Below are 115,343 nucleotides of genomic sequence, written 5' to 3'. Positions count from 1 at the left end.
GGCCTTAAGCTGCTGGACGGTTTCACTGCTGCGCAGCTGGACTCCCCGGAATATCCGAATGATGGTGCAGACGCTGATTATAGCCTTCTATGTGATTATTGTGGATGTGGTCCTGAAGGCCTATTGGCCGGATATGAGCCGCAGTCTGGGCCCATATGTGGGGCTGATTATCACCAACTGCATCGTGATGGGCCGCTGCGAGGCCTTTGCCGGTTCGAATCCGCCGGGTCCGGCCTTCTGGGATGGGTTCTTTAACGGGTTGGGGTATTCCGCCGTTTTGCTTGGGATTGCGGTCATTCGGGAAGGGCTGGGGATGGGAACCTTCTGCGGCTGGCCGCTGCCGTATTTTTCCACGCATTGGGATAAGTGGATTATTATGGTGATGCCGCCGGGCGGGTTTTTTGTGCTGGCTTGTGTCATTTGGGCCTGCCGGTCGATTCGGCCCAGGGAGGTTAAAAAATGAACGGTCTTGGCGCGGAACTCTGGCAGGCGGTTGTGGTTTGCTTTGCGGCGGTGTTTACCAACAACATCCTGCTGACGACGTTTTTGGGGATGTGCCCGTTTACGTCCGTATCCCGCGAAGTGCGAACCGCCGCCGGGCTGGGCGGGGCGGTGGTTTTTGTGATGACGTTTACCTGTCTGCTGAACTGGATGGCCTATCACTGGATTCTGGTTCCGCTGGGACTGGAGTTTTTCCGGTTCATCCTGTTTATTATCATCATTGCGGCGTTTGTGCAGGTGGTCGAGATGATTCTGGACCGGTTCTCGCCTCGGCTCTATCAGAATCTCGGCATTTTTCTGCCGCTGATTACGGTTAACTGTGCGATTCTGGGGGCCTCGCTTTTTATGGTCATCCGCGAGTATTCCCTGATTGTGACGATTGGATACGGTTTCGGCAGCGGGTTGGGCTGGCTTCTGGCCATCTTGGCCATGGCGGGAATTCGCCAGCGGTTTAATGAGTCCCGTGTGCCGGCGGGGCTTCAGGGACCTGGAATTACTCTGATTATCGCCGGCCTGATGGCGCTGGCGTTTATCGGTTTTACGGGGGTGCTGTCCTGATGGTGCTTGAGATTATCCGGGATGTTCTGGCGGTCAGCTCAACGGCAGCATTCTTGACGCTGATTCTGGTTGTTTGTGAGGGGCTGATTTTAAACTACGGTTCCTGTGAAGTGATGATTAACGGTTCCCGCAAAGAGACGGTTCAAGGCGGAAAATCGCTTTTATCGTCGCTGCAGGAAAAGAAGATTTTTATTCCCAGCGCCTGCGGCGGCCGGGGCACTTGCGGCGTGTGCAAAGTGAAGGTCCTCGAAGGAGGGGGGCCGCTCCTGCCTACGGAAACGCCTCTTTTAACCAAACAGGAGCAGCAGGCCGGCGTCCGGCTGTCTTGCCAGGTCAAAGTGCGCGGGCCGCTGGCGATTGAGATTCCGGAGGAGCTCTTTCGGGTGCGCCAGTATCAGGCCCGATGCAGCCGTATCGAAGACCTGACCTATGATATGAAGCGGTTTACCTTTGAACTGACAGAGCCGGATACGATTCCATTTACGGCCGGCCAGTATGTTCAGCTTCGCTGTCCGCCTTATAAAGGCAGCCGGGAAGAAGTGATGCGGGCGTATTCCATCGCCTCCGATCCGCTCGAGAATCGACGGATTGATTTGATTATCCGCCGCGTTCCGAAAGGCATCTGCACCACCTGGTGCTTTGAATATCTTCGCGAGGGAGACCCTGTTTCGTTCACCGGACCGTTCGGCGATTTTTATCTTCGGGATACGCAGACGCCGAAACTGTTTATCGCCGGCGGCAGCGGCATTGCGCCGTTTGTTTCCATCCTCTGGCAGATGAAACATGCCGATGACGGCCGTCAGACGGTTTTCTTTTTCGGAGCAAACCGCACAGAGGATTTGTGTCTGCTGGATGAAATGAAGGCGTTTGAGCAGGCCCTGCCGAACTTTCGTTTTGTGCCGGTCGTGGCCAGGCCGGCTCCCGAAAGCCGCTGGTCCGGTCAGACCGGGCTGGTGACCGAAGCGGTGCAGCGCAGTTTTGAACGGCTGGACGGCTGGGAGGGGTATCTGTGCGGCGGCCCTGGAATGATTGAGGCGGCGATTCGGGTTCTTCGGCAGATGGGGATACCCGACGAAAAGATTTATTACGATAAATTCGCATAGAGAAACGATATGAAACGTTCGCCTTCGGACATTCAATTGGAGAAACTGCTCCGAAGCTCCAAACTCGCTGCCGGCGGGTTTATGGGGGATGACCCTCGCACGCCGGAGGAAGTGATTCGGGAGGATGCCGCCTGTCTGGAACGGCTGGGCAAAACAGCGGCTCAGATTGCCGAGCGGATGCGGATGCTGACGGAAAAAGCGTCTGCTGCGTTGGGCAATCCCGTTCAATTAGAGGATAAATTTGAAGTCCGCTGTGAAGAATGGAAGGGGGGGCTGATTTGCCCGTGGCCGCATCCGGGCCGTTTTCCCAAGCGGCTGACTGTCTGCCGCCGCCTCGATACGGGACGCCAGATTGTCTGGTCGGATTTGAATATCCACCTGATTGAGGCCCATGGGTTTTTTGAAGGGAAGGGGGCTTCCTATCGTTTGGAACCGGAGGACCTGGTACGGGTTCTCTTTGAGTAATAGGGTTTTTGATACGAAAGGGTGTTTACGATGAAAAAGTATCGCTGTCTGATGTGCGGGTATATTTATGACCCGAAAAAGGGAGACCCGGAGAACGGTGTCCAGCCCGGTACGGCTTTTGAAGACCTGCCGGAGGACTGGGTCTGCCCGGAATGCGGCGCCGGCAAAGAGGAATTTGAAGAAGTTCGCTGATGACGGGGTGTCGAGAAAAGCCCTAAGAAGTGTTCTTGGGGCTTTTTCTTTGGAACGGCCGGGGGAAGCGGCGAATGAAAAAAATTGTTCCCAAACTTCAGGAAAGCGGCCCTGTTTTCTGCGTAGAAACCGCCGCCGGTCCTTCTTCCATTGTTGTCTTTGGGGCCTCCGGAGACCTGGCCCATCGGAAACTGTATCCGAGTCTGTACGCCCTTTTTTCCTCCGGCCTGATGAGTCAGTCCTTTTATCTGCTCGGCTGCGGACGGACCCCGATGTCCGATGAGTCCTTTCGGGCGGGCATTGAGAAAAATCTCCCAGTGGAAACGGCCGGCAAGGTTTCTTCTAAGACCGCTTTTCTGCAGCGGTGTTTTTATGCGGCGGGGGATTATCAGTCCAAAGACCTTTATGAGGCACTTCACCGACGTATGACAGACCTGGACAGCCGCTTCAATATCGAGGGGGTGCGTTTGTTTTATCTGGCTGTGCCGCCGAATGTGGTCAAACCAATCGTTGAACGGCTGGCGGAAACCAAACTGGCTTGTCCGGCCTCCTCAGGACGGTTTCAGCAGGTACGGCTGGTTCTGGAGAAGCCGTTCGGAACAGATATGGCCTCTGCAGCAGAGCTGGAGCGGGTTCTGCATCGCTGTTTTCATGAATCGCAAATCTATCGGCTGGATCATTATCTCGGTAAAGATACGGTTCAGAACATACTGGTTTTTCGGTTTGCCAACAGTCTGTTTGAGCCCATCTGGAACCGCAATTATATCGACCATGTCCAGATTACCATCGCTGAGTCTATCGGCGTTGAGCATCGAGGGGGCTATTATGACCAGACGGGGGCGCTGCGGGATATGTTCCAAAACCACATGCTCCAGATTTTGTCTCTGGTTGCTATGGAGCCCCCCAGTTCGCTGAGTGCTGAGGCCGTTCGGGATGAAAAGGCCAAAGTGCTGCGGTCGATTGCTCCTTTGTCTGCGGAACCTCTGAATCCTTCTGTGGTCCGTGCACAATACGGTCCCGGAGAGATTAACGGCAAAGCTGTTTGCGGGTACAGGGAGGAGAAAGGCATCCGGCCGGACTCCATGACGGAGACGTTTGTGGCGGCTCGAATCCTGATTGAGAATTGGCGTTGGAACGGAGTCCCCTTTTATTTGCGAACGGGCAAACGTCTTCCGCGAAAGCTGACCGAGATTGTCGTTTATTTCCGGCCTGTTCCTCACCTTCTCTTTCGGCAAGCGGGTTCGACAACCAACCCCTCGAATATACTCAGATTTCAGATTCAGCCGCAGGAAGGTATCTTTCTGCAGTTTCAGGCCAAAAGACCGGGTTCAAAACTGGACCTTGCGATGCTTGAAATGGCGGTTGATTACCAAGGAATCTTTGGGTTTCAAATGCCGGAGGCCTATCAGCACTTGCTTCTGGATTGTTTGGTTGGCGACCAAACGCTTTTTACACGTCAAGACAGTATTTTTTTGGCATGGCAGCTTCTTGAACCTGTTTTAAAGAGCTGGGAGTCACAAAAAGAAGATATATTTGTTTACAAATCCGGAACATCCACAATCTTGCCTGCCGAACAGCTCATTCAAAAAACAGGGCACTCCTGGAATCATTTATAACTGATAAGTCCTTATAAAAGATACGATTATCTTTTATTTGTGAAAAGGTCAAAATTTATTGTGAAAAAAATATCAAATATTCTTGACTTCTTTTTTAATCATTTTATATTTATATAAAGTAATGAGAAGTACGGAAACATAAATGTTATTTTTGGAGAACTAAACGAAAAGAAGGGGAAGTTCATGGTGAACAGGAAATGCATAATTCGATTGTCGCGTTATAAAAGCGCTCTTCAGCGTCTGAAAGCCCTCGGTTTCGTGAAGGTTTTTTCGGGCAATCTGGCTGATGCGGCTGGCGTGACTTCCTCTCAGGTTCGCAAGGACTTTTCCCTCTTTGGAATTACGGGCAATCGAAGAGGGGGCTACAGTGTCGATGAACTGATTGCCAAAATCCTCGAAATCCTCGGAAAAAATGAGCTCCAGCGGGTGGTTTTAGTGGGGGCCGGCAATATTGGAACCGCCCTGATGCGGTACAAAGGCTTTGAATCGGGCGGAATTAAAATCGTCGCGGCCTTTGACATCGACCCGGAAAAAATCCATCGGCAGTCGGACCCGCCGGTTCTTCCGCTGGAGGAGTTTGCCGATTTTGTCAAGCAAAACTCCATTCGGGTCGGAATTCTGTCTGTACCGGATGTTGCTGCTCATCATGTCTCCGAATTGATGATTCGCTCGGGAATCATGGGGATTCTCAACTTTGCCCCGATTCAGCTGCGAGGGGCCGAACGGGTCATCATCAATAACATTAATCTTGAGGTGGAACTGGAAAATCTGATTTATTTTGTCAATGCGATGCAGAAAACCGGACAAATTGAATGAAAATTAAAACGCTCAAAACTCGTCTGCTGTTTTCGTTCCTGACGGTGAACATCACCCTGGCAGTCAGTGTCTTCTGTCTGGGGTATTGGGTGATCCAGCAGCAGCTTTTTGAGCGGACCCAAAAACAGGTGAACCGCTATTTGGACAGTGCACGGCTGTTTTATAACAGCGAAATAGAAAACATCGGCATCCGGATGAAATTGGTTTCCTATGAACAGGACCTGGACTCTCTGCGAAAGAGACTCGATATTGATTATCTGTTCCGGCTGCCGACGGAGGAAGCAAAGAAGTCCGAGAGCCGTATTGTTCAGAAAGTCCTTGAAAGTGGTTTCCCAGTGGGGGGAACCCGTCTGGTCAGCCCGGGAGAAATGGCGCGAATGCCTCAGGAGGTTCAGGAAAGGGCTCGGATTCCGATTAAAAATCCTTCTCAGGGAGCTCTTTTTACAGAAGGCGGAATTGTCAAGGAATACGCCCTGCCCCTTTGTGGGCCGGATGGACAAATCGCGTTTGTGATTTACGGCGGACGGCTGGTGAATCAGGATTATACGTTTGTGGATAAACTTCGGCTTCTTGTTTTCGGGGATGAGCAGTATCACGGCAAACCAGTCGGGACGGTAACCATTTTTCAGGACGGCATTCGGATTGCCACGAATGTTCTGGACAAAAAGGGCCGGCGGGCTGTGGGGACTTATGTTTCCCAAGCTGTTTATGACAGTGTGATTCGGCAGGGAAAACGCTGGCATGACCGGGCGGAGGTCGTGGGCAACTGGTACCGTTCCGCTTATGAACCGATTCGCGACCTGGATGGAAACATCATTGGAATTTTGTATGTCGGGATTCTGGAGGAGCAGCTGACCGATATTGTTGCCAGGATTCTGCTGCTGTTTTTGCTGGCGGTTTCGGCCGCCTTGCTGCTGGCGGGCATTGTGGCATTTGTCCTGACGGGGTCCATTCTCCGCCCGATTACGCTGCTGCTGGAGGCGACGCGAAAACTCGCCAAGGGGGAATGGGGGCACGAAGTCCCCGCAGAGACCTCTGTCGAGGAGCTGGACCAGCTGGCCAAGTCGTTCAATGAGATGAGTGTGCAGCTGCGTCAGCGGGAACTGTCTTTGAAAATCAGCAACGAGAAGCTGGCCGAACTGAATAAAAGTTATCTGGATTTGATCGGTTTTGTGGCTCATGAATTAAAAGGGATGCTGGCCTCTGCCGTCATCAATGCGTATTCGCTGCGGGACGGTCTGCTGGGAATGCTGAATTTCAAACAGAAGCGGGCGATTGATTCGATTTGCCGAAATCTGGATTATTTGGATGCCACGGTCAAGAAGTTTCTGAACTTAAGCCGGATTGAACGGGAAAAGCTTGAAATCAACAAGCAGCCGGTTTGTCTGCGGAAGGATATTGTGGATGTTTCCGTGCAGACGTTTTCCAAAATGTTCGAAGACAAGCAGATGTCCATCGTCAATCGGATTGATCCGGCTCTGCGGGTCAATGCCGATCCGGACCTGCTCCAGATTGTGGCCAATAATCTGATTAACAATGCCGCCAAATACGGCGCCGAAGGGGGGCGCGTTGAATTGTCGGCCCGGGTGCTGGACGGGCGGGTGGAGATAGAAGTCTATAATGACGGGCGTCCGATTGAACCGCACGAATTGCCGATGCTGTTCAGGAAATTCTCCCGGCTGGACAATCCGGACAAGAAAAAGGTCAAGGGAACCGGTCTGGGACTGTATATCACCAAACAGATCATAGAGGCCCACGGCGGACAGATTCGAGTGGAGCCGAGGGCCGGAGGAAACGCATTCATTTTTGATATTGAAAGGGCTTAAACGTGGTTACGCCGATGGATTTAATCCGAAAAAAGCGTGCGGAAGCGGTGAACCGCATTATCAGCAAAGGGTATCTGTCTACCAAACGTGTTTATGTGGGGATGGCGACCTGTGAAATCGCCGCCGGCTCCAAGGACGTAATGGCGGTTTTTCAGGATGCCATTGCAAAAGGATTGACCGATGTGTATCTGAGCCAGAAGGGCTGTGCCGGCCGCTGCAATCTGGAGCCGACGGTGGAGGTGGTCGAAGAAGGCAAAGTCCCCGTCAAATACGGTCTGGTGACGCCCGAGCGAGCCCGTGAAATCATTGAACGGCATCTGAAAAAAGGTGAAGTAATCCAGGAATGGGTGATTTAGGGAAAGGGACCTGTTGTGTCGGACAAGCAGTATAAATTGACGTTTTGCGACGGCTCCGGATGCCTGAAGAATCAGGCGAGGGAGTTTCGTCAAGTTTTTGAAGAAGAACTCCAGCGGCAGCAGCTCCAGCAGAATGTTCAGATTCATCTGAGCGGCTGTCTGGGCATGTGCGGCAAAGGCCCGATTCTGATTGTCAACCCGGGCTATATTATGTACGGTCACCTCCGCACGGAGGATGCGTCAGAAATCGTTCAGGAGCATCTGATAAACGGACGGCCGGTTTCCCGTCTGATAATTCAGGAGGACCATTTGTATAACCGGTTTTTCCGGATCTTCGGGGATTCGGAGTTTTTCGGCCGGCAGATGCGGATTGCTCTTCGCAACTGCGGTGTGATTGACCCGGAAAAGATTGATGATTATCTGGCGATGCGGGGATACGAGGCCCTGGCCAAAGTGCTTACGGAGATGACGCCGCAGCAGGTGATTGAAGAGGTCAAGAAAAGCGGTCTGCGCGGCCGCGGCGGTGCAGGGTTTCCCACCGGATTAAAGTGGGAATACACCGCCAAACAGACCGACCCGGAGAAATATGTTATCTGCAACGCCGACGAAGGAGACCCCGGGGCGTTTATGGACCGCAGTGCGATTGAAGGGGACCCGCATACCGTTCTGGAAGGAATGATTATCGGCGGGTATGCCATCGGGTCCCGTCAGGGCATCATTTATATCCGAGCGGAGTATCCGCTGGCGGTCCAGCGGCTGAAAAAGGCGATTGAAGACGCCCGGCGAGAGGGATTTCTCGGCGAGCGAATCCTCGGGACGGATTTTTCCTTCGACATTCGGATTTGCCTGGGAGCCGGGGCTTTTGTCTGCGGAGAGGAGACAGCATTGATTCACTCCATAGAGGGCTCGCGCGGGATGCCCCGTCCGCGTCCCCCGTATCCGTCCGTCAGCGGTCTGTTCGGCAAGCCGACGCTGATTAACAACGTTGAGACGTGGGCCAATATTCCGGTGATTATTATTGACGGAGCTGACTGGTTCAGCAGCATCGGCACGGCGACCAGCAAAGGAACCAAGGTCTTTGCGCTGGCCGGCAAGGTACGCAATACCGGTCTGGTGGAAGTGCCGATGGGCACCACGCTGCGGGACATCGTGTTCGGCATCGGCGGCGGAATCCCCAACGGCAAGAAGTTCAAAGCTGTTCAGACTGGCGGGCCCAGCGGAGGGTGCCTCCCCGAACAGTATCTGGATACCCAGATTGATTATGAATCGCTCGCCAAGGCCGGCTCGATTATGGGCTCCGGCGGGATGATTGTGATTGACGAGGATTCGTGCATGGTGCGAATGGCTCGATTCTTTATCGAGTTTACCCAGGATGAGTCCTGCGGCAAATGCACACCGTGCCGGGAAGGAACCAAACGGATGCTCGAAATCCTGACTCGGATTACCCGCGGTCAGGGCCGCCCCGGAGACATCGAAAAACTTGAGCGGCTGGGCACAATGATTCAGAAGGCTTCGCTGTGCGGACTGGGGCAGTCCGCCCCCAACCCGGTGCTGAGCACCATTCGGAATTTCCGGGAAGAGTATGAAGAGCATATTCATCAGAAGAAATGCCGGGCGCATGAGTGTACGGCCCTTCTGACTTATGTGGTTCAGGACAACTGCGTGGGCTGCGGGGCCTGCAAGCGGGTCTGCCCGGTCAATGCGGTGTCCGGAAATCGAAAAGAAAAACATACAATTGATCCGAAACTGTGCATCAAATGCGGACAATGCTATGATGCCTGCAAGTTTAATGCGATTGCGAAAGTGTGAGGGATTCCATGAGCCGATTGATTACCATTACCATTAACGATAAACCCTATCAGGTCGAGCCGAACCAGACGATCATGCAGGCGGCCGACAAGCTCGGGTTTCATATCCCCCGGCTTTGCTATCACCCCAAACTGTCGATTGAAGGGGCCTGCCGGGTTTGTATTGTGGAAGTGGAAGGAATGAAGAATTATGTGGCTTCCTGTGCCTTCCCCGTCAGTGATGGAATGAAGATTCGCACAAATACGCAGGCCCTGCGGACGGCCCGCCGGGACATTATTGAGCTGATTCTGGATAACCATCCGCAGGATTGCCACACCTGCGAACGTGACGGCAACTGTGAACTCCAGCGGTTGGCGGCGTCCATGGGCATTCGGGCCCGGCATTTTGAGGGCGAACGCAAGCGGTATGAAAAAGACCTGTCCAGCGACGCCGTTATCCGAGACCCTGAAAAGTGCATTTTGTGCGGGCGCTGCGTGCGAATGTGTTCGGAGATTCAGCAGGTCCACAATCTGACCCAGGCCCATCGCGGGTTTCATACCGTCGTGATGCCCGCCTACAATATGCCGATGGGGGAAAGCGTCTGCACCGCCTGCGGCCAGTGCATCAATGTCTGTCCGACGGCGGCGTTCCTGGAAAAGAATTATACGCAGGAACTTTTCGAAAAGCTCAACGACCCGAATCTGGTGAAGGTTGTTCAGTTTGCACCGTCTGTGCGGGCGGCTATCGGAGAGGCCTTTGGGCTGGAGCCCGGTCTGAATATGGAAGGACAGCTGGTTGCCTCGCTTCGCAAACTGGGTTTTGATTATGTGTTCGATACGCAGTTTGCGGCGGATTTGACGATTATGGAAGAAGCCAGCGAATTTCTCGAACGGCTTCAAAGCGGCGGCGTGCTGCCGATGATTACGTCCTGCTCCAGTGCCTGGATGAAATGTCTGGAACAGTTTTATCCGGACCTGATTCCGAATGTCTCCACCTGCAAGTCGCCGATGTCGATGCAGGGAGCGGTGACCAAGACGTATTTTGCCCGGAAGAAAAAGATTGACCCCCGCAAAATCCTCAGTGTTGCCGTGATGTGCTGTACGGCCAAGAAATATGAAGCCGCACGGCCCGAGCTGATGTTTGACGGGATGCGGGGAGTGGATATTGTTGTCACGACCCGTGAAGCCGCCTGGATGATCAAATCCGCCGGGATTGATTTGGTTCATATTCAGCCCGAAGAGCCGGACCATCCGCTCGGGATTTCCAGCGGTGCCGGTGCGATTTTCGGGGCCACAGGCGGAGTGATGGAAGCCGCCATTCGAACGGCGTATGAGCTTTATACCGGTGAGACCCTCGTGGATATCGAGGTGGAGGCCGTTCGGGGGCTCAAGGGCATCAAAGAGGGCAGCATCGTCATGGACGGCAAGGAAATCCGGGTGGCCGTCGCCCACGGTCTGGGCAATGCCTGCCGGCTTCTGGAACGAGTCCGCCAAGACCCTTCTCGGTATCACTTCATTGAGATTATGGGCTGTCCGGGCGGATGCGTCGGCGGCGGCGGTCAGCCGTATGCCCAGATTAATTCCATTCCGCTTGATGATGACAATCTGCGGAAGCGGGCGCAGGCCCTTTATGATTTGGACAAAGCCAAAACCATCCGGCGAAGCCATGACAATCCGGATGTGCAGAAACTGTATAAGGAGTTTCTCCAGAGCCCGCTCAGTCCGGTGTCTCATCAGTACCTGCATACCCATTATAAGGCCAAAACGCCGGTGGGGATTATTCCGAGAAAAGAACGCACCATGTCGGGAGATTCAAAATGACTCAGGTTCAAACGGAAAAACTTCAGGCCCTTCGGGAGGCCATGCAGGCGGCCCGAAACGATGCTCATCCGGAATCGCATCTGATCGGGATTCTGCATAAGGTTCAGGAGATTTTCGGCTATCTGCCTCGTGAGATGATGGACGAAGTTGCCCAGACACTCGAGATTCCGACCGCCCATATCTGGGGGGTGGCGACCTTTTATCACTACTTTAATCTGGAGCCCATCGGACGGTATGTGGTGAGTGTCTGCATGGGAACGGCCTGTTATGTCAAAGGCGCCGCCGGCGTCCTGGAAACCCTCAAAAAAGAATTGGGCGTTGAAGTCGGCAAGACGACGGCCGATGGTCTGTTTACCCTTCAGGAAGCCCGCTGTCTGGGGGCCTGCGGGATTGCCCCGGTGATGATGATTGGCGAAAAGATTTACGGACAACTGGATAGTAAAAAAACAATTGATATAATTAACCAGTATCGCAAGGCCGCCGCAGAGGAAAAATCGGCTGTCGGGGCGGAAGCTCGACGTGGGAAACCTTGAAGAAACCGTTGAAAAGGGAGACTGCACATGGCGAAAAAAGTACTGATTATCGATGATGATGCGGATTTTGTGGAAAGCATTGAGAATCTGCTGGAAGCCCGCGGATATGAGGTGGTTTCCGCTTCCAATGGAAAAGAGGGCGTAGAGGCCGCCAAAAAGGAAAAGCCCAACCTGATTATCCTCGATGTGATGATGACGACCAAAGATGAGGGGTTTAATGTCGCCCGTCAGCTGAATGAACTGGAAGGGGTCAAGGGGACGCCGGTTGTGATGGTGACGGGAGTGCGGCGGGAAATGAATCTGCCGTTCGGTTTTGAACCCGATCAGACCTGGCTGCCTGTCAAGCAGGTGCTGGAAAAACCGATTAAGCCGGAAACCTTACTGAAGGCCGTAGCTGATCATATTCAATAAAAAAGGAACCGCATCTTGCCGCAGAACACCTCCTCCTAAGGGATGCTCTGACCGTCCGTCAGAACGTCCCTTTTATTTTTTAAAAAGAAGGCAGGGAGCTGTTGCAGCTCCCCGCCGCGCTTTCCATCCAATCAAGGTGGAGAGAGGAAGAGGACTATTTTTTCAGCAGACCGAGCAAGACGGCTCCTGTGCTCAGCATCAGCATCGTCGCCGCCGACGGAACTGCCGGCACCGAAGACGGGATGCCGACAGCCAGGCTGTTGACCAGCCCCAGAAGAATCCAGCCCAGTGCTTTTTTCATCATGGTTTGTTCCTAAACGGTGTGTGAGGACTGTACCAAACCCGTCTGAAAACCGTTATTGCATTTCCTGATTGAGTTTTTCCCGAAGCGCCTGATTTTCCCGCCGCGTCGCCTCCAGATCAAATATCAGGTACTTAATCCCCAGCCGCAGGTAGTCCAGCGACTGCTGAAGATTGCTGAACTGGGCCTGAAGTTTCTGATGATTCTCCCGGTTTCGGCGAGCCAGCAGGAACAGTTTGTCCTTTTGCGGCTGCGGCAGGTCGACCTCGTTGAGCAATTCCTGGAACTTCTTTTCAAAATTAGTTTCGAACATCGTTCACCCCCAAAACAGTCCTTGTTGTTTCCCCGAAGCCAGCGGTTTGGCTTGCAGCGGGCTAATCTTTTTTGCATTCTTGGCCCGAAGCCATCAATCGTATTATAGCAAAAAAGCCGTTTCGCAGACTTCTTCCGCCTCGTTTCCGGCCGTTTTGGGCCGTCCGAGCGGGCTGTTTATCTGCGAACGGTCATTTTATAGGAACTGCCCCAAAAATTTTTTGGGACAGGACGGGAGAGACCGAAGGACGAAAATTCTTTAAGTGGTTAATTATTAATAAGTTAAGGGTTTGATTGGGGTTTGAGGCGAATCGTCAGAATCACCGGCAGGGCCCGCACGGGACCGGATGGATTGTTGAGGATTTGGATCTGTCCCTGAGGATTGATGATGCCCAGGATGGTGCTGCCTCCGCCGTCCATGTTTGCGGCGTCCCAGCAGCCGAGTTGTTTCATAAACCGTGCCAGTTCCTCGAGGGTCATTCCTTCGCTGAATCCGGGCTGTCTGCCGTCGGCCGCTGCCAGATACAAATGAGTGCCGTCCCGATTCACACCGACAGCAGTACGGGGGTGGAGGGCGCCTCCGGGGCCGGGGAGGACTTCCGATGCCTTGAGAATCTGTTCGAAGCCGCCCACTCCTTCCCGGATGTCCTGGATATTGTTCGGTTCTCCGATGAAGACGCGTCTGCTCCGATCGGTCCAGACGGAGACACCCTGATGAAAACAGCGGATTTTTCCCTCTGTGGCGGCCAATCCGAGAATGCGGACATTGATTGGATAGGTCGGCCCCCACGGACTCCAGGGATTGGCATTGACAAAGGCCTGCAGAGAGGGGTGCGCTGCCAGGAGGCGGGGGTCGGTTCGAACGGCGCTGCAGGACTGCTCGTCGGCTTGGGGGGCAATCACGGCAATCGGTTCAACTTTGCCTTCCGAAAGGTCAATCGTCAAGACGTGGATACGCACAGGCCGGGGCTGCTCAAGCAGGTAAAAGTCATAGCGGATGCTCGAAAGGTGTTCTGTACTGACTTTTGAAGATTTTGGGATGGGCTGAGCAGCGCAAAAAGCGGCAGACGAAAACAGACTGCCTGTCCAGACCCCTGCGAAAAGCAGCAGGGCCAATGCAGACGAAAGAAGGTGGTTCCGTGTTTGTCTGAAGGAGAAATTGTGTATCATTTTTTGCTTTTCGAATCGATTTTGCCGACAGGGTTTCAAACGGTTTTCCAAATATAGCACCGCCGGCGAAACGAAGCAACAGAAAGCCCGTTGAGAAGAAGGGTTTATAAAAGAGCAGGTCCGACTGGACAAAATGGAGATTTTCCCTGCTCTTTTGCCGTTATGGGGGATTGACTTTGGACGAAGGTTATTTTAATCTCGCTTGCGTTTTGGTTAAGAAATGGAGAGACAATGGCTCTGGATTGGTTTGATATTGTCAGACGGCTGAAGGCGATTGCTCAGGCCGGTCGGGCGTTTGCTCAAAACGAGTACGAGCGGGCGCGTCACGAAGAGATTGAGCAGATTTGTGCGGAGATTCTGGCGGGCTATACCGGGCTGGAGCCGGAAAAGATACTCTATCAGCTTCAGGAAGATACGGGCTATCCGACCCCGAAGGTGGATTGCCGAGGGGTTTGCTTTCGCGACAACAAGATTTTACTGGTCCGTGAGTCGGCCGATGGGGGATGGACGCTGCCGGGCGGCTGGTGTGATGTGGGGCTGACAGCCAGCGAAAACTGCGTGCGGGAAATCCGGGAGGAGTCGGGTTTTGAGGCCCGGGTTGTCCGGCTGTTAGCGGTCTATGACCGGGACCGTCAGGGGCACACGCCGCCGTATCCGTTTAACATCTACAAAATCTTTTTTTTGTGTGAGATTGTCGGCGGCGAGCCCAAAACCAGTCATGAGACGACGGAAGTGGCTTTTTTTGGCGAGGATGAAATTCCTCCGCTGTCGAAAGGCCGCACGCTGCCTCACGAAATCAAACAGTTTTTCCGGATGTATCGGGACCCGTCGATTCCCGCGGATTTCGATTAAGTTTTATCAGGGGGCAATCAGGAAATCCACCACGGCCCTTCCGTATTTGTCCCAAAGCTGCTGTTGGGTCAGGAGGGTGTCTTCAGCCTTCATTTCAAAGGTGATGGTGGGGATTCCCTTACTTTCTCCGGCCCAGGAACCGAGAGAGCCGGGCAATGCCCCGATGCGCTGCACAGGCAGCGGACACCAAAGGGCCATTCGTTGAGCCAAATATTTTCCGGGACCGTCATAATCGATGCAGCCGTAGGGCTGATGAATGCTGAGGATTCGAACGGGTTTTTCCGTTTCAATCAGGTTGTAGAGGGCCTGCGATTCGGGTTCGGAAAGAGGCTGCTGGCCGAAGCGTTCGTTGTTCAGCCGGTTGTCGGCGGGGAAATTTCGGTTCAAATCGATTTGGCGGGCGTTATCGCGTGTCCCTGCGGCCAAACCGTCCGGATTGGCGACCGGAATCAGAAGAATTCTTTGGCGGGCGTACAAATACCGGTTTCGGATTAAATAATCTTTGAGTGCATCGGCCAGGACCCGGCTGGCGGGTTCATTACCATGAATAGCCCCGAGCACGAGAATTGTCGGGCCTGTACTGCCGAACTGATAGCATTCGATAGGCCTCCCTTCAACGGAAGTACCGATGGAATAGGGGGTTATCGTAACCGGTGTGACAATTTGCGGGGCGTAACGGTCCGGCCAGGGTTGACAGCCGGATGTTAATATGGGAAATATGGAGATAAAAATCAGGCTGAACACAAGGACGCTGCATTGTTTCTTTTTCATCGGTTTCATAGGAAATTTCAGGGGTAAATCTAAGAAAACTAATCTTTCCATCCGTTTTCGACGTATATTTTTTTGATTACCGTAATGAAGTACAGTTTTTTTGTCAAAGAGGAAATTTTGGAAAGGAGCATATCATGGTGACCTATAAGAACATTTTGGCGACAGCGGCCGCCGCTGCTCTGGCGTTCTGGGCCGTTCAGGGGGTTTGGGCTGGGGATGATCCTCAGAAAGCAGCGGAAGGCCATCAGTGCGGGTCAGAAAAGTGCCCGGGTGCCGCTCCCGATTTTGTTTTGAAAGATTTGGACGGCAAAGATGTTAAGCTGTCAGATTTTGTGGGCAAAAAGATTGTCGTGCTCGAATGGGCCAACTGGGACTGTCCGTTTGTCAAGCCGCATTACCAGAATAAGACATTCGCCAAGCTGATTGACAAATATGTAAACGCCAAAGAAGGCGAACCGGAGAAAAAGGTAGTGTGGCTGACAATCAACAGCACGCATTATGCCAAGCCGGAAGACCACAAGGCCTGGGCCAAAGAGCACCAGCTGAAGCATCCGATTCTGGCGGATCCGACCGGTCATGTAGGGCGACTGTATAAGGCAACGCATACGCCGCATATGTACATCATCGATTTGAAAGGGCATATTGCCTATCAGGGGGCGATTGACAATGCTCCTTTGGGCAAGGTCCCCGACAATGAAAAGTACGTCAATTATGTAGAGCAGGCCCTGGATGCTCTGCTGGCCGGAAAAGAACCGCCTGTAAAAGAAACCAAGGCATACGGCTGCACGGTAAAATATCCGCCGCAGCAGTAAACAAACAGGCGGGGGCTTATCGGCTCTGTTTTGTCTTGAATTTTGCACAACCGCCGGTTATTGTCATTGTGTATGACAATACTGGCGGTTTCTATTTCGGCAAACAATGCAGCAGAAGCCCGGGAGCAGATTGACCGGTCGGTCTGTCAGGGGGCGGAAGCGATTGAACTGCGTCTGGACTTTTTGAAAAATCAGACCGAGGCGGCAGCCGCCGATTTGGTGCGTTTTGTAAAGCAAAAAGGGCTGCCCGTAATTGCGACATGCCGGCATATTTCAGAAGGCGGTTCGGCGGACTGGCCGACGGAGAACCGTCTGAAGGTGCTGACAGCGGCGATGGAGGCGGGAGCGGATTTTATTGATTGGGAATTTGCTCAGTATCTTCAGCCCGGTGTTCAGGAGATGCTCACGGCGGCTTTGCGCCGTTTCCGGGCGTGCCGTCTGATTCTTTCCGCTCACGATTTTCACGGTCCTTTTGAGGATTTAACGGCTCGTTATGAAGCCATGCGCACCCTGTGTCCGGAAGCAGTTGTGAAATTGGTTTATACGGCCCGCCATATCAACGATTGCTTTGAGGCGATGGACCTGCTGTATCAGGAGAAGGAGGATTTGGTTGTTTTTGCTATGGGCCAGGCGGGGATGATTACGCGGATTTTGGCGAAGAAACTCGGCGGCTTTCTGACCTTTGCCTGCCCGGAGGAGGGAACGTCGGCGGCACCCGGACAGATTCCAGTTCGCAAAATGAAGACGCTGTATCGGTGGGATGCCCTCAATCAGCAAACTGAACTGTATGGAATCATCGGAAATCCGATTGGGCATTCGCTGAGCCCGGCGGTGTATAACGGCTGTTTTGAAGCCCAGGGCCGCAACGCCCTGCATCTGCCGCTGGAGGTGGGAGGGGGACAGGCGGAATTCAGTCTTTTTCTTCAGTCAATACTTCAGCGTCCCTGGCTGGATTTTCGTGGGGTTGGGGTCACACTGCCGCATAAGAGCGCGGCGATGGAGTTTGTGCATCGGGAAGGGGGATATCTGGAGCCGCTGGCGGAGCGGATAGGAGCGGCCAACACGGTCAAAATCGGCCATAACGGTCTGTTGAGTGCTTATAACACAGATTGTGCAGGGGCCTTGGACGCCCTGATGGAAACGCTCGGAATTGAAAAAAGACAGCTGCGGAATCAGGAAGCGGCCGTTATCGGAGCCGGCGGAGCGGCCCGGGCGGTCATTGTCGGGCTGATGGATGCCGGATGCCGGGTGACGGTGTATAACCGAACGCTGGAAAAGGCCCACGCCTTGGCGGAGGAGTTCGGCTGTCGGGCGGCGCCGCTGGAGGAGATTCGCAACAGCCGGGCCAGAATTTTCGTCAACTGCACCAGTTTGGGAATGGCCCCCAACACAGATTCCACGCCGGTGCCGGCGGAGGTGTTCGGACCGGATACAGTGGCGTTTGATACGGTGTATGTGCCGCTGGAAACCCGGTTTCTGCGGGAGGCCAAGGCCGCCGGCGCACGGGTGGTCAACGGGGCGGAAATGTTTATCCGACAGGCCGTTGTGCAGTATCGGCACCTGACGGGCGTGGAGCCGGATTCTGAACGGATTCGGCAGATTGTTTTGGATTGCCTCCATCCCGCCGGGAGGGTAAGATAGCCGCAGCGTTGGAGAACAGTTTTAAAAAAACAAGGTGAGTCAGGAGGATATTATGAGGGCGAAGGAGTGTTTTGGGACGGTCTTGCTGTCTGTCGTTGTTTTTTCCTTGTCCGTCAGGGAGGTTTCCGCCGGAGCGGCGGCGGAGTGGATGGGCAAGCTGCCTGCCGACACGCTTTTTGCGGCGGCCTGGAGCGGAACCGAGTCGCTGACACCGGCCTTTGAGCAAAGTTATCTGGGGCAAATCTGGAAGGATCCGCAGGTTCAGGCCTTTTATCAGGCGATTCTTCATGCAATCAGGAATCGGGCCGCTTCGGAGGATCCGAACGCCATCCGTCGCACGGATTGCCTGCTGAATCTGGTCCAGCTGAGTCTGCGAAAACCGCTTGCCATCGGTGTCTGCAGCGGCTCAGAGGACCCGGCGGAGGTCTCCGTGTTTTTTGTTTTGCAGGCCGGAGCGGATAAGGCGAAATTTGAAGCTGCTCTGACGGAGGCATTCCGCGAACTGCACTTTACCCCTTTTGCCGTTCCGCTGGAAGGAACCGGGGTCTGGACGATTGCGGAGTCCTATGAGAAGTTCTTTTACTGGACGTGGCTGGATACCGTTTTGGCAGCGGCGTTCAATGACCCGCAGGGACGGCTGCTCAAAACATTCGGCAAGGGGCAGACTTTGTCTGACCGGAATCCTTTGTCGGGCTTTTCAGAACGGACAGAGGCCTTGGTGCTCTATGGTGATTTTGCCCTGTTCTTTTCGAAAGTCCGAGCCCGTCTTCAGACAGAGAGAAGCGGAGAAGACGCGGAAACCTTTGCGAAAATTCTTTCTCAGACCGGTCTGGACAGAGTGCGGCGGTTCGTGATGTGCGCCGGTTTCGAAGGGAAGAATTTCGGCAGTGAATCACGACTGATGATAGACGGCGGCTCCGGCGGGCTTCTGTCGAATCTGGGGACGGTCAAAACGGATGTTTTGTGTGCGGCGGATGAGCGGGCCTTTGAGGCGTTTGCCTTTTCTCTTTCCTGGGCAGGGCTGTATGACGGGATGCACAATTTCCTCAAAAGTGTGCTCTCTGAGGAGGATTATCAGGAGTTCTGCGAATCGCTGAGTGGGGCGGAAGAACAGACCGGTTTTTCCATACGCCGGGACCTTTTGGACAACTTGACCGGTCCGGTGCTGGGGTATCTAATGCCGGCTTATACCGTTTCTCAGGTGCCTCAAGGGGGAACCGTTTTCATGGCGGATATCAAGTCGGCCGATACGATGGAGAAAGTTTTGAATCAGCTCGGCGCTTTTGTTCAGAAAGAAGCCCCGGACCAGTTCCAGATACAGACTCAGACTTTGCCGGAAGGGGGGAGTGTTTGCGTTTGGGTTCATCCGATGCTTGCATTGGCTCAGGTGATGCCCTCTTGGGCGATTTGCAATTCCAAACTGATTGTGGCGACCCATCCGGTTCTGGCCAAAGAGACGCTGCTTCGTCTGCAGGATTCCTCGGCGGCGGGCGGACTTTGCCGCCGTGAGAAGTTTTCCTCCGTCCGGAGTGTCTATCCTGCTTCAGCAGTCTTTCTGTCGTATGCGGATACAGCGCTTCAGGTTCGCCAGGGGCTGATGCAGCTTCAGCAGGTCTGGCCGATGCTGGCCATGGCGGCCGCTCAGGAAGGATTCCTGCTGCCGATGATGCTGCCCAATCTGGAACCGTATATCAGTCAGTTTCCGCCTTCGGTTGGGTATATGGTTCAGGATTCGCGCGGGCTGCAAAGCCGCTATATCGGTCCGGGGCTGGATGTCGGAGCGGCCTCTGTTGCAGGGGTTGCAGCAGGAACAGCAATTTTAATGCCGGCTGTAAACAAGAGTCGGCAGACCGCTCAACGGGTGGTGTCCGGGACAAACCTAAGAAACATCTGGCTGGCACTTCAGGTTTATGCAACCAAGCACAACGGGCCGTATCCGCCGGACCTTCAGACGCTTGTTCGGGAGGCGGATCTCAATCCGAAAGTGCTCCAGAATCCCTATCCAAAGCCGGATTCCTTCTCGGGGCCGGATTATGTTTATATTGCCGGCCAGAATCGTTCTTGTCCGCCCGGAAATGTCCTCGCCTATGAAAATCCTCAATTTGGTCAAAGCCGCGTAAATGTACTGTATGCGGATGGTCGTGTTGAGGCAATTGATTTGGCCCGACTGCAAAAAGAAGTTCGCGAGACCTATGAGAACCTGAAGCGTCCGATTCCGTCGGAAGAAGCGGCCTGTCTGGGGCTGGATTCGGTTCCGCCGGATTCCGATGCGGAAAAATGACTTGTTCCGGCGGATGTCCAGCAGTACAATATTTCTTTTCAAACAAGAGGAAGGAATTGTCAGGAAAAGGAAACGAGAATGGCTCAGAAAAAAGCGGAAAAGGTTGTACTGGCATACAGCGGGGGGCTGGATACGAGTGTAATTCTGCCGTGGCTGAAGGAAACTTACGGCTATGACGTTGTGGCATTTGCCGCCGAGCTGGGGCAGGGAGATGAGCTGAAGGGGATTCAGAAAAAGGCCCTGGCGACGGGAGCGGTGCAGTGCATCGTTCGCGATTTGCGGAAGGAGTTTGTGGAGGATTTTCTGTGGCCGATGCTCAAGGCCGGTGCGGTTTATGAGAACGGATATCTTTTGGGAACGAGTATCGCCCGGCCGCTGATTGCCAAGCATCAGGTCGATGTGGCGCACAAAACCGGTGCAACGGCGGTGGCGCACGGGGCGACCGGCAAGGGCAATGACCAGGTGCGGTTTGAACTGACCTATATGGCGCTGGACCCGACACTGAAGATTATTGCACCCTGGAAAGACCCGAATTTTACGCTTACCAGCCGGGAAGCGGCGGTAGAATATGCCCGAAAGCACAACATCCCGATTCAGCAGAGCAAGAAAAAGATTTATTCGCGAGACCGCAATCTCTGGCATATCAGCCATGAGGGGGCGGACTTGGAAGACCCGTGGAATGAGCCGCAGGAGCATTTGTTTGTCCTGACGCGTCCGGTATCCAAAACGCCCAATCGGCCGGATTATGTCCAGATTGATTTCGAAAAAGGGATTCCGGTAAAACTGAACGGCCGGGCGGTCGGCGGCGTGCGGATGATTGAGATGCTCAATGAAATCGGCGGACTTCACGGCATCGGGCAGGCGGACCTTGTGGAAAACCGGCTGGTCGGAATGAAATCCCGCGGAGTCTATGAAACACCGGGCGGGACGATTCTGTCCACGGCGCATCGGGCTCTGGAGATGCTCACGCTCGAGCGGGAAACGATGCATTACAAGCAGCAGGTGGCCCTGCGGTATGCTGAGCTGGTCTATTACGGGCAGTGGTATTCGCCGCTGCGGGAGGCGCTGGATGCGTTTGTGAATGTCACGCAGGAAACAGTGACGGGCACAGTGCGGCTGAAACTCTTCAAGGGACAGGCGACGCTGGCGGGTGTGAAAAGTCCGAAGAGTCTGTATAACCCGAAGCTGGCCAGTTTCACGATGGGTGATGAATACAACCCGACGGATGCGACCGGCTTTATCCGTCTGTTCGGACTGCCGATGAAGGTTGCCGCTCTGGTTCGCCGTCAGGATGCCGAAAAACCGACCAAAAAATCCAAAGGCGGGCGGTAAGAAGACCTCCTCAGGGAAGGATAACGGATGACGCCGGAAGGGATTTGGCTTCTTTTTGTCTTTGCATTCGGGGCCTGTGTGGGCAGTTTCCTGAATGTGGTGATTTACCGGCTTCCGCTGGATAAATCAATTGTAAGCCCGCCGTCATCATGTCCTTCCTGCGGGTTGCGAATCGCTTTTTATGACAATATCCCTGTGCTTTCCTGGCTTCTGCTGCGCGGCCGCTGCCGCGGATGCCGGGCACCGATTTCGATCCGCTATCCGATTATTGAGCTGTTGACCGCCGTTTTGTTTGCCGGGGTTTATTTGTGGTTTTTTGTCTGGGAGTATCGGGAAACAGGGCTGGCGGGGGATGGACCGCTGGAGCGTTTTTTTTTCTCCGGCGGCTGGCTTTTTTATGTGAATGTGATGGTGCTGACGGCTGCTTTCTTGGCGGCCTCGGCGATTGATTTGGAATTGTGGCTGATTCCGCTTTCACTTTGCTGGGTGGTTACAGCAGTCGGGCTGCTCAGTTCGGCGGCCGCCGGCTGGATTATTCAGGTCAATCCGGAGGGGATCCATACGGGACTTTTCCCTTCTGTTTCTCCAAATTGGGCAGGGATTTCCTTTGGGGCGGCAGCGGGTTTGTTATGTTCTCTGCTGGCCCTGAAGAAAGGATGGATTCCGGCAAGTTATGCCGAAGAACAGCGGCAAGACCAAAATCTGGACAGGAAAGACCCGGATTATGACGACCGCCGTGAGATTCTTAAGGAGATTGTCTTTTTGACGCCGGTTTTTATCGGCGGTCTTTCGGCCTGGGGGCTTCTGCGGTTTTCTCCGGCGGCGGAAGGGTGGGAAAAATTGCTGCAAATTCCGCTTTTCAATGGATTTATGGGAGCGTTGTCCGGCTATTTGGCCGGCGGTGGAATCGTTTGGGCTACCCGCATTATCGGAACGCTGGTTTTCGGACGGGAAGCGATGGGCTTAGGGGATGTTCACCTAATGGGTGCGGCGGGTGCTGTCATCGGACCCGGCTGGGTCGTTCTGGCTTTTTTTGTTGCTCCGTTTTTCGGCTTGCTGTGGGCTTTTTATCAATGGCTGTCGAGAAAAAGCCGACAAATTCCTTATGGTCCTTTCTTGTCAGGTGCTGTTTTGCTGGTTATACTTCTCCACGATTGGATTTTGGTTTACCTGAATCGGTTCTACGGGTTGGAATAAGAGTGTCGCATAGGAAGCGAAAGGAAAGTCGAGTATGGCAAAGAAAACAGTGTTGTTGAGAGCGGTTTTGATAACGACGGCGGTTGCTTTTCTGAGCGGCTGTACGAACTGGGAAAAAAAGTACAAAGCGCTGGAAGTCGAGCACCAGAATCTCAAAGGGCTCTATGAAAACTGTGTTGCCTCTCTGGACAGCACGTCCGCCAAGCAGGCCGAATTAAGCCAGCAGCTCAGTCAGAGCCAGATGACCATTGAAGAGCTGCAGAAGCAGATTGCCCAGAAAAAAGCGACTCCGGCCTCTGCCACGGGCTTCCAGGTGGGTGAAGTGACGGTGGATGAAAAGGCCGGAACGATTACAGTAACACTGGAAAATACCATTCTTTTCGCACCGGGCAGCGCCAAGCTGAAATCTACAACCAGTGCAGAACTGGACCATATTTATCGGGTGATTCGAGAGCGTTATGCCGGGCGGCAGATTGATGTCGTCGGTCATACCGATTCCGACCCGATTCGCAAGACGAAAAATCTATGGGAGGACAACTGGGACCTGTCGGCCGGCCGTGCTTTGACGGTACTGCGTTATCTGGTCAACAAGGGCATTCCGCCGCGTCAGATTCGGGCGGTGGCCTGCGGCGAAAGCCGACCGGTGGCGTCCAATGCCACGGCGGCAGGCAAGGCCAAGAACCGCCGAGTCGAGATTGTCGTTCATATGCGGTAGAGCCGGCAATCTGTTTTACGGACTGAGAAAGCCGACGGTGCTCAGAGTGCCGTCGGCTTTTATTCTTAGACTGACAGCCCCGTGTATCGGGGTATAAAAGTCAGCGGCCCCGTCGTCCGGTGTCTGTACCGAAGTCAGGCGGTTCGGTGCACAGCTGACCAGACGTACGGACGGCTGAAGCTGACGAATCCACCCGGGCAGATTGTTTCGTCCGGACCCGTGATGCGGCAGAAGCAGAACATCGACTTTCAAGTCCGGAACCAGCTGACCGAGCTGCCGCTGGGCAAATTCCTCAATGTCGCCGCAAAGCAAAACCTTCCGTCCGGCATATTCGAGCAGAAGCACTTCGGATTTGTTGTTGTCAGATATGGAGGGGTCTTCAAGGACAGAGGGAGTCGGCCAAAGGCGGTGCAGCCGGACGGCTCCTAAAGAGGACGGCAGCTCCAACGAAGAACGCAGAAGACCTTCCTGCCGGAGAATGGTTTTCATTTGGGCCGCGGCGCGCGACCGCTCCGCCCGCTCAAGCAGTCCGGGATTGACATAGACCGCCCGGGTCGGCACAGAGGAGAGTATTTCCGGCAGGCCGTTGTAGTGATCCAAATCCCCGTGGCTGATGACGGCGGTATCAATCGATTCGATTCCCTCAGAGAGCAGGTAGGGCAGGACAATCCGTTCGCCGGGATTTTTGCGTGTGATGGAACCGGCATCAAACAAAAACGTTTTGCCGCCGGGCAGCTGTCCGACGACGGCCAGACCATGACCGACTGACAAACAGGTCAGTTTCAAATCGGTGGAAAGGTGCCGGCTGAAGCGAACCGCAGCAGGCAGCAGCAGGAGCAGGGCTGTGCCGGTCCAGAGAAGGGCGGATTTCCCTTTGGTTCCGGCGGGAAGCCCTCGGGTCAGGATAAGCCACAAATAGAAAAGCAGAATCAGTCCGAGCCCGACGCGCCCTGTCTGGAAAGACAAAAGATTTGCCTGGGCGATTTTTACGGTCAGACTGCAAAAGGCGTCGCTCACTCTGTCCAGCAGGATACTGCAAACGGCCGCCGCTGTCGGCAGCAGCGGCAGAAGGAGAATCTTCAGAAAGCCGGTCAGCAGAATCAGAAAGACCAGCGGAAACAGCAGAACCGTCCAAAGGGCCGAAAGAGGCGTCAATGAGCCGAAATGATAAAGCAGAATGCCGGCGCCTCCCAGCCAGGCGGCATAGCCGACAGACAGAAGTTTCAGGATAGATTCAAACAGCGTGCAGACAAACGAACCCACGAGGGACTCCGAGAGGACGGGATAAAAGGGGGCGTTCAGAAACAGCCGAAACAGATTGAGGAAAATCGGTTCATAGAAAAAGAGAATGCCGGCCACGGAAGCATAGGAGAGCTGCCAGCCCGCGGTAAAAAGGTCCATCGGTCGGAACAGCAGCAGAAGCAGAGCGGTTAAAGACAGGGTGTTCAGCGGACGCGGATGCTGACCGAGCAGCACGGACAAAAGGAAAAACTGAGCAAAAACAACCGCCCGAAGCGTCGGAGCCCGCGCCGGCACCAGCAGGGCATAAGCCAGCAGCAGGAGCATACACAGCGCAGCACGGAAGCGTTTGCTGATTCCGAAGAGCCGTCCCGCCTGCCAGAAAATACCGGCCAGAATCCCTACGTGCATTCCCGACAGACTGATAAAATGGGCCAGACCGGTTTTGCGAAAGGCCGCCTGAATTTTGGTATCAAGTCCGGAGCGTTTCCCGAGCAGCAGGACATCGGGCAGAGTGGAAAACTCCTCATATTCCCCACCCCAGGCGCGAAGAAATTCAGCGACTCGGCTGCGGAAGTGCTGAATGGCGGAAAGCCGGCGTCCCTTCCTGTCCCACGGCAGGATTTCGACGGCTTCGATGCCGGGAATGACGGCCGTCAGGAAAATCCCCCGGGCGGCCATGGAATCTGCAAAATCAAACATCCCGGGATTATCTGGCGGCGGCGGCTTCTGAAGCGTGCAGTGAAATCGAATCCGCTGACCGGCCGAGAGTGTGCGGACTGACTGATTGATAGAAACAGCAAGGGTGCCGCACGCCCGCTGCCAGCCGTCCGTAGTGAGGGTTTCTTCAACAGCCAGAAGGAATGATGTGGACGGCGAAGTCCACTGGTATTTGGCAAAAACCCATTGCCGGCGGTCTTCAATCTGCGGCTCAGACAGAATCCGACCTCCCAATGTCGCCAGCGAGGGAACGGATGCTGTTCTGCGGCAGATGTCCAGCGGAGAGGGTGTCTGGAAAAGTTTCAGGCGAATCCCTCCTGCTGCCAAAGCGGCCGTGCTGCCTGTCAAAAGCACGACTTGGAGACGGTGGATTGGCCGGCGGATTTTCCCGGTAAAAGCAGAAACTGCCGCAGAGAAAATCAGGACGAAAAACCATACGAATAAAGGGGGATTTGTATAATTCTGGAGAATCAGTCCTGTCATAAATCCGCCGGCAGCCGGAAGGAGCGGACAAGACTGGAGGATTTGCTCTGCAAAAGGGCGTTTTTCTTTCAGCTGGTTCTGTAGGGCCTCAATTTCAAGGCGTATCGGGTCGGCCTGAGGCCGATGGTTTTTCACAGCCCTTTTGTCCTCCTTCGGTTTCTCCTTCCTTTTCAGAACACAGGATTATGATTTCGGTTCAATCCGTTCCCGATTGCCCATATAGGGTCGAAGCACTTCCGGAATTGTGACGCTGCCGTCGGCATTCTGGTACAGCTCCAGAATCGGAATCAGCACGCGTGGGGATGCGATAACCGTGTTGTTGAGCGTATGGCAGTACAGATTCTGCTTTTTGGCGGTTCGATAGCGAAGATTCATCCGCCGGGCCTGAAATTCATAAAAGCGGCTGGCGGAATGGGTCTCGCCGAAACTGTTTCGAGAAGGCATCCATGTCTCGATGTCGAACTTCTGAACCTGTCCTCGTCCGAGGTCGCCGGTACAGACGTTCACAACCCTATAGGGCAGGTTAAGCGCCTGCAGAACCGCCTCGGAGTTGGCGAGGATTTCCTGATGATAGGCGATGCTCTTGGCTTCGTCATTTTCCCCGATAATGACCTGTTCGACCTTGTCGAACTGGTGGATGCGGTAGAGCCCGTAGGTGTCCTTGCCGGCGGCTCCGGCTTCTCGGCGAAAACAGCTGCTTAAGGCGACAAATTTGACGGGAAGCATATCTTCCGAAAGCAGCTCGCCCATGTAATACGCCGTCAGGGGCACTTCAGCTGTTCCGGCCAGATTCAGCTCATCCCGCTCCATTCGATAGGTCTGTTCCTCCGCTCCCGGATAGTATCCCGTGCCCCGCATGGCTTCATCCCGCATCAGCAGCGGAACGACCATCGGTTTGTAGCCCCGCTGCACCATAAAATCCATGGCAAAACGAAGAACAGCATGGTGAAGGAGTGCTCCGTCCCCTTTGAGAAAATAGTTGCGAGTACCCGCCAGTTTGACGCCTCGTTCGACATCAATAATGTCCAGCATCTGCCCGAGCTGGATGTGGTCCTTGGGTTCAAAGTCGAACTGTCGGATGGTGCCCCAGCGGCGAATCTCAACATTTTGCGTGTCGTCCTCGCCGTAAGGGACTTCCGGAGCAGGCGGCTGCGGCACCTGCAGCATCAAAGCATCGAACTGGGGCTGAAGTTCCTTGACCTTTTGTTCCAATTCGGCTTCGAGTGTTTTCAGCTCGCTGAGGGTTTTCAGGCAGGCCTGTTTTTTCTCACCGTCCAGCCGCGGGATTTCCTTGCCGATGCGGTTTTTTTCCGTGGCAATCTCCTGCAGTTTCTTTTTGACGTCCAGAAGGGTTGCGTCGATGGCCAGCAGTTCATCGATATCTACATCAAACTTTTTGGCCTTGGCTCCGTCCTTAAACAGCTGCGGGTTTTGGCGAATCAGTTTGATATCGATCATTGTTTTTCTCCGGGAACAAGCTTCCGCCAAACCAGTTTACGGTCGGAAACGGCGGACGACAAGCACATTGTTCTGCCCGCCGAAGCCGAACGATTCTTTCAACACTGTCTCCACTCTGGCTTTTCGCGGCTGATTGGGCACATAGTCCAGGTCCAGAGCCGGGTCCGGGTCGTGAAGATTCATCGTGGGCGGCAGGGTCTGGGTCTGGATGGCCATCACGCAGGTAATCAGTTCCGCACAGCCGGTGGCGCCGATGAGATGACCGAACTGGCTTTTGGGGCTGCTGCAGGGGATTTGATAGGCACGCGGCCCGAAGACCTTCTTAATGGCCATCGTTTCGATGGAGTCATTTTCAGCGGTGCTGGTGCCATGCGTACTGATGTAGTCAATGTCTTCAATGCTGATGCCTGCATCCTTCATGGCGGCCTGCATGGCCTGCACAGCCCCGCGAGCTTCTTCGTGCATATCCGTGACTCGAAAAGCGTCGCTGCTGCTGCCGAAGCCGATGACTTCCGCCAGGATTTTCGCCCCGCGTTTTTGGGCGGAGGCGAGGGATTCGAGAATTACAATGGCTGCGCCCTCACCGAGGACAAAACCGTCTCGGCTCGCCGTGAAGGGACGGGACGCAGTCCACGGGCTGTCGTTTCGAGTGGACAGAGCGGTCAGACGATTAAAACCCATCACGCCGAGCGGGTGAATCATCGAATGGGCCCCGCCGGCAATCATAATATCCGCTTTGCCCTGCCGAATCAGCATGGCGGCTTCTCCCACGGCCTGCGTACTGGCGGCACAGGCCGTCAGGCAGCTGCGGATGATTCCGCGTGCGCCGGTCAGGACGGCCAAATGAGCGGCGGGCATATTCGTTTCCTGCTCCAGCTCATGTTCCGCCGACATCATTGCAAAGCTGGTATCCGTCCAGACAGCCCAATCCATCTGCTGGGTTTGGCTGTTCCAGGCCTTGACAATGGCGGTGAAGAAGGCGTCGCTGTCCATGGCCCCTTCGCCGGCCCCCAGATAGATGCCCATACGCCGGCGGTCAATTCCGTCGGCGGGGGTGTCTGTTTCGGTTTCAATGCCGGCCTGCCGGCAGGCTTCCTGTGCAGCGCCCAGAGCAAACGAGCTGCCGCGGTTGCAGTGCTGATGACGCTGCGGATGTTTTAGAACCTTCTTCAGGTCAAAGTTTTTGACTTCTGCATCAAAGGTTGTCGGATACGTGGAGGCATCAAAGAGCGTGGTGTAGTTCATTCCGTTCCGGCCAGTCATCAGCCCTTCCCACGTGGAGGCGACATCGTTGCCTAACGGACAAACCAGTCCCATTCCGGTAATGACCACCCGTTCCTTCATTCTGTTTTCTCCTCGTATCGCTTCAGGACGACGGCGGCGGTCTGCCCTCCAAAACTGTATCCGCAGCAAAGAACGGTGTGAACAGAATGTGCGGCGGCTTTCTTCGGGAAAACCAGCCGGCAGCCGTTCAGCGGAGTTTCCAGATTAAAAGCAGCCCCGATGGTTTGGTTCCGGATGGCCAGTACGGCGGCCGCCATATCCAGTGCACCGGCAGCCGAGCCGGCATGGCTCAGCTGCCCTTTCAGGGGCCAGACAGGCACGCGGCTGACGGCACTGCCGAGAATTTTTTCCAAAACGGCCGCTTCGATTCGGTCATCGGAGGGAATAGCCGTTCCGTGCGGGATAATCAAATCCAGTTCTTCCGGGCGGACGCGGGCTTCTTCGAGGGCCTGCCGGATGGCGATTTCCAGTCCCTCTCCGTTCTTCAGGTGGATGTAATCATCGGTGTCGGAAGCACTGGAGGCCCCGCCGGCATATTCAGCCAGAATGGCGGCCCCGCGTTTTTGGGCAAAATCGAGGTCTTCGAGGATCAGCACACCGGCCCCTTCGCCAAAGACGGAACCGTCGGCTTTGGCGTCAAAAGGCCGGCAGGCCGCCTGCGGGTTATGATTTCCCGAAAAGGTGGAGCGTTTCAGCAGACATTGACGCACCATCAGAAGCGGGTTGACTTTGGCTTCCCCGCCGCCGGCCAGGACAATGTCGGCGTGTCCGCGCTGAATCATTTCCGCCCCTTCGCTGACGGCAATATGCGAACTCACCTCGCCGCAGGTGATGGTGTTGCTGGGCCCCTGAATGTCGTGAATGATTCCGATGTGGCAGGCCAGCATATTCGGCAGGTATTTGAGCAGCCAGAGGGGGGTGACCGTCGGGATGCCTTCCCGACCCCATTTTTTCATATCAAACCGCCCGTTTTCCGCTGAAACCGCCACAGAAGGAGCAATTTCCGGCAGTTCACAGCTGATGATTCCGGAGGCAAAATCAATGCCGGTCCTTTCCGAAGGAAGGGTCGGGTGCTCCGGGTCTATGGCCTTGGTAACCAGCCCCGATGCCCGGACGGCTTCATCGGCCGCCATCACCGACAATTCGATGTCGCGGCACATCAGTTTGGCGGCTTTTCGATAGGCTTTGGGGACATAGTCGCGGATGTTGTACTCCGGGACTTCGCCGGCAATCTGACAGGGCATTTTCACGGGGTCAAAGGCACGAATCCGCCCGATTCCGCAGCGGCCCTGCAGAAGGCCCTCCCACATCTGACGGCTGGTTAATCCGAGGGGGCTGACGGCTCCGACGGCTGTAATGACCACGCGGCGTCCTGCCATCAGGAGCGGCCCTCCGAAGAATCCTGCTGCACAAATCCGTCGAGCAGGGAACAGAAGGTATCGGTGAAGACGAAATTTTCCTCCGGGAAGCGTTTTCCCGACAGGTTTTTGTCAATATGGCTGAACATCAGACTGATGCGTGCAATCAGGTCCTGTCCGCGGCGAATTTCCCCTTCGGTGCTGGCGGCTTCCGGGGAGATGCTTTCAATCTGGGCGTGCAGGGTAATCGTATCACCGGGCCGGACATAATGGTAAAAGACCGCCTTTTTGATTTTGGCCAGGATGACTTTTTCCTGAAAATTGCGGGCCTGTCCGACCAAAATGCCGGCCGTCTGAGCCATCGCTTCAATCATCAGACATTCCGGCATCACCGGAAAGCCCGGAAAATGGTCGTGCAGGTGCTCTTCGGCGAGCGTGACATTTTTGAGTGCCACAGCTCGTTTGCCGCTTTCGAACTCAAGAAACTTGTCAATCCAAATCCAGCGCATTTTTTTATCGGGAACAAAGGCGGCCGGACCCAACACACAGCCCGCCGCCCAAAAGGTTCTTCAAAGCTGCGGAATCAGCCGTTCAGTTTTGCCTCTAAGAAGTTGACAATCGCACCAACGGTAAAGAGGTCGGCGATTTTGTTGACGTCGGGGTCTTTGGCAAAATCGCTCAGGTCGGTGTGAGGCATCCGGGCCTTCAGTTCCGCCAGCCCTTTGGCGGTCAGCTTTCCGCCGCTGACAAATTCCGGATTGTTCAGCACACTTTCGGCGGGGAAGAGCTCTTCACGCGGGACTTTGATGTTGAAGGTTTTTTCCAGACGGAACACAATGTCGAGAAAGTCGATGCTTTCCGCCCCCAAATCGCCCATCAGGGTGGCCTCTTCGGTCACATCCTCTTCATCCAAACCGAGTGCATCCACCAAAACATCCTGAACTTTCTTGAAGATTTCCTCGCGGCTGATTGCCATAATTCGATTTCTCCGTAGATTTCAATCCCTGATTTTGCTGCCCAAAGCCGCCGGCCCGGGGCTGACTTTATGTTTCCGAGTATAACAGTTTCCAGCGTTGTTTCATCTGTTCTATGATTTGTCCGTCCAGACGGGCCATTTTTGGATTTTCATCGCTGAGATTAAAATGACGCAGCGTGAATTTGGCCTCGACGATAGACTCGTCCCCGCAGATTCCTTCACCGCTGAAGCTGCTGGCATTCGGCTCAATGGAATGAGCCTCTACACGGTATTGAATCTGCATTCCGGGTGCCGCAAAACTCTTGTACCGGACATTGCGGGCCGATTCGAGCAGAATCATACTGTGCGCAAAGTCCTCGGCCTGACGAACCAGCCAGGAAGCCGATTCAATCAGACCTTCCAGCAGCAAAACGCCGGGCAGGACCGGGAATATCGGAAAATGGTCCGCCAGATACTCCTCGGCCAACGAAACACTTTTCACGGCCGACAGAGATTCCCGCGGTTTCAGAGCCGTAATTTTATCAATCAGAACAAATTTCATGCCCAGAAATTGTAGTAAGATTCGAACGGTTTTCCAGCATTTTTTGACGCAAATTCCAAAAAAACAAGACCTTCAGCATCTGCTAAGGCCGGGAAACTCCTATCTGCAGGCAAGGAAATCTCTAAAAGGAGAGATTTTTACAGATAGATTTTAAAAAGGCGGCGGTCGGATTCGAACCGACGAATAACGGTTTTGCAAACCGTCCCCTTGAGCCGCTTGGGTACGCCGCCGGACTGGCCATATCCTATCTTGAAGCGGTTTTTGTTTCAAGCAGAAATTGCTTTTCCCGCTGATTTCTCTCGAAAAATGGGCCCGCAAGGATTCGAACCTTGGACCAAGGGATTATGAGTCCCCTGCTCTACCGCTGAGCTACGGGCCCGAAAAAAGAGCGAACTCGACGAGGGAGATATGGTATAGTAAACTGGCCTTGTCGTCAATGAGTGTCGAGAAAATGGGTTCTAAAAAAGACAATCGTTTTTTGCCTGCTTCTCCGCAGGAGATGCGAGCCCTCGGATGGGAACGCCCGGACATCATCCTGGTTACAGGAGATGCCTATGTGGACCATCCGGCTTTCGGGGTGTCTCTGATAGGCCGATGGCTTCAAAAGCATGGATTTCGGGTTGCAATCCTGGACCAGCCGGACTGGCGCCAGGTCGAGCCGTTTCGGCAATTTGGACCGCCGCGGCTGTTTTGGGGGATTACCTCCGGCTGCATTGATTCCCGCTTGGCTATGTATGCCTCGATGGGGCATCGGCGGAAGAAAGACGACTACAGCCCGGGCGGACGGACCGATTTGCGTCCGGACAAACCGCTGGCGGCTTATACGGCCCGCTGTCGGGAGGCCTTTAAGGGGATTCCGATTGTTTTAGGCGGGCTGGAAGCCAGTTTGAGGCGGCTGGTTCATTACGACTATGTGGAAGACCAGCTGAAACGCTCGATTTTGATTGAGGCCAAGGCGGATTTGCTGGTTTTCGGGATGGCGGAGCGGCAGATTCTTGAGATTGCCCGCCGACTCGACGCCGGACAATCGTTGGCGGACTTAACAGACATTCCTGGGCTTGCCTATCGGCTGATAGGGGGGCTCCCGCGGCCGGCGGAAGCGGTCGAACTGCCGGGCTGGGAGGACCTTCGGGCAGACAGCGGCCTTTTTATGAAAGCCCATCTGATTTATCAAAAAGAAGCCCATCCGATGGGGCGGCCTGTGGTTCAAAGTCAGGGGCAGGAAACAGTGGCCGTCAATCCGCCCGCCTACCCCCTTTCTGAAGAAGAAATGGATGCCGTTTATGCCCTTCCGTTTACCCGTTGCTGGCATCCGAAGTATGACAAGCAGGGGGGCATTGCGGCCCTCGAGCCGGTTCGATTCAGCATTGCCACCCATCGAGGATGCTTTGGGGGATGCAGTTTTTGTTCGATTTATTTTCATCAAGGCAAGCTCATTTCCAGCCGCTCGGAAGATTCAATTTTGCAGGAAGCGGCTGCCATTGCCTCCCATCCGGACTTTAAGGGCACGATTCAGGATATCGGAGGGCCGACCGCGAATATGTACGGGATGCGGTGCGGCAGGAAGGGCGGGTCCTGCGGTCGGAGCAGCTGTATTTGTCCGGAGGTGTGCCCACACTTACAGGCAGACCACAGGCGGCTGATTCGCCTCCTGGAGGCACTGCAAGACTGGGCAAAAAGCCAGAAACGACCGATTCGAATGGTTGTGGGCTCCGGGATTCGACACGATTTGGCCTTAAGGGATAATCGATATCTTGAATTGCTCGTGCGCCAGTTTGTGGGTGGGCATCTAAAAGTGGCTCCGGAGCATTTTTGCTCGGATGTCTTGGCTTTGATGAATAAGCCGCCTTTTGAGGTATTTGAGCAGTTCGAAAAAAAGTTTTCGGAGATATCCAGGAAGGCAGGCAAAAAGCAATATCTGGTTCCCTATTTTATCAGCGGCCATCCGGGGTGCAGTCCGGAAGAGGCCGTTCGGCTGACAGAATATCTGATTCGGCGAAACTGGAAACCCAGGCAGGTTCAGGATTTTGTGCCGATTCCGCTGACCCTTTCCACGGCGATGTTTGTCAGCGGCTGTTCACCGCAGGGCAAGCCGATTCATATTCCCAAAGGGCTTCGGGAAAAGAAACTCCAGTTTGCTTTGCTGCAGTATTACGATAAGGCAAACCGAAAAATCCTCGAGCCGTTTCTCAAAGAAAAAGGGCTCGAGCAGCTCCGAAGACAAATTGGGTATATCCAGGATCGGTTCGGCATTCATTCCAAAACGGACAAGACGGCGCACCCCTTTCAATGAGAAAAGACCTATAAACGCTATAGACCGACTTCTGTTTGGAAAAAGTTTGTGTTTCCGGGCGTTTTACAGACGGGTGTCTTGATTCGTCCTGTAAAAAAGGGTATTATGAAGGCCAGCATGTTATGTTAAAATGGTAAACATGCAGAACGGCTTCGGAGATGAGGACGTGATGGACCAAGAGTTTTTTGAAGAAAAACTCGAGGAATTGGTTCGTGAGCTGGGTGCCTTGCCGGATTCCACTCACCAAAAGCTCCTCGAAATCGCCAATCAGCATAAGGATAACCAGAAAAAGCTGAAAAACAGTCTTTGTGCCCTCCAGGATTCTCTCGATTACCTCCGCATCAGTGTCAAGTATCTGATTTTTGATCTGGAGGCAACTCGTCGGGAAAATGCCTATCTGAAGAAACTGCTCGAAGAGAAACAAGAGTAGTTCTGTCGGCTATCTTTTTCTTTTCCATTCTTTTCCATTTCTTTTGCTTTTCCACCCTTTTTCTCTTTTCACGAAAGTAGGCAAAGTTTTTTGTCGATAGAAGTCGATAGAAAAGGTGTATAATAAGTTTGAAATTGTCTTTTTTGTTGATTGAACAAGCCGCAAAATGGAGATTATATATACTAAGAAAGGGGGTTGCTGCCGAATGGCGTATAAGCCATTTTGACTTTCGTTGAAAAATGTGCATAATAGAACTTGTTCAATAACCGGACATACACGATAGACAAGAGGGATAAATATGTTTGAGCGTTTTACGGACAGAGCCCGAAAGGTGATGGCCTTGGCCAACCAGGAAGCTCAGCGTTTTAATCATGAATATATCGGGACGGAACATATTCTCTTGGGGTTGGTCAAGGAAGGCAGCGGGGTTGCCGCCAATGTTTTGAAAAACATGGATGTGGACCTCAAGAAGCTGCGGCTTGGGATTGAAAAGCTGGTCAAGAGCGGTCCCGATATGGTCACGATGGGCAAACTGCCGCAGACTCCGAGAGCCAAAAAGGTCATCGAGTATGCGATAGAAGAAGCCCGCGCATTAAATCACAATTACGTGGGAACGGAGCATATCCTCCTGGGTCTTCTTCGCGAGACGGAGGGCATAGCAGCTCAGGTCCTGATGAATCTGGGGTTGAAACTGGAAGATGTTCGACAGGAAGTGCTGAATCTGCTGGGAGCCGGAGTCGAGGATAACAGCAGCTATCCGGCCATGGGGATGAAAATGAATCCATCGATACCGCCTTCGTCCGCTCAGTCGGTCAAGGCCAAAAGCAAAACACCGGCGCTGGACAGCTTCGGTCGGGATTTGACGGAGCTGGCGGCCAAAGATGAACTGGACCCTGTGATCGGTCGTCAAACGGAAATCGAACGCCTGGTGCAGATTCTCTGTCGTCGTACGAAAAACAATCCGGTCCTGCTGGGGGAAGCCGGCGTCGGAAAGACGGCGATTGTAGAAGGGCTGGCACAGCGGATTGTTTCGCACGAAGTGCCGGAGATTCTGCGGGATAAGCGTCTGGTTGTTCTGGACCTGGCGATGATGGTGGCCGGCACAAAATACCGCGGCCAGTTTGAGGAGCGCATCAAGGCCGTAATTAATGAAGTGCGCCGGGCCGGCAACGTCATTCTGTTCATTGATGAGCTTCATACGCTGGTAGGGGCCGGCGGGGCGGAAGGGGCCATCGATGCTTCCAACGTTCTAAAACCCGCTCTGGCACGCGGCGAGGTGCAGTGCATCGGTGCGACGACTTTTGATGAATACCGCAAGTATGTGGAAAAGGATGCGGCACTGGAGCGTCGCTTCCAGACGATTATTGTAGAACCTCCGAGCAAGGAGGAGACGCTGCAGATTCTCCGCGGTCTGCGGGATCGGTACGAACAGCATCACCGCGTCCGGTTTACAGATGAGGCCCTCTATCAGGCAGTAGAGCTGTCCAGCCGGTATATTTCCGGGCGCTGTCTGCCGGATAAGGCCATTGACGTGATTGACGAGGCGGGGGCTCGTGTACGTCTGAAGAATATGACGCCGCCGCCGGATTTGGCGGAATTTGAGGCCAAGATTGAAAAACTTCAGGCCGAGAAGGATGAAGCCGTTCGAAATGCTGATTATGAGCGGGCGGCGGCTTTGCGGGATGATATCCAGCGGATTCTGGATGAGAAAGCGGAAGTCCAGCGGCAATGGCAGGAGCAGAACAACGACAAGGTCGGCGTTGTGGATGTGGATGTCGTCGCCGAAGTGGTCAGCAAAATGACCGGGGTTCCGCTGACGCGTCTGGAGAAGGAAGAAGCCGAAAAGCTGCTCGAACTGGAAGCGGAGCTGCATAAAACGGTGGTCTCTCAGGATGAGGCCATCAGTGCTGTGGCCAAGGCCGTGCGCCGAAGCCGCAGCGGTCTGAAGGACCCGAACCGTCCGATGGGCAGCTTTATCTTCATCGGCCCCAGCGGCGTGGGCAAGACGCTTCTGGCCCGCGCATTGGCCGAGTTTATGTTCGGCGATGCCGATGCGCTCATTCAGATTGATATGAGCGAGTATATGGAAAAGCACAACGTCAGCCGGCTGGTGGGGGCACCGCCCGGGTATGTCGGCTATGAAGAGGGCGGTCAGCTGACCGAGCGAATCCGCCGACGGCCGTATGCCGTGCTGCTGCTGGATGAAATCGAGAAGGCCCACTCCGATGTGTATAACATGCTTCTGCAGATTATGGAGGAAGGCCGTCTGACGGACTCCTTCGGACGTCACGTCGATTTCAAGAACGTCATCCTGATTATGACCAGCAATATCGGCGCTGAGCTGATTAAGAACCAGTCCGGGTTCGGCTTCGGCAAGCGGACGGAGCAGGCGAACTATGAAAAGATGAAGGAGCTGCTGGATAAGGAAATCGAGCGGCACTTCCGTCCGGAATTCCTGAACCGGCTGGATGCGGTGATTGTCTTTAGGCCGCTGACGCGGGAAAATCTGCAGACGATTGTGGAATATGAGCTCCGCAAGGTCTTCAAGCGGCTTATTGAGCACGGCCTGCGTCTGGAGCTGGATGAAGCCGCCAAGGAGTTCCTGATTAACAAGGGGTATAATCCGGAGTTCGGGGCTCGTCCGCTGCGTCGGGCGATTGAGCGCTACATCGAAGACCCGATTTCGGAAGACCTGCTGCGCGGGAAATTCAAAGGCAAAAAGGTTATCCGCATCAGCGTGCAGGATGAGGAGCATCTGCGGTTCGAAGGCATAGACGAGCAAGAGAAGCCGGCGGAAGAAACGGCGGTTGTGCATTCGGAGACGCCGGGCCCGGCAGCCGGGCAGTAAACGATATCCGCAGAGTTGAAAGGCGGGCGTATGGAAAAAGGCAGGGAGGTTTTTCAGAAGGATGCATTTGCCCGCCTGTGCGGAGTTGAACTGCTGGAAGCCGGAGAAGGAACGGCTCGAGCTCGGCTGGTGATTCGGCCGGAGCACATGAATGCCGTCGGAATCGTTCACGGCGCGGCGATTTTCACGCTGGCAGATGCGGTTTTTGCCGCCGCCGCCAACTCCTATGACCATGTTGCGGTGGCCGTCAATATCAACATTTCCTACCTGAAGGCTGTCAGCGGAGGGGTGCTTTATGCGCAGGCCCAAGAGCGGAATCGGGAGGGCCGAATCGGCAGTTATCTGATTACGGTGACGGATGAAGAAGGCCAAACTACGGCGGTTTTTGAAGGTCTTGTCTATCGGAAGTTTCGGAATACCTGAGGACTTCGTTCTATTCCGGTCCAGGAAGGAATTGATTGTTTCTTTGAGGAGACTAACCTATGAAAAAGAGATGGTTTTGGGGACTATCGATCCTGCTTTTTGGATTGGGGATTTGGGCATTAGCGGCGGAAACGGAGACGCCGTCATCTTCTGAAGGGCAGCGGCCGGCCCGTCCGATTCGTTTGCGGGAGCCGATTCAGCCTCGACCTCGTGTGAGTATGAGTGACCCGAATGCGCCTATTCCTCGTCCGACTATTCGGGAGAGAGTCCAGGCGGATGCCGCTCCTCTGGCAGCGATCGAGGCCCGTCATCAGGAACTGATTGCGGAGCTGACGGCCGTTTTGAAATTGGCACAGGAAGAAAATGCTTTGAAAACAGCCGAGGCCGTTCAGAAATTGATTGATAAGCACAATGCGGAGTATAAGCGGAATCTGGAACTGATTCAGCAGCGGCGGGCGGAAATCCAAAGACGGGCGGAACAGCGGATTCGGGAACGGGAAAGCAGCCGGTCTGCTGAAGGGACCTCCAATCAGACCCAACAGACGGCAGAACCGAGCCAGCAACAGCCGGCGCCCGGGAATTGACAAAAATCTCAAGAAAGGACATCTTACTGTAGGATGCCCTTTCTTTTTTTGACATAAACCGGATAAAAAATTTACGTTTTCTCCTTAATCTGGACGATTCATAGAAAAAAGGAATGACAGATTGAGGAAGAGCTGGACCAAAACGGAATGCAGGCAGCTGCGAAACGGAGATGTTCGGACGCTCCGCAGGTGGTTTTATGCATACGCGGATTCTCTCTATACGTGGCTTGTACGGCATGCCGGCTTGTCCGTTTCGGATGCACAGGAAAAAATAGCCCATCTGTTTCAGTCAGTTTATTCAGGAATTGAGCAGTATAACCCCTCTGTGTGTTCGATGTATGGATGGCTGCTGGAGCAGGCGGCTGCATCTTTTTTGCCGTCAGTTTCCCTCGAGGGGTTGCGGGCAATCCCAAAAGCCCAAGAGGTTTTGTTTTCGCTCAGTCGGCTGGGAAACAGCGATTTTCCGCAGGAGCATCTGGAGAATCCCCTCACGGTTCATTTGATTCAGGCGGTGCTGTCGGAGATGGACGAAACGCACAGACGGATTTTGCTGTCCCGTTATTATCGAATCGATGGGGAGGAGCCGCTGTTAGTAACCCCTGCATTGACTGCGGAAGATTCTGAGAAGGATTTGTCGGAGGCACGGTATTACTTCCGGCGGTTTTTGTCTGCCTGGGTTCGGAAACTGCAGCCGTCTTTAACAGAGATGTCCGGAGAACTGCGACTGGACGTGTTTGAAAAGAATCTGGAGAAGATTTTTCGCACGATTTCTCCGTTTCTTACGCTGCCGTCTGAAACGCGTAAAATGATAGAGGACAGATTGTTGGAAGAGGCGGACAGGAGGCGATTGGGCCATCGTTCCGAGCGCGTTTCGTCACAGCTGCATCGGTTTTGGCCGGTTGCGGCCGTGCTGATGCTGGGGCTTGCGGGTGTTGTTTATTATTTTGTAAGGTCTGCTCCGGAGCCTATGGAGTCTGAGGTGATTTTGCCGAAAACGGTTGTTTCCGGCCGCGGCTCGGCACCAATGAAAGAGGTCAAAAAGGAAACGGCTGACGATTTACGGGAGATTCTCAATCAGGTTTTTGCCGCCGGTTCTGCGGGGGATGTTCCCGAACTGTTGCGAATTCTTCAGTCCGGACCTTATCCGGCTCAGGTGGCGGCTTCCGTCTTTTTGGGGCGTTTTGGAGATGCAACCGCTATCGGTCCGCTTGAAAAGGCCTCCCGAAGATGGTCGTCGTCTCCTACAGAGGACGATCCGTTTCTTTTGGCTATTGAGCAGATTGAACAGCGGCTTGGCGGTGTTGTTTCGGCTCCGGAGCCGACGATAGAGATTGTGGTCCTGGAGCCCAATCAGCCCGCGGCAGATCCGCAGGAATCTGAACCCCATGCGTCAACCGCTTCAAAAGAGCCGCAGACTCTCCCGAATGAGGGGGAGTCTCTTCTGGAGGACGAATCGAACGATTCCGATACGGAAGCACCGCCCGGTGAGGAGGCAGATGAAAATCAGATGGAAGATGTCCAATATGAAGGGTTGGAGGAGCCGACAGGATTTTGAATTGTCGGGGCGGGGTTGTAAGTTTTTTCTTGCCAAACGGACAAGATTGATTATATTACAGGTCTGTTTGGAGGCGGCGTAGCTCAGCTGGCAGAGCAAGGGATTCATAAGCCCTGGGTCAGTGGTTCAAATCCACTCGCCGCCATTTTTTTGCCCCCATCGTCTAGCGGCCTAGGACGCCGGGTTCTCATCCCGGTAACAGGGGTTCGAGTCCCCTTGGGGGTATTTTGAAAAAAAATCGAATCCAAGGTCAGCCTCGGTCCTCACCATTTCCAAAAAACGTCAGCGGGCAGGATTCCATTAGGCGGGTATGCTGGTTCCAGAGTTTTCTGCTCTTCAAAAATAAGCCCTCAGCCGCAAAGAGGTTGTGTTCATTTCCGGTTTTTGACTGATTGAAAACTTGCTTTTTGACCGATACTTTGCTATAGTTGAAGATGCAGGTTGGCCCCTGCGGTGTGCGTGACGGAAACGCTAATTTGAAAGAACCGATGCACCCTATCGGGGAGGCCAGGTCGGCAAGGATCGGACAAGCCTGCCTGACAGGACGTTCCGGACTTCCGCAACGGCCGCCCACCTAAACATACAGGGTTGCTTTCAATCGATTCCGCACGGCATCTGCGGAGGTACCTACATCAAAAAAAGGTCTGTCGTGTACAGACCTTTTTTGTTTTTAGGCAGCTCGGAAAATTTACAATTCTGTCTGTCAGGAAAAAACATCATACAGCAGCGATTCGTAGTCCTGAACCGTTCCGCCGTCCAGACAGCAGTTGATAATATCCTTGCCGAGCGGATCCAAATCCGGATGACGGAATTTCTGGAGTTCCTTGACAAAGAACTGCCGAAGGATTTCCGCTCCTTTGTCGTACCCCTCTTCTCCGACTTCAGGCTGTCTGTCGGTTTGCAGGAAAATGTTTGGGATCGGTGTTCCTTCCACCTGCATGGAGGTAAACGCGTATCCGAGCAGGGGGCATCGCGAGGGAGTCAGCTGGTGAGGCTGAAAACGAGCGAGCCCTCTTCGCGCCAGATATTCACGGCCAATCCACTGCGGCATAAAGCTGGTTTCCCAGGCCCCGACGTGCTGGTTGGGCATCAGGACGTAACGCACTTTGGGCGTAGCACGGATTTGCCGCAGCAGGAGGTTGGCGTGGTCCACAATTCGACCGGCGGCAAAGGGCCAGTACGAACCGACCCCTTCGCTGGTCATGCCGACGGTATCCGTGATGCTCGGGTTGGAATGTCCGCGCGGGGCGACCAGCCGCCACAGCCAGGCCAAAGCCGCCGGCAAAACATGCATGTATCCGATGATTCCGTATGTCGGATGCTCTTTTGTGCACGGAGGCGTTCGGATGCCGAAACTGCGAATGGACACTTCCACAGAACCGTCCACTACGCCGGGTACCAGACGTCTGGGCAGGATGACCCGAGGGTTTGGACAGCGGACGCCGGGAGCATCCTCGGTATGTTCCCAAATAAGACACGTGGCGTTTTCCACCCCCTGCAGACTCAGGAAAATCAGAGGTTCTGCGGGGTGAATCGTAATGCTTTCCAGATGGGGGTCTGTGCCGTAATGCATAATATGATTCAGACGAACGAACCAGGCCTGTTCCGCATCTTTGGCCAGCAGATATCCGTTGGACTTGATGGTGTTGGGCATGCACATCGCCATATCATCGGTAACCGGGCGAAGCTGGCATCCCTGATTCAGGACCAGCAGACGCTGCTCGCCGGTGATGATGTTGGTTCCGAGCAGAAGGCGTCCGTCTTTTTGCCGATGGACATATTCGAGCATCTCGCTTTTTCCGCCGCCGCTGGCCCCTTCATGCATAATAGTTGTTACGTTGTCATACGGCGTGACAACCTGAACGGTGGAGCCGTGCAGGGTCGGCCAGTCTTCTTCTTCTCCAATTGACAGGAGGACCCCATAGATGCCTTTTTTGGCGCTGGGCCCCGGATAGAGATTGAAGGAGAAGATTTCGTGAAGGCCGGGCAGCCGGTTGTGGACAACCACCTGCTTTCCGCTGAAGTGAGTATGGCGGAAAGGCGGCGCCAGGTAAATGACGCTTCTGATTCGGAAGTTATCCGGAATTTTATCCGGCGGCACAAGTCCCTGCAGGTCGGCCAGCCCGCCGATGAAGAATCCGGCGTTTTTGGGGGCGATGAGCATAGCTCCCTGTCCGCTTTCTACTTCGAACGCCCCGATGGTAAAGAAAGTCACAGACAGGTCTTGTGTGCTCAGCCACGCAAAGGTTTCCTCGCGAAGGGGCTCAAAAGGCCTCTGAAACCGGTCTTCAAAACGGACTTTGTCTGTTTCGCGCTTATCCGCAATCACCATGCAGTCCGGGTCTCTTCTCCGCATGTAGGGTTCCGTATAATTGATGGAAAGGCCGTTTTTGCAGCGTACCACGGTTGCCTCGACCACACGGCCTTTGCCGGGCACATCGTAAGCCACTTCAAAGGTTCCGCTCTTTTGGCCTCCCGTAGCCATATCCAGGATTTCGTTTCGATTGAGCGGAAAACACAAGGAACGGCAACTGCCCAAAATCTGTTTAATGTGCTCCGGAAGGCTGGTTTTCTGCCAGTCTTTCCGATAATCTATTGTTTTCATTGGCTCCCTTTCTGTTCAAACCAAATATATTACTTTAGAGGATTTACAGAAAAAATCAATATTTGTTCGATGATTCAGGGCAGAAGAGTCAAATGTCCGCCGAGTGACTGCATCAAAGAAGCATAGGTTGGAAACGTGATATTCACCGCTTCCGCCGTATCGATGACCGTTTGGCCGTCCAGCATCATCCCCGCCAGACTGAGAGCCATCACAATGCGGTGGTCACCGTGTCCGTTCAGGTGAGTAGAGCGGAGGGGCCTGCCTCCGTGGACAATCAGTCCATCCGGGAGTTCCTCGACGTCGGCCCCGAGTTTTTTCAATTCTGCGGCCATGCAGGCGATACGGTCCGTCTCTTTTTTGCGGGCCTGCGGAACATTCAAAAATCGGGTTGTACCTTCTGCGAAGGCAGCCGTGACGGCCATAGCAGGAAGGGCATCCGGGGTTCGGTTCATATCAATATCGATACCTCTCAGGGCCGACTTGAATATAGTGATTCCTTCGGAGGAATGTTCAATGCGGGCCCCCATTCGGGTGAGGTAATCGACCACGGCCTTATCGGGCTGGCTGTCGGTAAAATCCAGTCCGGTCAGGGTGATTTCTTTGCCGATTAAGGCCCCCGCGCATAAAAAAAATGTAGCACTGGAGAAATCGGCGGGAATCGGAGCATCAAAGGCAGAGTATTTCTGCCCGCCGGGGATGAAAAATTCTTTCATTTCGGTCTTTTTGTAACAAATCCCCTGACGATCCAGCCAGTCGAGTGTCATTTTGGCATAATCCGGCTCGTTCAGCAGGGGAACGCGAATGAGTGAATCGCCTTCCGCCAAAGGACAGGCCAAAAGCAGGGAAGATAAAAATTGACTGGTAAAACATTCAATCGAAGTTTGCCCGCCTTGGAGTGTACCACGGATTTCTATCGGAGCATATCCATTATTTTTCAGGCATTTGCCGTCGGCTCCGAGGTCTTTTAAGGACTGCAGGAGGGCTCCCACGAGTCGAGTGCGAGTTTGCTCATCCCCGTCCAGAATGATTGATGAGTTTTTGGATGCCAGCGATGCCGACCCCATAGCCAGCCGCAGGGTTGTGCCGGAGTTTCCGACATCAATCCGACAGTGTTCGTTTGAGATTTTTCCGCGGGTGCCATGAACAAGCCATTCTGAGTTGCTGGAGGTATCAATTTGGGCCCCCAGCGTTCGATAGCAGTGGACAGCGCTTAAGGTATCGCCGGAGACAAGAGGGCAGCGGATGCGGCTTTGTCCGTCGGCCAGAGAAGCAATCGCGACGGCACGAATGGTATGGGACTTGGAGCCGGGAATTGCCGCAGTCCCGCATAGTTCTGATTTTTGTACCAAAAGCTTCATAAAAAGATATATTAGGTCGCTATCTGTGGTTCCACTTTAGAAATGATGGAAAAATACAAAAAAAACTGGAAAAAGAAAAGAAAAATTGCTATGATAAAACATCATTTATTTTCTGGTTTTATAATTCATTTTTTATAGGTCATTTTGCGATTATAGGGACAAAAATTGTTCTTATTCGATTGGGGGTTTTTTTAGTCCTATAAAATCATCTTTCTCCAGGTTGTTCAGTTTGTGTATTTTCAAAGCTTCTTGACTAAAAATGGGCATTTTGGTAAGGTAGGATAAACTCGCCTTTTACGTTTTCCGATACGGTAAAGGTGTTGTCTGGACTCACGGTACATCATGAGGATGTTCACGAAGTCGAGTAAAACGATACACGAACAATATTTTGGAAAGCCGTCAAAATGGGAAATAAAGGGTCCTTTACGGAGGGTGCCATGGCACGCAAGGTTTCTTGGGCTGTTCTCGTTCTTTTTGTCCTTTCTTCTCTCGGCATAGCAGGTTTCTTCCAAAATCCTTCCAACCCTTCCCATCTTCCTTTGTATCGGGACGGGTATTTGCTGGTGCGCTTTTATGAAACAGGCACCAGTTCCACTGCAGCGGCCATAAGGACGGCGGTTGTGCAGCAGGCCGGCGGCGGGACGATTGTTCGGATGATGGGGGACCTCGTGCCTGGTTTGGCTTTGGTGAAATTGCCTGCCGGGGTTGATGTCCAAAAGGCTCGAATCGCTTTCCAGGCGACGCCGGGAGTGCAGTATGCCAGCCCTGATTATATCCGAACCAAGGCTCTGGTCCCGAATGATACGTATTTCGGTCAGCTGTGGGGGCTTCATAATGTCGGTCAGTCCGGCGGCACCTTTGATGCGGATATTGATGCGCCCGAAGCGTGGAACCTGTCTGTCGGCAATCAAAATATTGTCGTGGCTGTTATCGATACCGGAATTGATTATACACATCCGGATTTGCAGGCGAACCTGTGGGTCAATACGGCGGAACTGAACGGCAGCCCCGGTGTGGATGATGACGGAAACGGCCTTGTTGACGACATTTACGGGTATGATTTCGGCGATTGGGATTCTGACCCGATGGATGAGGACGGTCACGGGACTCATGTTGCCGGAACCATCGGAGCTGTCGGAAATAACAGCCGGGGGGTTGTCGGCGTCAACTGGAATGTTCGTGTGATGGCGTTGAAAGCCAGCACAAAGATTGTAATAGACAATGTCGAACACAGCGTCTTTTATGATTCGTCGCTGATTGCGGCTCTGAATTATGCAGTTCAGAGAGGTGTCAAGGTGAGCAATAATTCCTATGGCGGAGGGAGTTTTAACCCGGCGATGTATGACGCCCTTATGGCGGCTCAGCGTGCCGGACATTTGTTTGTAGCGGCGGCCGGAAACGATGCCAGCAACAATGATGCCGTGCCCTTCTATCCTGCCGGGTATGATTTGGATTTGATTGTATCCGTCATGGCGACAAACCGCAATGACCAAAGGGCTTATTTCTCCAACTGGGGCCGAACCACGGTCGATTTGGCTGCACCGGGCCAGGATATTCTCAGTACTGTTCCCTTGTCGCTGGATACAGACGGTACGCCGGATGGATACGCGTTTTACAGCGGCACCTCGATGGCCAGTCCGCATGTGGCCGGAGCCGCGGCGCTGCTTTGGTCGCTTTCTTCGACATTAACGGCGGCCGAGGTCAAACAAATTCTGATGGGCTCGGTTGACCCGCTGCCGTCTCTGAACGGATTTTGTGTAACAGGAGGGCGTTTGAATTTGTACAAAGCCCTGTCTTCCGTCCAGATTGAAGATACAATTCCTCCGTTTCCGAATCCGGCTCAGTGGGATATTGTCCCGACGGCAACGGGTCTGCGTCATATCGTTATGCAGGCGCAGACGGCGACGGATCCTTCCGGAGTACAGTATTATTTTGAATGCCTGGAGAATCCCAATTTAAGCAGCGGCTGGCAGGATGAACCCCTGTATATTTTAGGCGATACGCCTGACGAAAGAGCTCTTCTGCAGCCGGGAACCACCTACACGTTCCGCTGCAAGGTTCGGGATAAATCGACTCGCTATAATGAAACGGCCTGGTCTGAAGCCAAGCAGACCACCACGGCCGTCGAGGTGGACAATCTGCCGCCGGCTCCGAATCCGCCGCGGTGGAAAGCGGTTCCGCGTGCGTTGGGCAATCTGCGGCTCGGCATGGAGGCTGTAACGGCGTACGATGAAAACGGAGTGGAATACTTCTTCGATTGTGTCGAGGCCTCCGAAGGCAATCCGGATGATTACGACAGCGGCTGGCTGACGGTGCCGTATTACTTTACACCGGTTATTCCCGGCGGGGTTGCCGGAAAGGAATTCCGGTTTGTGCTTCGGGTTCGCCAGGCAGGCGGAGGCAGCGGCGGACTTCCGGAGGCCATTACCGCTGATTCAGAGCCGATTTCGGTCGGTTATACGACTGTGCCCGTGACTCGTCATGTTCCGTCGGCAGCTTATCCAACCATCCAGATTGCTGTCAATGCCTCGCGGTCCGGGGACCGGGTCGTGATTCATCCGGGTTTGTACCGTGAAACCAATATTTTGGTGGACGGCAAGGCCATCACCATCCGCAGCCTAAATCCGGATAATCCGGATGTGGTCAGTCAGACCATCATTGACTGTGAAGATATTTGGAACTTCTGGGCCGGGGAAGAACGCCGAGCCTTTATCTTCCGCAATGTGGGACGAAACACGGTTCTTGCCGGTCTGACAATCCGGAATGCTACGGCGTTTGATGACCCGGATTTGTATGCAAACTCGTCTGTCTGGGAAAGCTTCTCGGAAAATGGTGAAGTGATTTATGCTCGAGGCCGGGACGGTCGGGATGCCTACGGCGGTGCCATTTATATCGGGCAAAAAATCCCTGCTCCGACAAACAGCCGCGATGAGTTTTCCGCCTATCCGAAAGAGTTTCGGGAAATTAATCCGGCCAGTCCGACCATTCGCAACTGTATTTTTGAAAGATGTACAGCTATCGGGCAGGCTGGCTCCCATGGCGGAAATGCACCGGCAGTCGGTCCGGGCAGGCACGGTTTGCCCGGCGCCCGCGGCGGTTATGGCGGGAATGCCTACGGCGGAGCCATTTTTGCCGTTCAGGGTTCTTCGCCTTTGATTTATGGATGCCGGTTTACCGATTGTGCGGCTGTCGGCGGAAATGCCGGCAACGGCGGCAACGGCAGCGACGGAGGTGAAGTACCTGATAGTGTTGAAAGAAGCCCCGGTTATGACGGCGGCAGCGGGGGTGACGCCGGCAAGGGCGGCTGTGCCTGGGGCGGCGCGATCTATTTTGAGCCGGACTGCAAGCCGGAACTCTACAATGTTTCTATTTCCAACTGTTATGTTCAGGTTGGAGAAGCCGGTCGGGGCGGCAACGGCGGCAACGGCGGGGCGGGAAAAGATGGACCGGGCGGCCGCGGCGGTCCTGGTGGAGTTGGCGGTGACTTAAGAGAGCCCTATTCCGCCGGCGGTGCAATTTTCTTTGGTGAAAATACAGAAGTCCTCATGGACGGCTGCACGTTTGACAACTGCCGGGTCATTGTGGAACTTCGGGGTGATTATTCCGGCGGCAACGGCGGCAACGGCGGTCCGGGAGGAAATGCCCCGAATGGTCCCGGCGGCAACGGCGGTCCGGCCTATTTTGTTCCGGATAAGCTGTATGAGCTGGGGACAGTCAGGGATGCTCTTGGGAATCTTCTTCAGGAAGGTGTGCGGGCCAATGGCGGGACCGGCGGCAACGGCAACCCCGGCGGGGCCGGCGGGTTCCGGTTTGGGGGCGGTGGGTCAGTGAACGGACGCAGTTTCTCCGGCCACACCGGCATCTGGCCGTCTAACCTCTACTATATGGCCTATTATTGGGAGGATACCGGCAATATCGATAATTCTTACACCCATACGGAAGACCTTGAGGATTATCTGAGGGGGACCTGGTTTGAGTGGGATGTTAAGAATAATTATCCTCCGTTCCCGATTGAGTTTGAAGAGGGGTACACGGATATCCTGATTGTCAGGAATCCGATTATCTTCTACAGTCCGTATTATCCATTCTATGGTTTCCTTTTAACAACGGAAGAGTATGAAGTAACGCTCGAGACGTCAGACCCGAATAATGCGGATGACCCGGCCACGTGGTATTGGTCTCGGGCGAATCAACCGATTTCAAGTGAAACGGTTTTCATGAGGCAGTTGTCGGCGACAGACCCGGATAAGCCCAATGCCGGGGCCTGCGCGGGTGCAAACTTCTATGGGGCCGGCAGCGTGGTGACAATGAAGAACACCACGATTTCCAACTGTCGGGCTTTTGCCAATCACGGCGGGGCGGAATTGTACGACAAAGGCAGCCGTGCCGTGTTTGAAAACTGCGTGTTCGAAGGCAACAGCGTATATGCCGATGTCAGCAATCCGACGGATTATCGGTATGAGGGCTTTGGAGGCGGAATCTTTGCCGACCAGCCCGAAAGCATGGTCTTTACAAACTGTGTGTTCCGCAGCAGCGATGCCTTCAGCGGCGGGGCTCTGTACTGCAATTTTGCGCCTTCCACCGAGGACAAAGCGGGGGTCCTTCAGCTGACGAACTGTACGTTCAGCGGAAATGCGGCGGACTACCACTTTGTCCAATCTTCTGCCGGCGGTTTGTATGCGGGCAATTCGCTCACTCCCTATGAAGAGTCTTATTTCAACAATTTCTTCCCGCAGGGCGACTCTCCGGGAGATCGGCAGCGAGAGATTGACACGTTTGTTACTTCCGAATACATCAATCACGGTCGAGTCAACTTCTATTATATTGTCCAAACGGAGCTGTGGGATAACCGTACGGACCTTGACCGAATTCTGGCCGGGGAACAATCGCCCCGCTATACAGTTTCGATTACCGATGGTCTTTTTGAGAATCACATTTCGCCCAGCGGCGGCGGTTTTTATGCAGATGCCTCCCAGCTGGAGATTCGGAGGACTCAATTTACCGGCAACACCGGACATCTGGGGGCCAGCGGTTTTGTGTACGGCTGCAATCTGACGGCCAGCGAGAATGTTTTCTCCGGCAACAGCGGTGTTTACATTGCGCCGCGGCGTCAGCTGGACAGCAGCAGCTTCTCCTCGCTGATTTGTGCGGCGGGTCTTTATGTTTCTGATTCGGATGTCCTGCTCACGTCCAATCGGTTTGTCGAGAATGAGTCGGATGGTTATGCCGGGGCCCTGGCATTGATTGGGCCGCCTTTGAACTGGGACCGCCCGCAGGAGGTGATTAACAACCTGTTCTTCCAGAATACGGCTCTCAGCGGCGGCGGTGCCGTTCAGGCCGCCTGGTCCAGCGATGTAAGTCTGGTGAACTGTACGTTTGTGGACAATACCGCCACGAACATGCAATATGGTGCGGGCGGTGCTCTGAGTGCCTATGACAGCTTTGTGGATGTGACCAATTCGATTTTCTGGAACAACAAGGCCGTTCTGGGTTCACAGATTTCTGTTGGAGATCCTTTTGATACGTGGGATATTCCGTTTACGACGGTTCTGCTGGATTACAGCATTGTCCAGGGCGGACTGCGGGGCACGTATGTTGCCCCCGGCATCCAGCCGTGGCTGTGGTACGGACCGAACAATCTTCAGACGGATCCGCTTCTGGTGGATTTCGGCTCTGCACAAATGCCGCTGGCTCGAACGGCCTATCTGAGCCATCTTGCAGCGGGGCAGCTGGCTGACAGTCCCTGCATCAATGCCGGCTGGGGCGATGCGGCCTGGCTGGCTTCCCGGTTGGGATACCCGGTAACGACCCGCACCGACCATGAGCCTGACAGCGGCCGGGTGGATATAGGATATCATTACAATGCCGATCCGACTCTGGTGAAAACATATACCCTGAACGCCTCTGTTTTCGTGGCGGATGTGAATCCGATGGGGAAACTGAAGGCGTCCTGGACGGCCAATGATGTGCTCAACGAAGTCGGACCGGCGGTGGTTCTGCCGCCGATTACGGTGACCCAGGGAACAGTGGTTCGTCTGGAGGCTGTTCCGGATGACCCGTCTCTCTATCGAGTCAGGCAGTGGCGGGGGACAAACAATGATGCTTCTGTTGCAGCAGTCAACTTTGTCGTGGTGGGGATGGACCGAACCGCGACTGTGGAGTTTGAAGTCGGGATTCCCAAGTTTATTCCCGTTCCCTCTCAGGTGGCTACGCTGTCGGAAGCGATAGCGCTGGCTCGCGACGGAGATACGATTGTTCTGGCCCCGCGTCCGGGCATTCCCTACACGATTGAGTTTGTGGATACGGATTTTGACGGCATCGGCGAAGGGCTGGACCTGCAGGGCAAGAGCATCGTGATTACGTCGGAAAATCCGGATGACCCGCTGATTGTGGCCTCCACGGTTATCGACTGCGGCGGAACACGCTATCAGCCCAGCCGCGGATTTGTTTTCCGCAGCGGCGAAGGGCCTTCGACGGTCATTCAGGGCCTGACGATACGCAACGGCTTTATGGTTGGTGCTCTGGGCTTAAGCGGAGCGATTGTGAATGGTCCGTATCCGCCGATTGAACAGACGCCTTTGCCGCCTCCGCGGGCCAACAGCGGAATGGATGCGTTCGGCGACGGCTACGGCGGTGCGATTTTGTGCACAAACGGCAGTTCGCCGACGATTCGCAAGTGTGTGTTTGAAAACTGCACTGTAACGGGCGGTTACGGCGGAGACGGCAACAATGGACGGCCTGCGATTGAAAATGCACAAGCCCCGGACAATGACGGCCAGTCCGGCGGTCACGGCGGAAGCGGCTATGGAATGGGTTACGGCGGAGCGATTGCCTGCGTCGGCAACAGTTCACCGATAATTGAAGCCTGCGTTTTCCGCAATAACAAAGCCATGGGCGGCTGCGGCGGCAACGGCGGCAACGGCAGCAACGGTGAGACCGGCGGCAAAGGCAGCTGGGGCGGCAACGGCGGCGATGCCTACGGAAACGGTGTCGGCGGTGCTATTTACGCCGATACAGGATGTCAGCCGACGATTCGGAACTGCATTTTTGAGAACAATATTGCCCAGCATGGTATTCCGGGTACCGGCGGCTCGGCGGGCACCGGTCAGGCTTATCAGCAGCCCTATAACGTCTTTTATCCGGGAGCGGATGGGACGGTAAATGTCTATCCGAATCAGCCGCTGGACGGCGGTGCAGTTCGTTTGGGGAATGACGCCGAAGCAAATATTATTGGTTGCACCTTCATTGGAAACTATGCCTTCGAAGATACTTTCGAGAACTGGCTGGACAATCTGGTTCCCGTGACATGGCGGATGTACACAAACGGAGGCGCTGTGGCTGTCGGCACTTCCAGCAGGCTGCTGCTGCAGGACTGCCTCTTCAAAGAAAACATGGGCGGGGCTGTCTGGTGTGATGACTACACCACGCTGGAAGTGGAGAACTGTGAGTTTTCCAACAACGGTACCTATGAGAAAGTCCCGGGGATCGATTTCTATACAGAGTATGAACTGGCATTCCTTCGTTCTGTGGATGAGTCGCTGCTGTCCGATATGATGGAATCCCTCGGAGAGGCCGGCGCGATTACCCTCGGGAAACACTCGCCCAGCGCGGTGGTGACGAACAGCCGCTTCTTTGGCAATTATACGCTGGGCAGCGGGGGTGCCATTCGTTCTGACAGTTCTTTGACCCTGACGGACTGTGTGTTCGGCGGCAATACAGCCAGCCGCGGCGGTGCCGTGGAGATGTATTTCAATCCGACACCGACGCAGTCGGCCAGGACGCTTATGCTGCAGATAACAGGCTGTTCCTTTGCTGACAATGATGCCTTCCTGCTGGGCGGCGCCGTGTTCGGCCGCAAGGTGAACCTGGCTGTCGAGAACGGAACATTTGTCCGCAATGAAGCCCGCAGCGGCGGCGGCATTTACGTGACCGAAGGTGAGATGAACATCGGCAACAGCATCTTTACGCTCAACACGGCGACCGGCATCAAGCGGTATTACCAGACGGCCAGCGGGGAAGGTCAGGGCGGTGCTATCGCCTGTATGAACGCCAAGGCCGACATCTGGAACAGCCGGTTTGCGGAGAACCGGGCGGAGGGACAGACCGGTCAGGGCGGTGCTGTGAACTTTACAAACGGCGATGTCCTTCTGTCTCACCGACTGAGCAACTGTTTGTTCACGGATAACTGGGCTCAACAGTCCGGCGGAGCGGTTGCCGCCAAGGTTGGTTCCAGTCCGGTGATTGAGTTCTGCACCTTCTCGGGCAATCTGGTGGGGGCGTCCGGAAACGGCGGCGCTGTTTACATCGGCCCGAACGGTGCGGCTGTTTTCAGCCACACGATTGTGGCCGGCAGCAACGGTACGGCCGTGGCCGAAGATGCCCCGGCGGACTCCCAGTTCCAGCGGTGTCTGTTCTACGGGCATATCGGAGCGGATTACACTGCTTCCCTGCCGGCAGATACCCTGCGGGCGGACCCGCGGTTTGAAGCTGGACCGTTGGGCAAGTGCTATCTGAATCAGACGCTCAGCCCGGCCGTCAACGCCGGTCTTGTGACGGCATCTTCGATCGGCCTGCACCAGTTTACGACAGACCCGGCGGATCTCGCGGCGGATACGGGAATGGCGGATTTGGGTTATCACTATCCGTTTGCCTCCGGTCTGCCGACGTATACGCTGAATGCCTATGTGGAAGGCGGGCTCGGTACGGTGACCGTAGTACCTGCTCAGCCCTTCTATTACAAGGGACAAATTGTCGAACTGACTGCTCAGGTGAACACAGGGTATGTGATTACCGGCTGGTCTGGTACAATTCATGACAGCAGTACCGATACGGCCAATCGAGCGGTTATTGACGGCAATAAGGTTGTGCTGGTCAAGGTCCGTCCGCAGAAGACGCTGTATGTGGGTGGTTCTGCCGCCTACAATTCACTGTCTCAGGCCATGAATGACGCCAAGGACGGAGACATAATCGTTGTCAATCCGGGTCTTTATCAGACGACCAGCAATACCAATTTGGATTTGGAGACCTTTGCGAGCTTCGCCGGAAAGAGACTGACAATCCGCAGTTCCAATCCGGATGACCCGGAGACGGTGGAAAATACCATTTTCGATAGGCAAGGTCTCTATCTGATTGGTCTGAAGGAAGGTTCGCTGATTGAAGGACTTACCTTCCGTCAAAGCAATTTGATTATTCAGCGTTCTTCCGCAACGATTCGAAACTGCCGTTTTGTCAGCTGCAACTGGAACGGCGGAACAGGTGTGACTCCGCAGGGGTGCGCTCAAGACGGTGTGAACGGCGGTATTGCGGAAGGCGGAGCGATTGATATGCGAGAAAGTTCCGTCCGCTTTATCGGCTGTCTGTTCGAGGGCAACTCGATGACGGGCGGAAACGGCACCAACGGTAATGCCGGCTGCGATGCGCATCCGGACGGCGGCGACGGCGGCTGGCCGGGCTGGGCCTACGGCGGCGCGGTTTCCTGCCAGTTCAGCAGCGATGCAGTGTTTGAGAATTGTACGTTCCGCAACAACTTTGTCCTGGGCGGCAACGGCGGCAACGGCGGTGCCGGAAAAGCGCCTCCGAATCCCGGCTACGGCGGTCTGGGCGGCGGGTGGAATTATTCCGACCAGGTCGAAATCGGCTGGCTGATTGACCGCGGCTGGGACGGCTGGACGAACGGTCATAAGTATGATTTCCCGCTCACCTACCTGGAGATGTATGATTGGGAGATATTCGCCAAGTGGTTTGAGCTGGATACCAATAAGTACAAGAGCTGGAAGGACTTCTATCGCTATTACCAGTACGACCCGTATGACGCTTACCTGTCCTATTGGCGCTACGGCGGATACGGCGGCGCGGTATTCTGTGCCTACGGCAGCAGCGCCCGGTTTGTCGGCTGTGTCTTTGAAGGCAACAGCAGTAACGGCGGCGTCAGCGGCGTCGGCGGTTCCAATTCGTTCGGCGATGTGCCGGAACCGAGCCGCGCTTTGGATATCCCCAACGCCGGCGGTGCGGTGTATGCGATGTACGACTGCACGCTCGAGTTTGAAAACTGCGTCCTGGCCAACAACCGGGCGGATACGAACGTGCAGCAGTACCCGCATACCATCCACGTGGCCTTCGGCGGTGCGGTGGCTTATCAGTACGACTGCGTGGCCAGGTTCATCAACTGCACACTGGTTGGAAATGAGGCCAGCGACGGCGGCGCTATCTATGCCAACGCGTCTGCTACGCTGATTCAGGACTGCAACGTGGCCGACAACACTGCGTATCTGGGCGGCGGCTTCTTCCAGATTTATAATGAGGCGGTTGTGAAAAACAGCCAGTTCCGCCGCAATGTGGCACACAGCCCGTCCTTTGCGGCTCCGGTGGAAAATGTCTTCCTCGGGCAGGGCGGCGGTATTTATACCGGCAGTACCGGTTTAAGTCTGCGGGATACGGTCTTTGTGCAGAATGCAGCGGACTTCTCCGGCGGCGGACTGTTTATGACCGGTGTATCCTCTGTCAGCTCGAAGATTAAGAACTGTCTGTTTGCTCAGAACAGTTCCGGCCGCGACGGCGGCGGTGCATCCGTCTTCTGGGGTGCCAATCCGGTCATTCAAAACTGCACCTTTGCGGATAACCAGGCGACCGGACGGCTGAACTATCCGGTGGGTACCGGCGGCGGGTTGTATGTCGGCTACAACAGTACAGTTGATGTCATCGACAGCATTTTCTGGCTGAACTATGCTCTCCAGGGAGCGCAGGCCACGGTGGGTTCCGGCTTTGATACGGAGCCGTATCCATCAGTGATGAATCTGTCGTACTCCAATGTGCTGAATGTTCTCACTTCCGGCAATTCCATTTATGTGCGGCCCGGAAGCACGCTGAATAGAGGTGCTGGGGTCTTCAGTGCCAATCCGATGTTTGAAGGCCCGGTCGATCCGACCCGCGAAGTCCTGCCGGAAGAGTACTATTACCTGAATCCGTCCAGTCCGTGCATTGATGCGGGCAGCGATTTGGCCCGGAATCTGGATTTGGACGGCTACACCACACAGCTGAGCGGCGTGCTGGACCGCGGCGAAGTGGATTTGGGCTACCATTACTTTGTTGTTCGACGGACCGAATGCGCCAAAGTGGATAACTCGCTGGCCTTGAGCGGCCGCATTGATTTGAGTGACTTGGCAATTCTCGGCGTCCGGTGGCTCAACCAGCCCTGCGGTTCCCCCGGCTGGTGCGGCGGAGCGGACCTGAACTTCGACCGGGTTGTCGATATGTCGGATATGGCTTCGCTGGCGGTCTGCTGGCTGGAGGAAGATACGCTTCCGCCGACGCCCAGTCCGATGCAGTGGGCTGAACTGCCGGCCCCGCTGCCGCTGACAACGGCGAGCGGGACCCCGAATCCGGATTATCGGATTGACAAGGTCGCGATGAAAGCGATTCAGGCCCACGACGCCTGGTGGCCGGATGAGTATCTGGAATATGCGGTGGAATGTGTTTCGCATCCTGCTGTTACAACTCCGCTGGTCTGGACGACGGACCCGTCCAGGGTTCTCACCGGACTGTATCCGGGCGAGCCGTACGAGTTTGTGGTGTATGCCCGCGATCCGAAAGGGAACGTGACCCTGCCTTCTGCAGCGGCTTCGGTCAGGCCGGGCAGCAACTACAATCTGCTGGCACCCAATCCGGCGCAGTTCGAGATTCCGCCGGCCGGTTCCGGGCCGACCACAATTACGATGACGGCTGTTCAGGCGACCGGTGTGCCGGCGGTTCCGGCTCCGCTGGTTGGAAAGGGAACGTTCCATGTTGAGTACTGCTTCATCAAGACGGATGCGGCGGGCAATCCGCTGAATCTGCCGGCGGGGACGAACCCGATTGTGCAGCAGGATTATGACCCGTCTCAGCCGTCGGGCAAAATCTATACGACCACGCCGTGGCGGTTTACAGATACGGGGCTGGTGTTGGGGCAGACGTATTACTATCGTGTCTTTACCCGATTGGTCTTCCGGGAAACCTCGACCGGTACTGTGCGGATAGTGGCGTTGACCGAGCCGTCGGCTGTGTTTGCGGCCGGCACGATTGAGGTCGATTTGACCCCGCCGACACCGAATCCGGCGCAGTGGGAAATCTGGCCCAGCCATCTGCAGTATGATACGTGGTATCACTATATGCGGGCGGCGGAAGCTCAAGACCCGAGCGGTGTGGAATACAGATTTGTCTGTGTGACCTTCCCGAGCTTGAGCAGCGGCTGGCAGAATGTGGACAATGTGGCCGGTATCGTGGATCCGGACTTTACGCCGCGGCTGCCGAATGAATACTGGGTGCCTGTGTATGTCTCGACGGCATACTATGATTACTACATCCTTGTGCGCGACCGCTCGCCGAACCAGAATCAGACGCAGCCCAGTGCAACCTGCCGGGCCGGTACAAATGCGGCTACCTGCCCCAATCTACCTATCCAGTAAGGCATAGCCGATTTGAAAATCCCAAGGGCTGTCCGGTTGAGCCGGGCAGCCCTTTTGATAGGCAGTGTCCGCTATTTGTGCCTAAAAAAACTTCTTCGGGGTTGACATTTCTTTTCAGGAATGTAAAAAAGAAAGACTCATGTTAACAGGGCCCGAATACCTGGAGGGCTTGACTGCGGCGGGCTCCATTCTGTGAATTCTGTATCAACTGAATGAATGGGAGTATAAGGGATGATTGAGGTTCAGCAATTGACCCGCAGATTCGGACCGATTGTAGCAGTGGACGGTATTTCATTTCAGGTTCAGAAAGGGGATATTCTCGGCTTTTTGGGCCCCAACGGCGCGGGCAAGAGCACGGCGATGAAAATGCTGGCCTGTTTTCTGCCGCCCGACAGCGGTACGGCCAAAGTCTGCGGATATGATATTGTCCAGCAGCCTCTGCAGGTGCGCCGTTCGATAGGATATCTGGCGGAAAATGCGCCGGCCTATCCGGAAATGACGGTAGCGGGCTTTCTGAATTTTGTCTGTGATGCACGGGGGCTCAAAGGAGCAGCCCGCCGGGAGGCCCTCGACCGAATTGTCCCGCTGTGTTCCATCGGCACGGTTTATCATCAGACCATTGATACGCTCTCCAAAGGATACAAGCGGCGCGTCGGCCTGGCGCAGGCCCTGATTCACAATCCCCCTGTGTTAATCCTGGATGAACCCACGGACGGTCTGGACCCCAATCAGAAACATGAGGTGCGCGACCTGATTTTAAAAATGGCCAAAGAGAAGGCCATCATCATTTCAACCCATATTTTGGAAGAAGTCGAGCAAATCTGCACGCGGGCAATTATTATCGCACGCGGACGGATTCTGGCCGATTCAACTCCGCAGAAACTTCAGGCGGATTATCACGGAACGCTGGAAGAAGTCTTCCGGAAGATTACACTGGGCAAAAAGACGGCTTAACGGCCGAAGATTGTCAACCGCACAGGCAAGGAGTCTGACCATGAACGGCTTTTGGGCAGTCTTCAAACGAGAATTAAAAGGATACTTTTCCACTCCCGTTGCATACGTCTTTCTGGTGGTGTTTCTGTTTTTTGCGGGGTATCTTCCGTTTCGGGAAGGTTTTTTTGAAGTGCGGCAGGCGGATTTAAATCTCTTTTTCAAGATGCTTCCGCTGCTGTTTGTTTTCATGGTTCCTTCGACGGCGATGCGGCTGTGGGCGGAGGAGCGTCGGACCGGTTCGATTGAGCTGCTTCTGACCCTGCCGATTACGGTTCCGCAGGCGGTTTTGGGCAAGTTTTTTGCCGCATGGACTTTCCTGGCGATTGCCCTGCTGCTGACATTTCCGATGCCCGCGGCGGTCTTTTATCTGGGGGAGCCGGACCCGGGTCTGATTGCCGCCGGGTATCTGGGGGCCTTTTTGATGGCCGGCGGGTTTTTGGCCGTCGGGGCGTTTTTTTCCGCGCTTACCAAGAACCAGGTCATCAGCTTTATCCTGTCCGTGGCGGCCTGCGGAATTCTTGTCTATGCCGGCATGCCTTCCACGCTCGAGTATCTGTCGGGAACCCTGCCGGCGCCGCTGCTTTCTTTGATTGAATCCCTCAGTTTTCAAATCCGGTTTGATGCCATCCAGCGGGGCATTATTTCCGTGAAGGATGTCGCGTACTTTGTGATTCTGATTGCGGCCTGGGTGTATGCCTCGATGTATGTTCTGGAAGAAAGGAAGGCGAACTGATGAATCGAACCATACGTCTGATTGTCGTCGTATTGTTGATTCTGGTCATTGCCGTGTCGGCTGTTCAGATTGTCCAGCGGCTCTTCGGGAGCTGGCGGATTGATGTGACCCAGGAAAAACTGTACACCCTTTCGGAAGGCACGAAAAATATCCTGCAGGCCCTGCAGCAGCCGCTGACCCTTCGGCTTTATTACACCAAAACAGCCACCCTCAGCGCTCCGGACCAGATTCGCTTTTTCAATGCTTATTATGAATATGTCCGGGCTCTTCTGGAGGAATATGTTCGCTATTCCAACGGGAAAATTAAGCTGGAAATTATTGATCCCCGTCCCTATTCCCAGGAAGAGCTGGCGGCTATCCGCTACGGACTGAAGCGGTTTTCGATTACCGAAGAGGAAAGCTTCTTCTTCGGTCTGGTAGCCCAAACGGAACTGGGAGTGACCAAGACGATCCCGTTTTTCAGTCCCGAACGGGAGAATTTTATCGAATATGATATCACCTATCTGATTGATACGGCCGTCAACCCGCCGAAGACACGTGTGGGCATTCTCAGCTCGCTGCCCGTGATGGGGGATGATGTGTCCGGGTATATGGCGGCGATGATGCGGATGCAGGGACAGCGGCCGCGCGGGCCCTGGGGCCTGGTCCGGCAGCTGCGGGAGTTGTATGCGGAAGTGCGGTCCATTCCGACGGATACGGAAGAAATCCGAGATGTGGACCTGCTGCTGGTGATTCACCCCAAGGACCTTTCCGCGAAAACCCGGTATGCCATTGACCAGTATATTCTCAAAGGCGGGCGGGCCGTCATTGCATTGGACCCGTTTTCCGTGGTGGACCGGCCGGACCCGGCGATGATGCAGTACGGAATGGAGCACAAAGCCGCCTCCTCGCTGGATGATTTGCTGGCGGCCTGGGGGCTGGAGATGCCCGCCAATACGTTTGCCGGCGACCGCATGCTGGCCGGAGTCGGGTCTCCGTCGCCGAATGAACGCCCGATTAAGATCATTCCGTATCAGAAACTGACGGCGGCCTACGGATGTTTTAACAAGAATGTGCCGATGACGGCGGCTCTGAATGAGGTGACGTTCTGGTTTCCGGGGGTTTTGAAGAAAAAGACGGATTCATCCAATCTGCCGGCGGATTTGGAGCTGGTTCCTCTGATGATGACCACCAAACAGGGAAACAGCTGGACGATATCGCATCCGTTTGAACTGCGAAACCCGGACTATGCGGATATTCTCCGGAGGTTCCGTGACGGTACGGAAGAACAGGTTCTGGCCTATCGGGTGACGGGGACCCTCCGCTCAGCTTTTCCGGATGGGCCTCCGAAGGAAGACAATCAAGAGAAAAATGGAGAAGAAGAAAAGCAGGAATCTGCGTCTGAAGAAACCAAGCCGGCTTCAGAGCATCTGTCCGAAGCCCGTCAGCCGACGGCGGTTGTCGTGGTGGCCGACGTGGACTTTCTCAGTGATGTGCTGGCTTATCAGGAGACGATTTTCGGGCTGGCCGTCGTGGGGAATAATGCGGCGTTTGTGCTGAATGCTTTGGAAGAGCTGTCCGGTTCTACGGATTTAATTCGGCTGCGTTCACGCGGCGGCTATAAGCGTCCCTTTACACGGGTCGACCGGATTGAACGGGCCGCTGAGGAAAAGACAGCGGAGGAAGAGGCCCGGATTATGGCGGAAATCAAGGGGTTTGAGACCCAGCTGAATGAAAAACTGCGGGCGCTTGAATCCAAAGAACGGGAGCTGATTAATAAAACCATTCTCGAAGAGAAGAAGGAAATCGAACTGAAACTGCATCAGGCGGAAATGCGGCTGCGCGACGTCAAGATGAAAAAGGTGGCCGATAAGGAAGCCCTCAAAAACCGCATCCGGAATTTCTGCACGCTGCCTGGTCCGCTGGCGGTGCTGACGGCGGCGGTGGTGCTGGCGGTTTATCGGTCCCTGAAGCGCAGATATTCCATTCAGCATATGAGAGAACCCTAACCGTTCTTAAAACCAGTTGGACAGGGAGTCAACGGCGATGAACGATCGGAAAGTAGCGATTTTGGCGATAGCAGCGGTTTTGGCGGCGGCGGGTGCAATCCTCTCCTCTCGATTGAGTCGCAATTACACCCCGCCGAAAGTCACGATTTTTCCGCTGATTGAAGGGTTGGACCTCGACCGGATTCAGACGATTGTTGTGGCATCCAAGACTGCAGACGGTCCGATTCACCTGGACCGCAGCGGAAACAGTTTTACGATTCGGGAAAAGGACGGTTATCCGGCCCATGTGAGCAAGGTCAATTCGCTGATTTCGAACTGTCTGGATATCCGCATAACATCCGACGCCCTGATTACTTCCAATCCTGCTAATCATGCCCAGATTGGAGTCACAGAGGACACAGCCCGCTGGCGGGTGGAGTTCCTGGGGGCGGACCAGAAGCCGATAACCGGTCTGCTGGTTTCGGAATCCAAGTCAAACAGTGAGCAGACACGCCCTGTGAGCGCCGTTCGAACGACTAACAGTCCGAATGTCTATCGGCTGACGGATGAACCGTATATTCCCACACGGGCGATGGATTATATCGAGGCCCAGATTCTCCAGCTGGAGCGGGAGAAAATTGTTCGTGTGACTGTGACTGACCCCAATCAGCACAGTTATACCCTGAAGCCCCAGACGGATTCGTATGATTTGCTTCTCGAACCGCTGCCGGAAGGCAAACAGGTTCGGCAGGTTAATGCCAAAACGACCTTTTCCGCTCTGACCTATTTGCGGGCGGATGATGTGGCCGCCGCCTCCAAAATGCCGGAGCTGAAATTTCTGAACACGTATGTTTGTGAAGTGAAAAATTATCTGGTATACACAGTTCGTCTGGCGGAACAGGACGGCAAATATTATATACGGCTGTCGGCCCGTTATACGGGACCGGAACCGCAGGTTCAGCAGCAGGCGGAATCTGAAGAAAAACTCAAAGAGCGCGAAGCCCTCTTTCTGGCACGGGATGCTGCCGAATCATTTACCGCCAGACATGACGGCTGGATTTATATCATTCCTTCCTACAAAGCGCAGGAAATGCTCCGTCCGCTGGAGGAACTGGTTGAAGACAAGCCGAAGGAACCCGCCGCCGCTGAAACACCTGCACAGACAGCTCCGCAGGAATCATCTCCGGAGTCTGAAGTGTAGTTTTATCGGCAGTAGCGGAGATATTCCAGCCCTTCCGGAAGGGGGATATTGTTGCCGAAGAGGTCCTCTCCGTACCCGTGTTTGGCCAGCAGTTCAATGTCGGCCAGAACCCGTTTGTCTCCGACAAAGCGGACTTTTGTATCGGTAAAAATGTCGATTTTGCCGGCCGCCTGCAGCCGGATAATTTCATCCATTACCAGTTTCAGCAGGGGGATATTCTGAGTCGTTTTCGGCGATTCAATGTGAAGCGGCTTTTCATAGATAATCAGTTTGTTGTATTCGGATAAGGTCATCAGGATGGAGCGAATCAGCGAAGGGATATCCTCGTCTGTCGTTTCCGGAACGAGGTTCATGCGGATGATTTCGTTGGCGATATCGCGCCGCTTGTGTGCGTTGATTTCCTCGTTGGCGCGGAACAAATGCAGGGGGGCCTTGGCGTCATAGCTTTTGCCGTCCAGTTCCATTGTCACTTCACTGCCGTAATGGAGGACGATGTTGGCAATCAGGGTGGAGGGGCGAACGTGAAAACCGCGGTAGGGCGGGACCGGTACTTCAATGCTGCCGATTTCCGTATAACGCTGAAGCATCATCCGGCACAGATTCTCGGCACTGCTGAGGTACTGAACGACGAAATGAATTGAATAATTCAGCATCACCTGCAGGAGCACTTCCGGTTCGACCAGCCGCTTTCGCCCCGGCGGCAGATGAACCCGGAAAGGACCGGCATGCCGTTCGATGTAATGGGCGAAGTCCCGGGCCGTTCGGAGCAGATGAAGAACTACGCTGATATGTCCCCGCAGCACGGGAATTTCCGGGTCCACGCCTTCTGTTTCCGTGGTGGAAACGTAGGTGTCGTAAAGGGATTGAAGATTGTGAAAACGCAGTTCAAAAGAGCGCAGCTTGTCCTCCCGAAGCGGGCCAATAAAATCGCACAGCTGCATATCGCCTTTCATGGATTCCTTCGGCAGAGACTGTTTGCATTCCGCCGAGAGGTTCAGAAAAGATGTCGCCAGCATCGAAATCGTTTGAGAGACGGCATCGATTTTCCGGGCTCCTAAATCATGCGGCAGCCGCCCGGGCGGCAGTTTCTCGCTGTAGTACTCTTCCGGCAAATCCACCTCCGGTACCGGCAGGTGAAGATTTCTGGCTTCTTCGAGGAGGCGACGGGTTGCTTCGACCAGAATCGATTCCGTAAACGCGATGGCATCAACGGTATGCTTTTCAAAATCCTCTCCAATGTCCAGCAGACGGTAGGCGGGGATACTGTGCTGGATATGAAGGAGTTCGTAGCTGACGTAAGAGAACAATTTGATAGCAGCTATCAGAGAACGGAAACGTTCCCATTTGGAATTGTTTCGAGCCCCATAGGCATCCAGAAGCTCCTCCAGCTGGGTCGATTGAAACAGCAGTTCGCCCAGCAGGGGCCGGGTGAGAATTTTCGGATGCTGGCCGTGGGCGACTAAAAAGCCGGAGGCGCGAAACAATGCTCCAGAGCGGCGAGCAATCAAATGATGAAAATCTTCATAGGAGATTGTGGGAGGTACCATATTTTTCAAGGCTCTCAAAAAGAAAAACCAACCTTATTCAAGACAAATAATGTCTCGTTCCATCGTTTGTTGGTTTCCCTATGGTAATTATATCGTCTTTCTGGTTTTCAGGTTTACAAAGATTAGACAAGATATCCTTTTTTAACAGTTTTTCAAGAAAGGACTTTGTTTATTTTTACAAGGCAAATTCGGCAGCCAGGACCGTATGATCACTCGGTTTTTCTGCCTTCCTCGCTTCCAAATCAATCCAGCAATCTGTACAGGTTTTAGCAAGGGGTTCGGTTGCCAAAATGTAATCGAGACGCCATCCTAAATTCCGTTTGAATGCATTCGGTATCCGATAGTCCCAAAATGTATAATGTCCGGGTTCGGGATGATGGCGACGAAACAGGTCTATAAAGCCCCAATTTAAGGTGTCTTCAAACGCCTCTTTGACCTCTCGGCAGTAACAAACATGCCCCCAAAGCCCTTTTGGGTCGTAAACGTCTATGGGTTCAAGGGCGGCATTCATATCGCCGCACCAGACGACGAAATCTTTTTGGGGATGAAAATGGGAGGAAAAATACGATTTCAGGAGATGAAAATACTTTAATTTATAATGAAACTTTTCTGTTCCGACTTCCTGGCCTTGAGGGATATAGGTGTTCAAAATCACGATTTTGCCGATTCTGACTTTCAAAAAACGGGCCTCGCCGAGCGGGTCGCCCGGCAGCTCCTGTTCAATGTCCTCTAAAGGAAATCGGCTGAAAATGGCGACACCGTTGTACTTCTTTTGCCCGCGAATTATGATTTCATATCGGAAATCTTTGAACTCTTGGAGGGGAAATTCCTCATCCTGTACTTTGGTTTCCTGGATGCAGAGAACATCCGGTTTGTGTTTTTTGAGCCAGTCTTTCACTAACTGGATTCGGCTTCGGATGGAATTGACGTTGTATGTGGCGATTTTCATAATCTGTCTTTCGGAGCGTTTCTTCCTTCCAATCTTCAAAACAACACTTCCGTTGTCAAGCAAAATCGGGGAAATAAGTATAAATGTGTCCGGTAATTCCGGTTATTGGCCGTATTCTTGATATGCAATTCAGAATATTGTATTTTTAACCGCACAAATAAAGTTTTTTCAAGTATATAGAGAAAAACTACTATAATACTGTAAAATAGAGGAGAATGTTATGAAACTGTCGTCGCGGACAAGGTATGGGATTCGGGCGATGCTCGAATTGGCTCTCGAGTACGGCAAAAGACCCCTGCAGATTAAGTCGATTGCAGACCGAGAAGACATTTCGAACAAATATCTCGAGCAGCTGATTGCGATGCTCAAGAGCGCCGGCCTGGTGCGGAGTGTACGAGGTCCCAGAGGCGGCTATATGCTGGCCAAACCGCCGCAGGAAATTCTTCTAAAGGATATTTTTGTTACGCTGGAGGGCCCGATTTCTTCGGTGGACTGTCTGGAACATTCTCAATTTACTCCCTACTGTACGGATTGTGCGACACGGCAAATCTGGAATGAGATTCAAAGTGCCATCAGCAAAGTTTTATCGTCCCGCACTCTGAAAGATTTGATTGACCAGACGAATCAAGACAAGGACGCAAAAAATTTCCAAATCTAATCCTCTGCAGATAAGGTGCTTTATGGGCCGAATTTATGAAGATATTACAAAAACAGTCGGTCGCACTCCTCTTGTCCGGTTGAATCGAATGGTCGGACCGTATGGAACTGTCCTGGCCAAGATGGAGTCCTTCAACCCCTGCCACAGTGTCAAAGACAGAATTGCCGTATCGATGATTCAGGCGGCGGAGGAAAAAGGACTCCTGAATCAGGATACGACTCTGATTGAGCCCACAAGCGGAAATACCGGTATCGGCTTGGCGTTCGTCTGTGCAGCTCGGGGATATAAACTGATTCTGACTATGCCGGAATCGATGAGCATCGAGCGGCGGAAACTGTTGGCAATGCTGGGGGCGCAGATTGTTCTGACCCCGGCTTCTCTGGGTATGTCCGGCGCCATCCAGGAAGCCAAACGGCTGAAGGAGACGATTCCGAATTCTCTGATTCTCCAGCAGTTCCAGAATCCGGCCAATCCGGAGATTCACCGCCGGACGACGGCTGAGGAAATTTGGGAGGATACCGGCGGCAAAGTCGATATTCTGGTGTCCGGTGTCGGGACCGGCGGGACGATTACCGGATGCGGCGAAGTGCTCAAAAAGAGAAATCCGAATTTGAAAGTGATAGCCGTAGAACCGGCCGATTCCCCCGTTCTTTCCGGCGGAAAGCCGGGGCCCCATAAGATTCAGGGAATTGGGGCCGGGTTTGTTCCGGATGTCCTGAATACAAAAATCTATGATCAGGTGATAACTGTTACCAATGAGCAGGCCTTTGCCGCCTCACGTCTGCTGGCCCGTATGGAGGGAATTTTGGCCGGCATCAGTGCCGGAGCGGCCTGCCATGTTGCCGTAGAGTTGTCCAAACAAAAGGAAAATGACGGCAAGACAATCGTTTTCATTATGTGCGATACCGGAGAACGGTATCTGTCCACGGATTTATATGCTCAGCTTTGAAATTTCTCATGGACTCTGAACCTGTATTCAACTATGACGCCGTTGCCGAACAAATCGTCAAGACCTATGAAGACGATTCCGGTATTAACTTTATCGACATAAAAAACCTGCCGGTCCGGGAGCGTATTATCCATGTGGTTGACCTCCTGTTTGAGATTCTTTTCCCCGGCTATACCGGCAAACGAACCGTCAAGCGTCCCACCGTCTTTTCTGTGGTGCATGAATTGCTGCTGGCCGTTCGGCGCGAACTGTCGGAACAAATCGAGCGGGCCCTGCGTCACAACTGCCGTCTGACGGACTGCCCGACCTGCGATTGTCCGCGTCTGGCGCTGGAATGCACGGACCGGCTTTTGATACGGCTTCCGGAGATTCGAAACATCCTGAAGACCGATGTCCAGGCCGCCTATGACGGGGACCCGGCTGCTCAATCTCTGGAGGAAATCGTCATCAGCTATCCGTTTATTACGGCAATAGCCGCCCATCGGATTGCGCATGAACTGTATCGGATGCAGGTGCCGCTGATTCCCCGCATTATTTCCGAATGGGCCCACAGCCAGACAGGCATTGATATTCATCCCGGTGCCACAATTGGAAAACGCTTTTTTATCGACCACGGCACGGGGGTTGTCATTGGAGAGACGTCGATTATCGGGGAAAATGTCAAACTGTATCAGGGCGTTACCCTCGGGGCCCTGAGTTTTCCGAAGGATGAACGAGGACGTCTGATTCGAGGCTGCAAGCGTCATCCGACGCTCGAAGACGATGTGACGGTGTATGCAGAGGCCACCATTCTCGGCGATATCACCATCGGACGAGGAGCTGTGATCGGGGGAAATGTCTGGATTCGTGAATCGGTGCCTCCGGGGGCGGTCGTGATGGTGGCCAAGCCGGAATCCATGTATGTAACGCGGAACCGAAACCGTTCCAGGTCTGAGACGGGCAAAAAAGATGAGCACACTTGAAGAACACATTCAGACCCTTAAAAAGAAGCGAAATGCGGTGATTCTGGCTCATAATTACCAGCCGGGACCGATACAGGATATTGCGGATTTCGTCGGGGATTCCCTGGGTCTGAGCATTCAGGCCTCCAAGACCCAGGCCGATGTGATTGTCTTCTGCGGTGTTTTGTTTATGGCGGAAACAGCCGCCATTCTGTCGCCGAAAAAGACGGTGCTTCTGCCGGATATTACGGCCGGCTGTCCGATGGCGGATATGATTACGGTCCAGCAGCTGGAACTGCTTAAGCAGAAGCATCCGGATGCGCTCGTAGTTTGCTATGTCAACTCTCCGGCGGATGTAAAGGCCCTCAGTGATTACTGCTGTACCAGCAGCAACGCCGTTCAGCTGGTCAGTCGGCTTCCGCAGGACCGGCCGGTTATTTTTGTTCCGGACCGGCATTTGGGACAATTTGTCGCGGACCGAACCGGACGCTCGCTGATTCTGTGGCCCGGCTATTGCCCGACTCATTTAAAAATCAGCCCGGAAGATATTGAAAAAGCCCGGCAGCGGTATCCGAACGCCCTTGTACTGGCCCATCCGGAATGCGGCCCGGAAATCCGCCGAATGGCTGACGAGCTGCTCAGTACCGGCGGAATGATTCGGTTTGCCGGGCAGAGCAAAGCCAACGTGTTTATCATTGCCACCGAGGAAGGTATTGTGCATACTCTTCGGAAAAAGTATCCGGAGAAAACATTTGTGCCGATCAGCGAGTTTGCCGTTTGCCCGAATATGAAGAAAATCACGCTGGAAAAACTGCTCTGGTCACTGCAGGATATGCAGTACCGCGTTGAGGTGCCGGAAGCAGTAGCAAACAGGGCTCGAAAAGCCCTTGAGCGAATGATGGAAATTTTGCCGGAAGGGTAAAAGACGGTTAATCCGTTCAAAAGCGGAGTATAAGCCATGTGGGATTATACCGATAAAGTGATGGAACATTTTCTGAATCCGAAAAATGTCGGCCGGATTGAGAATCCGGACGGCATCGGCGAGGTCGGTTCGCTGGCCTGCGGCGATGCCTTGACGTTTACATTCAAGCTCGGCCCGGACGGACGGATTGCCGATGCCAAGTTTCAGACATTCGGTTGTGCCAGTGCGATTGCCTCTTCGTCTGTTTTGACGGAAATGGTCAAGGGGCTGACGCTTGAAGAAGCGGAAAAAATCACCAACAAGGATATTGTCGAGCGGCTGGGCGGCCTTCCGGAACAGAAGATGCACTGCTCGGTGATGGGCCACGAGGCGCTGATGGCTGCCATTGCCTACTACCGCTCAAAAGGAAAAGGGGCTCCGCCCGCCGTCAAGAGCGGGAAGATTGTCTGTACCTGCTTCGGTGTTACGGATGAGGAAATCCGCCGGGTCGTCCGAGACAACAATCTGACCACAGTGGAACAGGTGACGAACTACTGCAAAGCCGGAGGCGGATGCGGCGGATGCAGGGGACAGATTGAGAAACTGATTGAGGAAGTTCAGGGGGACAAGGTACGCCAGCTGCGCGCCGCTCCGGAGCCGCCGCCCCGGAAACTGACCAATATCCAGAAAATTGCGCTGATTCAGGAAGTGCTCGGGGAACAGGTCCGGCCTGCCATGCGGGCTCACGGCGGCGATATTGAATTGATTGATGTGGTCGGCAACCGTGTGATTGTGGCGTTTCGCGGAATGTGTGCCAGCTGCAAACTGGCCGACTATACGATGAAGGAAATCGTCGAGGCCAAACTTCACGAATATGTCAGTCCGGATTTGATTGTCGAAGAAGAGGCAGATGCCGCTCAGCGGCCTCACAGCCATCAGGAGAGTTAAGATGGACTCGGTCATTTATATGGACAACAATGCCACTACGAAGGTGGACCCGGCGGTTGTCGAAGAGATGCTGCCGTATTTTGAGCAATGGTACGGCAATCCCTCCAGCATGCATAGTTTCGGAGGCCGTGTAGCCAAGAAGATTCAGCAGGCCCGTGAACGGATTGCCGCGCTGCTCGGCTGCCAGCCCGATGAGATTCTGTTTACCAGCGGCGGCACCGAAAGCGACAATACGGCGATACACGGCACGCTGGCGGCCTATCCGCGCAAGCGAAAAATCATTACAACGCGCGTTGAGCATCCGGCGATTTTAAGTCCCTGCCGTCATCTTGAGCAGCACGGTTATGAAATCTATGAATTATCTGTTGACCGTCAGGGACGGCTGAGTCTGGATGAGCTGGCCGAGGTGCTCGATGACAACACGGCCCTGGTGACAATTATGTATGCCAACAATGAAACCGGTGTGATTTTCCCGATTGAGGAAATCGGGGCTCTCTGCCGGGCTCGCGGTGTACCATTTCATACCGATGCGGTGCAGGCCGTCGGGAAAATTCCGCTGAATCTCAAAGACAGCACAATCGACATGCTCAGTCTGTCCGGGCATAAACTTCACGCTCCCAAGGGAATCGGCGTCCTTTATATCCGCCGCGGCGTTCGTCTGGTGCCTTTTATTCTGGGAGGGCATCAGGAAGCGGGCCGGCGGGGAGGGACGGAAAATGTACCGGGCATTATCGGTTTGGGCAAAGCCGCCGAATTAGCTCGCGAATATATGGAGGATGAAAATACGCGCGTTCGGGCCCTTCGGGACCGTTTGGAGGCCAAAATTCTGGCGACATGCCCGGATACGATGGTCAACGGCGACCGTCAAAATCGGCTTCCGAACACCCTGAATGTCAGCTTCGAATATGTAGAAGGCGAATCGATTTTGATGATGCTCAATCAGTACGGCATTTGTGCCAGTTCCGGCTCGGCCTGTACCTCCGGTTCTCTGGAGCCCTCTCATGTAATGCGGGCGATGGGAGTCCCCTTTACGGCGGCTCACGGCTCCGTGCGGTTCAGTCTGAGCCGTTTCAATACCCAGCAGGAGGTCGATTTTGTCGGCGAGAAAATCGGGCCGATTATTCATCGCCTTCGCCAGTTAAGTCCTTTCGTTAAGACAGCTTAACGATTGTCCCTGTTTCCGATTCTCCCGTCAAAAAAGACTTGATGAATCTGTCTTTTTGCGGTACAAACTGACCAGACATCGGCGTAGAAAATTGTCTGTGTTTTAGGTAAGGAAAGGGTATTTTCATGGGCCTCGAATTGAAAAAAGGTTGTCAGTATCATCTCGTTGTTCCAACCAGTATGGGGGTTCGTTTGACGCCGCTGAACGGTCAGCCGATGCATTGTGCGCGTCTGCTGATGATGCAGGCCACCAGCGCCGAGACGAATGTTGCCAGTGTTTCCTCCTACCTGGGACTCCGCGTCAAAGTTTTGACAACCTTTGTCAAAGACAGCCCGATTGCCCAATTTATCAAAGATGACCTGGCCTCTCGTCATATGGAATATGAAGGCAAGGAAGTCCCGCAGGGCGGGCCGTGGGGGTACCGGCATCAGTTCAATCTGGCCGACAGCGGATACGGCAGCCGCGGACCTCGCGTGCACAATGACCGGGCCGGCGAGGTAGGGCGGACGCTGAATGTGAAGGATTTTGATTTGGAGCGTCTGTTCGGCAAAGAAGGGGTGCAGATTATCCATATGTCCGGTCTGATTGGGGCGCTTTCGCCGGAGACGGGGCAGTTTTGTCTGGAACTTGCTCGCGCCGCCAAACGGTATGGGACCAAGATTTCTTTTGACCTGAACTATCGGGCCTCATTCTGGAAGAATCGGGAAAAGGAATTGCGAGCCATCTTTACGGAAATTGCATCGGTTTCGGATATCCTGGTCGGCAATGAAGAGGATTTCCAGCTGGCACTCGGCATCGAAGGGCCGGAAGCAGGGGGCAAAGATATTGCCGCCAAGATTGACAGTTTCAAGGGGATGATTTCCAATGTCAAGAAGACCTTCCCGAACGCATCCGTTTTCGCCACAACGCTGCGGCAGGTGCTCAGCACCGAGCGTCATTTGTGGGGAGCGATTATGGCGGAGGGGAATGACTGGTATGTGATTGAGCCCCGCGAAATCACCGTGCTGGACCGCATCGGCGGGGGAGATGGGTTTGTCGGCGGTCTGCTGTATGCGATTTTAAAGGGCTGGGAACCGGCCAAGTGGGTTCAATTCGGCTGGGCGGCCGGAGCCCTGGCGACAACCCTTCTGACGGATTATGCACAGCCGGCCGATGAAGAGCAGATTTGGAGCATCTGGGAAGGCAACGCCCGCGTAAAACGCTAAAACACCAGGCAGCCGCTCAGTCGGCTGGTTGGAAAAGGAGACAGGTCGAATGGATTTTGCCGTCATTATGGCGGGCGGTTCCGGGCAGCGGCTGTGGCCGTTGAGCCGTCAGTCTCGACCGAAGCAGATACTCAAACTCCTGAATGGTCGAACGCTTTTGCGGGACAGCTTCGAACGGCTGAATCGGCTTTTTGACCTCCGTAATATCCTGGTTTTAACGAATGCGGAGTATGCCGAGCAGGTTTCTGAAAACTTAAGTGAACTGCCGAAAGACAATATCATACCGGAGCCGTGCGTTCGTGATACGGCGGGAGCCATCGGTCTGGCGGCGGCGGTCCTTCAAAAAGCGGACCCGGAAGCGGTCATGGCGGTGGTGACTTCGGACCATATTCTCCAGCCGGCGGAACCTTTTTTAGACGCTCTGCAGACTGCCATTCGTTTCGTGAAAGAACACCCCGAGGCCCTGCTGACGTTTGGAATCAAACCCACTTTTCCAGCAACACAGTACGGCTATATTCGTCTTCAGATTCAGGAAGGGCAAAGCCGGATTTTTCCAGTTGCCGAATTTCGGGAAAAACCCGATCAGGAAACCGCGGAACGATTTTTGGCTCAAGGGGGGTATTTCTGGAATTCGGGGATGTTTGTCTGGAAGGCCAAAACGATTTTGAAGCATCTGAAGACGTTTCTGCCCGAGTCGAGCGAGCCGCTGGAAAAAATTCGTTCTGCCTGGGGAGGGCCGGAGCAGGACTCGGCTTTGGAGGAATGGTTTCCCCGCCTTCCGAAAATCAGCATTGATTATGCCGTTTTGGAAAAGGCCCCTCAGATTTACGGGATTCCGCTGTCGTGCCGCTGGCTGGATATGGGGTCTTTTGCAGCCCTGGCCGACATTATCTCCTCGGATTCCAATCAGAATACAGTGATTGCCGGTCAGCATTGTTTGCTGGATTGCCGAAATACGATTGTGGCTACGGAATCGCCAGACCATTTGATTGCGATGATTGGGATGGAAGATGTCATCGTAGCCCACAGCCCGGATGCGACCCTGATTTGTCCGCTTCATCAGGCCCATCGACTCAAAGAACTCCTCCGCCGGCTTGAAAGCGAAGGCAAAACAAACTATCTGTAATCGGCAAAGGCCCTCCAATGCGGTTTTTGGCGATTGATCACGGAGACAAAAGGACGGGGCTGGCCGTTTGTGACGCCTCTGAACGGGTTGTTTCTCCTCTGACGGTACTGGAAGGAGCTGAAAACTCCCCGGCCGGGATTCGCAGGGCTCTTGAATCCTATCGACTTGATGCGATTGTCATCGGGCTGCCTTGCAATATGGACGGAACGGAAGGACCGCGCGCGGCGAAGGTGCGCCGATTTGCGGAGGAACTGAAAAAAACTCTTCCGCTGCCGATTCTTTTCTTTGACGAGCGGCTGAGCAGTTTTGAGGCGCAGGAGAAACTGGCCGCTATGGAGCTTACGCGAAAAAAACGCAAGAAACGGTTGGATGCCGTGGCGGCGGCGGCGATTCTGGAGGGATTTCTGGAGGCCCGAAAACAGGCGTTGGCGGAATTTTCCGGACGGTTTGTCCGAACTTCAGATGAAGAAACGCTGGCCCGGGAGGTGCTGTCGGAGTTTCTTTTCTGTGCAGAACGGACACTCAGAGAGAAAGGCCGTTTTGCCGTCGCTGTCTGCGGCGGGCGAACCCCTCGCCGTTTTTTTGAGTATCTGAGCCAATCGTCCGACGCCCAAAAGATGGACTGGAAAAACGTGTATTGGTTCTGGACTGACGAGCGTGCCGTAAGTCCTTCCGATGCGGCCAGCAATTATCGGCTGGCTGCGGAAACCTTTTTGAAAACCCTGCGGATTCCACGAGAACGAGTTTATCGGATGGAGGGGGAGGCACCCGATTTGCAGGAAGCGGCAGCCGGCTATGAAAAAAAATTGCGGGAGGTTTTCGGTTTGCAGCCCGGGCAAATTCCGGTCCTGGATTTGGTTCTGCTGGGAGTCGGCGCCGACGGCCATATTGCTTCTCTTTTTCCCGGAACCGATGTGCTTTCAGACAGGCAATCCCTCGTTCGGGCGGTCCGCGGACCTGACGGATTAAACCGTCTGACCCTGACAGTTCCGGTTATTCAGAATGCCGGGTCAATTCTGGTTGTGCTCAGCGGAAGAGAAAAGGCGCCGATTCTCTGTACCTTGCTGACTCATCCGCCGGCTCCGGCAGTTTATCCGGCTCACTGCCTCTGGTCGGTTCTTTCCAAAACGGTTTGGGTTGCGGATGCGGCGGCGGCTTCTCTGCTGGGGGAGCGTCCGGAGAGCGGGGCTTCGAGCGGCTTATAACAACCAAGGATTTTGCATTTGCGGCTTTGACACAGGTTAATGAGCCGCTGGGCCTGGCTGTCTTCTTTTACAAAAAGAAAGGCCTGTTCCGCCGACGAAACAATCATGTTGCGGTCCGGATGACCGTCCAAATACGGGGCGTTAATCAGAATCAGTTCGTATTGTTTCTTCACCTGCCGAAGAAGGGGGGCCAGATTCATCTGTCGGGTTTGGTCAAAATAATGTGCCGGAATCAGGAACAGATTGTCTATGCCGGATTCCGCCGGCAGAGCGGCGGAGCCGTTGGAGGAGGTTTTTGCAAATACCTTCCAGACGGCGTTGCGTTTGGTGTCCAAATCAATCAGCAGACAGCGGCGTTTGGCCTGACTGGAAAGCAGGGCCAGCCGGATGGGAATGGTAACCGGCAGACACTCCAGGCCCGCTGCCGCCAAAAGAACAGTTTTCGGCTTTGAGGGCTCTTTCTTGAGGATTTCAAAAAGCTGCGTTTCACTGTGCAGAAATGTCCCGAACGTCTGATGGGAGGTTTGCGAAATGTTTTTTCGGGAACGAAAAGGACGAAGGGAGCGAATGAGCACAGCGACCAAAACAGAGGCAAAAAAAAGAACGAGGAGCAGATAGGTCCAGACTGTTCCGAAAATTGTATTGAACCATCCCTGGAATCCGCTGGCCTGGATTGCCTCGAACATAAGCGTTTATCCGCTTGGAAACTCAATATAAACGCCGGGATGGTTTCGGCAGAACTGTTCAATATCTCGACGAACGATTTCGGCAATCAGGGAATCGCCGTTGGCCGGCCGGTCTGTTCTGACGGCGGGACCTGCGGGCTCAAAAACGGAATGAGGGGTCTGCGGCCTGTGAGCCGATTTGTCGGCCTTTTCGGCAGGCGAAGTGCTGAGGAACTGATGCACCACGCTGCGAACGGATTCATTGGGGTCAATTCTGGTGCCTGTCGGCGGCTGACGGCGGGCGCTGCTCTCTTTTCGCTGGGCGGAAAGAATCTGTTCAGACAGGTCAAAGCGGGGGATGGCAAAGTCTTCGTTGTCTTCTTTCCAAACAGTCTCCTGCGGCCTCGAAGACGAACCTGTTTTGTGTGTTTCCGCCTCGAAAACAGACGAATCGGGCTGTATGTCTGCCTCCGAAACGGCTGCGTCAAAGTCTTCCTGCTCGGCTGCAAGCTGTTCACAAACCCGCTCGTATTCCGTTTTCCAGTTTTCCGCTTCTTTGGTTTTTTTCTGCAGCTCTTCCCGAAGTGCAGTCTCGGTCTTCATCGAATCAGCCTGCTGGCAGAGAAGATTTTGCTCCAGCCGCTGAATCTGCTGTTCCAGAGAGGCATTCTGCTGTCGGAGACGCTCGATTTCCTGATGGAAGGTATTGATAGTTTTTTGAAGGGCTTCCGTTTTGTCCTGAAGCGTGTGTATCTCCTCCTGCAAAGACGCTTCACGGTTTTGCAGGGATTGTCGGATTTGCTGTTCTGCGGTCAGACGCTCGGAAATCTGTATTTTTTCTTCGCGGAGGTGTTCGTTTTCTTCTTTCAGGGCCGAAAGGAGAAGGTTCAGGTTTTCGATCTGGTCTTGTGCCTGCTCAAGGCGGGTTCTGAGGGTTTCCGTTTCCTGCTGAAGTGTTTTAGACCGGCTGTTTTCTTCCGTCAAAATGGAGCAGGTTTCCTGCGTTTGCTGAAGCGTCTTCTGAAGACGGTCAATCTCTTCTGTCAGCTGCCGGATATGGTTTTCCTGTTCCTGGCACGTCTGGGAGAGATTTTCTTTTTGCTCCCTGAGCACACGAAGGGCTCTTTTGAGCGTTTCAACCTCTTGCGGGAGGGGGGGAGCTTCCGGGTTGGCATTTGTCAGGGGTGTTTCCGGAGAATCCATCCGTACCGCGGTGCCGGACAACACATCGGATTCGGACGAGGAGTCTTGAAGCCCATCTTCGCTGATGGTTTCGGACTCTTCCATTAAATCGGGCTCGGTTTCAATCGAAGGATTCTGATTTTCAGAAGCATTCGGTTCAGTTTGGTAAGATTGAGAGGCAGCAAGAGGTGTATCTGGGTCGATAGACTCCGGTTCTCCCTCCTCCTTCTCTTCTTTCCCGAGCGCTCGAAGAATTTCCGCCCTGCACTGAAGAATATCCTCATCCAGATTATCCTCTGGTATCATCTTGCCGTCTCCCTATAATTACTTGCCAAAATAGGAAATATAGCAAAGCAAGGCAGGTTTTTCAATCGTTTTCAGTCGTTCTTCATGAATCTTCGGGGCCTATGCTCACTTGTGTAAACTTGTCGAGAGGATAGTCCCGAATGAACTGGTTAATTTGGTCAACGGTGACGGATTTTACGGCTTGAACGTCCTCGGATACCGGACGGTACGATTTCAGATAAATCCAGTTAAAACCAAGACTTACAAGTCTCCCCATCGGTCGTTCGGCTTCGAGAGTAATTGCACTGAGCACTTTGTTTTTTGCAGCTGTCAGCTCGTTTTGCGAAACCCCGTTCTGCTTCAATTCATCAAAAATATTCCGGACAATCTGGAGCGCTTTCTGTCGGTTTTCAGCTGGGCAGCGAATATAACTGGATAAAATCCCAACTCCGTCCATTGCTTCACAGTGCATCACGGCAGTGTCGGCGACAGCCGGGTCCACCAGCGCCCAGAAAAAGCGTGAACCGGAGGAATCCCCGATGATGACGGATAAAAGAGAGGCCACGAACCGGCGGGGGTCCTGCATAGAGACGGAAGGACTCATCAGACAAATATGTTCACAGGTTAGCCCAGCTTTGGTTTGCCGCTTCTGAAGCCCCGTTCCGCCAAAATAGGAAAGATTTCGTCCGGCTTCCATCGGTTCCCAGGCACTGCAGAGGCGCTCAATCAGCCGACACGTCTGGTCAAAATCAAATCGCCCGCAGCAGGCCGCCACCAGATTATTCGGGGCGTACCGTCGGCTGAAATAGTCCCGCATTTGTTCCGCTGTCAGATTTCCGATGGTTTCCTCGGTTCCAAGAACGCTGTTGGCACAGGGATGGGAACCGAAGTGAAGCTGTCGGGCCTGATCAATCACCTGAAAGTCCGGCAGGTCTTTGTACATGGCAATCTCTTCGAGGATGACCTTCTTCTCGACATTGAAGTCATCGGTTCGAAGAGCCGGCCGCATGAGACGACACCACAGCTCCACCGCTGCCGAAAAATATTCCGGCAGGACGGCGGCATAATACACGGTGTTTTCTTCACTGGTAAATGCGTTGAATTTGGCTCCGAGCCGGTCAAAGGCCTCGTTGACTTCCACCGATGAAAGGTCCTGCGTACCCTTAAAGAGCATATGTTCGAGAAAGTGGGATACGCCGCTGATGGAAGGGCTTTCATCTCTGGAGCCGGTTCGAACAAAAAAACCGACGGCGGCAGACTGGGCGCTGGGATTGATTTCTCCGATGACAGTTAATCCGTTTTTCAGCTGGACGTGTTGGAACTGCATCAAGACTCCTGTTTGTTCTGAAGCGACTGAAGCGGCTGCGGGCCGAGTGAAACAAACGTAAATTCCCGGATGAAAGGGCCGTCCAGGAATTCCTGAACAGCCTGTGTTGTGAGGGATTCAACGGCCCGGCGGATTTCTTCCAGAGGCCGAACCCGTTTCAGATAAAACCAGTCCGCCGCCAGCCGGGAAGCGCGGGCGGAGGTGGATTCGTTCTGCATAATCAGCGAGCTTTTCAGGCCTGTCTTGGCACGAAGCAGTTCGTCTTCGCTGATTCCGTTCCGAAGCCGGCGGAATTCTGAAAGGATGACGGACAGGGTTTCTTCCGCTTTCTCCGGCGTAGTTCCGGCGTAACCGGAAATGCCGGCGAAGGAACGAAGGGAATGATAGCGGGTTCCTACAGCATAGCAGAGTCCTCTTTTTTCCCGGACTTCCGTAAAAAGACGGCTGCTCATCCCTCCGCCCAGTACTGCACAGGCCGCCATCACGGAGTAATAAAGCGGCGAGTCACAGGGCGGGACTTTTGTCATAAAACCGATATGCACCTGGGCACCGGGATTCGGGATGTGGTGATAGCCGTCGGCAGCCGCCCGCGGGACCGGAGGGCATTCCTGACAGGCGGGGGTACAGCCGAACAATTTTTCGATGTGTTTGAGAAGTGCGTGTGTATCAATTTTCCCCGTCGCCGACAGAACGGCCCCGGACCAGGCAAACAGCCGCTCTTTGAGGGCTCGGGTTTGCGGCGGCGTCAGCTGTCGAAGGTCCTCTTCTTTTCCGACGCACGGGCGCCCGAGCGGGTCCGGATAGAATCGTTCATACAGGCAGACACTGACCTTTTGGCGCGGGTCGTCGTCGAGGGCTTCCAGTTCCTGAAGGGCCAGCTGCCGGCTGGGCTCAAACAGGTCCTCTTTCAGGTGCGGATGCAGGAGAATGTCGGCATACAGCTCGAGGGCTCTGAAGAGGTTTTCGGATTGGAGGGAGCCGCCGTAGAAGAGATATTCCGGGCTGACGCTGCTTTGACGGTGAAGGCCGATGCGGTCCAGTTCTTCCACCAGCTGACGGCTGTTGTAAGGTCCGGCACCGCGGAAGAGCCAGTCATTCAAGACCGCAGCAGCCCCGCAGCAGCCGTCCGGAAGAGCAGCACTGCCGCCGGGCAGCAGAAAAGCAAAGGAAGCGGATTCCACGCCGCCGACGGGCTGGACCAGAACGGTCAGACCGCCGGGCAGAATTATTTGTTCTACGGGTTCCATTTTGGTTCTTTCATTGTCAGTTGGAGACTCTTTGGTTCGGCATCCGTTCAGGCAACCGCCGTATCTGCAGCGTTTTCGATGCTTTCAAACTGGACACTGATTTTTTTGCTGACTCCCTGCGTCTGCATGGTAATGCCGTACAGAATATCGGCGATGCTCATGGTTCTTTTGGAGTGCGTAATAATGATAAACTGACTGTGCTGTTTGAACTCCTGAACAATGAGGTTAAAGCGTTCATTGTTGGCTTCATCCAGCGCCGCATCGACCTCGTCCAGTACACAGAACGGCGACGGTTTGCTTTGAAAGACAGCGAAAAGCAGGGCGATGGCGGTCATGGTTTTTTCGCCGCCGCTGAGCAGGCTGATGGTTCGCGTTTCCTTTCCGGGGGGGCGAGCCACAATCTCGATGCCGCTTTCGAGCAGGTCCTCCGGGTTTTCCAGGAAGATATCGGCTTTGCCGCCGCCGAACAGTTTTCGGAAAATCTGCTGGAAGTGCATCCGAACCTGTTCAAACGTGGCGGCAAATTTTTCCCGGCTTTCCCGGTTAATCCGCTCGATGAGCTGCTGGAGCTGTGTTTTGCTCTGGCGGAGGTCTTCCGCCTGGGTTTCGAGGAAGGCCGCCCGTTTTTCCAGCTCTTCCTGCTGGTCGATGGCTTCCACGTTCACATGGCCCAGCCGTTCGATTTTTTCCCGCAGGACACGGATTTCCTCCTGAACCGCCTCCCAGTCGGTCTGCTCTTCCCGGAAGGTTTCGTATTGGGCCTGGAGGTCCATCTGGAGTTCCTCCCGAACCCGCTGAATCAGGTCTTCCTGCCGAACCTGAATCTGTCCCAAATCCATCTGAATCTGGTGAATGGCCTCTTCGATTTCCTGCTGCAGGCGCCGGCTCTGACGCAGATGCTGCTCATTTTCCTTCTGCTGGGCCTGAAGGATTTTGATTTCTTTGTGGAGAGAGCGGCTTTGTTTTTGGGCGGTTTCTTTTTCCAGATAAAGACAATTCAGCTCGGACTCGGTCTGCAAAATCATCCGCTCGGTCTGAACGGCCTGTTCCTGGCTGCTGTGCCGCTCTGTTCGGGCGGTCTCCAGAACCATTCGGCTGTGCTGAAGCTGGCTCTGCAGCGAGGCAATCTGCTGATGGATGGACTTTTGCTGTTCGGCGGCCTGTCCGTGCCGGATTTTCAAATCCGTCAGGGCGGCGGTCAGTTTTTCCATCTCCGCTTTTTTGGTCTCCAGCGATTTCTGAAGGGCGGAGATTTGCTCCGTGCGCTGACGGTTGAGCTCTTCCAGCTCCTTCAGTTTGCCCTGCGATTCATGTTCCCGCCGGACGGACTGCTGAATTTCTTCTTCCAGCTGCTTCATTTCTTCGAGAATCAGCGGCTGTTCATCCGTCAGCCGTTTGAGATTTTGTTCCATCACCCGCAGCTGCGATTCGGCATCCACGCGTTCCGTGGAGGCCTCGTAGATGCTTGTGCGGAGGTCCTGACAGACTTTGGACAGATGCAGATATTTCTGGTCGGCCTGCTGGAGATGCTCTTCCTGCAGGCGGATTTGCTCCTGAAGCTCCTGAAGTTTTGATTCGATCTGTTCAATTCTGCTTTTTCGGGACAGCAGACCTGCCGACTGGCTCACAGGGCCGACGGAAAGAAGCATTCCGTTGGCCACAAGATGCCCCTGAAGGGTCACAAACTGATAGTCTCTTCCGAGCCGGGCGGCCAAATCCAGGGCTGTTTCCGGAGAATCGACCAGCAGGACTTTTCCGAGCAGTGCCCAGCAGACCGGAGCATAGCGTTCTTCAAAGCGGATGAATTCAATGAGCCGGCCCTTCACGCCGTTCAGCTCCCGAATGTCCAGACAATCCTGGAAGGGCTCGCAGCGGTCCAGGCAGATTGCCTGAAGGCGGTTTTTCAGGGCGGAGTGAATGGAGGGGTCTTCGAGAAACCGTCGGGTGTCGTTGACCAAAAGGGCCTGCAGGGCAGGGCCAAGTGCGGCTTCCACCGCCGGTGCATACTCCACGTCCGTGCGGAGGATATCCGCCAGCACGCCGTCCAGCAGTCCGGATTGTCCGTTTCGACGGTGCTGATTGAGAATGGTTTTGACCGTTTCGCTCAATCCCTCCCGTCGATTCTCCATTTCACGCAGGACTTTCCATTCCGCCGTCAGTCCGCTTCGCTGTTCCTTAAGCTGTTCGAGTTTTTTTCTCAGAAGCGTTTCTTCCTGTCCTACGGCTTCCATCGCCGCTTTTTGCTCGGAGAGGGTCTGGTTGAGTTTCTGCAGGACGTTTTGGATTTCTTCCAGGCGTGTCTGCAGTCGTGCTTTTTCAGTAAGCCAGAGGGCCGTCTGTTCCTGGGCCTGAGCGGCTTTTCCGCTCAAACGGGTTTTTTGTCCGGTCAGATTATTTCGGTAATGATTCAGACTCTGGATTTCGTTGTGGAGCTGGGCCGTTCGGCGCACGATGTCCAGAATGCCGGATTTTTCGTCATCGAGCTGCGCCTGGATTTCCGCACAGATTCGGCCGACCTGGCGTATCTGCTCTTCCTGTTGCTGCATCTGACGGTTGAGTTCGTTCAGGCGGTCCTGCCCGGTCTGTACATCCTGCCGAAGGGCCTGGATATTGTCCAGAAATTGCGAGCATTGACGGCCGGCGTTTCGGATTTGTTCGTCGGCGCGGCTTTTTCTTTTTTGGAGCTCGGTGAATCGGTCTTTCAAAAACCGGATTCGCTCAATCTGCTGTTCGATTCGGCTGCGGGCGGCAATCAGGGTATTGTCCCAGCGGCTGATTTCCGCTTCCATTTGGCTGATTTGGCTGTGCAGGGCGCTGTCGGCTGCCTCCCGCCGGGACATCTCTGCGGTATTCTGCGCAAAGCGTTCCTGCCACTGCGCCAGGATACGTTCTTTCTCTTGCTGCTGGGTTTTGAATTTATGGAACTCGGCGAGAGAAAAACGCACTCGGAGCTCTTTGAGACGGTTGGAGTATTCCAGAAAATTGCGTGCCTTGCCGGCCTGCAGTTTGATGCTGCGGAGCTGCCGCTGCACTTCGTTGATGATGTCGGCCAGGCGAAGCAGGTTCTGCTCGGCGCGTTCGAGTTTGCGTTCCGCTTCTTTTTTGTGCACCTTAAACCGGCTGATGCCCGCCGCCTCCTCGAAGATAATCCGCCGGTCCACTTTGGAGGCCTGAAGCAGCTGGTCGATTTGGCCCTGTTCGATGATGGAATAAGCGCTGACGCCGACCCCTGTGTCCAGGAAAAGGTTGCGGATATCCCGAAGCCGGCAGGGTTTGCCGTTCAGAAGGTATTCGCTTTCTCCGCTTCGAAAAAGCCGTCGAGTGACGGTCAGTTCATCTTGTTCCAGTCCGAGGGTTTGCCCCTGTGAAAAATGCAGGGATACTTCCGCCATTCCGCATGGTTTTCGACTGCTGGAGCCGCTGAAAATCACATCGGCCATCTGGCCGCTTCGCAAACTTTTTGGACTCTGGCTGCCCAGAACCCATTTTATGGCATCGACAACATTGCTTTTTCCGCATCCGTTCGGACCGACAATGGCCGTTATCGGCTGGGTAAATTGGAGTTCTGTTTTGTCGGCAAAGCTTTTAAAGCCGTTGATAACAACCTTTTCTAATCTCATTCTTGTCTGAACCTTTTTGTAGGAGCCTTGTTGTGCGACAATTTATGTCCTTTATATCGTCTAACGGTGTCCTTCTCTTATTTATTATCGGTCTTTTGCTCGGCTTTCTGCAGGAAAGTACCCGCCTGAGTCATAGGGCCGGCCAAAAAGTCTGCATCCACCATTTTGTTTTCTGTCAACTGTTTGAGCAGAAGGATAATGTCCTGATAAGGAATGGCCAGCCCCGGCTGTTTTTTCGGATTGCTGCTGGTGTCAGCGCTTTCTCCAAGTGTACGAATCAAGGCGGACAGTTCACGGTTGGAATAAATCGGTCCAATCAGTCGAGGACGTGCCGGATGCCTTCGCGACACCGCAATCATCCGGTCCGATGGTGTAGCATTCAAAAGAACACCTGTCTGGTCAGATTGAAGGAAAATATCCGGTTTGCAGTGAATAGGACTTCCGAAAAGAACGATTTTGGGTTTTTCTGAGCGAAAGATGTAAATGAGCGGGCGTCCGCCGCAGAAGACCCTGTCCACAACGAAACTGTCGGCGACAAGGTTGCGGGAAATAGAGGGGCTTTGAATCCGCTCTAACTGTCTATAAGCTGCTAAGCGGACGGCCGGAACCTCGCTGGAAGCGGCTCTGAGGAGAATTGGTTCCGATTTGCGGGGACGGACGGTCAGTCCTATGGTTTCAAGGGCGTCCAGACAGTAGGGACTGTTTGTGTCTTTGCAGAAGGCTTCCATCACCGGCAGGGCCTGTTCGTCCCCCAGATTGAGCATGCATCGGGCGGCATGGAAACGGATGGCTGGGTCTTCGGAGGCCAGCAGAGGGGCCAATCGGCTCAGGACTTTTCTTCCGGCGGCCTCGAGGGCTGTTTCTGTATTGAATTTTTCGGTCTCATTTTTGAACTTATTCAGGAGCCCTTCGATGTGCCGATCCGCGGCGGCTTCATCCTCCGGCAGATACAGATTTTGAACGATGGAAAGGAAGCGTTCTTTCTGGTCTCGATAACGAAGCGGGATTGTCAGGGAGATTTCGGAGGACGAGACAGCGGCTGCTGTATTGGCCCCGAATCGTTCATTGAGTCGGTTTCGGATGGCATTCACAGCTGTAAAGGAGGGTTTGCGAAGCACCAGAGACACGGCCGCATCATTTTCAACAACTCCGCCTCCCAAAAGATACCAGTTGGAAGCATTTTCCTCATCCAGTTTGTTTCGAAACAGCTGTCCGTGAGCAGTGGCAAACGTTTTGGCATACTGGTCGTATCGAACAAAAGTGCTGCGTTCTTTCAGCGGGGCTGTGTAAACATACCCGCCGTCCAGAGAGGTTGTGGGGCTTCGGTCGATTGGAAAAACCAGAAGGTCGAATGTCTCTTTCTTTTCAGCCAGAGGCGGGATGGTGCCGGTGATTTCCACAACGGCAGTATTGGGGCTGTCGATAAACTGACGGGGACTCAGGCCGCCTGTTGTGGGCAGCTGCTGGCGAATGTATTTTTCCAGTTCATTTCGCAAGGCCGGAGGACATTCAGAAGAGCCCGTGCCGTTGAGCCCTGCTGCAATGCCGAATCCGCGAACCTCAATGGCATTAAACTGGTAAATATCCGCCAGATTCCCAATAGTCGTATTTAAGTCAACCGGCTCTTCCAGGGGTAAAGCAGGTTTCGGCTGGGGGCTGCACCCGAAAAGAAGGATGACAGCCGCCGTGAACACCAGTCTGCTTTGAGCAGAAATTTCAACTTTTCGCATAAAAAAACTCCCCGGATAAAGAAGGCCGAAAAGGACTTTTTATCTCTTGTTTCTGTTGGGATGGTAAGATAGGATAGATGAAAGCCCTTGCATGGTCAAGCACAATCCCTATTTGTTTAAAAAGACCGCAGGCACGACAGATAGGGCCTGCGGCCCCTGATTCGGTTAATGTCCCTTAATATCCCTGCATCAGTCTTCGCTGCTGAATCGTAAGCAGGGTTTGGGCGGAAAGCAGGTTTTTCTGGAGCGTTTCGAGAGAAATTCCGGCGGGAAGCGCCCCAGGCCAGCGCCGAGCCAAGCCGATGGCCCGCTGATAATCGGCAATCATTTCGGAAGTAATGGCGATTAACTGCCTCCGGATTTCGGGGATATTTCCGGTCGGCTGCTGCTCTGTTATTCTTTCCCGGTCCCGCAGGCCGGAACGATCTCGGGTTGTAATTTCGCGTCCGTAACGGTCCTGAAGGGGAATGTCGGTGTTTCCGGCGTCTCTTTCGTTATAATAACGCTCCCAGAGCCGATTTGAATCCACCAGCCGAACCGTTCCGCGACGGTAGTTTTCGTATTGTCCGCCGCGCGTGACTTCTCGAGTTACAGTGCTTTTGACGGCTATCTCTTCCAGTGTATTCAGATGATTTTCGAGTGTGCTGACCCGGTCTTCCTGAGCCTGGATTTTGGCCAGGAGCTGCTCCAGATTCTTTTTGGCGGTTGAGAATCGTTGAATGGTGCTGGACAGACCGGCGACATTGACAATCGGAACCTCACTGACTCCCATATCGGAAAGCACTTCGCTGAGAGAGGCGACCTGTTTGTCGGCCAATCTCCAGCGAACGGCCTCTGCGGAAGGCAGAGAAAGCAGTTTGCCGACGGAGCGAAGGGGAGAGCTGCCGGATGGTACGGTTTCCGGCATTCCTTCCGCAATCATCCGCACCACGGACTGGTTTTCCTGGCGGCGGGAGATTTCCACAATGGACGTTTTCCCGTCAGGTGTTCTGACTTCGGCAATTGTTAAGTGTTTGTCGATTAAAGCTTGTGCCAGCAGTTCGGGACGATTGCTTCGCTGGGCCAATGTGGCGGCATAGACGCTGAAGGAAGACAAGCTGTCCGGTGCATAGGTTTCGAGCATCTGAAGATATTCATCATTGGTCTTTGTGCCGGCTGTTCCTAACGGTCCTACAGCGCCGATGGCGGCGGTAGGGGAGATGTAAATTTTTTCGCAGGCCAGTGCCACAATGGCGGCGGCGGAAAATGCTCCGCCGTACTGGCCGCCCGACACAAACGCTGCTACACGGGTGCCCGTACTGTCCACGGCGGTGGTAATCGCCTCGGCAATCTGCCGCATCGGGCCTCCCTGGCCTCCGGGCAGGTCTATCTGAACGATAATCCCCTTAGGCCCCTGGTCGGCGGCTTTGAGAATCATGGAAGCCGCTTCCTGAGCGACGGCTTCCGAAACCAGGACTTCCGGCTGTTCAAGCCGGATGAGCATAACGGAATCCCGTCGACCCCGATTGTCTCGGGTAATTTCATATTCGCTCAAATCCATCGGAACGGACTGATTTTTCTCGGCATTGAAAACGAGGACCCTTCCGGCGGATTTTCTGTGGGTTCGAAACCCTGTAAAGGTCTCCCCTGTCGTGCGATGTTTGAATGTGTCCGCCCAGGACGGGATGGAAATCAGAATTGCAAGGAACACAAACGGAATTCGGCTGCACGATTTCATAGTATCACCTCCATGATTTCATGTATCTTGTGTTTCGACTGTTTTTACCGCATTGTTCGGAAGTTTTCATACTCGGCTTTTACGGTATTTCGAAATCGGATAACTTTTTCTTCACTGACCGGAACATCCGGATACTTCTGTTTGAGGCGGATTAAGGATTCGGTCTGCCGAAGAATATCCTGCAGGGCCTTGAGAACTTCCGAGCGGTTCGGGTTTTGTTTGGCGGTTAATTCTTTGAACCGCAGGTCGAGGGTTTCCATCAGTTTGTTGAAGCGTTTAATGACCAATTCCAGTTCTTCTCGGGCTTTCAGGATGTCCTGATTGACCTGGATTTGCGCATCCGATGCATTCAGCAAGGCCAGCAGGCGGCTTCGGCTTTCTGCGATACCATCGGCCATTCCGCAGCGGACGGCTCGTTCGGGTGTGAGGGTCAGCAGCTCCCCTTTTTTGCAGAAGACTTCCACAACCTGGTCGCCGGGCTGTTTGTTTTTGGCCTCGATGAAGAGGGTTTGATTTCCCCGTCGGATTTCCAGCACTTCAATGTCCATATTTTCCATCGCCTTGGCCAGAATACCCGGGCGCTTATTTTTTTCGGCCAGGGCCGCCAGATATCCTCTCCAGGCGGAGCCGAATTTTTCACCGATGGCTTCTCCATACACCTCTTTTTCCGTCTTAAGCCCTTTGTCGGTTTCCACGACAGCCGTTACGGCCCCCATTGCTGTATTGGGAGCCATATAAATCTTATCACACGCCAGTGCCACTGCAGTGCCCGCCGAATAAGCCCCGAGGTTCTTTTCGCCTTTGATAAAGGCAACCGTCGGGCAGAAACGCAGTCCGGAAACGGCGGCGCAAAGCCGCTGAGTCAGGTCCACCCGTCCGCCCGGCGTGTCAATTTCGATGAGAATAAAAAGCGGACCCCGTCGAGCTTCTTTCCGAAGGGCTTCCTCAAAAGCGGATGTCTCTATCTCATAGGCGATTTCATCTGAGATAGAAAGCACCGGAACAAGTCGATTTCTCCCCTCCGGGTTTATCTGGAGTTCAAAATCGGCCAGATTGATTTTCGTAAGCCCGGTTTCCAGAGTGTGGATTTCTGCCGTGCCGCTCTCATCGGCGGCAATCACGTAGCCGTGATAGAGAATATTGGGTTGGGTCAAATGTCTGAACGTGTCGGCCGCAAGAATCCCATAGCAGGCCAAAAACAGGTATATCCATGTCCGCTTTCCGCCCATAACAGGGCTCCTTATTTTATCAAATTCTACGGATATTGTATCCTTATAGGTGTTGAAAAACCAATGTTTCTTTGAAGAAAGGCCGCAAAAGAATTTAGGCACAGGACCTTTTGTTTTTGCGCCTTTGATGTGCCTTTTGGCTCTTACGATGGCTTTTCTGCAGGATGTCTCGCGCAAACATTTTGGCCGGGAGAGTCCATCTGGAGATTCCCAAATAAGAAAATAAAAACCGTAGTTTATCGGTTTGACTGGCCAGTCTGCAGCGGTAATTCAGAGAGGCTAAATCCGACTGCCGATTTTTTCGAAAAGGGCGGAAGGGCTCCGTTGCTTCCAAATCAATCAGAATGACCTGAATGGGTTTGCAGTCCGGTCTCAAAAGGATATGCTTGGGGACCAAATGGCGATGGCAAAGTCGATGCTGATGGAGGTTCCGAATTGCAGATGCGACGGCAGCCGTTATTTCTTTTCGGTGAGCCGGAGACGGTCTTTCGATGGCCCACCGAGACAGCAGGGTATCCAGGGAGATAAAACCGTTTGCATATTCGGTGATTAGGACAGCCTGCGTATGCCCGTCTTGCCGGCGGCAGCCGAAATAAAGAGGTCGGGGAACTGCGATTCCTTCCTGCTGCAGACGCAACAGATTATGAAATTCCTTCTCAAGAGTCGGAATGCCTGTCAAAGGATGCAGGAAAGTCCGGCAAAAATAGTCGAATTGCCTTTTGACAATCCATTTGCCCTCTTCTGTTTTCCATAGAAACGCCTGGCTGAAACCTGCCTTCCGATGATTCGGCTCATCGAGCGGAGACAGCGGCATTTCCCACAAACGCTCGAAGTCGACTTTTCCGGGGCTGCCGAAAGAAGAATCCGAAAAGCAGGATTTTTCTTGTCCATTCTGTCCGGATGAAAGATGCCGCCGAAACAGCTTTTGCAGAGAGTTGAACATGGTTCGGCTACAGCTTCAGAAAATATTCCATCAAGTCCGCCCCGCAGGCGATTTCAAAGCCGGATTCAAAGCTGTTCGGCTCGCTGAACGGGGCATCGAGAATGTTTTTAATACCGGTGCCGGCCATGGCGAAGGGGACTGGTTCTCCGACGTGCGAACGGATGTCGCAGGGGGTCGGATGGTCCGGCATTACAAGGATGCGCCACTGTTCGAAAGTCTGAATGGCTTCATAGACAGGGCCGACGATGAACTTGTCGATATTTTCGAGGGCTTTCTTTTTTTGAAGCGGATTGCCGTTGTGCCCGGCTTCATCGGTGGCCTCGATGTGAACCAGCACAAGGTCGTACTTATCGAGGGCTTCGATGGCGGCCTCCCCTTTCCCTGCATAGTTGGTATCCAGATAGCCGGTGGCTCCGGGGACATGAATCAGGTCGAATCCAACGAGTTTGGCCAGCCCGCGGACCAAATCAACGGCTGTGATGACAGCACCCGTCTTCCCGTATTTTGTCTGAAATTTTTCCAGATAAGCGCGCCGTCCCTGACCCCACAGCCAGATGGTTGTAGCAGGGTTTTCCTTCAGGTCACGCCGCACCTTGTTGATAGGATGGTCTTCAAAAAACTGCTGCGATTTGGCCATCAATTCCTTCAGCAAATCGGCCCCTTTTCCCTTGGGCATGATTTTGCTCAGTTTCTGGCCCAGATAATCGTGCGGGGGATAGGTGGTAACCTTAGTAAAATCCTGTCCGCTGATGACACACAAATGCCGATAACTGACACCGGGATAGAACCGTACGGCAGGATTTTCAACCAGTTTGGCAAATTCCTGAATCAGGGCGGTTGCTTCTTTCGTAGTGATGTGGCCGGCGCTGTGGTCCACCATCCGTTCGTCCGCGGTGGTGACCAGATTGCATCGAAAGACCCAATCCGATTCCTCCAGCGGGATTTCCTGAGCGGCGGCTTCGATGGGAGCTCGCCCGGTATAATTGGTCTTCGGGTCATATCCGAGCAGACTCATCATCGCCACATCGCTGCCGGGCTGCATTCCTTTGGGGACAGTGTGGACAATTCCCTGTTTGCCTTGTCGGGCAATTTTGTTGATGTTGGGGATGTCGGCGGCTTCAAAAATCGTTTTGCCTCCGAGAACCTCCTGCGGGTTGTCCGCCGCCCCGTCCGGAACAATAATCGCGTATTTGGCAGTCATTCCGAGTCCTCCGGAATATCGACAATGCGGATGCATACGGGACGTCCGCTGATGACTTTCAGGCGGCTCAGTTCATCCAGTGCGTTGAACATATTTCGCTCGAGAGTGGGATGGGTGGTGATGACAACCGGCACGGTATTGTCGGGCCCTCGTCCTTCGTGCTGAATAGCGCCGCGGATGCTGATTTTGTGGTTGGCCAGAATCCGTCCGTATTTGGCTACCACGCCGGGCTCATCCTTGGCCATCAGCCGGATGTAAAACCGGCATTCAATGTCATCAATGGGTTTGATGGGGATGTTTTTCTGTTTTCCGGATATCATGGGAATAGACCGGAAGAGTCGCTGGGTGCTGCCCAGGCCGATTTCGATTAAATCGGCGACGACGGCGCTGGCGGTGGCCATCATTCCGGCCCCGCGTCCATAGAACATCGTCCGCCCGACGGCGTGTCCGTGAATGCTGACGGCGTTGAAGGGGCCAGAAACAGCCGCCAGAGGGGTGTCCTCGTGTATCAGCGACGGATGCACGCGGAGGGACAGGGAGCCGTCGCCGTTCTGCTCACCGATGGCCAGCAGCTTAATGACATAGCCCATTTCACGGGCGTTTCGAATATCCTCGATTTCGATTCGCTCGATGCCTTCGACGTAAATATCCGTCATGGCGATTCTGCGTTCGAAGGCCAGGCCGGCCAGAATGGCCAATTTATGGGCTGTGTCGGTCCCGTTGATGTCGAGGGTCGGATCGGCTTCTGCATAGCCCCTGGCCTGGGCTTCGGCCAGGACCGTTTTGAAATCGGACCCGCTTTGGGTCATTTTGCTGAGGATGTAATTGCAGGTTCCGTTGAAGATGCCGTACAGCCCCAGAATGCGGTTGGCGGCCAGGCCGGTCCGCAAAGCCAGAATAATCGGGATTCCCCCGCAGCAGCTGGCTTCAAACCCGATGCAGCGGTTTGCCTGGACGGCGGCGGTGTACAGTTCTTCGCCGTATTCAGCCAGGAGGGCTTTGTTGGCGGTTACGATATGTTTGCCGGCCTTAAGCAGGCGATGGTGGATTTCCCGAGCGGCGGTTGTGCCTCCAACCAGTTCGACGCCGACGTCAATAGTCGGGTCATTCAAAAGACGGTCCAGATTGTCGGTAAGAAGCCCTGCGGGCAGCGAAACCCGCCGGGGCGTGGTTGTGTCCTTGTCGATAACGCAGGCCAGTTCCAGCCGGACCCCGGTTCGGGCGGCAATGGCGTCGGCTTCTTCGAGAATCAGTTTGGCGACCCCTGTTCCCACGGTTCCGAAGCCGATGAGTCCTACTCGAAGTTTGGTTTCTTCCATAGACAATCCTTAGTTGGCTGTTTCAGCTGCGGGCCGGGGACGGCCGGCTTGCCGTTAGTTTTTTATAGACTGAAACCGGACCTGTCTGGGCGGCATCGTTTCACAGACTTTTCGGATAATCTGGAGCATCTTTTCGGTCTGGTCGGGTGTCAGAAGGTTTCCGGCTGCTCCGCCGGCCACGCCCCCGGCTACAGCCCCGATAACTTTGTCATCTTCACCGGTCACAGCATAACCAATCAGAGCACCGGCGGCAGCACCGACAATGGTCCCGAGGGTTTTGCTGCCTTTGCCCTTGCCGCTGGACAGCCACAAGATGCTGCCGTCTTCGACGTTGACCATTTTGACGGTCATCTGGATTTCATCACCGAATTTCGGAATGTTGACAATCAGAACCGCCGGCACATTCAGGATTCGTCCGGCTTTGGCGGCATCCTCATCGCTGGTGATGGCGGAGGCCTGAAACTGCTGTTCTTTCAGGATGACGTGGACCTGGGCCCGTTCAATCGGCGAATATCCCCTTTTCAGTAATTCCATTGCGAAAAAGTCGGCAATCTGATTGCGGGCGGCTTCCCCGCCGACCGGTCCGATGACATCCACAACGGCAATTTTTTGGATAGTGGAATAGTCATAATCTTTTCGATAGTGTCCTTCTCCGCTTGTGCAGCCGCTGACAAACAGTCCCGCTGCGAAAAGTCCGACCCATAGAGTCCTTTTCATCGTGAGTATCCTTTCCGTAATGAAGGTTGTTTCTGCTCTGAATTGTCCGAAAAACGCTCTTTTTGTCAATCTTTTTCTCTCAAGGTTTTGCCGCCGGCAGGGCGATTTATATAAGGAGACTTGACGAAATGAGCCGGGACGACTATTATCTTTAACCCTTTGGAAAAATGAAAGTTAGTGGAAGATAAATCAACGGAGTGACTATGAGGATTCGCGGATGGCTTTTGGCGGTATCTGGGGTGTTATGGGCGGTTTTGGCAGTAGGCGGATGTAAAACGGCACGGGAACTGGAGGCCCCCCAGTATGACCGGCAGCTGCCGCCCGGGCAGTATGCTCTTCGGAAGATTACGGACCCGGCGATGATCCCGGACATCAGTCTGGCTTGCTATGACACGGCGGATTTGCGAAAGGCAATTGATCACAGTCTAAGCTATTTGTCAAAGCCTTCCAGCCGGCAATTCTTCCCGCAGGGGGAGATTACCCACCAAATGGCGGTGGATTCCTTAAGGACGATGGCTAATCTGCTGGACCAGGGGCTTCGAGGCAAAGCGCTGGAAAGGGCAATTCTGGAGCGGTTTGATTTCTACCAGTCCGTCGGATGTGACGACAGGGGAACGGTGCTATTCACAGGGTACTACACGCCGGTTTTTGAGGGCTCGCTGAAAGCGGATTCGCGGTATCGCTATCCGCTTTACAAACAGCCGGAGGATTTGGTGAAGGGGCCCAACGGAGAAATTCTTGGGCGGAAGATGCCGAACGGGGCGATTGTTCCGTATCCGTCCCGGCGTGAGATTGAGCAGAGCGGAATGCTGAAAGGGCAGGAGATTGCCTGGCTGGCGGACCCGTTTGAGGTGTATATTGCCCATGTTCAGGGGTCGGCCATTCTGCGGCTGCCGGACGGCAAGCAGATTACGCTCGGTTATGCGGCCAACAACGGGCATGAGTACAACAGTGTGGCTCAGGAAATGATTCGGGACGGCGTGGTGCCGGCGTCCGGAATGAGTCTGAAAGCGATGATTGATTATTTCAAGGCCAATCCGGACCAGATAGACAAATATATCTATCGCAATCCCCGGTATATCTTTTTCCGGATAGAGCAGGGCAACCCCCGCGGAAGTCTCAATGAGCCGGTGACGCCGCTTCGGACGATCGCGACGGATAAGTCGATTTATCCTCGCGGGTGTCTGGCCTTTTTGAAGACGGTTCTGCCGCGTCCGGCAGGCACACGGACAGTCAAAGCCCCTTATACCGGTTTTGCTCTGGACCAGGACACAGGCGGTGCGATTCGGGCGCCCGGACGGTGTGATGTGTATATGGGAGTCGGCGATCAGGCCGGACAGATGGCCGGACAGGTTTATGAGGAAGGTCAGCTGTATTATTTGTTTGTCAAGCAAACATCTGTTCCGCAGCCGACGCCTCCTATTTTGCCTGTGAAAAATTAAAAGGACTGCTTCATTGCTGGTTTTCTGCAGCCGGTTGTCAGGGAACTGAGGAAAAAGAATGAATGTTTTGGCCCCGGGCTTTTGGCTCGGGGCTTTTTTTTGAGGGGACAGCGGCCGCCGAAGCGGCTATTGAGCCCTCAGAAGCGGGCGGTAAGCGGCAGCCACGTCTGGAAAGCAGGAGAAAGAACAGTTATCAGTCGTCAGTTATCAGTTATCAGTTATCAGTTATCAATCGTAAGGAAGTTGTGAAGGGAGCAGCGCCGGACGGACAACTTGTATTCCTCTGTTCGTGCTTTATAATAACGAGCCGATTGATTGGTCAAACAGAACATTATAGAGAGGAAATAGATTGTGAGAGCGAAAATAACGATTGTCGGTGCGGGAAATGTGGGGGCGACGGCGGCGTTTATTGCGGCCGGCCGTAATTTGGGAGATATTGTTTTGGTGGACATTGTTCCCGGGCTGGCGGAAGGGAAGGCCCTCGATATGGCCCAATCGGCGGGGGTATATCCGTTTACGGGCCGTATCCGCGGAACAACCGATTGGGATGCGGCGGCCGGAAGCGATATTGTGATTATCACCAGCGGTCTGCCCCGCAAGCCGGGAATGAGCCGCGACGACCTTCTGTTCAAAAATGCCGAGATTGTCCGAAGTGTAACGCAGCAGGTTGTCCGCACCAGTCCGAATGCGTTCATAATTGTCGTGTGCAATCCGCTTGATGCAATGGTGTATGCGGCGGCTGCCGTAAGCCGATTTGAACACAGGCGGGTGATGGGGATGGCCGGGGTTCTTGATTCGGCCCGTTTTGCGGCTTTTATCGCCCAGCAGCTGAATGTCTCCGTCAGTCAGGTTTGCGGGATTCTGCTTGGCGGACACGGGGATGATATGGTGCCGCTGCCGCGCTATACAACGGTCGGGGGAGTGCCTTTGACGGAATTGATGGATGCCTCCACGATTCAGAAACTGGTTGAGCGGACACGGAACGGTGGGATTGAGATTGTTAATCTTCTGGGAACCAGTGCCTATTATGCCCCTGCGGCGGGGGCTGTCCGAATGGCGGAAGCCATTCTTCGGGATGAGAAAGCGCTGCTGTGCTGCTGTGCCTATTGTGAGAAGGAATATGGGGTGGGCGGGGCGTTTGTCGGTGTGCCGGCGGTGCTCGGAGCCAGGGGAGTCGAAAAGGTGATGGAGTTTGACCTGACCGAAGAGGAGCAGAAGGCGTTTGATGCCTCGGTTGCGCGGGTCAAAGCCCTTGTTGAAAAGCTTAAATCTGTTTTGTAGCAGTCTCGTCGGATGCTTTACTGCGGGTCTGTTCGACCAGTTCGTTAAAGCACTGAATCTGGGTATTGATTGCCTCCATAGCCCATTCGATATAGTGCTGCTTGTGGTAAGGGCGGCGGTGGCGTTCGTGCATCAGGCCGTCATAAACAGCGCCCAGAAAGGCCTGTTTGGTTTTTTCGTCGATGGGGTCGGGCCGAGCTGCCCACGCCTTAAGGTCTGCATATTCCTGCCGGAGTTTCGGACTGGCGGCCATCTGTTCAGCGGTCAGATAGTCTCCGGGGTTTATCGACAACTGAATTCCTTTTAGGGCGAGAATCAGGGGTTCATAATTGTTTTGGGGGTCCAGACGGATGAACTTGTACTGTTGGACATAGGCGGGTTCCGAGGCGAGGCGGCCGTCTTCGAGATAGGGGTCATCCAGCCGCCATCGTCTTCTGCTGGTCTGGGCAAAGACGAGTTCCTCGGTGGGGCGATACCGAATGATTTCGTCGTGTTCCATTCGGGATATCCATATCCGGTTTCCTTCTTTGCGAACGCCTCCGCCCATGGCCAGCAGGCATTGGACAAACCCCAGCGGCAGGACGGTCTGTTTTCCAAGCTGATAGCGGCGCAGCTGAAAGGACAGATGCAGACTGTGCGGTCGGGCGGGATAGAAGGATGCGGTCTCCCGAATCAGCTGATTGAGCACCCATGGGTCGTCTGTAGCAGGTTTGGAGACCTCTCCGAGGATGTTGAGCCGCCCGGGGGCTAATTCGAGAAAACCGCGAATGCCCGGTTCAGGTTCTCCGGAATGGTTGTCGATGTACCCGCCGAGTTTCCAGCTAAGCACATCGAGTGCGAAATCGGAGAAATAGCGAAAGCCGTCAAAAACGGGGTCTTCGTTTTCGATGTGCTCCGCTACGGCGCGGTAGCCGAGATTGCTTAATTCCATCTCTGCCCCCATCGGGACCAGTCCGGGCTGAAGATTCTGCCGGATTCGAGAGATTTCACTTCGGGCGACACGGGCATCAAAGATGTTGTCCGCGGCCTGTACACCGTATTTCACATAGTCAATTAAATCATATGTTCCGTCGGCAGGCAGGGTCTCCAGACAGCGGCGCAGGACAAGATTGACGACGGAGACGTTGGTATTAATCATCCGGAGGGCAATCAAAATGCTCAGGATGCGGGTATAGTAGCGGCGATTGGGACAGAGACGGTTCAGTTCAAACCGGAATCGATGGTAGAGATGCCATTCGAATTGGTTGAGCAGGACTTGTTTGACGACCAGGTGGATGTAGTTTTCAAAATAGGGTTTTACAGCGGGATTGCTGTAGAGATGCCGGATGGAAGGAATCGGACGGCTGAGCTCCTGTTCGAGGGCGTAATCGCTGACGGCGGCCCGCCCGAGATGGGTGATGACCAGGTCCCGCTCCGTTGTACCGAGCAGTTCTCGACGGGCCCGCCGCTCGATGTCGGCGTCCATCGACTCTTCGCCTGGGCGTGTATGAGTTTCAAAAAACCGTTCGATTCGTCTTCGAAGCCACAATTCGTGAATGAGATTGACATGGAAGCGGTCGCCGAACTTCTTCTTCATGGATTTCGGGCTGGCCAGGTAGGCGAAGGCCTGGACGGGGCCGTTGGCGGTATTGACGGTAACGGTTTCACGTTCGTAGAGTTTGCCTTCGTAGCGGTCGATTTCCCGCAGGGCCTCGTCGGGCAGGTTGTAAATGACAAACCCTTCGATTTTGGCCGCCGGCTCAGGGATGGCATAGAAATAGACATTGTCGGGGCTGACCCGCCGATAACCGTTCAGAATCGCCAGTTCGGCAAAGAGGGTCTGGCCGGGCTGAACACGGGAGGGTTTGAGAGTAAAACTCAAGCCGCAGACGGATTCAAAGATAGAAGGTTCCCGGAGGGAGCCGTACACGAAAAGATTGGAACCTTGCTGTTCGGAGACAGTCATAGCGGAGGCCTTTAATGGACGATTCGGTTTACGTGTGCGTGTATCATCGTAAGGATTTCATAACAGATGGTATCCGCCAGTTCCGCCAGGGCATACACTCCGCAGGGAGACTGATGGTCATCATCAATTACAGTGACCATTTGGCCGGTCTGGACATTCGGGACATCCGTGACGTCCACAATCAGCTGATCCATGCAGACTCTGCCGATAACGGGGATGAAACGGTCGCCCAGTTTCATTACGGCCTTATTGGAGAAAGCCCGGCGGTATCCGTCGGCGTATCCGAGGGGGACGATGGCCGCCAGGGTGTCGCGTTTGGCCATAAAAGACCTGCCGTATCCGACGGATTCTCCGGCTTTAATTTTCTTAATCAGGGTCAGCGGGGCCTGCAGTTTCAGGACGGGTTTGAGGGGAATTGGGGGACGGCTCATCGGTCTGGAATAGTATCCGTACATGGAGATGCCGCATCGAACCATGGTGTAATGGGCCGGCGGCATTTTGAGCGTGGCGGCGCTGTTGCAGGAATGAATGAGCAAGTCGGGTCGGTCTTTGAGCTGCTGTTCCTGCAGGAACGTTTCGAACCGTCTGTGCTGCTCCCAGGCGAAGCTGATGTCGTCATCGTCAGCGGTTGCATAGTGCGTGAAAACTCCCGCCAGCCGAAGCATCGTCTGGCTGCGCAGCCGACCCAGGAGGACGGCGGCTTCTTCCGGCGGCATTCCGCATCGTCCCATACCGGTTTCGATATTTAGGTGGACCGGAAGGATGCGGTCTGTACCGGCCAGGGCTTTTCCCGCCCAGTCGAGTCCTTCGAGCGAGGCCAGGACGCAGTGAAATCCGGCGGCGGCACAGGCGCGGATTTGCTCGGCGGGCTGGGCGGGATGAATCGGTTCGAGAATCAGAATGGATTGGCGGTGGACCAGAGGGCGGATATGCAGGGCTTCATAAAAGGTGGCGACGGCGAAGAAATCGACCGGGCCGTTTTTGAGAATGTTGACCACTTCCCGGATGCCGTGACCGTAGGCGTTGGCCTTTACGACGGCACAAAATCGGGTTGTCGGCGCACAAAGTCCCCGCAGGGCCCTGACATTGTCCAGCAGCCGTTCGGAATAGAGATGGGCCTGCAGGTCCGGACGAATAAACGACTGGTCTCGGTACACCTTCATGGCTGTTGTTTTAAGATGGTTTTTCGAAGTTTGAATAATTCATAAAAGGCCCTGGCAATGACCCGCAGTTTCGCCCCGGTGGCTTTTCCGGCCCGCCGGGGGTAGTGGTGTACGCCCACCTGTCTGATGGTATATCCCTTTCGGACGGCCCTGGCAAGCACTTCCGTGTCTATCAGGGCGCCGGTACTGACCAGGGGCATTCCGTCAAAGATTTTGCGTTTGTAAAGCTTAAATGAACAGTCAATGTCCTTCAGGTTCAGATGGAAGAGCAGGCAGACCAGACGGGTCCATGCAAAGCCGTTAAAGCGGCGAATCCAGCCTTCCTGGCGGTTCAGCCGATAGCAGCTGACGATGTCGTATTGTTCGATAAGGGGCAAAAGCGGAGGCAGTTCATTCAGGTCGAACTGGCGGTCGCCGTCGGTATAAAAGACCAGCTCTTTGGAGGCGGCGCGAAAGCCGCTTTGAAGGGCGGCGCCGTATCCTTTGTTGACGGGATGATGAATGACTCTGATGCGGGAATTGCCGGCGGCTAAGGCATCCGCCAGGGCTCCGGTGCCGTCTGTGCTGCCGTCGTCGACAATGATAATCTCATAATCCAGGCCCATTTTGTCCAGCACCTGAACGGCCTGGTGAACCAGCGGCTCAAGATTTTCCCGCTCATTGAAGCAGGGGAAAAAGACGCTGATGGAGCGGAACGAAGAGACGGCGGAGGATGGAGTGGGTTTCGTGCTCATATTACCAGACTGCCTGTTTCATGAATCGGTCGGCTTCTTTCCGGAATTCCTGGAGGAACTGCTGGTAGCGGGTTCGATGTTCGGGTTCAGTCCTGGCCAGATAGTCCGCGGCAAACCCGGCGACGGTGAGAATCTCGGCAAAGCCGGCCTGTCGTCTTAATTCATTTTGGCGGCGGCAGACATCTTCGAAAAACTCTTTGATGATTTGTCGGCCCTGTTCACGGAAAGGGGGCCACTGCATAGCATTTTGGAGGACCATATACGAGGAGGCGCAGGGACGCAGCCGGAATCCTCGTGCGGCGTGTTCGGCCATTTGCGGCAGATAAGGGGTATTTTGGGTCTCTAAAATCAGCATGGCGGTGCTTAAGTGTCTGGACAGCTCATCAGGGAAGAAGGCCTTTTGAGAAAGGATGGCTTCGGCCAGTTCTTTTCCCTGCGGGCTTTGAATATCCGCCACGAGCTGCTGGCAGGTGTCCAGATAAACCGTTTTCCAGTCGGGCGAACGAAGGATAGCCTGCATAAAAACTGTGGGGGCCTGATGGGTCGGCATGGAGATAATCCAGACGTCGTTTTTCCGCAGTTCCCGGCTGATCCATTCGCCGATGGAGGCGTAGTTGAGGTTTTGACCGCCGCTTCTGATGGCGTCCGGACCGCCGGAAAAAATCAGCTGCCAGTATTCGTATTTGTCGTGGTTGTAAGCCGCCTGAGCCCGGCCGTCCATAAAGAGCTGCAGAGGAATGCGTCCGGTTTTTTCATCGGGTTTTTGCCCGAAAGCGAGGGCTCCGCCTTCGGTCCAGTAGTTGAACATTCGCCCCTGCAGGTGATTGCCGTTGATGAAGTCGCAGACTTCGAAGGGTTTGAGGTTGGAGGCCGTCATCCGCATGAACAGAGAATCGCGGACAGGGTCGTTGGGCCAGGGGTCCAGGTAGATGCGTTTGTACACGAGCCCCCAATAAAGCGTCAGTCCAGCAAGGACAATGGTGACGGCCGCCCATCCTGCCGTGCGAATTTTCGGCTGCTGCAAGGCCGTCCAAAATGTCTTTTCCCGGAAAAGATGGTTCATTTTTTTCCCGATTTGAGAAAGCAGCTGGGCGACAAAGGGGCAAACGCCCGGGCCTGCTACGGCAATAAAGCGGCGGGACTGAACGGCCATATACAGCGTCAGCGCCGCCAGTGTCCAGAGGGCCAGGTCAATCTGAAGAGGTTCCGGTTCCGGTGTTGGAGAGGTTTTGAAACGGGATTTTGAAGGAGCGGGCTGATGAGGACGAGAAACATACACAGCCAGCCAGAGGAGGAAAAGAACAGCCGTCAGAATACACAGAACGGCGAAAGCCTCTTCATCGCCGACCGGATTGGGGGTGGTGCGGGTTTTGTCCAGCCAGTCGAAAGCCGGACGCCATTCGTTGACCTGCCGCCACGATTCGGCATGCTTGCTGATGCTGATTTCAAAGGTGTGGGTAAGATTGGTTAACCGGAATGGATTCAGCAGCAGCATGGCGAGGAAGGAGACGGCAGAGGCCGCGGCGGTTTCGGCAATTTTCGGGACAGGCAAAAGAACCAGAAGATTTTTTTTCCAGGCGGTCAGCCAGACAAACAGGATACCCACAAGGAAGACAAAGAGGTACTGCAACTGAGAGGATTGGACAAAGAACCGAAACCGTTCATGGTAAACGGGTGTGATTCGGTCGTAAGGAATCAGAATCTGCAGCCGCAGAAACAGGACAAAAAAGACCGTCAGTGTGCTGAGGGTGAAAAACAGATAAAAAGCCCCCTTGAGGGCGGGAGGCAGAAAAAGCGAGCTGATTGCGAGGATGGACAGAATCAGCAGAAAGGCGACATAACCATTCAGGAGAAAGGAGGGTGTCTGAACAGTCTGGCGGTTGGCGCCGGCGATGAGTGCATAGTCTTCGTGGGTCAGGAACTTGTGGCTGAGCAGGTAAAGAACCCACCAGAGGCCGATGAAGCCGAGTGCGAAACTCCACTTTTTCGGGAGGGCTCCCAGCAAGTGAATGGCAAGGAACGGCACGAGCATCACATAGACGTAGATATATCCGCCGTGAACATTGGCCCAGAAAACCACCAAGGGAACCAGCAGCCAAATGTAATGAATATTGCGATAGACGGCCAGTGCCAGAATGAGAAAGAAGACCGGGGTGAGAAAATTTGAAAAGCCCGCCGGACGGATGTCAAAGAAGGAGCGTCCGACGACCAAACCGAAGCAGGCGGCCGAAAGGGACAAAAAGGGGCCGACCCCCAAAACCCGAGCAGCACCGTACACGGCAAAGGCTGTCAGGATGTACAAGGCGAATTTCCAGTACACCAGCCAGTTGTATTCGTACGTTCCGGGGGGGGCGGTAAAGGTTACCAATTTATAAAAAAGCAGATGGGTAAGCCAGTTCTGGTTAATCCAGCCGGTGGGGTGCCATTTTTGAATGGTTTCGAGAGAAAAAGGTTTGCAGAGCATTTGCGCCCATCGCGGCCATTTTTGAATGTCCTCCGCCGTCGGACCGGCCGGATGGGAGTTGAAACTGAACGGTTCGACGGTATCGACACCGTGTTCGGCGAAGTGTCTTCCGCAGGCCAAAGCAACCCACGTGTCGCCTGCGGCGACCATGTGCGTGGCACTGTAAATGCCGAAAACAATCAGCCCCAGCCCCACAACGGCGGCTATCCAGAGGCGCATCCAGACGGGGGTTTTTGCCTCTGTGAGCAGTTTTGTCTGTTCTGCATGAATGGGACGGGTTTCCTTTATGAAAGCCATTCCCGAATCCGGTCAATTCCTTTTTCAATCTGTTCGAGGGAACAGGCAAAGCTGAGCCGAACATTTTTGGGTGCCCCGAAGGGACCTCCCGGAACAACGGCAACTAATTTTTGTTCGAGAAGCGCCTTGGCGAAATCCATGCTGTCGCTGATGCGCACTCCGCCGATGGTTCGACCATAATGCGCCGAGACGTCCGGAAAGCAGTAAAAGGCCCCCTGAGCCGGCACGCAGTGCACACCGGGGATGGCGTTGAGCCGTTCGGTCATCAGTTTTCCCCGCTTTTCAAACTCCTGCCGCATTTTTTCCACAACTCCGGAGGTGTCTTTGAGGGCGGCGATGGCGGCATACTGCGTGAAGGTAACGGCGTTGGAAGTCATATGGTCCTGAAGACGCGACATAGCCTTGATGACGTCCAGCGGGCCTGCCGTATAGCCCAGACGCCAGCCGGTCATCGAGTAGGATTTGCTCAACCCGTTGATGGTCAGGGTTCTGTTGTATGCGTCCTGACTGAGAGATGCGAAACTGACAAAACGCATATTTCCATAGACCAAACGTTCATAAATCTCATCGGACAAGACGATTACATTTGTTCCCTCGAGGACTTTGGCAAGGGCTTTCAGTTCATCCGGGGTATAGCAAAATCCGCCGGGATTGTTTGGAGAATTGAGGACCAGCATGGCGGTCTTTGGGGTAATGGCGGATTTCAGCTGGGTGGGGGTGATTTTGTATTCGGTTTTTGCAGTGGTTTCGAGGATGACGGGTTTGGCACCGGCCAGCTGAATCGCTTCCGGATACGTTACCCAATAGGGAGCCGGCAGGAGCACTTCATCGCCGGGGTCTAAAACGGCCTGCATCGCCATATAGACGGAGTGTTTGGCTCCGAGATTGACGATGATTTGTTCGGGTGCATACTGGAGGTTGTTTTCTTTGAGAAGTTTTTCTGCGATGGCTTTTCGCAGCTCCAAAATGCCTGCGGCGGGGGTATATTTGGTCTGTCCTTTTTTGAGGGATTCGACAGCGGCGTCTTTGATAAATTGAGGGGTGTCAAAATCCGGTTCCCCGGCACCGAAACTGAGGACGTCCAAACCTTGTGCTTTCATTTCTTTGGCCCGCGAGGTGACGGCAAGCGTGGCTGAGGGGGCAACAGCCTGTGCCCGCAATGAGATTTTCATATGAATAATCCTTTCATTTTTATCTTATGAGATTAGATGCAAAACAGGAGGTATTAAAACGACAAACAGCAAACAGGTCAAGAAAAACCGGAGTGCCCGAATGTCCATTTGGAATGGCATTCAAAAAATATCAGGCAGAAATAGGCATATTATGTCTGAAATAAATCTAAAACCATTTTGGGCGTCTCAATAGGCAAGCCGCTGAATTTTATTTTGCCTCTTCGTTTTCCGGAGGCGCAAAGCGGGGCTGCCGAGCCATGGCGACCGTGCCGGTACGGACGAGATTTTTGATGCCGTAGGGACGGCAGGCCTCGATAAAGGCCTCGATTTTATTTTCGGGGCCGGCGACTTCAACCATGACGAATTTGGAGCCGATGTCCACGACCTTTCCCTGGAACATCTCCACCAGAGCGAGGATTTCGGGACGTTTTTCCGGGGGACAGGCGACGCTGATGAGCATCAGGTCTCTGGCGACGACATCCATGCCGGCAAAGTCCTGGACTTTGACGACGGTGACGATTTTGGCCAGCTGTTTGCGAACCTGTTCGACGACGCGGTCATCGCCGATGACGACGATGGTCATTCGTGACAGGGAGGGGTCGTCGGTTCGGCCGACGGCGAGGGAATCGATGTTGAAAGCCCGTGCGGCGAACATTCCCGCCACGTGGGCCAGGACGCCGGGTTTATTCTGGACTAAAGCACTAAGAATATGTTTCATTGTTCATCCTTTCCCGTGAAAAGATGGTTTCGTTCGGTTTTCAGGCCATTTCGAAGATATCCAGACCGTCCATTTCGTGCAGAGATTTTCCGGCCGGAACCATAGGCCAGACGTTTTCCTCCGGGTCCACGCGGAAATCAGCCACACAAGGTCTTTTTTCTGCGAGCATGGCTTTGATGACGGCCGGGACTTCTTCTTTCTTTTCGGCGCGGAGTCCGACGGCTCCGAAGGCCTCGGCGAGCCGGGCGAAATCCGGGCTCTTGAGGGAGCTGCAGGAGTAGCGTTTGCCGTAGAAAAGTTCCTGCCACTGACGAACCATCCCCATGTAGCCGTTGTTGATGAGGCAGACTTTGACGGGCAGTTCATACATCACGGCGGTGGACAGTTCGGTGAGGGTCATATTGAAGCTGCTGTCTCCGTCGATGTCAATGACGAGGGCGTCGGGGTTGGCAATCTGGGCGCCGATGGCGGCCGGCAGGCCGAAGCCCATGGTGCCCAGGCCGCCGGAGGTGATAAACTGACGCGGCCGGTTGAAACGGTAAAACTGGGCCGTCCACATCTGATGCTGTCCGACGCCGGTGGTGATAATCGCCTGGCCCTGGGTCTGTTTCCAGAGCTCTTCGATGACGTACTGGGGTTTGATGGTTTTGGCATTCTGATCGTATCGGAGCGGGTGGCGTTTTTTCCATTCGGCGATTTGGTCGAACCATTCTTTCCGCTCTCTGTACTCGACCAGTTCGAGCAGTTCCGTCAAAACATGACGGGCGCTGCCGACGACGGGAATATCCGCCGGAACGTTCTTGGAGATGCTGGACGGGTCCAGGTCGATATGGATAACCCGGGCGTGCGGAGCAAAGGCTTTCAGTTTTCCTGTGACGCGGTCATCGAAGCGGGCTCCCACGCAGATCAGCAGGTCGCAGTTCTGCACGGCAAAATTGGCATAAGCCGCGCCGTGCATGCCGAGCATATTGAGCGACAGAGGGTCATTCTGGTCAAAGGCCCCCAGTCCCATCAGGGTCATTGTGACGGGGATATTGGCCTTTTTGGCCAGTTTCCGCAAGGGTTCGGAGGCGTTGCCGCTGATGACGCCGCCGCCGACGTACAGGACCGGTCTCTGGGAGCTGTTGATTGCTTCAGCGGCTGCCGTAATTTGGCGGGCATGCCCCCGCTCGCGAATGCGGTAGCCCGGCAGTTCAATCGGCTGAGGCGGGGTAACCGGCACCTGGGCGATTTGCATATCGACGGGAATGTCAATCAGGACCGGGCCCGGTCTGCCGGTCGAGGCGATAAAGAAGGCCTCGCGAATAGTCTGGGCCAGTTCATTGGGATTTTTGACAATTACATTGTGTTTGGTAATCGGCCGCGTGATGCCGGTTGTGTCGGCCTCCTGGAAGGCGTCATTGCCGATTAATTCGGTACGGACCTGTCCGGTTAAGGCCACCAGAGGAACGGAGTCCATCATGGCGGTGGCCAGGCCGGTAGTCAGATTGGTGGCGCCCGGGCCGGATGTGGCAATCACGACGCCGACTTTTCCTGTGGAGCGGGCGTAGGCGTCGGCCATATGGCAGCCGCCTTGTTCATGCCGGGGGATGACGACCCGAATGGGAGAGTCGTACAGTTTGTCAAACAGCGGCAGCACGACACCGCCGAGATATCCGAAAAGCACTTCCACACCGTGCTCCAGCAGGGTATCGACAATAATCTGACTGCCGGGTTTTGTCTGAACGGCTGTTTTTTCGGTCGTATTGGCTGTCATTGGAAACTCCTGTAATGAGAAGATTATCAGATGAAAAAATGTTTCCTGCGGCCAAAGGACTATTGAGCGCAGGATACGAAACAGAGAAGGATTGGACTTTGAAAGACCGTGGGGGATGCGGCTGTGCCGAAGTGAGACGATTGAGTGTTCATAGTTTTTCTCCTGATAAACATATTGTTATACCGATTGCTGCGGTTTTGGAGGCTTCCGCCATTTGCTTCCGCCGGCAAACCCCAAGTCTGTCCGGCTGATGCAAACGGGTTTTTAAGCCCGCCGCAACATCGTCACCACAACTCTTTGTTGTGTTTCAGGATGTCCTGTTCGCCTTATGCGAAAGAACCGACCTCTAACTATATCTTTTTTTCGGGTTCAGTCAAACACTTTTCGTCAAAAAGCTGTCCAAAGTTCGATTGCAAGCGGCGATTTCGGCGATATAATGTCGAGTATCTGGACAGGTCCGGGAAGATATCCTGCGGTTGGAAGGATTGTAAGATGCTTAAAGGCAAGAGATTAGCGTTTTTTGGATTGTGGGCGGTTTGCGTTCTCTCTGTGCCCGGCTTTTGCGGACAGACGTTTCGATTAACGCCTGATTCAGGCTGGCAGGAGGTTTCCGGCAGTCCCGAAGGGCAGTTTCTGCTGAAAATTTCGGAAATCAAGCAGCAGATCGAGCAGGGCGACCGGGCGGCGGCCGAACGGGCGCTGGATAGTTTGGAAACAGATTTTCCGGTATTTTCGGGTCCGGATTTAACTCTTTATATTCAAGGGGAAAAGCAGTATATTCGAAATAACTGGTCTAAGGCGGCTAAGCAGTATAAGAAATGTCTGACGGATTATCCGGACAGCCCGCTTCAGGCGGCGGCGGCCGAACGGCTCTATTCGATCGGGGCGGCCTATATGGGGGGCCAGAAGCGCCCGTTTCTGAAGATTTTTCGTCTGCCGGCTTATGAAGAGGGAGAAAAAATCCTGCGGGACTTGGCCGACCGTTGGGGCCGGGCGCCGCTGGCCTATCGGTCGCTGATTACCATTGCGGAAAATCAGGAGCGGCGGGAGCAGTATCTGGATGCCTATCAGACCTGGGCGGAGATTGCAGACCGCTGGCCGACGGGTGAGAGCGGACGGATTGCCCTGCTGCGGATGGCCCAGACGCTGCATGCGTCGTACCGAAGTCCGCATTATGATGCGACGGTGCTGCGGGGAGCCTCGAGTTATTTTGAGGATTATCGGAAACGGTATGAGGCCAGCGCGGCGGAACTGGGAATCGAGCAGACTCTGGAAATGATTGCAGAACAGCAGGCCTACAAGCTCTTTTTTGTGGGGCTTTATTATGAGCGGGCGGAACAGACCGGAGCGGCCCTGATGTATTATCGAAAGGCCCTGGACCAGTATCCTCAGACTCGAGCGGCCCGAATGGCCCGGGAGCATACCTCCGCTTTGGAAGAGGGCCGCAGTCTGCTGCCGCCGAAAAGTCTGCGGCGGAAGCTGGCCGATGCCGGAGCGAATTTCCTGGACCATTGGTTTGGATTGGGGTACGTTTTGGATTTGCCGACGGGAAAAGAACCGAAAGAAACGAATCCTATGGAGGGCGTCTGACCTATGCGTAAGGGACGGCACGAATGGATTCTGCCGGCGGCGGTGTGCGGACTTCTGATGACGTTCGGATGTTCCGGATATACCAACCGCTGGCCGTATCCGGAACAGATACGGACGGTGTATGTAGAGATGTTTGACACATCAGACTTTCGGCGGGGGTATGAGTATCTGTTGACGGATGCGGTGTGCAAGCAGATTGAGGCCCAGACGCCTTACAAGATTGTATCGGACCGGAAGGCGGCGGATTCAATTCTGAGCGGGACAATCCGGACCGGGCAGGGGGTTTTGGCGGTGGACCGTCATACCGGCAAGCCCCTGGAGCAGGAGGCCCTGGTGCGTGTGACATTTACGTGGAAAGATCTGCGGACAGGGGAGGTTCTGATTAATCAGGAGACGGTGGCGGCTTCGGAGCCCTATTCGGGTTTCTTAAGTCAGGATTTTGAATACTCGGCCGCCCGGGCTGTGAACAAGGCGGCGCAGCGTCTCGTAGAGCGGATGGAATCGGGCTGGTAACCGGCGAAAACAAAAGAAAGTCTCTTATTAACCAAATAATTACGGTTCAGAACCGGCAGGGAAAAGACAAATATCTATGACAGAAAAAGAATCCAAACGCGGACCAAAAGTTCCGCTTCCGAATTATCAGCGGGGTCCTTTGAGCTGGCTTTTGATTGGGCTTGTGCTGATGCTGATGATTTCGACGCTGATGCGGATGCAGCGGGTCCAGGAGCTGACGTATTCTCCGGAATTTCTGGACCATGTGCGTGCCGGGCACGTCAAGTCCGTCGTGATTCACGAGGGCAAGGGCAAAATTCTCGGAGAATTTGACCCGAAATTTGTTTCGGACGGCAGGCCCGCCCGGTTTGAGGTGTCTGTGTCGGAGGTGCTGAAGGATGAGACCCTGCTTCCGCTGCTGGTTTCGCAGCGGGTGGAGGTGAAGATTCAGAAGCCCGATATGTGGGCTCCGCTGCTTTGGAATTTGCTGCCGTTTATCCTGCTGGTTGCGCTGATTTACTTTTTCTTTATCCGGAACATCCGCACGGGCGGCGGGATGCTGATGAATTTCGGCCGCAGCAAGCATCGGGTTCAGGGCAAGAATACCAAAAAGACCTTTGATGATGTGGCGGGGATTGAAGAGGCCAAAGAGGAGGTGGCGGAAATCATTGAATTTTTGAAGAATCCCAAGAAGTTTCAGAAAATCGGCGGCCGAATTCCCCGCGGGGTTTTGCTGGTGGGTCCTCCCGGCTGCGGCAAGACGCTTCTGGCTAAGGCGATTGCGGGTGAGGCGGATGTGCCGTTTTTCAGCATTGCCGGCAGCGATTTTGTGGAGATGTTTGTCGGGGTAGGAGCCAGCCGCGTGCGGGACTTGTTTCGGCAGGCGAAGGAAAACTCCCCGTGCATTATTTTTCTCGATGAGATTGATGCCATCGGGCGCAAGAGAGGGCCGGGCTTTGTCAGCGGGGGCCACGATGAGCGGGAGCAGACGCTCAATGCGATTCTGGTCGAGATGGACGGCTTTGACACGAATGACCAGGTGATTGTGATTGCGGCGACAAACCGGGCGGACATTCTGGACCATGCGCTGACGCGTCCGGGACGGTTTGACCGGCAGGTGGTGGTGCCGCTGCCGGATTTGAAGGGGCGGATGAAGATTCTTCAGATTCATGCCCGGCGGGTCAAATGCGGACCGGATGTGGATTTTGAGCGGCTGGCTCGCGGCACGCCGATGTTCAGCGGAGCGGAGCTGGAGGCGCTGATTAATGAGGCGGCCATCAGTGCCAGCATGCAGAACAAGGATTATGTGGAGATGAGCGATTTGGAGGAGGCGCGGGATAAGGTACGGTGGGGCCGTGCCAAGCGAAGCCGGGTGATTGATGAGTATGACAAGCGGCTGACGGCGTATCATGAGGCCGGCCATGCCCTGGTACAGTCGCTGCTGCCGGATGCCGACCCGCTGCACAAGGTGAGTATTATCCCGCGGGGGCCGATGGGCGGGGCGACATTTGCACTGCCGGAAAAGGACCGGCTGTATTATTCGAAACGATTCTGTCTGGCGCAGCTGCAGATTTGTTTTGCCGGGCGGATTGCCGTCAAGATGGTTTTCAACGACATTGACAGCGGGGCTTATTCCGACATCCGGCAGGCCACGGCACTGGCTCGCCAGATGGTGACGGAATGGGGGATGGGGGAAGAAGTCGGGCCGGTCTATTACGGAGCGGACGGGTCCGATACCTATTTTTACGGTCCGATTGGGGTGGACTACTCACAGAAGACGGCGGAATTAATTGACCGGGAAATCAAGAATCTGCTCGATTCGGCCTATGCAAAGGCGGAAGAGCTGCTCAAACAGCATCAGGATAAGCTCCATGCCCTCGCAGAAGCCCTGCTGAAGTATGAAACGCTCGATGCAGAGGAGGTCAAACTCATCATCAGCGGAGGCAAACTGGAAAAGCCGACGGTCTCGGACCTGCTGAATATGGAGCAGAAAAAGCTTTCATCGTCATCCGGGCGGGTGGAAGAGGACTGGAAGGACTGAATTCTTCAGCCTGCCGGAGCAGTCGGTTCAGGGCGGGACGTTTATGGGTGCTGCATCGAAGTTAAGCCGGCGGGTTTTCAATACTCTTTTATTTGTTTTGCTTTTCCCGCTGTTCGGAAAAGCTTCCTCGGTGAGTGAGCCTGCCGGGGTCGGTTCTTTTTTTGTGATTCGGGTTGTTGATGAGCAGACGGGACGGGGGGTGCCGCTGATAGAGCTGAAGACCATCAACGGAATTTCCTTCTGGACGGACAGTCAGGGGGTTATTGCCTTTTTCGAGCCGGGCCTGATGGAGCAGGAGGTGTACTTTTCTGTACAAGGGCCGGGATATGAGTATCCCCCGGACGGGTTCGGGAATCGGGGGGTAAAGCTGCGTGTGCAGGCGGGGAAAACGGCCCAGGTCCGGGTCAGGCGCGTGAACATTGCCGAACGACTATACCGCATTACAGGGCAGGGCATCTATCGAGACAGTCTGCTGGCAGGTCTTCCGGTGCCGGTGAAAAATCCCGCCTCCAACGGACAGGTGATGGGGCAGGATTCCGTACAGACCTGCTGGTACAAAGACAGACTGTACTGGTTTTGGGGGGATACAAACTGTCCGTTTTATCCGCTGGGAAACTTCGCGACCTCCGGGGCGGTATCTCGGCTGCCGCGGCAGGGCGGGCTGGACCCGGCTGTCGGTGTGGACCTGCACTATTTTACAGACCAGAGGGGATTTTGCAAAAAGATGGTGCCGATGCCGGAGGAGGGGGTTGTTTGGATTGAGGGGGTCTGTTCCGTGAAGGATTCGGAGGGGAAGGAACATATGACGGCGTTCTTTTCCCGCCGAAAAGGGCTGACGGAGGCGCTGGAATACGGTCTGTTGGATTATGACGATGCGTCCTGTCAGTTTCGTCCGGTGCTTCGAAGCGAAAAGAATCCGTTTCCGTTTGACGGTGTCGGTCATCCGTTAGGGGCGGTCTGCGGCGAAAAACACTATTTTTATTTTGCTGTGCCGTTTCCCCTGGGTGTTCGAATGCGGATTCCGAACCGTTGGGAGGATATGGTTTGTCCGGAACGGTATGAGATTTATACGGCACTGGATGAATCTTCGGCCCGTTCAGGCAAAAGGCCGGCAGGACGCTGGGTTTCTTGGGGCGAATTGCAGCGTCAGTGGAAATCAGCGGATGACCTGAAAAAAGCTCTGCAGAAAGAAATACAAAGCACCGCTGTTTTGTCAGACATCCGGAACGGTGCTTCCGTGATTCCTCACAGCGGTTCGGTCTATTGGAACGACTACCGGCGGAAGTGGATTCTGATTGCCGTTCAGCAGGGCGGGGACTCCTCCTATTTGGGGGAGGTATGGTATGCAGAGGCCGACACGCCTGTTGGACCGTGGGGATATGCTCAGAAAATTGTCTCGCACGAGCGGTACTCCTTTTACAATCCGAAGCATCATCCGTATTTTGACCAGCAGGGAGGGCGGATCTTTTATTTTGAGGGGACGTACAGTTTTACCTTCTCCGGTTCGGCGGAGACGGCTGTGCCGCGCTATGATTACAATCAGATTATGTATCGGCTGGATTTGTCGGAGGAACGGCTGCGGCTTCCGGAGCCGGTTTATGAAATTCACAGGGATAAGGGGCCGGAGTATCTGTTTGGGACACAAGTACGAACAGAACAGAAGGACAAAAGCATTGCAGGGATAGCATTCTGGGCCGTCAGTCCGAAACGGGCCTTCCAAGGGCTGATTCCGATTTATGCAGAAAGGATGGAAGACGGGCAAGTCCGATTCAGCAAAGAATCGGGCGGCGGGACGGGAAAACCTCTTTTCTATGCCATGCCGACAGGGACGGCCAATTCAAGTCGTGCCCTCGTTCCCTTGTTTGAGTACAGACACAAGACAGCCGGTTTGATTTGCTATTCGGTTGAGACACAACAGGGAGCAGAGTGGGAAAAAAGTTCAGAGCCGCTCTGTTTTGTCTGGAGAAATCCGGTTGAAAAATGGTCAGCGGACTGGGAAGCGCGGCCGTGGATTCCGTGGTAAGGTCGAAACATTTCTTTTCAAGGCCTGACGGGTTGTCTTGTCATTTTGGCAGGATTTCCCTAAAAAACATCGGAGATTGGAAATTTCATATCTTTTTGTATTACAAAGAGTTGCGGTTGATTGTTTTTTCTGGCACGGATTTTGTATTATAGAAAAATGACGGTTGAACAAGAAAAACAAATCAATCGTAATCGAAAGAAAGGGAGGTGAGATCTATGGCACTGATGGAATTGGTACCTTGGAGAACAGGACGGAGAAATCTTTCGGTACGTGGCAGCGAGCTTGACAATCCTTTCGTGGCGCTGCAGCGGCAGATGAGCCGACTCTTTGATGACTTCTTCAGTGATTTCGGTCTGCAGCCCTGGAAAGGGTGGACGGGGTTTGACGGCGGATTCTATCCTCGGATGGATGTGGCTGAAACCGATAAGGAAATCACGATCACCGCCGAACTGCCCGGGATTGACCAGAAAGACATCGAGATTTCTCTGACGGACGGCGTTCTGACCCTGAAAGGGGAAAAGAAGCAGTCGTCCGAAGAGAAGAAAGAGGGCTACTATCATTCCGAGCGCAGCTTCGGTGCCTTCAGCCGATCGGTGGCGCTGCCTGTGGAGGTGGACGAAAACAAGGTGGAAGCCACATACAAGGACGGTGTCTTGAAGATCCGCCTGCCCAAAACCGAAAATCAGAAAGCTCGTGCCAAGAAAATCGAGGTCAAAGCCGGATAAAACCGGCTTTCCCAAAGAGGGCCCGGAAGGCCCTCTTTTTTCTTTTTCTTTATTTTTACAATGGACACTTGATTGGAAAGGAAGGAAGCAATGTTTACGAACATCCGGAGTCGAGCGGTCTTAGCGGTTCTTGCTGGAATTTGGATGCTGAGTGTGCCGGTGCGGGCCGGGTCGGAAGAACTGGCGGAGCTGAAGCGAACATCAAGGGCTTTTACGGAGGCGGTCAAAAAGGCCCTGCCTGCGGTAGTTGCGGTACAGTCGGAATATACGGTGCAGGCCATCAGATACCGTTCCCCGTTTGAAGACGACTTTTTTGAGAGATTTTTCGGGCCGAGATTTCGTCTGCCGATGCCGCGAGAGGAGCGGCGCATCGGTCAGGGGTCCGGCTTCATTATTTCCGAAGACGGTTATATTCTGACCAATCACCATGTCGTGGCGGATGCCTCCAAAATTACAATTCTGCTTCACGACGGGCGGCGCTTTGAAAACGTAGAGATTGTTGGTTCGGATGACAAGGCAGACCTGGCTTTGCTGAAGATTCCGGATGTAAAGGGCCTTCCGACTGTGAAAATGGGCAATTCCGATTTGCTCGAAGTCGGGGAATGGGTCATTGCTGTCGGCAACCCGTTCGGTTTAACCGAGACAGTCACCGTCGGAGTAGTCAGCGCCAAAGGCCGGCGAATTCGGGGTGATGATACCGGGGTGTATGAAGATTTTATTCAGACGGATGCGGCGATTAATCCGGGCAATTCCGGGGGACCCCTTTTGAACATCGACGGCGAAGTGGTGGGCATCAATGCGGCAATTGTTACAGGCGATACAGGCGTGCGGGGTTATATGGGCATCGGACTGGCGGTGCCGATTAATATGGCCAAGTCGATGGCCGAGCAGATGATCCAGACGGGCAAATTTGTCCGCGGGTATGCGGGAATCGGACTGCAGGATTTGACGGAGGATATTGCCCAGGGTCTGGATTTAAGGGTTCGCCGCGGTGCGATTATTACGCAGGTGTATGAAGGGTCCCCGGCGGAACAGGCTGGTCTGCAGCCGGATGATATTATCATTTCGATTGACAACCGGGAGATTCACAGCAGCCAGGATGTGCGAAATGTCGTCGGTTATTCGGCTCCGGGGACAAAACTAACCTTTGTAGTGCTTCGAAACGGGCATGAGAAAAAAATAGTTTTGACTGTCGGAACTCGTCCCGTCGCGGAGGACATGATTGATCAGCTGGGCATTCAGGTCAGGAACAGTGATGACGGGACCGGCGTAGTCATTACGGAGGTTAAAGGGGACAGCAACGCAGCACGAGTAGGACTGCGGTCCGGTATGGTGATTTTGAGCGTCAACCGGGAACGAGTCAATTCGGTCGCAGACTTTAAAGAAGCCCTTCGAAAGGCCGAAGGAAGGGACAAAGTGATTTTGTCTGTTCGGGCTGACCGGATGACCTATTATGTTGTGCTTCCGCTGAAGAAATAAATCTCTGCGGTCGTCTTTGGATGGTTCCAGGCATCGAGCCAGACGGCTCGATGCCTTTTTTATTGTTTTTGGGCCAGTTGGCGTGTAAGGTTTTCAATCCGCAGACGAATCTGTTCATCGCGTTTGAAAATTTCTTCAATTTTGGAGCAGGCATGCAGGACGGTGGAATGGTCGCGTCCGCCGAGGTGGCCGCCGATTTCTTCCAGGCTGTGGCGTGTGAGCTGACGGCCCAGATACATACAGATTTGCCGGGGCAGGGCGATGCTTTGACTTCGTTTTTTGCTTTGCAGGTCAGTGATTCGAACATCAAAATCGCGGCTGACAGCTTCGATAATATCGGCCATGGTGATGGAACGCTGGGCTGCCGTCTGCTGAATGCCGAGGGCCTGCCGCGTCAGTTCGGGGGTGATGGGCTGGCCGAGCGTTCTGGCGGTGGCGTAAAGAACGGTCAGGGCCCCTTCGATTTCCCGAATATTGGACTGGACATGCTCGGCAATCAGTTCGGCGATGCCCTCCGGCAAATGGATGCCGCGCAGTCCGGCCTTCTTTTTGACAATGGCAATGCGGGTTTCATAGCTGGGCGGGTCCAGCCGTGCGACAAGACCCCATTTAAAGCGGCTGATGAGACGCTCTTCGAGAGAGGGAAGCTGAGCGGGCGGGCAGTCGGCGGTCAGAATGATTTGACGGCGGTTGTTGTAGAGGGCATTGAAAGTATGAAAAAACTCCTCCTGGCTCTGCTCGCGTTCGCGAAGAAACTGGATGTCATCGATGATGAGGACATCGACGCTCCGATGCTGATTTTGAAAATCGGCCAGCCGACCCTGTTCAATTGCACTGATAAATCCGTTGACGAACTGTTCACAGCTCAGAAAGCGGATGGACAGACCGCCGTTGTTTTCGCGGGAGGCATGGCAGACGGCATGAAGAAGATGGGTTTTGCCCAGCCCGACACTGCCGTAGAGAAAAAGGGGGTTATACACCGTGCCGGGATTCTGGCTGACGGCAATGCAGCTGGCATGAGCCAGTCGGTTGCAGGGGCCGACAACAAAGTTGTCGAATGTGTAATCCGGATGCAGACGCAGACCATCCGGGAAGGACGCCGGCGTTTCCGGACCGGACCCGACAGGGTGAGCCGAACGGAAGCTGATGGAGACCAGATATCCGGTAATTTTTTGAGCGGCTTTGGTAAAAACGGACAGACAATGGTCATTCAGGTAGTCGGCTTTGGTCTGGTCGGGACAGCCGATATCGAGATGGCCGCCGCTGAAGGACAGCACCGTCAGGTCGCTGAACCAGGTGCGGACGTTGACGGGGTCCGCCGTGCGGACTTCTTCAAGAATCTGCTCCAAAATGTGTGCCGTTTCCTGCTGCTTCACTATACTGTTTCCAAGAGGACGGGGCAGAAGATTTTTGTAAGAACCCTCCTGTCCTTGCTGTTTCCAGACAAGGTACTGTATCGTTTTTCGGCGGTTCTGTCAATGTGAAACTGTCGGAGGCGGCGGGAAAATCATCAGGATTGGACTTGAAAAAGCTGGGGGATTTTGGCACACTGACGGCCGTGTCAGTGTCGAAAAAATAATCGAATGTGGAGCCATATGGGTTTCTTTACAAAAACGGTTCAGTATCTCCGTGAACATCTGAGCAAGACGCGCAGCAAAATTGCCTCCGGGCTGGCCGCCGTGCTCGGGTTGGGCCGGGATTTGGATGAAGAGATTCTCGAGCGTCTGGAAGAGACGCTCATCAGCGATGATATCGGGGTGGAAACAACCCAGCGGCTGATTGAGGATTTACGGAATGCCTACAAGAAGAAGGAGATTGTCAAGACCGATGAGGTCATTCCGTTTTTGAAGGAGCATATCAAAAACTACTGGCCTGCGGAGGACCGTCGGCTGAAGACGGCAGCTGCCGGCCCAACCGTGATTCTGGTGGCGGGAGTGAATGGGTCGGGCAAGACGACAAGCATCGCCAAACTGGCGTACATGCTCAGCCGTGGAGGGAAGAAAGTGATTGTGGCGGCCTGCGATACGTTCCGGGCGGCGGCGGTTGAACAGCTGAGTATCTGGGCGGAGCGGATTGGGGTTCAGATTGTCAAGCACAAGCAGGGGGCGGACCCGGCGGCGGTGGCGTATGATGCGGCGTCGGCGGCACTGGCTCGCCAGGCGGATTTTTTAATTTTAGATACGGCGGGCCGACTTCATACGCAGAAGCATTTGATGGAGGAATTGACCAAGATTCGAAACGTCGTTTCCAAACATATCCCCGGTGCACCGCACGAGGTGCTGTTGGTGGTGGATGCCACGACGGGGCAAAATGCCATTCAGCAGGCCAGGATGTTTACCCAGGCGATTGATGTGACGGGGATTTTTTTGGCGAAACTGGACGGAACGGCTCGGGGGGGAATCGTAATTGCCATCAAAGATATGCTGAATATTCCGGTGAAGTTTGTCGGGCTGGGGGAAACGCCGGAGGATATTGCCGAATTCGACCCGCAGGAGTTTGTGGAGGCCCTTTTCAGTTAGCGGCCGGAATTTTCTTGACAAAATTTCTCGGTTGTCTTATAGGTCAGGGCTGATGGAACGAAAACGACTCCTGCTCAGAGTCGGTAAGGGTTGTAAAGTCTTTTGAGCATAGGTTTTAGCGGGCGTAGTTCAGTGGCAGAACACCAGCTTCCCAAGCTGGATACGCCAGTTCGATTCTGGTCGCCCGCATGAATTCAGGACGACAAATCCCCGAATTATTTTATTTCGTTTCAGCAAGAACCGCAGGGATTGCCGCCGTCCCCGGAGAAAAGTTGTCTGCGAACTTATTTTCTGCGGCGTAAGCTGACTGTCCCATCGCTCCACAGAATGAAATCTTTCCGCGCATAGGAAGCTTCGCGGCCCGGTTTAAAGATAATTTGTACAACAGGAGCTTCCGGATTGCCCAGCTTTTCCGGATACCAATAAATCATAGCCGCTTGCTGTTCCGAGAAAAACAGCACTTGCTCCTGAACACGCCTGTCATCTATATACTGAGAATAGAGATGCGAAAGCAGCGGAGGCAATTTTCCGTCGTTGTCTGATGAATATTTCAGCAAAGCTCTATGGATATCGTACAGCAGTTTGACGCACTCTTTCTCCCAGCGAAGAATTTGCTCCGCCTGCATTAGGGGATACAGAATCGCACCCGCCCCAATCAACACCAGCAGTCCGAACCCAATGGAGAGCAGCTTTGACTGCGACATTTTTTGTCCTTTTCTTATCCGTCAGCTGCCGCACCGACCCCCAGCCCGTCATAGTGATAATACGCATTGACGCCCGAGCGATTCATCGAAATCAGGCCATTTCCGTAGGTATAAACCGCCTCTATTCTGTCTGCATTATCCGTTTCTGCAAAAATGAAACCGGTGATAAGCCGGCTTTATTGTTTCGGCGTCATTTCTGTTTTTGCCCGGTATTGAAAACAGCAAATCAGGGAGAGGATGCATATCAGCAATACTTCGATAATGAGTTCCAGCATAAACTGAATGTGCAACCCCTGCTGATATTTTTGCACTATCAAAGCCGTATTTACAAATAACGCCAAAAAGAAGACTGTCAGCTGTTTGTTGTTTTTAAGAGATTTCAAAAGGATGAACAATCCCGATGAGTAAACAATTATTATAATGACTATCTCTAAAATCGAGACAGCCCATAAATAAGCCTGACCTTCAAGTCGAACCAGAAGAGGCAAAGTGATTGCTAAAAACAACGGGATGAGAAGAAAAACGGTTATTCCGCCGATTATGCCTGCTATCAGGCAGGACATTCCAATTCTCCTAAGGTGATTCATATCTCCTTGCTTTGCTCCTTTTCGAGTCGAGGTTTTTGCGGAATTGTTTTCCCCGGCCCCGGGAGGCTGGGGCCAAGTTTTCCCTCTGATGATGCACAAGTATTTCGACACGCTCCATACCATGCAAACCAACCCGGCCAAGTATTAGGCCACGATCTGCCGAGTATTCTTTTTGAGAAGGTCTCGGCACAGCATTTCATGCATTGAGCAATCAAGTCTGTCGTACCGCATAGCCCCTTCGGCTTGGGTGTTTGCCGCCATTTATCGCATTCTGATTTTTTCGTTTTCAAGCCGGGTGGGTCAACGTTGTTTACCGGATTGTTTCTTCCGTACAAATACGGATGGAGGGCTTGGGGAGATTCATCCAGATTCAGATAGGGCAGCAGCCAGCCGACATAACCCTGAAGCCGGACCGGGGTCAGAATCGGGTCGCGGGAGAGGAATCGGCCGAGGGCGGGGGCGTAATAGCGGGCGAGGAGGAAAATCAGGTTGTCCGCCTCGGTGAGCTGGCTTTCGCCTGTGAAGCCGTAGGGATTGTCGGCCGTCTTAGCACATCTGTTTATGCGGTTATGCATTC

86 protein-coding genes, 5 tRNA genes and 1 other RNA gene (1 of these 92 running past the window's edge) are annotated in these 115,343 nt (G+C 54.1%); 53 read left to right on the top strand and 39 right to left on the bottom strand.

Translation table 11 applies throughout. The features are described 5' to 3' along the window. The 13 genes from WHS88_01425 to WHS88_01365 form a co-directional block, all read left to right on the top strand. Positions 1 to 463: the 3' portion of an Rnf-Nqr domain containing protein gene (locus WHS88_01425; protein MEJ5258830.1), read on the top strand. Its footprint begins 161 nt before the window's first position; the window shows 463 of its 624 coding nt (coding positions 162-624); its start codon lies beyond the left edge, outside the window; it ends in the stop codon at positions 461 to 463. Next, entirely contained in the window at positions 460 to 1,059 is a 600-nt protein-coding gene (locus tag WHS88_01420; GenBank protein MEJ5258829.1) for an Rnf-Nqr domain containing protein, read from the top strand. Before WHS88_01425 ends, WHS88_01420 begins: the two co-directional genes overlap by 4 nt. Continuing rightward, entirely contained in the window at positions 1,059 to 2,162 is a 1,104-nt protein-coding gene (locus tag WHS88_01415) for a 2Fe-2S iron-sulfur cluster binding domain-containing protein (GenBank protein MEJ5258828.1), read from the top strand. Before WHS88_01420 ends, WHS88_01415 begins: the two co-directional genes overlap by 1 nt. Before the next feature lie 9 nt (positions 2,163 to 2,171). Continuing rightward, positions 2,172 to 2,627 (top strand): hypothetical protein, encoded by a 456-nt coding sequence (locus WHS88_01410; protein ID MEJ5258827.1) that lies wholly within the window; start codon positions 2,172 to 2,174, stop codon positions 2,625 to 2,627. 30 nt (positions 2,628 to 2,657) lie between these two features. Next, a complete protein-coding gene (locus tag WHS88_01405; GenBank protein MEJ5258826.1) occupies positions 2,658 to 2,819 on the top strand; it encodes a rubredoxin in 162 nt (53 codons plus the stop codon). Positions 2,820 to 2,893: 74 nt separating this feature from the next. Further along, a complete protein-coding gene (gene zwf, locus WHS88_01400) occupies positions 2,894 to 4,435 on the top strand; it encodes a glucose-6-phosphate dehydrogenase (GenBank protein ID MEJ5258825.1) in 1,542 nt (513 codons plus the stop codon). A gap of 183 nt (positions 4,436 to 4,618) precedes the next feature. Then, entirely contained in the window at positions 4,619 to 5,251 is a 633-nt protein-coding gene (locus WHS88_01395; protein MEJ5258824.1) for a redox-sensing transcriptional repressor Rex, read from the top strand. Further along, entirely contained in the window at positions 5,248 to 7,077 is a 1,830-nt protein-coding gene (locus tag WHS88_01390) for a cache domain-containing protein (GenBank protein MEJ5258823.1), read from the top strand. The genes WHS88_01395 and WHS88_01390 overlap by 4 nt, the downstream gene beginning before the upstream one ends. 2 nt (positions 7,078 to 7,079) lie before the next feature. After that, positions 7,080 to 7,433, top strand: coding sequence for a (2Fe-2S) ferredoxin domain-containing protein (locus WHS88_01385; protein ID MEJ5258822.1), 354 nt, complete (start codon positions 7,080 to 7,082; stop codon positions 7,431 to 7,433). A 15-nt stretch (positions 7,434 to 7,448) separates the two neighbouring features. Then, positions 7,449 to 9,242: an NADH-quinone oxidoreductase subunit NuoF gene (nuoF, locus tag WHS88_01380; protein ID MEJ5258821.1), complete on the top strand. Its 1,794-nt coding sequence runs from the start codon at positions 7,449 to 7,451 to the stop codon at positions 9,240 to 9,242. A gap of 8 nt (positions 9,243 to 9,250) precedes the next feature. After that, complete coding sequence (locus tag WHS88_01375; protein ID MEJ5258820.1) at positions 9,251 to 11,041, top strand: NADH-dependent [FeFe] hydrogenase, group A6; 1,791 nt, start codon at positions 9,251 to 9,253, stop codon at positions 11,039 to 11,041. After that, positions 11,038 to 11,574, top strand: coding sequence for an NADH-quinone oxidoreductase subunit NuoE (gene nuoE / locus WHS88_01370; protein ID MEJ5258819.1), 537 nt, complete (start codon positions 11,038 to 11,040; stop codon positions 11,572 to 11,574). The genes WHS88_01375 and nuoE overlap by 4 nt, the downstream gene beginning before the upstream one ends. Before the next feature lie 27 nt (positions 11,575 to 11,601). Beyond that, positions 11,602 to 11,985 carry a response regulator gene (locus WHS88_01365; GenBank protein MEJ5258818.1) on the top strand — a complete coding sequence of 128 codons (384 nt, stop codon included), beginning with the start codon at positions 11,602 to 11,604 and terminating at the stop codon, positions 11,983 to 11,985. A 154-nt stretch (positions 11,986 to 12,139) separates the two neighbouring features. Here the strand turns inward: WHS88_01365 and WHS88_01360 are convergent, their stop codons facing one another. The 3 genes from WHS88_01360 to WHS88_01350 form a co-directional block, all read right to left on the bottom strand. Beyond that, complete coding sequence (locus WHS88_01360) at positions 12,140 to 12,289, bottom strand: hypothetical protein (protein ID MEJ5258817.1); 150 nt, start codon at positions 12,287 to 12,289, stop codon at positions 12,140 to 12,142. Between the two features lie 52 nt (positions 12,290 to 12,341). Next, a complete protein-coding gene (locus tag WHS88_01355) occupies positions 12,342 to 12,599 on the bottom strand; it encodes a hypothetical protein (protein ID MEJ5258816.1) in 258 nt (85 codons plus the stop codon). A 281-nt stretch (positions 12,600 to 12,880) separates the two neighbouring features. Continuing rightward, complete coding sequence (locus tag WHS88_01350) at positions 12,881 to 13,768, bottom strand: phosphodiester glycosidase family protein (protein ID MEJ5258815.1); 888 nt, start codon at positions 13,766 to 13,768, stop codon at positions 12,881 to 12,883. Between the two features lie 231 nt (positions 13,769 to 13,999). Between WHS88_01350 and WHS88_01345 the strand changes: the two genes are divergently transcribed. Continuing rightward, the gene (locus WHS88_01345) at positions 14,000 to 14,620 is read left to right on the top strand and encodes an NUDIX hydrolase (GenBank protein MEJ5258814.1); all 621 of its coding nucleotides are present in this window, start codon (positions 14,000 to 14,002) and stop codon (positions 14,618 to 14,620) included. A 6-nt stretch (positions 14,621 to 14,626) separates the two neighbouring features. Here WHS88_01345 and WHS88_01340 read toward each other — a convergent pair whose 3' ends face one another. Continuing rightward, positions 14,627 to 15,400 carry a M14 family zinc carboxypeptidase gene (locus tag WHS88_01340; GenBank protein ID MEJ5258813.1) on the bottom strand — a complete coding sequence of 258 codons (774 nt, stop codon included), beginning with the start codon at positions 15,398 to 15,400 and terminating at the stop codon, positions 14,627 to 14,629. A 125-nt stretch (positions 15,401 to 15,525) separates the two neighbouring features. On the opposite strand from WHS88_01340, the gene WHS88_01335 reads away from it, so the two are divergent. The 6 genes from WHS88_01335 to WHS88_01310 all read left to right on the top strand — a co-directional run bounded on the left by WHS88_01335 (position 15,526) and on the right by WHS88_01310 (position 23,369). Beyond that, entirely contained in the window at positions 15,526 to 16,203 is a 678-nt protein-coding gene (locus tag WHS88_01335; protein ID MEJ5258812.1) for a redoxin domain-containing protein, read from the top strand. A gap of 72 nt (positions 16,204 to 16,275) precedes the next feature. Further along, positions 16,276 to 17,844, top strand: coding sequence for a shikimate dehydrogenase (gene aroE, locus WHS88_01330; protein ID MEJ5258811.1), 1,569 nt, complete (start codon positions 16,276 to 16,278; stop codon positions 17,842 to 17,844). A gap of 52 nt (positions 17,845 to 17,896) precedes the next feature. Next, a complete protein-coding gene (locus tag WHS88_01325; protein MEJ5258810.1) occupies positions 17,897 to 20,125 on the top strand; it encodes a hypothetical protein in 2,229 nt (742 codons plus the stop codon). A gap of 78 nt (positions 20,126 to 20,203) precedes the next feature. After that, the gene (locus WHS88_01320; GenBank protein ID MEJ5258809.1) at positions 20,204 to 21,457 is read left to right on the top strand and encodes an argininosuccinate synthase; all 1,254 of its coding nucleotides are present in this window, start codon (positions 20,204 to 20,206) and stop codon (positions 21,455 to 21,457) included. Positions 21,458 to 21,484: 27 nt separating this feature from the next. Further along, entirely contained in the window at positions 21,485 to 22,654 is a 1,170-nt protein-coding gene (locus WHS88_01315; GenBank protein ID MEJ5258808.1) for a prepilin peptidase, read from the top strand. A gap of 34 nt (positions 22,655 to 22,688) precedes the next feature. Then, positions 22,689 to 23,369 carry an OmpA family protein gene (locus WHS88_01310; GenBank protein MEJ5258807.1) on the top strand — a complete coding sequence of 227 codons (681 nt, stop codon included), beginning with the start codon at positions 22,689 to 22,691 and terminating at the stop codon, positions 23,367 to 23,369. 15 nt (positions 23,370 to 23,384) lie between these two features. Here WHS88_01310 and WHS88_01305 read toward each other — a convergent pair whose 3' ends face one another. The 9 genes from WHS88_01305 to WHS88_01265 form a co-directional block, all read right to left on the bottom strand. Continuing rightward, on the bottom strand, positions 23,385 to 25,946 hold the full coding sequence (locus WHS88_01305) for a ComEC/Rec2 family competence protein (protein MEJ5258806.1): 2,562 nt from the start codon (positions 25,944 to 25,946) through the stop codon (positions 23,385 to 23,387). Positions 25,947 to 25,994: 48 nt separating this feature from the next. Then, on the bottom strand, positions 25,995 to 27,269 hold the full coding sequence (gene serS / locus WHS88_01300; protein MEJ5258805.1) for a serine--tRNA ligase: 1,275 nt from the start codon (positions 27,267 to 27,269) through the stop codon (positions 25,995 to 25,997). A gap of 36 nt (positions 27,270 to 27,305) precedes the next feature. Further along, positions 27,306 to 28,613, bottom strand: coding sequence for a beta-ketoacyl-[acyl-carrier-protein] synthase family protein (locus WHS88_01295; protein ID MEJ5258804.1), 1,308 nt, complete (start codon positions 28,611 to 28,613; stop codon positions 27,306 to 27,308). Beyond that, positions 28,610 to 29,932 carry a beta-ketoacyl-[acyl-carrier-protein] synthase family protein gene (locus tag WHS88_01290; protein MEJ5258803.1) on the bottom strand — a complete coding sequence of 441 codons (1,323 nt, stop codon included), beginning with the start codon at positions 29,930 to 29,932 and terminating at the stop codon, positions 28,610 to 28,612. The genes WHS88_01295 and WHS88_01290 overlap by 4 nt, the downstream gene beginning before the upstream one ends. Then, a complete protein-coding gene (locus WHS88_01285) occupies positions 29,932 to 30,420 on the bottom strand; it encodes a 3-hydroxyacyl-ACP dehydratase FabZ family protein (GenBank protein MEJ5258802.1) in 489 nt (162 codons plus the stop codon). The genes WHS88_01290 and WHS88_01285 overlap by 1 nt, the downstream gene beginning before the upstream one ends. 74 nt (positions 30,421 to 30,494) lie before the next feature. Continuing rightward, entirely contained in the window at positions 30,495 to 30,887 is a 393-nt protein-coding gene (locus WHS88_01280) for an acyl carrier protein (GenBank protein ID MEJ5258801.1), read from the bottom strand. A gap of 67 nt (positions 30,888 to 30,954) precedes the next feature. Further along, entirely contained in the window at positions 30,955 to 31,428 is a 474-nt protein-coding gene (locus WHS88_01275) for a hypothetical protein (GenBank protein ID MEJ5258800.1), read from the bottom strand. A gap of 156 nt (positions 31,429 to 31,584) precedes the next feature. Further along, positions 31,585 to 31,658 (bottom strand) — tRNA-Cys (locus WHS88_01270). Positions 31,659 to 31,735: 77 nt separating this feature from the next. Beyond that, a tRNA-Ile gene (locus tag WHS88_01265) sits at positions 31,736 to 31,807 on the bottom strand. A gap of 72 nt (positions 31,808 to 31,879) precedes the next feature. Here WHS88_01265 and WHS88_01260 point away from each other — a divergent pair. From WHS88_01260 to ssrS, 9 genes are all read left to right on the top strand, one after another. Continuing rightward, positions 31,880 to 33,721 carry a YgiQ family radical SAM protein gene (locus WHS88_01260; protein MEJ5258799.1) on the top strand — a complete coding sequence of 614 codons (1,842 nt, stop codon included), beginning with the start codon at positions 31,880 to 31,882 and terminating at the stop codon, positions 33,719 to 33,721. A 169-nt stretch (positions 33,722 to 33,890) separates the two neighbouring features. Beyond that, positions 33,891 to 34,151 (top strand): hypothetical protein, encoded by a 261-nt coding sequence (locus WHS88_01255; GenBank protein MEJ5258798.1) that lies wholly within the window; start codon positions 33,891 to 33,893, stop codon positions 34,149 to 34,151. A gap of 298 nt (positions 34,152 to 34,449) precedes the next feature. Further along, positions 34,450 to 36,999: an ATP-dependent Clp protease ATP-binding subunit gene (locus WHS88_01250; protein MEJ5258797.1), complete on the top strand. Its 2,550-nt coding sequence runs from the start codon at positions 34,450 to 34,452 to the stop codon at positions 36,997 to 36,999. A 30-nt stretch (positions 37,000 to 37,029) separates the two neighbouring features. Further along, positions 37,030 to 37,422 carry a hotdog fold thioesterase gene (locus WHS88_01245; GenBank protein ID MEJ5258796.1) on the top strand — a complete coding sequence of 131 codons (393 nt, stop codon included), beginning with the start codon at positions 37,030 to 37,032 and terminating at the stop codon, positions 37,420 to 37,422. 59 nt (positions 37,423 to 37,481) lie between these two features. Beyond that, complete coding sequence (locus WHS88_01240; GenBank protein MEJ5258795.1) at positions 37,482 to 38,006, top strand: hypothetical protein; 525 nt, start codon at positions 37,482 to 37,484, stop codon at positions 38,004 to 38,006. Between the two features lie 121 nt (positions 38,007 to 38,127). Beyond that, positions 38,128 to 39,561: a hypothetical protein gene (locus WHS88_01235; GenBank protein MEJ5258794.1), complete on the top strand. Its 1,434-nt coding sequence runs from the start codon at positions 38,128 to 38,130 to the stop codon at positions 39,559 to 39,561. Between the two features lie 72 nt (positions 39,562 to 39,633). Then, positions 39,634 to 39,706, top strand: a tRNA-Met gene (locus WHS88_01230). Positions 39,707 to 39,713: 7 nt separating this feature from the next. Further along, a tRNA-Glu gene (locus WHS88_01225) sits at positions 39,714 to 39,786 on the top strand. Positions 39,787 to 40,003: 217 nt separating this feature from the next. Next, positions 40,004 to 40,189: non-coding RNA, 6S RNA (gene ssrS, locus WHS88_01220), on the top strand. 75 nt (positions 40,190 to 40,264) lie between these two features. Here ssrS and WHS88_01215 read toward each other — a convergent pair. After that, a complete protein-coding gene (locus WHS88_01215) occupies positions 40,265 to 42,166 on the bottom strand; it encodes a DUF4914 family protein (protein MEJ5258793.1) in 1,902 nt (633 codons plus the stop codon). A gap of 74 nt (positions 42,167 to 42,240) precedes the next feature. After that, complete coding sequence (gene aroA / locus WHS88_01210) at positions 42,241 to 43,524, bottom strand: 3-phosphoshikimate 1-carboxyvinyltransferase (GenBank protein ID MEJ5258792.1); 1,284 nt, start codon at positions 43,522 to 43,524, stop codon at positions 42,241 to 42,243. Positions 43,525 to 43,961: 437 nt separating this feature from the next. On the opposite strand from aroA, the gene WHS88_01205 reads away from it, so the two are divergent. The 5 genes from WHS88_01205 (at position 43,962) to WHS88_01185 (ending at position 60,858) form a co-directional block, all read left to right on the top strand. Beyond that, the gene (locus WHS88_01205) at positions 43,962 to 55,964 is read left to right on the top strand and encodes a S8 family serine peptidase (protein ID MEJ5258791.1); all 12,003 of its coding nucleotides are present in this window, start codon (positions 43,962 to 43,964) and stop codon (positions 55,962 to 55,964) included. Positions 55,965 to 56,195: 231 nt separating this feature from the next. Continuing rightward, the gene (locus tag WHS88_01200) at positions 56,196 to 56,918 is read left to right on the top strand and encodes an ATP-binding cassette domain-containing protein (GenBank protein ID MEJ5258790.1); all 723 of its coding nucleotides are present in this window, start codon (positions 56,196 to 56,198) and stop codon (positions 56,916 to 56,918) included. A 40-nt stretch (positions 56,919 to 56,958) separates the two neighbouring features. Then, on the top strand, positions 56,959 to 57,690 hold the full coding sequence (locus WHS88_01195) for an ABC transporter permease (GenBank protein ID MEJ5258789.1): 732 nt from the start codon (positions 56,959 to 56,961) through the stop codon (positions 57,688 to 57,690). Next, the gene (locus WHS88_01190) at positions 57,690 to 59,678 is read left to right on the top strand and encodes a GldG family protein (GenBank protein MEJ5258788.1); all 1,989 of its coding nucleotides are present in this window, start codon (positions 57,690 to 57,692) and stop codon (positions 59,676 to 59,678) included. The genes WHS88_01195 and WHS88_01190 overlap by 1 nt, the downstream gene beginning before the upstream one ends. 37 nt (positions 59,679 to 59,715) lie before the next feature. Next, complete coding sequence (locus WHS88_01185; protein MEJ5258787.1) at positions 59,716 to 60,858, top strand: DUF4340 domain-containing protein; 1,143 nt, start codon at positions 59,716 to 59,718, stop codon at positions 60,856 to 60,858. A 2-nt stretch (positions 60,859 to 60,860) separates the two neighbouring features. Here WHS88_01185 and WHS88_01180 read toward each other — a convergent pair whose 3' ends face one another. After that, positions 60,861 to 62,405 carry a hypothetical protein gene (locus WHS88_01180; protein MEJ5258786.1) on the bottom strand — a complete coding sequence of 515 codons (1,545 nt, stop codon included), beginning with the start codon at positions 62,403 to 62,405 and terminating at the stop codon, positions 60,861 to 60,863. A gap of 175 nt (positions 62,406 to 62,580) precedes the next feature. Beyond that, entirely contained in the window at positions 62,581 to 63,393 is an 813-nt protein-coding gene (gene xth / locus WHS88_01175) for an exodeoxyribonuclease III (GenBank protein ID MEJ5258785.1), read from the bottom strand. Between the two features lie 181 nt (positions 63,394 to 63,574). On the opposite strand from xth, the gene WHS88_01170 reads away from it, so the two are divergent. The 9 genes from WHS88_01170 to pgl all read left to right on the top strand — a co-directional run bounded on the left by WHS88_01170 (position 63,575) and on the right by pgl (position 72,452). Beyond that, a complete protein-coding gene (locus WHS88_01170) occupies positions 63,575 to 64,012 on the top strand; it encodes an Rrf2 family transcriptional regulator (GenBank protein ID MEJ5258784.1) in 438 nt (145 codons plus the stop codon). 22 nt (positions 64,013 to 64,034) lie between these two features. Further along, positions 64,035 to 64,961: a cysteine synthase A gene (cysK, locus tag WHS88_01165; GenBank protein ID MEJ5258783.1), complete on the top strand. Its 927-nt coding sequence runs from the start codon at positions 64,035 to 64,037 to the stop codon at positions 64,959 to 64,961. Positions 64,962 to 64,969: 8 nt separating this feature from the next. Continuing rightward, a complete protein-coding gene (gene epsC / locus WHS88_01160; GenBank protein ID MEJ5258782.1) occupies positions 64,970 to 65,923 on the top strand; it encodes a serine O-acetyltransferase EpsC in 954 nt (317 codons plus the stop codon). Continuing rightward, positions 65,910 to 66,824, top strand: a complete 915-nt coding sequence (nadA, locus tag WHS88_01155) for a quinolinate synthase NadA (protein ID MEJ5258781.1) — start codon at positions 65,910 to 65,912, stop codon at positions 66,822 to 66,824. The genes epsC and nadA overlap by 14 nt, the downstream gene beginning before the upstream one ends. A 36-nt stretch (positions 66,825 to 66,860) precedes the next feature. Next, positions 66,861 to 67,751 carry a Fe-S cluster assembly protein NifU gene (nifU, locus tag WHS88_01150; GenBank protein MEJ5258780.1) on the top strand — a complete coding sequence of 297 codons (891 nt, stop codon included), beginning with the start codon at positions 66,861 to 66,863 and terminating at the stop codon, positions 67,749 to 67,751. Between the two features lies 1 nt (position 67,752). Further along, complete coding sequence (nifS, locus tag WHS88_01145) at positions 67,753 to 68,916, top strand: cysteine desulfurase NifS (GenBank protein ID MEJ5258779.1); 1,164 nt, start codon at positions 67,753 to 67,755, stop codon at positions 68,914 to 68,916. A 125-nt stretch (positions 68,917 to 69,041) separates the two neighbouring features. Continuing rightward, positions 69,042 to 70,121 (top strand): sugar kinase, encoded by a 1,080-nt coding sequence (locus WHS88_01140; GenBank protein ID MEJ5258778.1) that lies wholly within the window; start codon positions 69,042 to 69,044, stop codon positions 70,119 to 70,121. Between the two features lie 49 nt (positions 70,122 to 70,170). Next, the gene (locus WHS88_01135) at positions 70,171 to 71,247 is read left to right on the top strand and encodes a sugar phosphate nucleotidyltransferase (protein MEJ5258777.1); all 1,077 of its coding nucleotides are present in this window, start codon (positions 70,171 to 70,173) and stop codon (positions 71,245 to 71,247) included. A 17-nt stretch (positions 71,248 to 71,264) separates the two neighbouring features. After that, positions 71,265 to 72,452: a 6-phosphogluconolactonase gene (pgl, locus tag WHS88_01130; GenBank protein ID MEJ5258776.1), complete on the top strand. Its 1,188-nt coding sequence runs from the start codon at positions 71,265 to 71,267 to the stop codon at positions 72,450 to 72,452. Here pgl and WHS88_01125 read toward each other — a convergent pair. From WHS88_01125 to WHS88_01075, 11 genes are all read right to left on the bottom strand, one after another. Next, entirely contained in the window at positions 72,347 to 73,138 is a 792-nt protein-coding gene (locus tag WHS88_01125) for a hypothetical protein (GenBank protein ID MEJ5258775.1), read from the bottom strand. The two genes, pgl and WHS88_01125, sit on opposite strands and share 106 nt — an antisense overlap. A 6-nt stretch (positions 73,139 to 73,144) precedes the next feature. Further along, positions 73,145 to 74,605 carry a hypothetical protein gene (locus WHS88_01120; GenBank protein ID MEJ5258774.1) on the bottom strand — a complete coding sequence of 487 codons (1,461 nt, stop codon included), beginning with the start codon at positions 74,603 to 74,605 and terminating at the stop codon, positions 73,145 to 73,147. Positions 74,606 to 74,687: 82 nt separating this feature from the next. Further along, positions 74,688 to 75,911: a pitrilysin family protein gene (locus WHS88_01115; GenBank protein MEJ5258773.1), complete on the bottom strand. Its 1,224-nt coding sequence runs from the start codon at positions 75,909 to 75,911 to the stop codon at positions 74,688 to 74,690. Further along, positions 75,911 to 77,158: a pitrilysin family protein gene (locus WHS88_01110; GenBank protein ID MEJ5258772.1), complete on the bottom strand. Its 1,248-nt coding sequence runs from the start codon at positions 77,156 to 77,158 to the stop codon at positions 75,911 to 75,913. Before WHS88_01110 ends, WHS88_01115 begins: the two co-directional genes overlap by 1 nt. A 47-nt stretch (positions 77,159 to 77,205) precedes the next feature. Next, a complete protein-coding gene (smc, locus tag WHS88_01105; protein ID MEJ5258771.1) occupies positions 77,206 to 80,778 on the bottom strand; it encodes a chromosome segregation protein SMC in 3,573 nt (1,190 codons plus the stop codon). A gap of 77 nt (positions 80,779 to 80,855) precedes the next feature. Next, positions 80,856 to 82,508 (bottom strand): flagellar basal body P-ring protein FlgI, encoded by a 1,653-nt coding sequence (locus WHS88_01100; GenBank protein ID MEJ5258770.1) that lies wholly within the window; start codon positions 82,506 to 82,508, stop codon positions 80,856 to 80,858. A 175-nt stretch (positions 82,509 to 82,683) separates the two neighbouring features. After that, positions 82,684 to 84,225: a hypothetical protein gene (locus tag WHS88_01095; GenBank protein MEJ5258769.1), complete on the bottom strand. Its 1,542-nt coding sequence runs from the start codon at positions 84,223 to 84,225 to the stop codon at positions 82,684 to 82,686. Positions 84,226 to 84,269: 44 nt separating this feature from the next. Then, complete coding sequence (locus tag WHS88_01090; GenBank protein ID MEJ5258768.1) at positions 84,270 to 85,454, bottom strand: hypothetical protein; 1,185 nt, start codon at positions 85,452 to 85,454, stop codon at positions 84,270 to 84,272. Positions 85,455 to 86,404: 950 nt separating this feature from the next. Then, positions 86,405 to 87,598 carry a cofactor-independent phosphoglycerate mutase gene (locus WHS88_01085; GenBank protein ID MEJ5258767.1) on the bottom strand — a complete coding sequence of 398 codons (1,194 nt, stop codon included), beginning with the start codon at positions 87,596 to 87,598 and terminating at the stop codon, positions 86,405 to 86,407. Further along, positions 87,595 to 88,917, bottom strand: coding sequence for a homoserine dehydrogenase (locus WHS88_01080; protein ID MEJ5258766.1), 1,323 nt, complete (start codon positions 88,915 to 88,917; stop codon positions 87,595 to 87,597). The genes WHS88_01085 and WHS88_01080 overlap by 4 nt, the downstream gene beginning before the upstream one ends. A gap of 54 nt (positions 88,918 to 88,971) precedes the next feature. Continuing rightward, positions 88,972 to 89,634 carry a glycine zipper 2TM domain-containing protein gene (locus WHS88_01075; GenBank protein ID MEJ5258765.1) on the bottom strand — a complete coding sequence of 221 codons (663 nt, stop codon included), beginning with the start codon at positions 89,632 to 89,634 and terminating at the stop codon, positions 88,972 to 88,974. Positions 89,635 to 89,837: 203 nt separating this feature from the next. Between WHS88_01075 and WHS88_01070 the strand changes: the two genes are divergently transcribed. Both WHS88_01070 and mdh read left to right on the top strand, forming a co-directional pair. Continuing rightward, complete coding sequence (locus WHS88_01070) at positions 89,838 to 91,076, top strand: MltA domain-containing protein (GenBank protein ID MEJ5258764.1); 1,239 nt, start codon at positions 89,838 to 89,840, stop codon at positions 91,074 to 91,076. A gap of 351 nt (positions 91,077 to 91,427) precedes the next feature. Beyond that, the gene (gene mdh / locus WHS88_01065; GenBank protein MEJ5258763.1) at positions 91,428 to 92,357 is read left to right on the top strand and encodes a malate dehydrogenase; all 930 of its coding nucleotides are present in this window, start codon (positions 91,428 to 91,430) and stop codon (positions 92,355 to 92,357) included. On the opposite strand, the gene WHS88_01060 is transcribed toward mdh, so the two are convergent. The 7 genes from WHS88_01060 to ilvB all read right to left on the bottom strand — a co-directional run bounded on the left by WHS88_01060 (position 92,341) and on the right by ilvB (position 102,606). After that, positions 92,341 to 94,302 (bottom strand): gamma-glutamylcyclotransferase family protein, encoded by a 1,962-nt coding sequence (locus WHS88_01060; protein MEJ5258762.1) that lies wholly within the window; start codon positions 94,300 to 94,302, stop codon positions 92,341 to 92,343. The two genes, mdh and WHS88_01060, sit on opposite strands and share 17 nt — an antisense overlap. 11 nt (positions 94,303 to 94,313) lie before the next feature. Next, positions 94,314 to 95,465 carry an alanine racemase gene (alr, locus tag WHS88_01055; GenBank protein MEJ5258761.1) on the bottom strand — a complete coding sequence of 384 codons (1,152 nt, stop codon included), beginning with the start codon at positions 95,463 to 95,465 and terminating at the stop codon, positions 94,314 to 94,316. Then, entirely contained in the window at positions 95,462 to 96,199 is a 738-nt protein-coding gene (locus WHS88_01050; protein MEJ5258760.1) for a glycosyltransferase family 2 protein, read from the bottom strand. The genes alr and WHS88_01050 overlap by 4 nt, the downstream gene beginning before the upstream one ends. 1 nt (position 96,200) lies before the next feature. After that, on the bottom strand, positions 96,201 to 98,960 hold the full coding sequence (locus tag WHS88_01045) for a hypothetical protein (GenBank protein ID MEJ5258759.1): 2,760 nt from the start codon (positions 98,958 to 98,960) through the stop codon (positions 96,201 to 96,203). Beyond that, complete coding sequence (locus WHS88_01040; protein MEJ5258758.1) at positions 98,948 to 100,132, bottom strand: pyridoxal phosphate-dependent aminotransferase; 1,185 nt, start codon at positions 100,130 to 100,132, stop codon at positions 98,948 to 98,950. Before WHS88_01040 ends, WHS88_01045 begins: the two co-directional genes overlap by 13 nt. A 208-nt stretch (positions 100,133 to 100,340) precedes the next feature. Then, positions 100,341 to 100,850 carry an acetolactate synthase small subunit gene (gene ilvN, locus WHS88_01035; protein MEJ5258757.1) on the bottom strand — a complete coding sequence of 170 codons (510 nt, stop codon included), beginning with the start codon at positions 100,848 to 100,850 and terminating at the stop codon, positions 100,341 to 100,343. A gap of 40 nt (positions 100,851 to 100,890) precedes the next feature. Next, on the bottom strand, positions 100,891 to 102,606 hold the full coding sequence (gene ilvB, locus WHS88_01030) for a biosynthetic-type acetolactate synthase large subunit (GenBank protein MEJ5258756.1): 1,716 nt from the start codon (positions 102,604 to 102,606) through the stop codon (positions 100,891 to 100,893). Positions 102,607 to 103,098: 492 nt separating this feature from the next. Between ilvB and WHS88_01025 the strand changes: the two genes are divergently transcribed. The 6 genes from WHS88_01025 to WHS88_01000 all read left to right on the top strand — a co-directional run bounded on the left by WHS88_01025 (position 103,099) and on the right by WHS88_01000 (position 110,956). Then, positions 103,099 to 104,196: a hypothetical protein gene (locus tag WHS88_01025; protein ID MEJ5258755.1), complete on the top strand. Its 1,098-nt coding sequence runs from the start codon at positions 103,099 to 103,101 to the stop codon at positions 104,194 to 104,196. Positions 104,197 to 104,199: 3 nt separating this feature from the next. Further along, entirely contained in the window at positions 104,200 to 104,709 is a 510-nt protein-coding gene (gene lptE, locus WHS88_01020; protein ID MEJ5258754.1) for an LPS assembly lipoprotein LptE, read from the top strand. Positions 104,710 to 104,785: 76 nt separating this feature from the next. Further along, complete coding sequence (gene ftsH / locus WHS88_01015; protein ID MEJ5258753.1) at positions 104,786 to 106,729, top strand: ATP-dependent zinc metalloprotease FtsH; 1,944 nt, start codon at positions 104,786 to 104,788, stop codon at positions 106,727 to 106,729. 130 nt (positions 106,730 to 106,859) lie between these two features. Continuing rightward, positions 106,860 to 108,752, top strand: coding sequence for a hypothetical protein (locus tag WHS88_01010; GenBank protein MEJ5258752.1), 1,893 nt, complete (start codon positions 106,860 to 106,862; stop codon positions 108,750 to 108,752). 215 nt (positions 108,753 to 108,967) lie between these two features. Next, complete coding sequence (locus WHS88_01005; GenBank protein MEJ5258751.1) at positions 108,968 to 109,477, top strand: Hsp20/alpha crystallin family protein; 510 nt, start codon at positions 108,968 to 108,970, stop codon at positions 109,475 to 109,477. 90 nt (positions 109,478 to 109,567) lie between these two features. Further along, positions 109,568 to 110,956, top strand: a complete 1,389-nt coding sequence (locus WHS88_01000; GenBank protein ID MEJ5258750.1) for a Do family serine endopeptidase — start codon at positions 109,568 to 109,570, stop codon at positions 110,954 to 110,956. 59 nt (positions 110,957 to 111,015) lie between these two features. Here WHS88_01000 and dnaA read toward each other — a convergent pair whose 3' ends face one another. Next, entirely contained in the window at positions 111,016 to 112,332 is a 1,317-nt protein-coding gene (gene dnaA / locus WHS88_00995; protein ID MEJ5258749.1) for a chromosomal replication initiator protein DnaA, read from the bottom strand. A gap of 219 nt (positions 112,333 to 112,551) precedes the next feature. On the opposite strand from dnaA, the gene ftsY reads away from it, so the two are divergent. Then, the gene (gene ftsY / locus WHS88_00990; protein ID MEJ5258748.1) at positions 112,552 to 113,475 is read left to right on the top strand and encodes a signal recognition particle-docking protein FtsY; all 924 of its coding nucleotides are present in this window, start codon (positions 112,552 to 112,554) and stop codon (positions 113,473 to 113,475) included. Positions 113,476 to 113,593: 118 nt separating this feature from the next. After that, a tRNA-Gly gene (locus WHS88_00985) sits at positions 113,594 to 113,664 on the top strand. 95 nt (positions 113,665 to 113,759) lie between these two features. Here WHS88_00985 and WHS88_00980 read toward each other — a convergent pair. The 3 genes from WHS88_00980 to WHS88_00970 all read right to left on the bottom strand — a co-directional run. Further along, positions 113,760 to 114,179 (bottom strand): hypothetical protein, encoded by a 420-nt coding sequence (locus WHS88_00980; protein ID MEJ5258747.1) that lies wholly within the window; start codon positions 114,177 to 114,179, stop codon positions 113,760 to 113,762. 176 nt (positions 114,180 to 114,355) lie between these two features. Next, positions 114,356 to 114,742, bottom strand: a complete 387-nt coding sequence (locus WHS88_00975) for a hypothetical protein (protein ID MEJ5258746.1) — start codon at positions 114,740 to 114,742, stop codon at positions 114,356 to 114,358. A 20-nt stretch (positions 114,743 to 114,762) separates the two neighbouring features. Further along, positions 114,763 to 115,343, bottom strand: a 581-nt coding sequence (locus WHS88_00970) for an RHS repeat-associated core domain-containing protein (GenBank protein MEJ5258745.1), incomplete at its 5' end; no start/stop codon positions are given.

Source organism: Anaerohalosphaeraceae bacterium (genome assembly GCA_037479115.1).
GTDB lineage: Bacteria > Planctomycetota > Phycisphaerae > Sedimentisphaerales > Anaerohalosphaeraceae > JAHDQI01.
Note: the sequence above shows the minus strand (reverse complement) of the source record. Positions and strands in the feature narration are given on the sequence as shown.

Bases quoted from the DNA above. Each gene is read 5' to 3' on its own strand.
- WHS88_01420 (MEJ5258829.1), top strand. From the start codon at position 460: ATGAACGGTCTTGGCGCGGAACTCTGGCAGGCGGTTGTGGTTTGCTTT.
- WHS88_01415 (MEJ5258828.1), top strand. From the start codon at position 1,059: ATGGTGCTTGAGATTATCCGGGATGTTCTGGCGGTCAGCTCAACGGCA.
- WHS88_01410 (MEJ5258827.1), top strand. From the start codon at position 2,172: ATGAAACGTTCGCCTTCGGACATTCAATTGGAGAAACTGCTCCGAAGC.
- WHS88_01405 (MEJ5258826.1), top strand. From the start codon at position 2,658: ATGAAAAAGTATCGCTGTCTGATGTGCGGGTATATTTATGACCCGAAA.
- zwf (MEJ5258825.1), top strand. From the start codon at position 2,894: ATGAAAAAAATTGTTCCCAAACTTCAGGAAAGCGGCCCTGTTTTCTGC.
- WHS88_01395 (MEJ5258824.1), top strand. From the start codon at position 4,619: ATGGTGAACAGGAAATGCATAATTCGATTGTCGCGTTATAAAAGCGCT.
- WHS88_01390 (MEJ5258823.1), top strand. From the start codon at position 5,248: ATGAAAATTAAAACGCTCAAAACTCGTCTGCTGTTTTCGTTCCTGACG.
- WHS88_01375 (MEJ5258820.1), top strand. From the start codon at position 9,251: ATGAGCCGATTGATTACCATTACCATTAACGATAAACCCTATCAGGTC.
- nuoE (MEJ5258819.1), top strand. From the start codon at position 11,038: ATGACTCAGGTTCAAACGGAAAAACTTCAGGCCCTTCGGGAGGCCATG.
- WHS88_01365 (MEJ5258818.1), top strand. From the start codon at position 11,602: ATGGCGAAAAAAGTACTGATTATCGATGATGATGCGGATTTTGTGGAA.
- WHS88_01360 (MEJ5258817.1), bottom strand. From the start codon at position 12,289: ATGATGAAAAAAGCACTGGGCTGGATTCTTCTGGGGCTGGTCAACAGC.
- WHS88_01355 (MEJ5258816.1), bottom strand. From the start codon at position 12,599: ATGTTCGAAACTAATTTTGAAAAGAAGTTCCAGGAATTGCTCAACGAG.
- WHS88_01350 (MEJ5258815.1), bottom strand. From the start codon at position 13,768: ATGATACACAATTTCTCCTTCAGACAAACACGGAACCACCTTCTTTCG.
- WHS88_01345 (MEJ5258814.1), top strand. From the start codon at position 14,000: ATGGCTCTGGATTGGTTTGATATTGTCAGACGGCTGAAGGCGATTGCT.
- WHS88_01340 (MEJ5258813.1), bottom strand. From the start codon at position 15,400: ATGAAACCGATGAAAAAGAAACAATGCAGCGTCCTTGTGTTCAGCCTG.
- WHS88_01335 (MEJ5258812.1), top strand. From the start codon at position 15,526: ATGGTGACCTATAAGAACATTTTGGCGACAGCGGCCGCCGCTGCTCTG.
- aroE (MEJ5258811.1), top strand. From the start codon at position 16,276: ATGACAATACTGGCGGTTTCTATTTCGGCAAACAATGCAGCAGAAGCC.
- WHS88_01325 (MEJ5258810.1), top strand. From the start codon at position 17,897: ATGAGGGCGAAGGAGTGTTTTGGGACGGTCTTGCTGTCTGTCGTTGTT.
- WHS88_01320 (MEJ5258809.1), top strand. From the start codon at position 20,204: ATGGCTCAGAAAAAAGCGGAAAAGGTTGTACTGGCATACAGCGGGGGG.
- WHS88_01315 (MEJ5258808.1), top strand. From the start codon at position 21,485: ATGACGCCGGAAGGGATTTGGCTTCTTTTTGTCTTTGCATTCGGGGCC.
- WHS88_01310 (MEJ5258807.1), top strand. From the start codon at position 22,689: ATGGCAAAGAAAACAGTGTTGTTGAGAGCGGTTTTGATAACGACGGCG.
- serS (MEJ5258805.1), bottom strand. From the start codon at position 27,269: ATGATCGATATCAAACTGATTCGCCAAAACCCGCAGCTGTTTAAGGAC.
- WHS88_01295 (MEJ5258804.1), bottom strand. From the start codon at position 28,613: ATGAAGGAACGGGTGGTCATTACCGGAATGGGACTGGTTTGTCCGTTA.
- WHS88_01290 (MEJ5258803.1), bottom strand. From the start codon at position 29,932: ATGGCAGGACGCCGCGTGGTCATTACAGCCGTCGGAGCCGTCAGCCCC.
- WHS88_01285 (MEJ5258802.1), bottom strand. From the start codon at position 30,420: ATGCGCTGGATTTGGATTGACAAGTTTCTTGAGTTCGAAAGCGGCAAA.
- WHS88_01280 (MEJ5258801.1), bottom strand. From the start codon at position 30,887: ATGGCAATCAGCCGCGAGGAAATCTTCAAGAAAGTTCAGGATGTTTTG.
- WHS88_01275 (MEJ5258800.1), bottom strand. From the start codon at position 31,428: ATGAAATTTGTTCTGATTGATAAAATTACGGCTCTGAAACCGCGGGAA.
- WHS88_01260 (MEJ5258799.1), top strand. From the start codon at position 31,880: ATGGGTTCTAAAAAAGACAATCGTTTTTTGCCTGCTTCTCCGCAGGAG.
- WHS88_01255 (MEJ5258798.1), top strand. From the start codon at position 33,891: ATGGACCAAGAGTTTTTTGAAGAAAAACTCGAGGAATTGGTTCGTGAG.
- WHS88_01250 (MEJ5258797.1), top strand. From the start codon at position 34,450: ATGTTTGAGCGTTTTACGGACAGAGCCCGAAAGGTGATGGCCTTGGCC.
- WHS88_01245 (MEJ5258796.1), top strand. From the start codon at position 37,030: ATGGAAAAAGGCAGGGAGGTTTTTCAGAAGGATGCATTTGCCCGCCTG.
- WHS88_01240 (MEJ5258795.1), top strand. From the start codon at position 37,482: ATGAAAAAGAGATGGTTTTGGGGACTATCGATCCTGCTTTTTGGATTG.
- WHS88_01215 (MEJ5258793.1), bottom strand. From the start codon at position 42,166: ATGAAAACAATAGATTATCGGAAAGACTGGCAGAAAACCAGCCTTCCG.
- aroA (MEJ5258792.1), bottom strand. From the start codon at position 43,524: ATGAAGCTTTTGGTACAAAAATCAGAACTATGCGGGACTGCGGCAATT.
- WHS88_01205 (MEJ5258791.1), top strand. From the start codon at position 43,962: ATGGCACGCAAGGTTTCTTGGGCTGTTCTCGTTCTTTTTGTCCTTTCT.
- WHS88_01200 (MEJ5258790.1), top strand. From the start codon at position 56,196: ATGATTGAGGTTCAGCAATTGACCCGCAGATTCGGACCGATTGTAGCA.
- WHS88_01195 (MEJ5258789.1), top strand. From the start codon at position 56,959: ATGAACGGCTTTTGGGCAGTCTTCAAACGAGAATTAAAAGGATACTTT.
- WHS88_01190 (MEJ5258788.1), top strand. From the start codon at position 57,690: ATGAATCGAACCATACGTCTGATTGTCGTCGTATTGTTGATTCTGGTC.
- WHS88_01185 (MEJ5258787.1), top strand. From the start codon at position 59,716: ATGAACGATCGGAAAGTAGCGATTTTGGCGATAGCAGCGGTTTTGGCG.
- WHS88_01180 (MEJ5258786.1), bottom strand. From the start codon at position 62,405: ATGGTACCTCCCACAATCTCCTATGAAGATTTTCATCATTTGATTGCT.
- WHS88_01170 (MEJ5258784.1), top strand. From the start codon at position 63,575: ATGAAACTGTCGTCGCGGACAAGGTATGGGATTCGGGCGATGCTCGAA.
- cysK (MEJ5258783.1), top strand. From the start codon at position 64,035: ATGGGCCGAATTTATGAAGATATTACAAAAACAGTCGGTCGCACTCCT.
- epsC (MEJ5258782.1), top strand. From the start codon at position 64,970: ATGGACTCTGAACCTGTATTCAACTATGACGCCGTTGCCGAACAAATC.
- nadA (MEJ5258781.1), top strand. From the start codon at position 65,910: ATGAGCACACTTGAAGAACACATTCAGACCCTTAAAAAGAAGCGAAAT.
- nifU (MEJ5258780.1), top strand. From the start codon at position 66,861: ATGTGGGATTATACCGATAAAGTGATGGAACATTTTCTGAATCCGAAA.
- nifS (MEJ5258779.1), top strand. From the start codon at position 67,753: ATGGACTCGGTCATTTATATGGACAACAATGCCACTACGAAGGTGGAC.
- WHS88_01140 (MEJ5258778.1), top strand. From the start codon at position 69,042: ATGGGCCTCGAATTGAAAAAAGGTTGTCAGTATCATCTCGTTGTTCCA.
- WHS88_01135 (MEJ5258777.1), top strand. From the start codon at position 70,171: ATGGATTTTGCCGTCATTATGGCGGGCGGTTCCGGGCAGCGGCTGTGG.
- pgl (MEJ5258776.1), top strand. From the start codon at position 71,265: ATGCGGTTTTTGGCGATTGATCACGGAGACAAAAGGACGGGGCTGGCC.
- WHS88_01125 (MEJ5258775.1), bottom strand. From the start codon at position 73,138: ATGTTCGAGGCAATCCAGGCCAGCGGATTCCAGGGATGGTTCAATACA.
- WHS88_01120 (MEJ5258774.1), bottom strand. From the start codon at position 74,605: ATGATACCAGAGGATAATCTGGATGAGGATATTCTTCAGTGCAGGGCG.
- WHS88_01115 (MEJ5258773.1), bottom strand. From the start codon at position 75,911: ATGCAGTTCCAACACGTCCAGCTGAAAAACGGATTAACTGTCATCGGA.
- WHS88_01110 (MEJ5258772.1), bottom strand. From the start codon at position 77,158: ATGGAACCCGTAGAACAAATAATTCTGCCCGGCGGTCTGACCGTTCTG.
- smc (MEJ5258771.1), bottom strand. From the start codon at position 80,778: ATGAGATTAGAAAAGGTTGTTATCAACGGCTTTAAAAGCTTTGCCGAC.
- WHS88_01100 (MEJ5258770.1), bottom strand. From the start codon at position 82,508: ATGCGAAAAGTTGAAATTTCTGCTCAAAGCAGACTGGTGTTCACGGCG.
- WHS88_01095 (MEJ5258769.1), bottom strand. From the start codon at position 84,225: ATGAAATCGTGCAGCCGAATTCCGTTTGTGTTCCTTGCAATTCTGATT.
- WHS88_01090 (MEJ5258768.1), bottom strand. From the start codon at position 85,454: ATGGGCGGAAAGCGGACATGGATATACCTGTTTTTGGCCTGCTATGGG.
- WHS88_01085 (MEJ5258767.1), bottom strand. From the start codon at position 87,598: ATGACTGCCAAATACGCGATTATTGTTCCGGACGGGGCGGCGGACAAC.
- WHS88_01080 (MEJ5258766.1), bottom strand. From the start codon at position 88,917: ATGGAAGAAACCAAACTTCGAGTAGGACTCATCGGCTTCGGAACCGTG.
- WHS88_01075 (MEJ5258765.1), bottom strand. From the start codon at position 89,634: ATGAAAAGGACTCTATGGGTCGGACTTTTCGCAGCGGGACTGTTTGTC.
- WHS88_01070 (MEJ5258764.1), top strand. From the start codon at position 89,838: ATGAGGATTCGCGGATGGCTTTTGGCGGTATCTGGGGTGTTATGGGCG.
- WHS88_01060 (MEJ5258762.1), bottom strand. From the start codon at position 94,302: ATGACTGTCTCCGAACAGCAAGGTTCCAATCTTTTCGTGTACGGCTCC.
- alr (MEJ5258761.1), bottom strand. From the start codon at position 95,465: ATGAAGGTGTACCGAGACCAGTCGTTTATTCGTCCGGACCTGCAGGCC.
- WHS88_01050 (MEJ5258760.1), bottom strand. From the start codon at position 96,199: ATGAGCACGAAACCCACTCCATCCTCCGCCGTCTCTTCGTTCCGCTCC.
- WHS88_01045 (MEJ5258759.1), bottom strand. From the start codon at position 98,960: ATGGCTTTCATAAAGGAAACCCGTCCCATTCATGCAGAACAGACAAAA.
- WHS88_01040 (MEJ5258758.1), bottom strand. From the start codon at position 100,132: ATGAAAATCTCATTGCGGGCACAGGCTGTTGCCCCCTCAGCCACGCTT.
- ilvN (MEJ5258757.1), bottom strand. From the start codon at position 100,850: ATGAAACATATTCTTAGTGCTTTAGTCCAGAATAAACCCGGCGTCCTG.
- ilvB (MEJ5258756.1), bottom strand. From the start codon at position 102,606: ATGACAGCCAATACGACCGAAAAAACAGCCGTTCAGACAAAACCCGGC.
- WHS88_01025 (MEJ5258755.1), top strand. From the start codon at position 103,099: ATGCTTAAAGGCAAGAGATTAGCGTTTTTTGGATTGTGGGCGGTTTGC.
- lptE (MEJ5258754.1), top strand. From the start codon at position 104,200: ATGCGTAAGGGACGGCACGAATGGATTCTGCCGGCGGCGGTGTGCGGA.
- ftsH (MEJ5258753.1), top strand. From the start codon at position 104,786: ATGACAGAAAAAGAATCCAAACGCGGACCAAAAGTTCCGCTTCCGAAT.
- WHS88_01005 (MEJ5258751.1), top strand. From the start codon at position 108,968: ATGGCACTGATGGAATTGGTACCTTGGAGAACAGGACGGAGAAATCTT.
- WHS88_01000 (MEJ5258750.1), top strand. From the start codon at position 109,568: ATGTTTACGAACATCCGGAGTCGAGCGGTCTTAGCGGTTCTTGCTGGA.
- ftsY (MEJ5258748.1), top strand. From the start codon at position 112,552: ATGGGTTTCTTTACAAAAACGGTTCAGTATCTCCGTGAACATCTGAGC.
- WHS88_00980 (MEJ5258747.1), bottom strand. From the start codon at position 114,179: ATGTCGCAGTCAAAGCTGCTCTCCATTGGGTTCGGACTGCTGGTGTTG.
- WHS88_00975 (MEJ5258746.1), bottom strand. From the start codon at position 114,742: ATGTCCTGCCTGATAGCAGGCATAATCGGCGGAATAACCGTTTTTCTT.